General features: G+C 71.9%; 92 protein-coding genes, 1 tRNA gene and 1 pseudogene. 54 read left to right on the top strand and 40 right to left on the bottom strand.

Annotation, left to right across the window (positions count from 1 at the left end; translation table 11 throughout):
- Window positions 1-49: 49 nt before the first annotated feature.
- Window positions 50-3,193 carry an isoleucine--tRNA ligase gene (ileS, locus tag ACFRIC_RS38780; protein WP_382796337.1) on the bottom strand — a complete coding sequence of 1,048 codons (3,144 nt, stop codon included), beginning with the start codon at window positions 3,191-3,193 and terminating at the stop codon, window positions 50-52.
- 582 nt (window positions 3,194-3,775) lie between these two features.
- Between ileS and ACFRIC_RS38775 the strand changes: the two genes are divergently transcribed.
- From ACFRIC_RS38775 to ACFRIC_RS38755, 5 genes are all read left to right on the top strand, one after another.
- Window positions 3,776-4,678: a TraR/DksA family transcriptional regulator gene (locus tag ACFRIC_RS38775; protein ID WP_382796335.1), complete on the top strand. Its 903-nt coding sequence runs from the start codon at window positions 3,776-3,778 to the stop codon at window positions 4,676-4,678.
- A gap of 125 nt (window positions 4,679-4,803) precedes the next feature.
- Entirely contained in the window at window positions 4,804-5,427 is a 624-nt protein-coding gene (lspA, locus tag ACFRIC_RS38770; protein ID WP_382796333.1) for a signal peptidase II, read from the top strand.
- Window positions 5,428-5,551: 124 nt separating this feature from the next.
- Window positions 5,552-6,496: an RluA family pseudouridine synthase gene (locus ACFRIC_RS38765; protein WP_382796331.1), complete on the top strand. Its 945-nt coding sequence runs from the start codon at window positions 5,552-5,554 to the stop codon at window positions 6,494-6,496.
- A gap of 38 nt (window positions 6,497-6,534) precedes the next feature.
- Entirely contained in the window at window positions 6,535-7,005 is a 471-nt protein-coding gene (locus ACFRIC_RS38760) for a GNAT family N-acetyltransferase (RefSeq protein WP_382796348.1), read from the top strand.
- A gap of 76 nt (window positions 7,006-7,081) precedes the next feature.
- Window positions 7,082-8,668: a Na+/H+ antiporter gene (locus ACFRIC_RS38755; RefSeq protein WP_382796330.1), complete on the top strand. Its 1,587-nt coding sequence runs from the start codon at window positions 7,082-7,084 to the stop codon at window positions 8,666-8,668.
- A gap of 61 nt (window positions 8,669-8,729) precedes the next feature.
- Here ACFRIC_RS38755 and ACFRIC_RS38750 read toward each other — a convergent pair whose 3' ends face one another.
- Window positions 8,730-9,872 carry a mechanosensitive ion channel domain-containing protein gene (locus ACFRIC_RS38750; RefSeq protein ID WP_382796328.1) on the bottom strand — a complete coding sequence of 381 codons (1,143 nt, stop codon included), beginning with the start codon at window positions 9,870-9,872 and terminating at the stop codon, window positions 8,730-8,732.
- A 231-nt stretch (window positions 9,873-10,103) separates the two neighbouring features.
- Here ACFRIC_RS38750 and ACFRIC_RS38745 point away from each other — a divergent pair, with 231 nt between their 5' ends.
- Window positions 10,104-10,673: a dienelactone hydrolase family protein gene (locus ACFRIC_RS38745; protein WP_382796327.1), complete on the top strand. Its 570-nt coding sequence runs from the start codon at window positions 10,104-10,106 to the stop codon at window positions 10,671-10,673.
- Window positions 10,674-10,683: 10 nt separating this feature from the next.
- Here the strand turns inward: ACFRIC_RS38745 and ACFRIC_RS38740 are convergent, their stop codons facing one another.
- From ACFRIC_RS38740 to ACFRIC_RS38725, 4 genes are all read right to left on the bottom strand, one after another.
- A complete protein-coding gene (locus ACFRIC_RS38740) occupies window positions 10,684-12,351 on the bottom strand; it encodes an alkaline phosphatase D family protein (RefSeq protein ID WP_382796325.1) in 1,668 nt (555 codons plus the stop codon).
- A gap of 171 nt (window positions 12,352-12,522) precedes the next feature.
- Window positions 12,523-13,371, bottom strand: a complete 849-nt coding sequence (locus ACFRIC_RS38735) for a thioredoxin domain-containing protein (RefSeq protein ID WP_382796324.1) — start codon at window positions 13,369-13,371, stop codon at window positions 12,523-12,525.
- Window positions 13,372-13,445: 74 nt separating this feature from the next.
- Window positions 13,446-14,129: a hypothetical protein gene (locus tag ACFRIC_RS38730; protein ID WP_382796323.1), complete on the bottom strand. Its 684-nt coding sequence runs from the start codon at window positions 14,127-14,129 to the stop codon at window positions 13,446-13,448.
- A gap of 116 nt (window positions 14,130-14,245) precedes the next feature.
- Window positions 14,246-15,574, bottom strand: coding sequence for a DUF2252 domain-containing protein (locus ACFRIC_RS38725; RefSeq protein WP_382796321.1), 1,329 nt, complete (start codon window positions 15,572-15,574; stop codon window positions 14,246-14,248).
- 267 nt (window positions 15,575-15,841) lie between these two features.
- On the opposite strand from ACFRIC_RS38725, the gene dnaE reads away from it, so the two are divergent.
- Window positions 15,842-19,381, top strand: a complete 3,540-nt coding sequence (gene dnaE / locus ACFRIC_RS38720) for a DNA polymerase III subunit alpha (protein ID WP_382796319.1) — start codon at window positions 15,842-15,844, stop codon at window positions 19,379-19,381.
- Between the two features lie 104 nt (window positions 19,382-19,485).
- Here the strand turns inward: dnaE and ACFRIC_RS38715 are convergent, their stop codons facing one another.
- Window positions 19,486-19,665 carry a hypothetical protein gene (locus tag ACFRIC_RS38715; RefSeq protein ID WP_103554547.1) on the bottom strand — a complete coding sequence of 60 codons (180 nt, stop codon included), beginning with the start codon at window positions 19,663-19,665 and terminating at the stop codon, window positions 19,486-19,488.
- A gap of 224 nt (window positions 19,666-19,889) precedes the next feature.
- On the opposite strand from ACFRIC_RS38715, the gene ACFRIC_RS38710 reads away from it, so the two are divergent.
- The 4 genes from ACFRIC_RS38710 (at window position 19,890) to ACFRIC_RS38695 (ending at window position 23,894) form a co-directional block, all read left to right on the top strand.
- On the top strand, window positions 19,890-21,107 hold the full coding sequence (locus ACFRIC_RS38710; protein ID WP_382796317.1) for an NYN domain-containing protein: 1,218 nt from the start codon (window positions 19,890-19,892) through the stop codon (window positions 21,105-21,107).
- Between the two features lie 148 nt (window positions 21,108-21,255).
- The gene (locus ACFRIC_RS38705) at window positions 21,256-22,230 is read left to right on the top strand and encodes an ABC transporter ATP-binding protein (protein WP_382796316.1); all 975 of its coding nucleotides are present in this window, start codon (window positions 21,256-21,258) and stop codon (window positions 22,228-22,230) included.
- Window positions 22,231-22,316: 86 nt separating this feature from the next.
- Window positions 22,317-23,138, top strand: a complete 822-nt coding sequence (locus ACFRIC_RS38700; RefSeq protein ID WP_382796346.1) for an ABC transporter permease — start codon at window positions 22,317-22,319, stop codon at window positions 23,136-23,138.
- 48 nt (window positions 23,139-23,186) lie between these two features.
- Window positions 23,187-23,894 (top strand): AAA family ATPase, encoded by a 708-nt coding sequence (locus ACFRIC_RS38695; protein ID WP_382796314.1) that lies wholly within the window; start codon window positions 23,187-23,189, stop codon window positions 23,892-23,894.
- 268 nt (window positions 23,895-24,162) lie between these two features.
- Here the strand turns inward: ACFRIC_RS38695 and ybaK are convergent, their stop codons facing one another.
- From ybaK to ACFRIC_RS38675, 4 genes are all read right to left on the bottom strand, one after another.
- On the bottom strand, window positions 24,163-24,660 hold the full coding sequence (gene ybaK, locus ACFRIC_RS38690; RefSeq protein WP_382796312.1) for a Cys-tRNA(Pro) deacylase: 498 nt from the start codon (window positions 24,658-24,660) through the stop codon (window positions 24,163-24,165).
- 17 nt (window positions 24,661-24,677) lie between these two features.
- Window positions 24,678-25,418 carry an LON peptidase substrate-binding domain-containing protein gene (locus tag ACFRIC_RS38685; protein ID WP_382796311.1) on the bottom strand — a complete coding sequence of 247 codons (741 nt, stop codon included), beginning with the start codon at window positions 25,416-25,418 and terminating at the stop codon, window positions 24,678-24,680.
- Between the two features lie 11 nt (window positions 25,419-25,429).
- Window positions 25,430-26,470, bottom strand: coding sequence for a hypothetical protein (locus ACFRIC_RS38680; RefSeq protein WP_382796309.1), 1,041 nt, complete (start codon window positions 26,468-26,470; stop codon window positions 25,430-25,432).
- Window positions 26,471-26,730: 260 nt separating this feature from the next.
- Complete coding sequence (locus ACFRIC_RS38675; RefSeq protein WP_382796307.1) at window positions 26,731-28,311, bottom strand: oxidoreductase; 1,581 nt, start codon at window positions 28,309-28,311, stop codon at window positions 26,731-26,733.
- Window positions 28,312-28,485: 174 nt separating this feature from the next.
- Here ACFRIC_RS38675 and hisD point away from each other — a divergent pair, with 174 nt between their 5' ends.
- The 13 genes from hisD to ACFRIC_RS38610 all read left to right on the top strand — a co-directional run bounded on the left by hisD (window position 28,486) and on the right by ACFRIC_RS38610 (window position 42,015).
- A complete protein-coding gene (hisD, locus tag ACFRIC_RS38670) occupies window positions 28,486-29,835 on the top strand; it encodes a histidinol dehydrogenase (RefSeq protein ID WP_382796305.1) in 1,350 nt (449 codons plus the stop codon).
- Entirely contained in the window at window positions 29,832-30,968 is a 1,137-nt protein-coding gene (locus ACFRIC_RS38665; RefSeq protein ID WP_382796303.1) for a histidinol-phosphate transaminase, read from the top strand. The genes hisD and ACFRIC_RS38665 overlap by 4 nt, the downstream gene beginning before the upstream one ends.
- Entirely contained in the window at window positions 30,965-31,558 is a 594-nt protein-coding gene (gene hisB / locus ACFRIC_RS38660) for an imidazoleglycerol-phosphate dehydratase HisB (protein ID WP_037623339.1), read from the top strand. The genes ACFRIC_RS38665 and hisB overlap by 4 nt, the downstream gene beginning before the upstream one ends.
- Entirely contained in the window at window positions 31,555-31,719 is a 165-nt protein-coding gene (locus ACFRIC_RS38655; RefSeq protein ID WP_037623340.1) for a hypothetical protein, read from the top strand. Before hisB ends, ACFRIC_RS38655 begins: the two co-directional genes overlap by 4 nt.
- On the top strand, window positions 31,710-32,357 hold the full coding sequence (gene hisH / locus ACFRIC_RS38650; RefSeq protein WP_382796301.1) for an imidazole glycerol phosphate synthase subunit HisH: 648 nt from the start codon (window positions 31,710-31,712) through the stop codon (window positions 32,355-32,357). The genes ACFRIC_RS38655 and hisH overlap by 10 nt, the downstream gene beginning before the upstream one ends.
- Window positions 32,354-33,079 (top strand): bifunctional 1-(5-phosphoribosyl)-5-((5-phosphoribosylamino)methylideneamino)imidazole-4-carboxamide isomerase/phosphoribosylanthranilate isomerase PriA, encoded by a 726-nt coding sequence (gene priA / locus ACFRIC_RS38645; protein ID WP_037623342.1) that lies wholly within the window; start codon window positions 32,354-32,356, stop codon window positions 33,077-33,079. The genes hisH and priA overlap by 4 nt, the downstream gene beginning before the upstream one ends.
- The gene (locus ACFRIC_RS38640) at window positions 33,076-33,492 is read left to right on the top strand and encodes a RidA family protein (RefSeq protein WP_382796299.1); all 417 of its coding nucleotides are present in this window, start codon (window positions 33,076-33,078) and stop codon (window positions 33,490-33,492) included. Before priA ends, ACFRIC_RS38640 begins: the two co-directional genes overlap by 4 nt.
- Window positions 33,489-34,244: an imidazole glycerol phosphate synthase subunit HisF gene (gene hisF, locus ACFRIC_RS38635; protein ID WP_382796297.1), complete on the top strand. Its 756-nt coding sequence runs from the start codon at window positions 33,489-33,491 to the stop codon at window positions 34,242-34,244. The genes ACFRIC_RS38640 and hisF overlap by 4 nt, the downstream gene beginning before the upstream one ends.
- Window positions 34,245-34,803: 559 nt before the next feature.
- Window positions 34,804-35,784, top strand: a complete 981-nt coding sequence (locus ACFRIC_RS38630) for an alpha/beta hydrolase family protein (RefSeq protein WP_382796296.1) — start codon at window positions 34,804-34,806, stop codon at window positions 35,782-35,784.
- 510 nt (window positions 35,785-36,294) lie between these two features.
- Window positions 36,295-38,283, top strand: coding sequence for a LuxR C-terminal-related transcriptional regulator (locus ACFRIC_RS38625; RefSeq protein ID WP_382796294.1), 1,989 nt, complete (start codon window positions 36,295-36,297; stop codon window positions 38,281-38,283).
- A gap of 112 nt (window positions 38,284-38,395) precedes the next feature.
- Complete coding sequence (locus tag ACFRIC_RS38620; protein WP_382796292.1) at window positions 38,396-39,979, top strand: PucR family transcriptional regulator; 1,584 nt, start codon at window positions 38,396-38,398, stop codon at window positions 39,977-39,979.
- A gap of 85 nt (window positions 39,980-40,064) precedes the next feature.
- Window positions 40,065-40,652, top strand: coding sequence for an ArsR/SmtB family transcription factor (locus tag ACFRIC_RS38615; protein ID WP_382796290.1), 588 nt, complete (start codon window positions 40,065-40,067; stop codon window positions 40,650-40,652).
- A 97-nt stretch (window positions 40,653-40,749) separates the two neighbouring features.
- A complete protein-coding gene (locus ACFRIC_RS38610; RefSeq protein ID WP_382796288.1) occupies window positions 40,750-42,015 on the top strand; it encodes an MFS transporter in 1,266 nt (421 codons plus the stop codon).
- A gap of 193 nt (window positions 42,016-42,208) precedes the next feature.
- Here ACFRIC_RS38610 and ACFRIC_RS38605 read toward each other — a convergent pair whose 3' ends face one another.
- A complete protein-coding gene (locus tag ACFRIC_RS38605) occupies window positions 42,209-42,844 on the bottom strand; it encodes a TIGR03085 family metal-binding protein (RefSeq protein ID WP_382796287.1) in 636 nt (211 codons plus the stop codon).
- Window positions 42,845-42,986: 142 nt separating this feature from the next.
- Between ACFRIC_RS38605 and hisI the strand changes: the two genes are divergently transcribed.
- The 11 genes from hisI (at window position 42,987) to lgt (ending at window position 52,779) form a co-directional block, all read left to right on the top strand.
- Entirely contained in the window at window positions 42,987-43,400 is a 414-nt protein-coding gene (gene hisI / locus ACFRIC_RS38600) for a phosphoribosyl-AMP cyclohydrolase (RefSeq protein ID WP_382796285.1), read from the top strand.
- An 11-nt stretch (window positions 43,401-43,411) separates the two neighbouring features.
- Window positions 43,412-44,899 carry an anthranilate synthase component I gene (locus ACFRIC_RS38595; protein ID WP_382796284.1) on the top strand — a complete coding sequence of 496 codons (1,488 nt, stop codon included), beginning with the start codon at window positions 43,412-43,414 and terminating at the stop codon, window positions 44,897-44,899.
- A gap of 238 nt (window positions 44,900-45,137) precedes the next feature.
- Complete coding sequence (locus tag ACFRIC_RS38590) at window positions 45,138-45,791, top strand: TIGR02234 family membrane protein (protein ID WP_382796282.1); 654 nt, start codon at window positions 45,138-45,140, stop codon at window positions 45,789-45,791.
- 158 nt (window positions 45,792-45,949) lie between these two features.
- On the top strand, window positions 45,950-46,195 hold the full coding sequence (locus ACFRIC_RS38585) for an HGxxPAAW family protein (RefSeq protein WP_382796280.1): 246 nt from the start codon (window positions 45,950-45,952) through the stop codon (window positions 46,193-46,195).
- A 92-nt stretch (window positions 46,196-46,287) separates the two neighbouring features.
- Entirely contained in the window at window positions 46,288-46,737 is a 450-nt protein-coding gene (locus ACFRIC_RS38580; RefSeq protein ID WP_382796278.1) for a DUF2752 domain-containing protein, read from the top strand.
- Window positions 46,738-46,902: 165 nt separating this feature from the next.
- Window positions 46,903-47,712: an indole-3-glycerol phosphate synthase TrpC gene (gene trpC / locus ACFRIC_RS38575; protein ID WP_382796276.1), complete on the top strand. Its 810-nt coding sequence runs from the start codon at window positions 46,903-46,905 to the stop codon at window positions 47,710-47,712.
- Window positions 47,713-47,944: 232 nt separating this feature from the next.
- Window positions 47,945-48,139, top strand: coding sequence for a tryptophan biosynthesis modulator TrpM (gene trpM, locus ACFRIC_RS38570; RefSeq protein WP_382796345.1), 195 nt, complete (start codon window positions 47,945-47,947; stop codon window positions 48,137-48,139).
- Between the two features lie 307 nt (window positions 48,140-48,446).
- Window positions 48,447-49,739, top strand: coding sequence for a tryptophan synthase subunit beta (trpB, locus tag ACFRIC_RS38565; RefSeq protein WP_382796274.1), 1,293 nt, complete (start codon window positions 48,447-48,449; stop codon window positions 49,737-49,739).
- Complete coding sequence (gene trpA, locus ACFRIC_RS38560; RefSeq protein ID WP_382796272.1) at window positions 49,736-50,551, top strand: tryptophan synthase subunit alpha; 816 nt, start codon at window positions 49,736-49,738, stop codon at window positions 50,549-50,551. Before trpB ends, trpA begins: the two co-directional genes overlap by 4 nt.
- A 175-nt stretch (window positions 50,552-50,726) precedes the next feature.
- Window positions 50,727-51,503 (top strand): DsbA family protein, encoded by a 777-nt coding sequence (locus tag ACFRIC_RS38555; protein ID WP_382796270.1) that lies wholly within the window; start codon window positions 50,727-50,729, stop codon window positions 51,501-51,503.
- 118 nt (window positions 51,504-51,621) lie between these two features.
- A complete protein-coding gene (gene lgt / locus ACFRIC_RS38550; RefSeq protein ID WP_382796269.1) occupies window positions 51,622-52,779 on the top strand; it encodes a prolipoprotein diacylglyceryl transferase in 1,158 nt (385 codons plus the stop codon).
- A gap of 125 nt (window positions 52,780-52,904) precedes the next feature.
- Here the strand turns inward: lgt and ACFRIC_RS38545 are convergent, their stop codons facing one another.
- From ACFRIC_RS38545 to ACFRIC_RS38515, 7 genes are read right to left on the bottom strand one after another with little or no spacing between them, the layout of a single operon-like run.
- On the bottom strand, window positions 52,905-53,744 hold the full coding sequence (locus ACFRIC_RS38545; protein ID WP_382796267.1) for an HpcH/HpaI aldolase/citrate lyase family protein: 840 nt from the start codon (window positions 53,742-53,744) through the stop codon (window positions 52,905-52,907).
- Window positions 53,741-54,943 (bottom strand): CaiB/BaiF CoA transferase family protein, encoded by a 1,203-nt coding sequence (locus ACFRIC_RS38540; protein ID WP_382796266.1) that lies wholly within the window; start codon window positions 54,941-54,943, stop codon window positions 53,741-53,743. The genes ACFRIC_RS38545 and ACFRIC_RS38540 overlap by 4 nt, the downstream gene beginning before the upstream one ends.
- Window positions 54,940-55,833 (bottom strand): ribokinase, encoded by an 894-nt coding sequence (gene rbsK / locus ACFRIC_RS38535; RefSeq protein WP_382796264.1) that lies wholly within the window; start codon window positions 55,831-55,833, stop codon window positions 54,940-54,942. The genes ACFRIC_RS38540 and rbsK overlap by 4 nt, the downstream gene beginning before the upstream one ends.
- Window positions 55,830-57,194: an ADP-ribosylglycohydrolase family protein gene (locus ACFRIC_RS38530; RefSeq protein WP_382796262.1), complete on the bottom strand. Its 1,365-nt coding sequence runs from the start codon at window positions 57,192-57,194 to the stop codon at window positions 55,830-55,832. The genes rbsK and ACFRIC_RS38530 overlap by 4 nt, the downstream gene beginning before the upstream one ends.
- On the bottom strand, window positions 57,182-58,351 hold the full coding sequence (locus ACFRIC_RS38525; protein WP_382796260.1) for an ADP-ribosylglycohydrolase family protein: 1,170 nt from the start codon (window positions 58,349-58,351) through the stop codon (window positions 57,182-57,184). The genes ACFRIC_RS38530 and ACFRIC_RS38525 overlap by 13 nt, the downstream gene beginning before the upstream one ends.
- 7 nt (window positions 58,352-58,358) lie before the next feature.
- Window positions 58,359-59,882, bottom strand: coding sequence for an ADP-ribosylglycohydrolase family protein (locus tag ACFRIC_RS38520; protein WP_382796258.1), 1,524 nt, complete (start codon window positions 59,880-59,882; stop codon window positions 58,359-58,361).
- Window positions 59,879-60,997, bottom strand: a complete 1,119-nt coding sequence (locus ACFRIC_RS38515) for an ADP-ribosylglycohydrolase family protein (RefSeq protein WP_382796256.1) — start codon at window positions 60,995-60,997, stop codon at window positions 59,879-59,881. The genes ACFRIC_RS38520 and ACFRIC_RS38515 overlap by 4 nt, the downstream gene beginning before the upstream one ends.
- A gap of 270 nt (window positions 60,998-61,267) precedes the next feature.
- Between ACFRIC_RS38515 and ACFRIC_RS38510 the strand changes: the two genes are divergently transcribed.
- From ACFRIC_RS38510 to ACFRIC_RS38500, 3 genes are all read left to right on the top strand, one after another.
- Complete coding sequence (locus ACFRIC_RS38510; RefSeq protein ID WP_382796254.1) at window positions 61,268-61,999, top strand: VIT1/CCC1 transporter family protein; 732 nt, start codon at window positions 61,268-61,270, stop codon at window positions 61,997-61,999.
- A gap of 394 nt (window positions 62,000-62,393) precedes the next feature.
- Window positions 62,394-67,004, top strand: a complete 4,611-nt coding sequence (gltB, locus tag ACFRIC_RS38505; RefSeq protein ID WP_382796252.1) for a glutamate synthase large subunit — start codon at window positions 62,394-62,396, stop codon at window positions 67,002-67,004.
- Window positions 66,997-68,457, top strand: coding sequence for a glutamate synthase subunit beta (locus ACFRIC_RS38500; RefSeq protein ID WP_382796250.1), 1,461 nt, complete (start codon window positions 66,997-66,999; stop codon window positions 68,455-68,457). The genes gltB and ACFRIC_RS38500 overlap by 8 nt, the downstream gene beginning before the upstream one ends.
- A gap of 171 nt (window positions 68,458-68,628) precedes the next feature.
- Here the strand turns inward: ACFRIC_RS38500 and ACFRIC_RS38495 are convergent, their stop codons facing one another.
- The gene (locus ACFRIC_RS38495) at window positions 68,629-69,582 is read right to left on the bottom strand and encodes a chitosanase (protein ID WP_382796248.1); all 954 of its coding nucleotides are present in this window, start codon (window positions 69,580-69,582) and stop codon (window positions 68,629-68,631) included.
- A gap of 324 nt (window positions 69,583-69,906) precedes the next feature.
- Entirely contained in the window at window positions 69,907-70,827 is a 921-nt protein-coding gene (locus ACFRIC_RS38490) for a rhomboid family intramembrane serine protease (RefSeq protein WP_382796247.1), read from the bottom strand.
- A gap of 219 nt (window positions 70,828-71,046) precedes the next feature.
- On the opposite strand from ACFRIC_RS38490, the gene ACFRIC_RS38485 reads away from it, so the two are divergent.
- A complete protein-coding gene (locus ACFRIC_RS38485; RefSeq protein ID WP_382796245.1) occupies window positions 71,047-71,766 on the top strand; it encodes a vWA domain-containing protein in 720 nt (239 codons plus the stop codon).
- A gap of 136 nt (window positions 71,767-71,902) precedes the next feature.
- Window positions 71,903-73,621, top strand: coding sequence for a cytochrome bc complex cytochrome b subunit (locus tag ACFRIC_RS38480; protein WP_382796243.1), 1,719 nt, complete (start codon window positions 71,903-71,905; stop codon window positions 73,619-73,621).
- Here ACFRIC_RS38480 and ACFRIC_RS38475 read toward each other — a convergent pair.
- Both ACFRIC_RS38475 and ACFRIC_RS38470 read right to left on the bottom strand, forming a co-directional pair.
- Window positions 73,593-74,783, bottom strand: a complete 1,191-nt coding sequence (locus ACFRIC_RS38475) for an acyl-CoA dehydrogenase family protein (protein ID WP_382796241.1) — start codon at window positions 74,781-74,783, stop codon at window positions 73,593-73,595. The genes ACFRIC_RS38480 and ACFRIC_RS38475 overlap by 29 nt on opposite strands.
- Window positions 74,783-75,928 (bottom strand): acyl-CoA dehydrogenase family protein, encoded by a 1,146-nt coding sequence (locus tag ACFRIC_RS38470; protein WP_382796240.1) that lies wholly within the window; start codon window positions 75,926-75,928, stop codon window positions 74,783-74,785. Before ACFRIC_RS38470 ends, ACFRIC_RS38475 begins: the two co-directional genes overlap by 1 nt.
- Before the next feature lie 58 nt (window positions 75,929-75,986).
- On the opposite strand from ACFRIC_RS38470, the gene ACFRIC_RS38465 reads away from it, so the two are divergent.
- The 3 genes from ACFRIC_RS38465 to ACFRIC_RS38455 are packed head-to-tail and all read left to right on the top strand — an operon-like array spanning window position 75,987 to window position 78,600.
- Entirely contained in the window at window positions 75,987-76,778 is a 792-nt protein-coding gene (locus tag ACFRIC_RS38465) for an SDR family oxidoreductase (protein ID WP_382796238.1), read from the top strand.
- 15 nt (window positions 76,779-76,793) lie between these two features.
- Window positions 76,794-77,411 (top strand): TetR/AcrR family transcriptional regulator, encoded by a 618-nt coding sequence (locus ACFRIC_RS38460; protein WP_355759943.1) that lies wholly within the window; start codon window positions 76,794-76,796, stop codon window positions 77,409-77,411.
- 31 nt (window positions 77,412-77,442) lie between these two features.
- Complete coding sequence (locus tag ACFRIC_RS38455) at window positions 77,443-78,600, top strand: acetyl-CoA C-acetyltransferase (protein WP_382796236.1); 1,158 nt, start codon at window positions 77,443-77,445, stop codon at window positions 78,598-78,600.
- A 63-nt stretch (window positions 78,601-78,663) separates the two neighbouring features.
- Here the strand turns inward: ACFRIC_RS38455 and ACFRIC_RS38450 are convergent, their stop codons facing one another.
- From ACFRIC_RS38450 to ACFRIC_RS38430, 5 genes are all read right to left on the bottom strand, one after another.
- Window positions 78,664-79,305, bottom strand: coding sequence for an SIMPL domain-containing protein (locus tag ACFRIC_RS38450; RefSeq protein WP_382796234.1), 642 nt, complete (start codon window positions 79,303-79,305; stop codon window positions 78,664-78,666).
- A gap of 8 nt (window positions 79,306-79,313) precedes the next feature.
- On the bottom strand, window positions 79,314-80,366 hold the full coding sequence (locus ACFRIC_RS38445) for an NAD(P)H-dependent flavin oxidoreductase (RefSeq protein WP_382796232.1): 1,053 nt from the start codon (window positions 80,364-80,366) through the stop codon (window positions 79,314-79,316).
- Entirely contained in the window at window positions 80,366-81,139 is a 774-nt protein-coding gene (locus tag ACFRIC_RS38440) for a CoA-transferase subunit beta (RefSeq protein ID WP_382796231.1), read from the bottom strand. The genes ACFRIC_RS38445 and ACFRIC_RS38440 overlap by 1 nt, the downstream gene beginning before the upstream one ends.
- Window positions 81,140-81,229: 90 nt before the next feature.
- On the bottom strand, window positions 81,230-82,096 hold the full coding sequence (locus ACFRIC_RS38435; protein WP_382796229.1) for a CoA transferase subunit A: 867 nt from the start codon (window positions 82,094-82,096) through the stop codon (window positions 81,230-81,232).
- On the bottom strand, window positions 82,089-82,844 hold the full coding sequence (locus ACFRIC_RS38430; protein WP_382796227.1) for an enoyl-CoA hydratase family protein: 756 nt from the start codon (window positions 82,842-82,844) through the stop codon (window positions 82,089-82,091). The genes ACFRIC_RS38435 and ACFRIC_RS38430 overlap by 8 nt, the downstream gene beginning before the upstream one ends.
- Before the next feature lie 136 nt (window positions 82,845-82,980).
- Between ACFRIC_RS38430 and ACFRIC_RS38425 the strand changes: the two genes are divergently transcribed.
- Both ACFRIC_RS38425 and ACFRIC_RS38420 read left to right on the top strand, forming a co-directional pair.
- A complete protein-coding gene (locus ACFRIC_RS38425) occupies window positions 82,981-83,757 on the top strand; it encodes an SDR family oxidoreductase (protein ID WP_382796343.1) in 777 nt (258 codons plus the stop codon).
- Window positions 83,754-84,668, top strand: a complete 915-nt coding sequence (locus ACFRIC_RS38420; RefSeq protein WP_382796225.1) for an SDR family oxidoreductase — start codon at window positions 83,754-83,756, stop codon at window positions 84,666-84,668. Before ACFRIC_RS38425 ends, ACFRIC_RS38420 begins: the two co-directional genes overlap by 4 nt.
- A gap of 33 nt (window positions 84,669-84,701) precedes the next feature.
- On the opposite strand, the gene ACFRIC_RS38415 is transcribed toward ACFRIC_RS38420, so the two are convergent.
- Window positions 84,702-85,448 carry an ankyrin repeat domain-containing protein gene (locus ACFRIC_RS38415; RefSeq protein WP_382796223.1) on the bottom strand — a complete coding sequence of 249 codons (747 nt, stop codon included), beginning with the start codon at window positions 85,446-85,448 and terminating at the stop codon, window positions 84,702-84,704.
- A gap of 151 nt (window positions 85,449-85,599) precedes the next feature.
- Window positions 85,600-86,493, bottom strand: a complete 894-nt coding sequence (locus ACFRIC_RS38410; RefSeq protein ID WP_382796221.1) for a hypothetical protein — start codon at window positions 86,491-86,493, stop codon at window positions 85,600-85,602.
- A 256-nt stretch (window positions 86,494-86,749) separates the two neighbouring features.
- Here ACFRIC_RS38410 and ACFRIC_RS38405 point away from each other — a divergent pair, with 256 nt between their 5' ends.
- The 5 genes from ACFRIC_RS38405 to ACFRIC_RS38385 all read left to right on the top strand — a co-directional run bounded on the left by ACFRIC_RS38405 (window position 86,750) and on the right by ACFRIC_RS38385 (window position 93,882).
- A complete protein-coding gene (locus tag ACFRIC_RS38405; protein WP_382796220.1) occupies window positions 86,750-87,532 on the top strand; it encodes a serine protease in 783 nt (260 codons plus the stop codon).
- A 128-nt stretch (window positions 87,533-87,660) separates the two neighbouring features.
- Complete coding sequence (locus ACFRIC_RS38400) at window positions 87,661-88,002, top strand: chorismate mutase (RefSeq protein ID WP_382796218.1); 342 nt, start codon at window positions 87,661-87,663, stop codon at window positions 88,000-88,002.
- Between the two features lie 238 nt (window positions 88,003-88,240).
- Window positions 88,241-90,733: an aminopeptidase N gene (pepN, locus tag ACFRIC_RS38395; protein WP_382796217.1), complete on the top strand. Its 2,493-nt coding sequence runs from the start codon at window positions 88,241-88,243 to the stop codon at window positions 90,731-90,733.
- A 324-nt stretch (window positions 90,734-91,057) separates the two neighbouring features.
- The gene (locus ACFRIC_RS38390) at window positions 91,058-92,446 is read left to right on the top strand and encodes a pyridoxal phosphate-dependent decarboxylase family protein (RefSeq protein WP_382796216.1); all 1,389 of its coding nucleotides are present in this window, start codon (window positions 91,058-91,060) and stop codon (window positions 92,444-92,446) included.
- Complete coding sequence (locus ACFRIC_RS38385) at window positions 92,443-93,882, top strand: lysine N(6)-hydroxylase/L-ornithine N(5)-oxygenase family protein (protein WP_382796214.1); 1,440 nt, start codon at window positions 92,443-92,445, stop codon at window positions 93,880-93,882. The genes ACFRIC_RS38390 and ACFRIC_RS38385 overlap by 4 nt, the downstream gene beginning before the upstream one ends.
- Window positions 93,883-94,034: 152 nt before the next feature.
- On the opposite strand, the gene ACFRIC_RS38380 is transcribed toward ACFRIC_RS38385, so the two are convergent.
- Entirely contained in the window at window positions 94,035-95,840 is a 1,806-nt protein-coding gene (locus ACFRIC_RS38380) for a 5'-nucleotidase C-terminal domain-containing protein (protein WP_382796342.1), read from the bottom strand.
- A 139-nt stretch (window positions 95,841-95,979) separates the two neighbouring features.
- On the opposite strand from ACFRIC_RS38380, the gene ACFRIC_RS38375 reads away from it, so the two are divergent.
- Together ACFRIC_RS38375 and pyk are read left to right on the top strand one after the other, a co-directional pair.
- Entirely contained in the window at window positions 95,980-96,726 is a 747-nt protein-coding gene (locus ACFRIC_RS38375; RefSeq protein WP_382796212.1) for an SIMPL domain-containing protein, read from the top strand.
- Between the two features lie 241 nt (window positions 96,727-96,967).
- Window positions 96,968-98,404, top strand: a complete 1,437-nt coding sequence (pyk, locus tag ACFRIC_RS38370) for a pyruvate kinase (RefSeq protein ID WP_382796210.1) — start codon at window positions 96,968-96,970, stop codon at window positions 98,402-98,404.
- Between the two features lie 54 nt (window positions 98,405-98,458).
- On the opposite strand, the pseudogene ACFRIC_RS38365 reads toward pyk, so the two are convergent.
- Window positions 98,459-99,222: pseudogene (locus ACFRIC_RS38365) on the bottom strand (transcriptional regulator).
- 106 nt (window positions 99,223-99,328) lie between these two features.
- A tRNA-Leu gene (locus ACFRIC_RS38360) sits at window positions 99,329-99,401 on the bottom strand.
- Between the two features lie 100 nt (window positions 99,402-99,501).
- Between ACFRIC_RS38360 and ACFRIC_RS38355 the strand changes: the two genes are divergently transcribed.
- Window positions 99,502-100,158, top strand: a complete 657-nt coding sequence (locus tag ACFRIC_RS38355; protein ID WP_037624717.1) for an ANTAR domain-containing response regulator — start codon at window positions 99,502-99,504, stop codon at window positions 100,156-100,158.
- A gap of 104 nt (window positions 100,159-100,262) precedes the next feature.
- Here ACFRIC_RS38355 and ACFRIC_RS38350 read toward each other — a convergent pair whose 3' ends face one another.
- The 7 genes from ACFRIC_RS38350 to ACFRIC_RS38320 form a co-directional block, all read right to left on the bottom strand.
- Window positions 100,263-100,979, bottom strand: coding sequence for an ABC transporter ATP-binding protein (locus ACFRIC_RS38350; protein WP_382796208.1), 717 nt, complete (start codon window positions 100,977-100,979; stop codon window positions 100,263-100,265).
- Window positions 100,976-102,058, bottom strand: a complete 1,083-nt coding sequence (locus ACFRIC_RS38345; RefSeq protein ID WP_382796206.1) for an ABC transporter ATP-binding protein — start codon at window positions 102,056-102,058, stop codon at window positions 100,976-100,978. The genes ACFRIC_RS38350 and ACFRIC_RS38345 overlap by 4 nt, the downstream gene beginning before the upstream one ends.
- Window positions 102,059-102,063: 5 nt before the next feature.
- Window positions 102,064-103,845 (bottom strand): branched-chain amino acid ABC transporter permease, encoded by a 1,782-nt coding sequence (locus ACFRIC_RS38340; protein ID WP_382796340.1) that lies wholly within the window; start codon window positions 103,843-103,845, stop codon window positions 102,064-102,066.
- Window positions 103,846-103,850: 5 nt separating this feature from the next.
- Window positions 103,851-104,783 carry a branched-chain amino acid ABC transporter permease gene (locus tag ACFRIC_RS38335; protein WP_382796204.1) on the bottom strand — a complete coding sequence of 311 codons (933 nt, stop codon included), beginning with the start codon at window positions 104,781-104,783 and terminating at the stop codon, window positions 103,851-103,853.
- 196 nt (window positions 104,784-104,979) lie between these two features.
- On the bottom strand, window positions 104,980-106,185 hold the full coding sequence (locus ACFRIC_RS38330) for a branched-chain amino acid ABC transporter substrate-binding protein (RefSeq protein WP_382796338.1): 1,206 nt from the start codon (window positions 106,183-106,185) through the stop codon (window positions 104,980-104,982).
- Window positions 106,186-107,660: 1,475 nt separating this feature from the next.
- Window positions 107,661-108,122, bottom strand: coding sequence for a PaaI family thioesterase (locus ACFRIC_RS38325; RefSeq protein WP_382796202.1), 462 nt, complete (start codon window positions 108,120-108,122; stop codon window positions 107,661-107,663).
- Window positions 108,123-108,183: 61 nt separating this feature from the next.
- Complete coding sequence (locus ACFRIC_RS38320; RefSeq protein WP_382796200.1) at window positions 108,184-110,463, bottom strand: FdhF/YdeP family oxidoreductase; 2,280 nt, start codon at window positions 110,461-110,463, stop codon at window positions 108,184-108,186.
- A gap of 170 nt (window positions 110,464-110,633) precedes the next feature.
- On the opposite strand from ACFRIC_RS38320, the gene polA reads away from it, so the two are divergent.
- Window positions 110,634-113,360 carry a DNA polymerase I gene (gene polA, locus ACFRIC_RS38315; protein WP_382796199.1) on the top strand — a complete coding sequence of 909 codons (2,727 nt, stop codon included), beginning with the start codon at window positions 110,634-110,636 and terminating at the stop codon, window positions 113,358-113,360.
- The last annotated feature ends 65 nt before the right edge of the window (window positions 113,361-113,425 follow it).

The raw sequence follows: 113,425 nt of genomic DNA, 5'->3' as shown, positions 1-113,425 counted from the left end.
CAGGAGATCCTGGCGGCCCCGGGCCCTCGCTGCGGGTGGGAGATCCGCGTCACGCCTTGCGGAGACGGAACACCAGGGACAGCCCCTCGTCGGTGAACGCCTCGCCGTACGCGCCGTCGGCCTCGCCCTGGGCGAAGTCCGTGGCGAGGACCTCGTCGGCGATGAGACCGGCGTGCTCGCCGAGCGCCGCGACGACCGCCGGGTCCGTGGAGGTCCAGCGCAGCGCGATGCGGTCGGCCACGTCGAGGCCGCTGTTCTTGCGGGCCTCCTGGATCAGCCGGATCGCGTCACGGGCGAGGCCCGCCTGCCGCAGCTCCTCGGTGATCTCCAGGTCGAGCGCGACGGTCGCGCCGGAGTCCGAGGCGACCGACCAGCCCTCGCGCGGGGTCTCCGTGATGATGACCTCGTCCGGGGCCAGCGTCACGGTCTCGCCGCCGACCTCGACCGACGCGGTGCCCTCGCGCAGGGCGAGGGACAGGGCCGCGGCGTCGGCCTGGGAGATGGCCTTCGCCACATCCTGGACGCCCTTGCCGAACCGCTTGCCCAGGGCGCGGAAGTTCGCCTTCGCGGTGGTGTCGACCAGTGAGCCGCCGACCTCGGAGAGCGACGCGAGGGAACTCACATTCAGTTCCTCGGTGATCTGCGCGTGCAGCTCGGGGTCGAGCGTCGAGAAGCCGGTGGCGGCGATCAGCGCGCGGGACAGCGGCTGCCGGGTCTTGACGCCCGACTCCGCGCGCGTGGCCCGGCCGAGCTCGACGAGACGACGCACCAGGAGCATCTGGCGCGAGAGCTCCGGGTCGATGGCGGACAGGTCCGCCTCGGGCCAGGTCGACAGGTGCACCGACTCGGGGGCGTCCGGGGTGACCGGGGCGATCAGGTCCTGCCAGACCCGCTCGGTGATGAACGGGGTCAGCGGGGCCATCAGCCGCGTGACGGTCTCCACGACCTCGTGCAGCGTGCGCAGCGCGGCCTTGTCTCCCTGCCAGAAGCGGCGGCGGGAACGGCGCACGTACCAGTTGGAGAGGTCGTCGACGAAGGCCGACAGGAGCTTCCCGGCCCGCTGGGTGTCGTACGCCTCCAGAGCCTGCGTCACCTGGTCGGTGAGCGCGTGGAGTTCGGACAGCAGCCAGCGGTCCAGGACCGGACGGTCCGCCGGCGCCGGGTCGGCCGCGCTGGGCGCCCAGTCGCTGGTGCGGGCGTACAGCGCCTGGAAGGCGACGGTGTTCCAGTACGTGAGGAGCGTCTTGCGGACGACCTCCTGGATCGTGCCGTGACCCACGCGCCGCGCCGCCCACGGGGAACCCCCGGCCGCCATGAACCAGCGCACCGCGTCGGCGCCGTGCTGGTCCATCAGCGGGATCGGCTGAAGGATGTTGCCCAGGTGCTTGGACATCTTGCGGCCGTCCTCGGCGAGGATGTGGCCGAGGCACACGACGTTCTCGTACGAGGACTTGTCGAACACCAGGGTGCCGACGGCCATCAGCGTGTAGAACCAGCCGCGCGTCTGGTCGATGGCCTCGGAGATGAACTGCGCCGGGTAGCGGCTCTCGAAGATCTCCTTGTTCTTGTACGGGTAGCCCCACTGCGCGAACGGCATCGAGCCCGAGTCGTACCAGGCGTCGATGACCTCGGGCACGCGGGTCGCGGTCAGACCGCAGCCTCCCTGCGGGCACGGGAAGGTCACCGCGTCGATGTACGGGCGGTGCGGGTCGAGGTCCGACTGGTCGGTGCCGGTCAGCTCGGACAGTTCCGCGCGCGAGCCGACACAGGTGAGGTGGCCCTCCTCGCAGGTCCACAGCGGCAGCGGGGTGCCCCAGTAACGGCTGCGCGAGAGCGCCCAGTCGATGTTGTTGTTCAGCCAGTCGCCGAAGCGGCCGTGCTTGACGGACTCCGGGAACCAGTTGGTCCCCTCGTTCTCCTCCAGGAGACGGTCCTTGACGGCCGTGGTGCGGATGTACCAGGACGGCTGCGCGTAGTACAGGAGCGCCGTGTGGCAGCGCCAGCAGTGCGGGTAACTGTGCTCGTACGGGACGTGCTTGAAGAGCAGGCCGCGGTTCTGGAGGTCCTCGGTGAGCTTTTCGTCCGCCTTCTTGAAGAAGACGCCGCCCACGAGCGGGACGCTCTCCTCGAAGGTGCCGTTCGGGCGGATCGGGTTCACGACCGGAAGGCCGTACGAGCGGCAGACCTTGAGGTCGTCCTCGCCGAAGGCGGGGGACTGGTGGACCAGACCCGTACCGTCCTCGGTCGTCACGTACTCGGCGTTCACCACGAAGTGGGCGGGCTCGGGGAACTCGATGAGCTCGAACGGACGTTGATACGTCCAGCGCTCCATCTCGGCACCCGTGAAGGACTCGCCCGTGGCCTCCCAGCCCTCGCCGAGCGCCTTCTCGACGAGCGGCTGCGCGACGACGAGCTGCTCCTCGCCGTTCGTCACGACGGCATAGGTGACACCCGGGTGGGCGGCTACCGCGGTGTTGGACACCAGCGTCCACGGCGTGGTCGTCCACACCAGGAGCGAGGCACGGCCGGCCAGCGGACCGGAGGTGAGCGGGAAACGGACGTACACGGAGGGGTCGACGATCGTCTCGTAGCCCTGGGCCAGCTCGTGGTCCGACAGGCCCGTCTCGTCGCGAGGGCACCAGGGCGCCACGCGGTAGTCCTGGACCAGCAGGCCCTTGTCGAAGATCTGCTTGAGCGACCACCACACGGACTCGATGTACTCGGGGTCCATCGTGCGGTAGGCGTCGTCGAGGTCGACCCAGTAGCCCATGCGGTTCGTCAGCTCGGTGAACGCGTCCGTGTGGCGGGTCACGGACTCGCGGCACCGGTCGTTGAACTCGGCGATGCCGAACGCCTCGATGTCCTGCTTGCCGGTGAAGCCGAGTTCCTTCTCGACCGCCAGCTCGACCGGCAGGCCGTGGCAGTCCCAGCCGGCCTTGCGGGCCACGTGATAGCCGCGCATGGTCCGGAAGCGCGGGAAGACGTCCTTGAAGACGCGCGCTTCGATGTGGTGGGCGCCCGGCATGCCGTTGGCGGTGGGCGGGCCCTCGTAGAACACCCACTCCGGCCGGCCCTCGGACTGCTCGAGGCTCTTGGCGAAGATCTTCTGCTCACGCCAGAAATCGAGCACGGCGTGCTCGAGTGCGGGCAGGTCGACCTGGGCGGGCACCTGGCGGTACGTCGGCGCTGTCATCGGCGAGCTTCCTCCAACGGACTTTCTGCCTTCCGTCGGAGGGACGAGAGCCGTCTTGCTACGGACGCCGTGTGCGGCGCGCTCCCGCGGTACCACCCTCCTTGGCCCTCCGACGCGCCGTTCGTGTCGGTGAGCCCCCTCATTGGGGTCGCGATGCCGGGTCTACTGGCCCCACAGGGGTGTTCTGCCGGCGGCTCCGGGGTGATCTTCACGTCGCGCTGGCCCCCGGGCTTCCACCGTCCCCGGGTCGCTCCTGGCCGCGTACGCCGCTACTCGTCCCCATCCACGCTTCTCGCTGCGCCCAGTGTACGGCGCCCCCGGGCCGCCGGCCGACCGGTTTTCCCGGTCACGGCCGTGGCCTGCGCGGTGACCCGAATGGCGAGGTGCGCGGGTCCGGATCCCGGGACGCCGGTCCTGGCGGATTACCCGGCGGGGAGCTGGGCACAACGGAGGCAGACTCGCCGCGCGGGGCTCGCGTGGCGGGCGAATCGTGGCCGGGTCCCGTTGCCGCGGGCCGGAAGTCGATTTATCGTCCCAGCACGATTCGCGAGCAAGATCACAATATGTGAAGGGGCCGCGGCCATGGTGGCGAAGAAGACCGCCGTACAGCAGTCGGCGTCGGGCAGATCCACGAGTGCGGCGGCCAGGGAGACGGACGGGAAGAAGGACGCGCACACGGCCGGGACGAAGACGGCCGGGACGAAGGCCGCCGGGACCAAGGCGGCCGGGGCGAAGACGCCGGGGACGAAGACGTCCGCGGCGAAGGCGGCCTCCTCCGGGACCGCGTCCGCGAAGGCCGCGGGCAGGAAGACGGCCGGCGGGAAGACCACCGCGAAGAAGGCGGCGACCGCCGCGGGGAAGCCCGCGTCCGGGAGATCCGCCGCCTCCGCGGCGCGCAAGAGCACGGGCACGGCGAGGAAGAGCACCGGTACGGCCAGGAAGACGGCCGCTTCCGCGGCCCAGGGCGCGGCAGCGGCCGCGAAGACGACGGGAGCCACGACGGTGGTTGCGAAGAAGACCCGTGGCGCGGCCACGGCCGCCAAGAAGGCCACCGCCGTACCGAAGGCGAGGATCGCCGCGGTCGAGCCCGGCGAGCTCGCGGTGCGGCCGGGCGAGGACCCCTGGACCCCGGACGAGGTCGCGGCGGCCCGCGCGGAGCTCCAGTCGGAGGCGCTGCGGCTGCGTGCCGAGATCTCGTCGTCCGAGGAGGCTCTCGCGGGCCTGATGCGGGACTCCGGCGACGGCGCGGGCGACGACCAGGCGGACACGGGTACGAAAAACATCACACGCGAGCACGAGATGGCGCTCAACTCGAACGCGCGGGAAACGCTGGAGCAGACCGAGCACGCCCTGGACCGCCTCGACGCGGGCACCTACGGGCTCTGCGAGAACTGCGGCAATCCCATCGGCAAGGCCCGTATGCAGGCCTTCCCGCGCGCCACGCTGTGCGTCGAGTGCAAGCAGAAGCAGGAGCGCAGGCACTGATCCCCCGGGTGCCGCGGGGGAGCGGCACCGCCTCGCGGCCCCGAGCGCTCCTGAGCACGTGGGCCCGCGAGCGTGTGCCGTACCCTCGTCCTCAGTCAGGAACCTAGGTCGAGGGACTCACTCACGTGGCAGAGGCGGAGCGCATCATCGGTACGCCGGAGATTCCAGGGACGGCGGGGGCCGAACCGGATCACACCGGCGGGAACGCGGCGTCCGGAGACCGGTCCGGCGCCGACGCGCCGGCCCCGGCCGAGCGGCCCCGGGGCAAGCGCAGGATCGCCGTGCTCTTCACGGTGGCCGTGCTGGCGTACGCCCTCGATCTCGTCAGCAAGATGATCGTGGTGGCGAAGCTGGAGCACCACGACTCGATCGACATCCTCGGGGACTGGCTGCGGTTCGAGGCGATCCGCAACGCGGGCGCCGCCTTCGGCTTCGGCCAGGCGTTCACGATCATCTTCACGGTGATCGCGGCGGCCGTGATCGTCGTCATCGCCCGGCTCGCCCGCAAGCTCTACAGCGTGCCGTGGGCCATCGCGCTCGGCCTGCTGCTGGGCGGCGCGCTCGGCAACCTGACCGACCGCGTCTTCCGGTCGCCCGGCGTCTTCGAGGGCGCGGTCGTGGACTTCATCGCACCCAAGCACTTCGCCGTCTTCAACCTCGCCGACTCCGCGATCGTCTGCGGCGGCATCCTGATCGTGCTGCTGTCCTTCCGGGGCCTGGACCCGGACGGCACCGTCCACAAGGACTGACCAGCTCCCCGCCGCCGTACGGGGCCGTCCCGCGGCCCGTACGACGCCGCGGGGAGGCTCCCGCCGGGCACTGGCGTTCGGACGGTGGTCAGGCGGTGTCCGAGCCGTCCGGCATACTCGACGGGTGAGCACCATTCCCGAGATCCGCACCCTGCCCGTGCCCGACGGCCTGGAGGGCGAGCGCGTCGACGCCGCCATCTCCCGCATGCTGGGCTTCTCCCGTACCAAGGCCGCGGAGCTCGCCGCGGCGGGGAAGGTCACGGTCGACGGCTCGGTGGTCGGCAAATCCGAGCGGGTGCACGGCGGCGCCTGGCTCGAGGTCGAGATGCCCGGAGCCCCCGCGCCCGTGCAGATCGTCGCCGAACCCGTCGAGGGCATGGAGATCATCCATGACGACGACGACGTGCTCGTGATCGTCAAGCCCGTCGGCGTGGCCGCGCACCCCAGCCCCGGCTGGTCGGGCCCGACCGTCATCGGCGGTCTCGCGGCCGCCGGCTACCGCATCTCCACCTCCGGCGCGGCCGAGCGCCAGGGCATCGTCCACCGCCTCGACGTGGGCACCTCGGGCCTGATGACGGTCGCCAAGTCGGAGTACGCGTACACCTCGCTCAAGCGCCAGTTCAAGGAGCGCACGGTCGACAAGCGCTACCACGCGCTCGTGCAGGGCCACCCGGACCCGACCAGCGGCACCATCGACGCGCCCATCGGACGCCACCCGAACCACGACTACAAGTGGGCGGTCACCGCCGAGGGCAAGCCCTCCGTCACGCACTACGACCTGATCGAGGCGTTCCGCGCCGCCTCCCTGCTCGACATCAAGCTGGAGACCGGGCGCACCCACCAGATCCGCGTCCACATGTCCGCCCACCGCCACCCCTGCGTCGGCGACCTCACCTACGGCGCGGACCCCACGCTCGCCAAGCGCCTCGGCCTCACCCGCCAGTGGCTGCACGCGGTGCGGCTCGGTTTCGAGCACCCCGCGGACGGCCGCTGGGTGGAGTTCGAGACCGGCTACCCCGAGGACCTCCAGCGCGCCCTGGACAAGGTCCGTGAGGAGAGCAACGCGTGAGCGGCGGTCCGGACGCGGCGACGGGCCTCTCCCGGGCCGTGCGCGGCGTCGCCTACGAGGTGCGGGTCGCCGAGGACGCCACCGACCGTGAGGCCTGCTTCGCGGTGCGCAAGGACGTCTTCGTCGGCGAGCAGGGCGTCCCCCAGGACATCGAGTACGACGCGTACGACCCCGGCGCCCTGCACGTGCTGGCGATCCGCGAGGACGGCGTGCCCCTGGGCACCGGGCGACTGCTGGAGGGCGAGGCCGCCGCGGCGAAGGTCGGCGGGGATCCGGCCGTCGGCTCGCTCGGGCGGCTCGCCGTGACGCGCGAGGCACGCGGGCTCGGCGTCGGCGCCGCGCTCGTCGGGGCCATCGAGGCCGCCGCACGCGCTCGGGGCCTGACCGCAGTGGACCTGCACGCGCAGACCCACGCGCTGGGGTTCTACGAACGGCTCGGATACGTGGCGTACGGTCCGGAGTTCGAGGACGCGGACATGCCGCACCGCGCGATGCGCAAGGCCCTGTGAGCGAGGTATCGCCCTAGCGGCGTGGCACGCTTGAGGTCTGGACCGCCCTTGATCGTCTAGACCCGGAGCGCTGACCGTGGATCAGTTGGCCCTGCTGTTCGTGCTGCTGCTCGGGGCCGTGGTCAGCGTCCCGGTCGGAGAGCGGTTCGGGCTTCCCGCGCCGGTCCTGATGACCCTGCTCGGCATGGTGCTGGCCGTGCTGGAGTTCGTCCCGAACGTGGACATCCCGCCGGAGCTGATCCTGCCGGCGCTGCTGCCGCCGCTGCTGTACGCCGCGGTGCGCCGCACCTCGTGGAGACAGTTCGCCGCGAACCGGCGCCCGATCTTCCTGCTCGCGGTGGCCCTGGTGTTCGTCACCACCCTGGCGGTCGCCGCCGTCGCGAGCGCGATCGTGCCCGGCCTGCCGCTCGCCGCCGCCTTCGCGCTGGGCGCCCTCGTGGCGCCCCCCGACCCGGTCGCGGCGACCGCCGTCGCGGGACAGCTCGGGCTGCCGCGCCGCCTGGTGTCGATCCTGGAGGGCGAGGGCCTCTTCAACGACGTCACGGCCATCGTGCTCTACCACGTGGCGATCGCCGCCGCGGTCAGCGGAACCTTCTCGCCCTGGCGGGCCGGACTCGACCTCGTGCTCTCCGCCGTCGTCGCCCTCGTCGTCGGGGTGGCCCTCGGCTGGGCCGCGAACAAGCTGATGACGCTGGTCGGCGACGCCACCCTGCAGATCGGGCTGACCCTGCTCGTGCCGTACGTCGCGTACGTCACGGCCGAGGAACTGCACGGATCCGGGGTGCTCGCCGTGCTCACCACGGCCCTGTTCCTCGCGGAGTACGCCACCGACGCCGACGACGTCCTGACCCGGCTCGCCGGGTCGACCGTCTGGGACGTGGTGGACACGCTCGTCACCGGCGTCGCCTTCGGGCTCATCGGCCTCGAACTGCACAACGCGATCCGTACGGCGTCGGGCCGCTGGGGCGAGATGCTCGGCTGGGCCGCCACCATCGTGGTCGTGGTCGTGCTCGTACGCCTGGCCTGGCTGCTGCCCGCGACCTGGCTGACCAAGCGGCTGCACGCCAAGCGGGACTACGACGAGGAGATCCCGACCTCGTGGCGGGAGACCGTGGTCATGTGGTGGGCCGGGATGCGCGGGGTCGCCTCCGTGGCCCTGGCGCTCGCGATCCCGCTGGAGATGGACGACGGTTCGCCGTTCCCGGACCGCGACGAGATCGTGTTCATCGCCTTCGGGGTGATCATGGCGACCCTCGTGATCCAGGGGCTCACCCTGCCCTGGCTCGTCAGAAGGCTCGGGGTGCGGGCCGACGAGGACGTCGAGAAGGCCTTCGAGAAGGAGCTCGCGGTACGGGCCGCCAAGGCCGCGAAGCGCAGGCTGCGGGAGATCGAGGAGGTGGAGGAGCTGCCGGAGGAGGTCTCCGAGCAACTGCTGCGCCGGGCCTTCGAGATCGGTGTGCGGATCAGCCCCGACATGGGGGACGAGGAACGCCGCGAGGCGCATGTGCAGCGGGTCCGGCGGATGAAGCGGATGCGGCGGATCCAGGGCGAGATGATGAGCGCGGCCCGGCACGAGGTGCTGTCCGCGCGGAGCGAGCCCGGGGCCGACCCGGAGATCGTGGACCGCGTCCTGAGACACCTGGACGTCCGAAGCCTCCGCTGACGCCCGCCGGGGCGTCCACCGGCGCCGGGCGCGTTCGCCCGGCACCGGTGGAGCACCCGGGTCAGCCGCGGCCCGGGCCCGTGCGGGGCGGTTCGTGGGCGTGGCGGGCGTGGTGGGGGCGGGACGCCGCCGCCTCCGGCTCCGTGCGGCCCGTACGGGGGCCCTGGCCGGGGAGGAGCGCCGCCTCGGCGGTGTTGACGCGGGGGAGTGCGTAGGGGTGCTGTTCGGTCAGCCAGCGGATCAACTGCTCGCGGACCGTGACCCGTACCGTCCAGATGTCGTCCGCGTCCTTCGCGGTGACCAGCGCGCGCACCTGCATGGTGTTGGGCGTCGAGTCGGTGACGGCCAGGCCGTAGTCGCGGCCGTCCCAGGCCGGGCATTCGCGCAGGATGTCGCGCAGCTTCCCGCGCATCGCCTCCACCGGCGCGGAGTGGTCGAGGTGCAGGAAGACGATGCCGGTCATCTGGGGGGTGCCGCGCGACCAGTTCTCGAACGGCTTCGAGGTGAAGTACGACACCGGCATGGTGATCCGGCGCTCGTCCCACGTCCGTACCGTCAGGAACGTCAGGGTGATCTCCTCGACCGTGCCCCACTCGCCGTCGACCACCACGGTGTCGCCGAGCCGCACCATGTCGCCGAAGGCGATCTGGAGTCCGGCGAAGAGGTTCGCGAGGGTGGACTGGGCGGCGACACCGGCGACGATGCCGAGGATCCCGGCCGAGGCCAGCAGCGAGGCGCCGGCCGCGCGCATCGCGGGGAAGGTGAGCAGCATCGCGGCGGCGGCGACGACACCGACGACCGCGGTGACCACCCGCTGGATCAGCGTGACCTGGGTGCGGACCCGGCGGATCCGCGCCGGATCGCGGTGCGCGTTCGCGTAGCGGCTGTACGAGGTCTCGACGACCGCCGTGGCGATGCTCACCACCAGCCAGGCGGCCGCGCCGATCAGGATCAGGGTCAGGGTCCGGCCGATGCCGATCCGGTGCTCGACCAGGAGCGTCACCTGGGCGTAGGAGCCTCTGAGCAGGGCGGCGAACAGGACGAGCTGGAAGGGGACTCGGCCGCGGCGGAGCAGACCCCACAGGGAGGTCTCGCTGTGCCGGTCGTCAGCCCGCCGCAGCAGACGGTCGACGGACCATCCGATGAGCAGCGTGAGGACGACCGAGCCACCGACGACGATCACCGGGCGCAGTACGTTCTCCATGCCTGAGAAGCTAACCGGCCACCGGCGTCATGAACATGTGTTCTCCGGGCGGAACGGGGTATCCCAGGGGCTCGCTCCGGGGCACCCCGCCGAACCCGCCCGGGCCGGCCGGGCGACAGGGACGGGGTATCCGGGCGACCGGCCCGGATCCACCCCACCGGACGCTCCGGCGCCCACCCCGCCGGACGGCCCGGAGCGGCGCTGTCGGTGCCGGCTGGCACCATGGAGTCCATGAACATCATGCTCTTTCACTCGACCTACGGTCTGCGGCCGGCGGTGCGCGCGGCGGCGGACCGGCTGCGCGCCGCGGGCCACGAGGTGTGGACCCCCGACCTCTTCGAGGGGCACACGTTCGAGACCGTCGAGGAGGGCATGGCCTTCAGTGACGGGATCGGCAAGGACGAGCTGCTCAAGCGGGCGGTCCTGGCCGCCGCGCCCTACTCCGACCGCGGCCTCGTCTACGCGGGCTTCTCCCTCGGCGCCTCGGTCGGGCAGACCCTGGCCCTCGGCGACGAGAAGGCCCGCGGACTCCTCCTGCTGCACGGCACGTCGGACATCGCCGAGAGCGCTTCGGTGGACGAGCTCCCGGTCCAGCTCCATGTCGCCGAGCCCGACCAGTTCGAGACGGACGACTGGCTGAGCGCCTGGTATCTCCAGATGCAGAGAACCGGAGCCGACGTGGAGATCTACCGCTACGCGGGCGCGGGCCACCTCTACACCGACCCGGACCTGCCGGACTACGACGCCGAGGCGGCCGAGGCCACCTGGAAGGTGGCGCTCGGCTTCCTCGATTCGCTGTAGCCCCGGGGGACTACACCGGGTCGTACGTCCGCTCCACCGTCTGCGTGCCGCTGCGCGTGCGGTACGAACGGGCCCAGGACGAGGTCGCGTTCGGGTTCGTGCGGTCGGACAGCACGTAGTAGTCCATCTGCGCGCGGTCGGCCGTGATGTCCAGGACCCCGTAGCCGTGGCGGTCGGTGTCGACCCAGTGCACATGGCGGTTGGCCGCGCGGATGATCGGGGAGGCGACGGCCGAGACGACGCCCTCGGGGACCTTGACGATGTCGTCGAGGTTGTCGGACGTCATCGAGGTGACGACGAACTCCGTGGCGGCGGACGGGGACAGCGGGTACGTACCGGCGTCCACCGGCACGTCGTTGGCCCAGGCCATGTGGATGTCACCGGTCAGGAAGACCGTGTTGCGGATGGCGTTGGACCGCAGGTGCGCGAGCAGTTCGCGGCGGTCGTCGGTGTAGCCGTCCCACTGGTCGGTGTTGACGGCGATGCCCTCCTGCGGGAGCCCGAGGAGCTTGGCGAGCGGCTTGAGGAGGTCGGCGGAGAGCGAGCCCACCGCGAACGGCGAGATCATCACCGAGTTGCCGACCAGCCGCCAGGTGGTGTCCGAGGACTTGAGCCCCGACTTCAGCCAGTCGAGCTGGGCGCGGCCGGTGATGGTGCGCTCCGGGTCGTCGACCGAGCCGCTGGCGGTGGACGCCTGCTGCGACCGGAAGGAGCGCAGGTCGAGGAGCGCGAGGTCGGCGAGCTTGCCGAAGCGCAGCCGGCGGTAGGTGGTTCCGGCGATGGCCGGACGGACCGGCATCCACTCGAAGTAGGCCTGCTTGGCGGCGGTCTGACGGGCCGTCCAGGTGCCCTCGGCGCCCTCGGTGTGGTTGACCGCGCCGCCCGACCAGGAGTTGTCGGCGAACTCGTGGTCGTCCCAGATCGCGACGACCGGCGCCTTGTGGTGCAGGGCCTGGAGGTCGGGGTCGGTCTTGTACCGGCCGTGCCGGGTGCGGTAGTCGGCGAGGGTGAGGATCTCGTTGGCCGGGGCGTGCGGCCGTACGACCGTGCCGCGGGTCCCGTACTCGCCGGACTTGTACTCGTAGATGTAGTCGCCGAGGTGCAGCCAGGCGTCCAGGTCGTTGCGGGCGGCGAGGTGGCGGTACGCCGAGAAGTAGCCGGCCTCCCAGTTGGCGCAGGAGACCACGCCGAAGCGCAGGCCGGCGACGGACGCGTCGGCGGCCGGGGTGGTGCGGGTGCGCGCGACGGGCGAGTCGGTGCCGCCGGCGGAGAAGCGGAACCAGTAGTCGGTGGCGGGCTGCAGGCCGCGGATGTCCGCCTTGACGGTGTGGTCGGTGGCGGCCGTGGCGACGGTGGAACCGGTGGCGACGACGGAGGTGAACGCCTTGTCCCGGGCGACGGTCCAGCTCACCTCGGTGTCCGGGCCGAGCCCGGAGCCGGGTATCGCCTGGGAGGTGGGCGTCACCCGGGTCCACAGCAGGATGCCGTCGGGCAGCGGGTCACCGGAGGCGACGCCGTGCAGGAAGACGGGTGCCTCGGCGGCGCGGGCCGGCAGGGCGGCCGCGAGCGGGGCGGCGAGGACGGCGGTGGCGGCCGCGGCCTTGACGACCGTACGGCGGCGCGGGGCGCGGGAGTTGAGGGCGTCCCCGGGGTTGGTTGATCTGAGTCGACTGGTCACGGGCGATGAGGTTACCGATCAGTACAAGCCAAGAGCGGGCGAACTGGAAAAGTTCGCCCGCTCTTTGGCTTTTCGCCGCTCACGTCACCAGGACCACACAGGTCACCCGGGTCGGCCGCCCCGCTCCCGGTACGGTCCGGGATCGCGCGGGGCCGCCGTGGTGCCGCCCGGTCAGGCCTTGAGGGCCGCGTCGATCGCCGTGGTGAACTCGGCGGCGGTCATCGGGGCGTTCTGGCCGTCCGAGCCGGTGAGCTTCTTGCCGTTCATGACCAGGCTCGGCGTGCCGGTGACGCCGTCCTTGTTGTTGTTCCAGGTCTCGGACATGGCCAGCGCCCAGGCGTCGTACGTGCCCTTCTTGACCGCGTCCTGGAACTTGGCGTTGTTCTTCAGCGCCGGGACGGTGTTCGCGACCTTGATCAGGTAGGCGTCGTCCTTGAACTTGTCGGTCGTCTCCTCGGGGTGGTACTTCGCCGAGTAGAGCGCGCTCTTGTACTCCAGGAAGGCGTCCTGGCTCACGTTCAGCGCGGCGCCCATGGCGCTCATGGCGTTCTTCGAGCCCTCGCCGCGGGAGCCGATCTTGATCTTCCCGCTCTTGTCGGAGTCGCCGTCGAGGAACGTGCCGCCGATGTACTGGATCTTGAACTTGCCGGCGTCGAGGTCCTTCGTGACGGTCGGGCCGACGGTCTGCTCGAAGGAGGCGCAGATCGGGCAGCGCGGGTCCTCGTAGAGCTTCAGGGTCTTCTTGGCGGTGTCCTTGCCGATGACGACGGTCGTGCCGTCCTTGCCCGTGGTGTTCGCCGGGGCGACCACCGTGTCGCTCGCGACGGCCTCCCACTGGGAGGGCTTGTTGTTCTGCACGACGGCGTAGCCGATGCCGCCCGCTATCGCGAGGACCGCGACGAGGGAACCGGCCACGATCCCCTGGCGCTTGATCTTGTCGCGCTTGGCCTGGCGCTCGCGCTCCAGGCGCAGCTTCTCGCGCGCCGCCGTCTTCGACGCCTGGCTGTTCCGCTTGCTCATGGTGGTGTTCTCCATCGGGGACGCGCACAACGTGGTACGCGGAATACGTAAGGGGGACTGCTGATGCTCAGGGTTCAGGCGGAAACGGCCCTGAGGGGCGGTCCGCGGCGTCCCAGGGAGTGCGTGAACAGTCGGGTCCGGGCGGCGGCCGGCCGGTGCGCGGTGCGGGCCGGCCGAAGGGCCGGGGCCGGCCGTACGGTCACCGCGGCGACGGCGAGCAGCAGCGGCCGGAAGGTCGAGGCGGCCACCGCGCGCACGAGCTGGTCCAGGGCGCGCTCGCCCCGGCGCAGCCACGCGGCGGCGAGCAGGCCGACGGCGACGTGCGCGCCGAGCAGCAGCCAGGCCGCGGCCGGGTCGGCGTGCGTGAGCAGGGCGGCGGCGCGGTCGGGGGCGCCGCCGGTCACCCGGGACAGCGGGGTCCCCACCGTGCCGCCGCACAGCACGTCGAGGCCGACGGAGCGCAGCGGGCCCGCGACCGGGCCGCCCGCCGCGCCGTAACAGACGTGCTGGCCGGTCGTGAACACGGTGTCGGCGGCCAGCTCCAGCGGGACGAGCAGGGCGGCGATGCGGCCGAAGCCGCGCTCGCGGCCCGCGAGCGCGAAGGAGAGCGCGAAGACGGCGGCGCTGATCGCGGCCACGGTGGTCAGCGGCAGCGGCATCCGGGACAGCAGCACGTGCGACGCGGCGGAGAGCGTCACGACGACAGCCGTGAACACGGCCGCGCGCGCGGCTCTGAGCTGGGTCCCGGATATGTCCATAGCAGAGGTGAGTCTCCCACGCGCTCCCGTAAGCGTCCCCTAAAGGGTTCCTGTGCGTTACGGGAGCGTTGTGGGGCGGCCGGCCGTGGGTGACGGTCCGTGGGCGGCCGTGTGCTCTACAGGCCCGGGATCCGTCCGTTGCGGAACAGGTCCACGAAGATCTGGTGGTCGGCTCGCGCGCGGCCGCCGTAGCTGTGCGCGAAGTCCACCAGGAGGTCGGCGAAGCCGTCCTCGTCGGCCGCGATGGCCGCGTCGATGGCCCGCTCCGTGGAGAACGGCACCAGCTCCGAGTGGCCGCTCTCGTCGTCCGCCGCCGCGTGCATCGTGGCGGTGGAGCGGCCGAGGTCCGCGACCACCGAGGCGATCTCCTCGGGGTCGTCGATGTCGCCCCAGTCCAGGTCCACCGCGTACGGGGAGACCTCGGCGACGAGCTGGCCCGCGCCGTCCAGCTCGGTCCAGCCCAGCCACGGGTCGGCGTGCGCCTGCAGGGCGCGCTGCGAGATCACCGTGCGGTGGCCCTCGTGCCGGAAGTAGCCGCGGATCGCGGCGTCCGTGATGTGCCGGGAGACGGCCGGGGTCTGGGCCTGCTTGATGTAGATCACCACATCGTTCTCCAGGGCGTCGCTGTTGCCCTCCAGAAGGATGTTGTACGAGGGCAGGCCGGCCGAGCCGATGCCGATGCCGCGGCGGCCGACGACGTCCTTCACGCGGTACGAGTCCGGGCGGGTCAGCGAGGACTCCGGGAGCGTCTCCAGATAGCCGTCGAAGGCCGCGAGGACCTTGTACCGGGTGGCGGCGTCCAGCTCGATGGAGCCGCCGCCCGGGGCGAAGCGGCGCTCGAAGTCACGGATCTCGGTCATCGAGTCCAGGAGCCCGAAGCGGGTCAGGGAGCGCGCGTCGCGCAGCGCGTCCAGGAGCGGGCCCTCGGCGGTGTCCAGGGTGAAGGGCGGCACCTCGTCGCTCTTGGCGCCGGTGGCCAGCGCGTGGATGCGCTCGCGGTAGGCGGCCGCGTACACCCGCACCAGCTCGGTGATCTGCTCGTCGCTGAGCGCCTTCGCGTACCCGATGAGGGCCACGGAGGCGGCGAAGCGCTTGAGGTCCCAGGTGAAGGGTCCGACGTAGGCCTCGTCGAAGTCGTTCACGTTGAAGATCAGACGGCCCTGGGCGTCCATGTACGTGCCGAAGTTCTCGGCGTGCAGGTCGCCGTGGATCCACACGCGCGAGGTGCGCTCGTCCAGGTACGGGCCGCCCCGCCGGTCCTGGTCGAGGTCGTGGTAGAAGAGCGCCGCCGTGCCGCGGTAGAACGCGAAGGCGGACGCCGCCATCTTGCGGAACTTCACGCGGAACGCGGCCGGGTCGGCGGCCAGGAGCTCGCCGAAGGCGGTGTCGAAGACGGCGAGGATCTGCTCGCCGCGTTGCTCGGCGCTGAGCTGCGGGACCGACATCGCTGGGTGCCTCCTGGTGCAGGTGGTGCGTGACATGACGAGGCGGGCGAGCCGCCCCGGGACAAGGGGGTCCGTCCACTTCCAACGGACGAACATACGCGGGAGTGCCCGGGTTCCGGCGTCGAACGCACACGCCGGACGACGGGCCCCCGTACGACGGTACGGATGATCCTCCGCCGAGTGTCAGTCCCGCGTCATAGACTTCGACGCTGACCCCCCAGACTGTCCGCAGCCTGTAACCGATGGTTCTTCCTGGAGGCCGAAACCGTGTCGAAGCCGCCGTTCACGCACCTGCACGTCCACACCCAGTACTCGCTGCTGGACGGTGCCGCGCGGCTGAAGGACATGTTCGACGCGTGCAACGAGATGGGCATGACCCATATCGCGATGAGCGACCACGGCAACCTCCACGGCGCCTATGACTTCTTCCACACGGCGAAGAAGGCGGGGGTCACCCCGATCATCGGCATCGAGGCGTACGTCGCCCCGGAGTCCCGGCGCAACAAGCGCAAGATCCAGTGGGGCCAGCCGCACCAGAAGCGCGACGACGTCTCCGGTTCGGGCGGTTACACGCACAAGACGATCTGGGCGGCGAACCGGACGGGCCTGCACAACCTCTTCAAGCTCTCCTCGGACGCGTACGCCGAGGGCTGGCTCCAGAAGTGGCCCCGGATGGACAAGGAGACGATCTCCCAGTGGTCGGAGGGGCTCATCGCCTCCACCGGCTGCCCTTCCGGCGAGCTGCAGACCAGGCTGCGCCTCGGCCAGTTCGACGAGGCACTGAAGTCGGCCGCCGAGTACCAGGACATCTTCGGCAGGGACCGCTACTTCCTGGAGCTGATGGACCACGGCATCGAGATCGAGCGCCGGGTCCGCGACGGGCTCCTGGAGATCGGCAAGAAGCTCGGCATCCCGCCCCTGGTGACGAACGACTCGCACTACACGTACGCGCACGAGGCGACGGCGCACGACGCCCTGCTGTGCATCCAGACCGGCAAGAACCTCTCCGACCCGGACCGCTTCCGCTTCGACGGCACCGGCTACTACCTGAAGACGACGGACGAGATGTACGCCGTCGACTCCTCGGACGCCTGGCAGGAGGGCTGCGCCAACACGCTCCTGGTGGCCGAGCAGATCGACACGACCGGCATGTTCGAGGCGAAGAACCTCATGCCGAAGTTCGACATCCCCGACGGCTTCACCGAGGTCACCTGGTTCCAGGAGGAGGTGCGCCTCGGCATGGAGCGCCGCTTCCCCGGCGGCGTCCCCGAGGACCGCCAGAAGCAGGCCGAGTACGAGATGGACGTCATCATCCAGATGGGGTTCCCCGGGTACTTCCTCGTCGTCGCCGACTTCATCATGTGGGCCAAGAAGCAGGGCATCGCGGTGGGACCGGGCCGTGGTTCCGCGGCCGGCTCGATCGTCGCGTACGCCATGGGCATCACCGACCTCGACCCGATCCCGCACGGCCTGATCTTCGAGCGGTTCCTCAACCCCGAGCGCGTCTCCATGCCCGACGTCGACATCGACTTCGACGAGCGCAGGCGCGTCGAGGTGATCAGGTACGTGACCGAGAAGTACGGCGCCGACAAGGTCGCCATGATCGGCACGTACGGCAAGATCAAGGCGAAGAACGCCATCAAGGACTCCGCGCGCGTGCTGGGCTACCCGTACGCGATGGGCGACCGGCTCACCAAGGCGATGCCCGCCGACGTCCTCGGCAAGGGCATCGACCTGAACGGCATCACCGACCCCTCGCACCCCCGCTACGGCGAGGCGGGCGAGATCCGCGGGATGTACGAGAACGAGCCGGACGTGAAGAAGGTCATCGACACCGCCAAGGGCGTCGAGGGCCTGGTCCGGCAGATGGGCGTGCACGCCGCCGGCGTGATCATGTCCAGCGAGCCCATCGTCGACCACGCGCCCATCTGGGTGCGGCACACCGACGGCGTGACCATCACCCAGTGGGACTACCCCCAGTGCGAGTCGCTGGGCCTGCTCAAGATGGACTTCCTGGGTCTGCGCAACCTGACGATCATGGACGACGCCATCAAGATGGTGAAGGCCAACAAGGGCGTCGACCTGGAGATGCTCGCCCTGCCGCTGGACGACCCCAAGACCTTCGAACTGCTCTGCCGCGGTGACACGCTCGGCGTCTTCCAGTTCGACGGCGGCCCGATGCGCTCGCTGCTCCGCCAGATGCAGCCCGACAACTTCGAGGACATCTCCGCCGTCTCGGCCCTGTACCGCCCGGGCCCGATGGGCATGAACTCGCACATCAACTACGCGGAGCGCAAGAACGGCCGCCAGGAGATCACGCCGATCCACCCCGAGCTGGAGAAACCGCTCGAAGAGGTGCTGGCCGTCACCTACGGCCTGATCGTCTACCAGGAGCAGGTGCAGAAGGCCGCCCAGATCATCGCTGGGTACTCGCTCGGCGAGGCCGACATCCTGCGCCGCGTGATGGGCAAGAAGAAGCCCGACGAGCTGGCGAAGAACTTCGTCCTCTTCCAGGAGGGCGCGCGCAAGAACAACTACAGCGACGAGGCGATCCAGGCCCTGTGGGACGTGCTGGTCCCCTTCGCCGGCTACGCCTTCAACAAGGCGCACTCCGCCGCGTACGGCCTCGTCTCGTACTGGACCGGCTACCTGAAGGCGAACTACCCGGCCGAGTACATGGCCGCCCTGCTCACCTCGGTGAAGGACGACAAGGACAAGTCGGCCGTCTACCTCAACGAGTGCCGGCGCATGGGCATCAAGGTGCTCCCGCCCAACGTGAACGAGTCCGAGCAGAACTTCGCCGCCCAGGGCGACGACGTGATCCTCTTCGGCCTCTCCGCCGTGCGCAACGTCGGCACGAACGTCGTCGAGTCGATCATCCGCAGCCGCAAGGCCAAGGGGAAGTACGGCTCCTTCCCGGACTACCTCGACAAGGTCGAGGCGGTCGCCTGCAACAAGCGCACCACCGAATCGCTGATCAAGGCGGGCGCGTTCGACACGATGGGGCACACCCGCAAGGGCCTCACCGCGCAGTTCGAGCCGATGATCGACAACGTGGTGGCGGTCAAGCGCAAGGAGGCCGAGGGCCAGTTCGACCTCTTCGGCGGCATGGGGGACGAGGACACCAGCGAGCCCGGTTTCGGGCTCGACGTGGAGTTCACCACCGACGAGTGGGACAAGGCCTATCTGCTCGCCCAGGAGCGGGAGATGCTCGGCCTGTACGTCTCCGACCACCCGCTCTTCGGCCTGGAGCACGTGCTGTCCGACAAGGCCGACGCGGGCATCTCCCAGCTCACCGGCGGCGAGCACGCGGACGGCGCGGTCGTCACGATCGGCGGCATCATCTCGGGCCTCCAGCGCAAGATGACCAAGCAGGGCAACGCCTGGGCGATCGCCACCGTGGAGGACCTCGCGGGCACCATGGAGTGCATGTTCTTCCCCGCGACCTACCAGCTCGTGTCGACGCAACTGGTCGAGGACGCGGTCGTCTTCGTCAAGGGACGCCTCGACAAGCGCGAGGACGTGCCGCGGCTGGTCGCGATGGAACTCCAGGTCCCGGACCTGTCGAACGCGGGCACCAACGCCCCCGTGATCCTCACCATCCCGGCGCTGAAGGTGACTCCGCCGATGGTCAGCCGTCTCGGCGAGATCCTCAGCCACCACAAGGGCGAGAGCGAGGTCCGCATCCGGCTCCAGGGCCCGAGCAAGACCACGGTCCTGCGGCTCGACCGGCACCGGGTGAAGCCGGACCCGGCGCTCTTCGGCGACCTGAAGGTGCTGCTCGGCCCGGCCTGCCTGGCCGGCTAGACCACCGCCGCGCGGCGGAGACACGCAGACGCATCGAGGGGCGCATCCGGTACGGGATGCGCCCCTCGATGCGTGTCTGGGCCTCAACGGCCCGCGCGGCGGCCTCAGTTGTGGCCGAAACGCCTCTGATGCTTACGGGCAACATCAGCGGGGCTGCCCTGGGCCTGCGACATCGGCGACTGCTGTGCCTGCGCCGACGACCGCTGGGCCTGCTCCTGCGCACGCTCGGCCTGCGAGGAGCGGTCCTGATGGCCGCCCTGCTTGCGATTCTTGTTCTTGGCCATGGTGATCTGCCTCCTGTGGGGGATCTAGGGGCCAGGGCCGCGACCAGATTCACATAGGCTGACAAGCAGCGCATTTCGTAGAATTACCGTGCGTAATAAGACCTGTCGGCAGGTGTTCTTCCGATCCGCCACGCCGAAGATCGAGTTCCGGCCGTTAACCTCCGCACGGTCGGGCAGACTCCAAGGAAGCCCGAAGCAAACCTCCCGGAAAGAGGGTGGATCGCGTGGACCGCTGCATCGTCCTGGTGGACGCCGGGTATCTGCTCGGGGCCGCCGCGAGCCTCCTCGCGGGGGAGCCGTCCCGATCCCGGATCACCGTCGACCACACCGCCCTCATCCAGGGTCTGCGGGAGCGCGCCGAGTCCGACACCGAACGGCCCCTGCTGCGCATCTACTGGTTCGACGGCGCCCCCGACCGCGTACCCCAGCCCGAACACCGCAGGCTGCGCGTGATGCCCCGGGTCACGGTGCGCCTCGGCGCCCTGACCCGCAGCGACGGGCGGTGGGCGCAGAAGGGCGTGGACGCCGCCATGCACGCCGAGCTGACCGAGCTCGCGCGCAACCGGGCCTGCTCCGACATCGTCCTCGTGACCGGCGACGGCGATCTGCTGCCGGGCATGATGGCCGCCAAGGAGCACGGCGTGGCCGTACACCTGTGGGCCGTCCAGGCCGCGGACGGCGACTACAACCAGTCCGAGGACCTGGTCGCCGAGGCCGACGAGCGGCGGGTGCTCGACCGTGCCTGGATCATCAAGGCGGTCCGCGCCAAGGAGGTCGGCGGGGTCTGCGCCCCGCCGCCCGTGCCGCGCCCCGAGATCGCCGCCATCCTCTCCGCGCCGCTGCCCGAGTCCGCGCTCGCGGCCGCCGCCGAGCGCTCCGCCCAGGAGACCGAGCACCACCAGGCGGCCGAATCGCCGAACGGCACCCAGGAACGGGTGCCCTCGGCCAAGGGAGTCCCCACGCCGAAGGACCTGGCCGCGCTCCGCGGACCGGGCACCCAGCCCGCCCAGCACCCCGCCAACGCCACGCTGCGCTGGTCCTCGGACAAGGGCTGGGTCGACCGGCCCGGCGCCACCGCGGAGTCCCCCGAGGCCGCCGCGCTGCCGACGCTCGCCCAGCTCACCTCCGCCGAGCAGCGCTGGGCGGACCGCGAGGAGGACATCACCACGGTCGGCGGCGACCCGTACGAGGTGGGCCAGGTCTTCGCGCGCCGCTGGATGGGACGCCTCACCGACCCGAGCCATCTGCAGAAGCTGTCGGCGATGTACCCGCGGGTCCCCCACCGGGTGGACGGCGAGCTGCTGCGCTACGCCGCCCGCTTCGGCCTGCTCGCGCACAAGGACGACCAGATCGACGAGCACGACCGGTACGCGATCCGCGCCGGATTCTGGCGGGAGATCGACGTGCGCACGGCGACGGAGCACGCGCCCGCGGGGGAGTGATCCCCGGCCCCGGACACAGGCCGCGCAGGCCTTCGCCCGGGGCCCGCCACGGCCCCGGGCGCATCCCGGGGCTCCGGACCACGTACTCTCGTCCTTCGTGAGTACGCGCACGGCACAGACGGCCCCTACGGGACAAAGGGGCGATGTCGTGTGCGCCGTGCGAGGTCTCACCAAGACCTATCCGGCCGTCCGCGGCCGCCGCGGACGACCCGCCACGCCCGAGGTCAGAGCCACCGACGGGGTACGTCTCGACATCCGCCGGGGCGAGATCTTCGGACTGCTCGGGCCGAACGGCGCCGGCAAGTCCACCCTCGTACGCCAGCTCACCGGGCTGATGCGCCCCGACAGCGGCAGCGTCGAGATCCTCGGGCACGACATCGTGCGCCACCCCGAACGGGCCGCCCGCATCCTCGCCTACCTCGGTCAGGAGTCCACCGCCCTGGACGAGCTGACCGTGTCCCTGGCCGCCGAGACGACCGGGCGGCTGCGCGGGCTCGACCTGCGCGCGGCACGGGCCGAGCGGGACGCCGTCCTCGACGAACTGGGCCTGACCGCGCTCGCCTCCCGACCCCTGAGGAAGCTCTCCGGCGGACAGCGCAGGCTCGCCTGTTTCGCCGCGGCCCTCGTCGGGCGGCGCCCGCTGCTCGTCCTCGACGAGCCCACCACCGGCATGGACCCGGTGGCCCGGCGCGCCGTGTGGGCCGCCGTCGACCGGCGCCGCGCGGAACACGGCGCCACGGTCCTGCTCGTCACCCACAACGTCATCGAGGCCGAGACGGTCCTCGACCGGGTCGCCGTCCTCGACGAGGGACGGGTCATCGCCTGCGACACCCCGGCCGGGCTCAAGGAACAGGTCGCGGGCGAGGTGCGGGTCGAGCTCGTCTGGCGCGAGAACGCCCCGCTGCACGTCCCCGAGGTCGCCGCGCTGCGGGACCGCGCCGTCGAGTCGGGCCGCCGCTGGACGCTGCGGCTCGCGCCCGAGGAGGCCCGCGCGGCCGTGGCCACGGTCACCGGCGGCGCCGCCTTCGCCGCACTCGACGACTTCACCCTGGCCACGCCGAGCCTGGAGGACGTGTACCTGGCACTCGGCGGCCACGCGACGCAGGGACTGGTGAAGGCGTGAGTGTCCAGGGCGTGGAATCCGTACGGGAGAGGGGCGTCGTACGTGAGCGGAACAGGACGGCTGCCGACGAAGGGGAGCAGTTCGACGTGAGTGCCGTACCCGCTGGAGTTCTGCCGGGCAGCGCGCTGCCCCTGGCCGAGGACGCCGGCACGGCCGCTGAGCTGGGGCCGCGGGCGCGGCTGTGGCCCTCGCTGGCCGCCGTGTACCGGGCGCAGCTCTCCCGCGCCCGTGTCGCCCGGATCCCGCTGCTGTTCGTGGCCACCTTCCAGTCCCTCGGCATCATGATCATGATGCGGGGGGTGGTGGACGGAGGCGCCGAGGCGCGGGCCGTGGTCGCCGGCTCCACCGTCCTGGTCGTCGCCTTCGTCGCGCTCAACCTGCTCGCCCAGTACTTCGGGCAACTGCGGGCGAGCGGCGGGCTCGACCACTACGCGACGCTGCCGGTGCCGCCCGCGGCCGTGGTGCTCGGGGCCGCGGCCGCGTACGCCTCCTTCACCGTGCCCGGCACCCTCGTCACCGCCGTCTTCGGCTGCCTGCTCTTCGGGCTGCCGCTCGCCCATCTGTGGGTGCTGGCCGCGGTCGTCCCCCTGGCGGGCGCCGCGCTCGCCGGGCTCGGGGCCGCGTTCGGGCTGCTCGCGCCGCGGCCCGAGCTGGCCACGCTGCTCGGCCAGATGGGCATGTCCGCGGCCCTGCTGCTGGGCGTCCTCCCGGCGGACCGGATGCCGGCCCCGGTGCAGTACCTCCGCGACCTGCTGCCCTCGACCTACGGGGTCGAGGCCTTCGCCCGCACCTTCGGCCCGAGTCCGGACTGGGCCGCCGTCGTCGGTGATCTCGCCGTCTGCGGCGGGGTCGGGGCGGTCTCGCTGGCCCTCGCGGCCTGGGCCTACCGCCGGGCCGCCGTGCGGTGACGCGGCTCCGGTGACGCGGCCCACAGCGGGGCCTGGCACGATGGCAGGGTGACCGCTCCGCTGACTCCACCTCCCCCGCCGCACGAACAGTCCCCCGAGGACCGGCGGCAACCGCACCCTGCCTGGCAGACTCAGCCCGCTCCCGGCCCCGCGGGGCACCCCGTGTACCCGGGCGCGTACGAGGTCTCCTACGGACAGGACGGACCCGGCATGAAGACCGAAGTGCGGGAGGCCGCCGTGATCACGGTCGTGGTCGCCCTCGCGGGGGCTCTGCTCGGGGTGCTCTGGGCGTGGCTGACCCCCCATGTGCCGCTGGTCGCGGACGCCACCGCGGTGTATCTCAAGGACACCGAGGGGGAGCAGGCGATCGGGGTCGACGGAACCTTCACCCTGCTCGCGCTCGGCTTCGGAGCGCTGAGCGCGCTGGTCGTGTTCCTCGTGCGGCGGCGCGGCGGTGTGCCGCTGGTGATCGCGCTCGCCCTCGGCGGACTGCTCGGCTCGCTGCTCGCCTGGCGGGTCGGGATCTGGCTCGGCCCCACGCAGAACGTGGTCGCGCACGCCAAGGCCGTGGGCAAGGGCGTCACGTTCTCCGCGCCGCTGAAGCTCGGCGCCAAGGGCGCGCTGCTGGCGTGGTCGCTGAGCGCGCTGGTGGTCCACCTCGGCCTCATGGCCCTCTTCGGCCCCCGCGACCCCGACCCGTACCAGCAGCAGCCCTACCCGGCCGCCACGCCGCCGAAGGGGCCTCCGGCCGCCTAGGGCCGCCGAAAGGACTTCAGGCCCCAGGGCCTGTCGCAGAGCCTCGGGGAGTCAGGGCCGGTCCGGACGCCGTGGGAACGGCTGCCGGGCCGGCCTTCCCGCGTACGGCGGGGGTCAGGCGGGACGGCGGCCGTGGTTGGAGCGGCCCTTCTTGATGCGCCACTTGCGTTTGCGGGTTCTCTTCGACATGCCCCTCGTGCTTAACCGAGGAAGGGGCATCCGTCGAGGGGCCGCGCGGGCCGGGCCGCCCCCGGGCGCCGCGGGCCGGTCACGTCCGTCCGACGGGTGCGGACACCGCCTCCGTGAGTTTCGCGAGGTCACCGGGGGAGAGCTCGACCTCCAGGCCGCGGCGGCCCGCCGAGACGCAGATCGTGGCGTGCCCGGAGGCCGAGGAGTCCAGGACGGTACGGAGCCTCTTGCGCTGGCCGAGGGGCGAGATGCCGCCGCGCACGTACCCCGTCGTGCGCTCGGCCGCGGCCGGGTCGGCCATCGCCGCCCGCTTGCCGCCCACGGCCGTGGCGAGGGCCTTGAGGTCGAGCGAGCCGGCCACCGGGACGACCGCGACCACGAGCGCGCCGTCCACGTCCGCCACCAGGGTCTTGAAGACCCGCTCAGGCGACACGCCCATCGCCTCGGCCGCCTCCTCGCCGTAGGACGGGTGGGAGGGATCGTGCTCGTAGGCGTGGACGGTGAACGGGACGCCCGCCTCCGTCAGCGCCACCGTGGCGGGGGTGCCCCCGGACTGCTTCTTCGCCTTCTTGGCCATCGACCTTCTCGCAAGCGTCAGTTCAGGCTCGTCGGGCCGCGCGTCAGGTCCGACGCGGGCAACGACGGCAGATTACGGATGATCGCCGTCTCCGCGCGCAGCACCCGCAGCTCCTCGCGCAGCCGGGAGGCCGTGTCGGGGGCCTGGAGCAGCCGCTGCCGGGCCGGCACGTCCAGCATCACGGCGGCGGCGACGAGATAGGAGACGACCGCCGGTTCGTCCGGCAGGTCCGCGCCGGTCGACAGCGAACGCTCACGCGCCCCGGCCAGCCGCTTCTGGTACTGCCGGAAGGCCCGCAAAACACCCTCGGCGAGCGCGCCCGCCTCGTCGCCCGGGTCCTCGGGCAGTTCCTCGAGCTCGGCCGTCAGGAACGCCCCGGAGGCGTCCACCGACAGCAGCCGGACCCGTGTCGTGCCGGTCGCCAGCACCTCGAAGCTGCCGTCGGCGCGCTCCCGGATGGTGGCCGCGTCCGCGACGCAGCCCACCTCGTGGAAGGCCGCGAGCGGATCGTCCCCGAACCCGGCGGCGGGCCCGCGGTCGGGCACGGCGCTCCCGTCGGGCATGCCGGGCGCACTGGGCGAGACCTCATGGCCGTCGCGGATGGCGACGACGGCGAATCGGCGGGATTCGTCCTCGGGCGTCTTGAGCAGCTCGCGCATCATGGCGCGATAGCGCTCCTCGAACACGTTCAGAGGAAGCACGAGCCCGGGGAAAAGCACCGAGTTCAGGGGGAAGAGCGGGAGCCGGACGGTGGTCACGACGGGAAAGCCTAATGGTCGACGGAGCGGAGGAGTCCGCCGTACCCGATCCGCGGGAGCCGGCCGGGGGCGCCGTCGCGCAGCGGAAGGCCCGAGGCGACCTCCAGACGGACCCCGTCGCGCAGCTCCAGATACTGGCCGAGCGGGTCGTCGGAGACCTTGGCCCAGGGGAACGAGGTCACGTACGGGCCGATGAGGCGGAGCTGCTCCAGGGCGTCCTGCCAGCGTTCCAGCCGGACCAGGACGTACGTCAGCAGATTGCGCACCTCGGCGGGCCACGGGTCGGCGGCGGCGTAGCAGGCCGACACCGAGATCGCGAGGTCGGCCGCGGCGTCCAGGCGCTCGCGCGGCACCTCGGGCCCGCCGCCCTCGGTCAGATAGGCGAAGGCCGCGCGCACCGGCAGCGCCTGGACCAGGGAGCCCGGCAGGGCGTCCTGCGCGGCGGGCTCGGCGAAGTCGAAGCACTCGCTGTGCGAGCCGTACCAGGCGGCGGAGAGGTACTGGAGCGCGGCCACGTGGCAGCCGTAGTGGTGCGGGGAGCGCCGGACGGCCTCGGCCCAGAGCTGCTCGAACTCGGTGTGCCGGACGTTGGTGCCGCGGGCGTGGTCGAGGGCGATCCGCCACGGCACCGGGTCGCGCGGGGCGCCCTCGGCGGCGGACGTGATCAGCGGGCCGACCTCGCGCAGCAGTTCCACCCGGGCGGGGGACTCCCAGCCGCGGCGGACGGCCAGTTCGGCCCTGACGAGGAGGACGTCCGGGTCGTGCGGGTCGTCGGCCTGCCACTGCCGGAGCCATTCGTCGCGGGAGCGGGCGAAGGCGGCCAGGCGTACGGCGTACCGGTCGCGGTTCTCCCACTCGGCGGACTCGCGGGTGGCGGCCAGCAGTGCCGCCGCGGGGGCGTAGTCGCCCTGGGCCGCGGCGACCAGCGCGGGGCCGAGGCGGTGGTCGGGGGCGTCGAGCATCACCTCCTCGTCGGCCGGCATTCCGGCGGCGAGGCGTGAGGTGTGCCGTGCCATCCGGGCGGTACGGAGGAGCGCGCTCAGCAGTGCCATGGTGTCGACCATTGAAAACCGCAGGTCGGAGCAGGGCCAGAGGCGATCGGTGACGCTTTCGTAAAGCCGATTGGTTGTGCGCGCCGGGGTCAAGGACCGGTAAAAGCATGTCGGCCCATCAGATGTGCGGGAAGTCACCCCGCCGGATGGGCGGGAAGGCGCCTTGTCGGACTGCGGGACCCCGTCGGATGTGCGGAAGCACACGCTGTCCTCGCGACCCCTGAGCGGCGGTTCGGCCCCGGCCGTGTCCCGGGACGGCGTCAGCCGCGGCGCAGCAGCCGGGTGGCGCCGGCTGCCACCGTCGTGGCCAGGATCCAGCCGAGGAGGACCACCACCGCGGCCAGCCACTGCCAGCCGCCGCGCAGTTGCCAGAACCCGGCCTGGCCCAGGTCGATGACCGGCAGCAGCAGGTCCAGCGCGTACAGCGAGGCGTTCCAGGCGGGGTGCCCGTCGGTGTTGACCGGCCGCCGGTCGGCGTGCGCGAAGGCGATCGACGTCGCCGCCCACAGCACCGCCATCCACAGGGCGGCCCGGCCCGGCCGGTATCCGTAGGCGACCGTCCAGTCCTGGGCGTAGCCCCAGAGCTTGGCGGCCGGCGGCAGGGTCTCGCGGCGGCGGCGCTGCTTGGCCAGCAGCACCTCGCGGGCGTCCTCGTCCTCACCGGAGTCGCGCAGCACGGCGGCGAGGCGCTCGTACGGCTCCGGGGCGTACTCGGCGGTGGCCGCCGCCACCCACTCCAGACGCCGGGTCAGCGGGAAGGCGCCCTGCGGGACCAGGTTCTCGTACGTGAAACCGCCCATGTGCAGGCTGCCGGGGCCCGGCCAGCTCGACGCCCGGTCGACCAGGTTGACGATCCGCGCGCCGGACAGCACGACCTTGCCGCGTTCGGGCCGCTCGCCGAGGAAGCGCAGCTCGGGCGTCTGGACCCGCAGCAGCGACAGCCCCTGATCGTCGTCGAAGGCGAAGCGGGCCCGGTCGAGGTCGACCGCGTCACCGAAGCGCCCGTCGTCCAGACGGATCCCGCCCTGGCACTCGAACCGCTGCACCAGGGTGCCTCGCGCCGGGGTGGTGCCGCTGGTCACCAGCGGATTGCCGAGGCCGGCGGGAGTCATGTAGAGCGTGCGGTTGACGGTGAGCTGGGGGGCGTTGAGGGCGAGCCGGGTGTACGGGTTGCGGAGCCTGCTGCCGCGCAGGCTCAGCGACACGCCGACGGTCGCGCCGCGCAGACTGAGCTCACCGTGCGACTCCAGCATCTCGGCCTGGAGGTCCTGTCCGACGGTCATGCCGTCGCCGGTGATCGACTGCCCGCGCCGGTCCCGGTAGACGACCGCCTGGTTGAGCAGCAGATCCGTGCCGATGTGCGCGTCGGTCAGCCGTACCCCGTTGTGGAAGTGGCAGCGCGGCAGATGCAGGTCGCCCTCGGTGTGCAGCCGGGCCGCCTCCAGCCGGGGCACCGCGCAGTCCACCAGCCGCAGCGTCGTGAAGCGGGACTCCGGCAGCAGCACCTCCTTCTCGAACCGGCACCCCTTCAGCTCCACGTACGGCACCACCGTGCCGCCCGCGAGGTCGAGCACGCCGGTGATCCGGACGCCCGTCAGCTTCAGGGAGGCGACCCGGCCCTGGAGGGCGGGCGGCCCGTCCAGCAGCAGCCAGGCCACTATCCGGGCCCGGACGCTGCGCTCGGGACCCCAGGGATGGCCGCCGTGCGGATCGTCGACGGCCCTGTCCCCGCTGCGCAGGTCGTACACGCTGCCGTTGCGGAAGGCCTGCCACATCCCCGCCTCGGCGGCGGTCAGCTCGTCCGGCAGGTCACCGGCGCGCAGATCGGCACCCTCGGTCACGGCATGTCACTTCCTCCCCTGCTACTCGCGGGTTCGTACGGTCCTGCAATGCCCGCTCAGTGACCGCGCGAACGCTCCTGGTGAAGGGGATCTTCCGCGGGAGGGGAAGCCGGCTTGTATCAGCCACTGATACAGGCGTCCGGCGCCCTCCCGCGGTCTGAGAGAATTGAGTCCGTGATCTCCCGAATCGATCTGCGCGGCGACGCCCTCCCCGAGGGCCCCGCCCTGCGCGACCTGCTGCCCCGAGCCGACTTCGACGTCTCGGCCGCCCTGGAGAAGGTGCGGCCGATCTGCGAGGCCGTGCATCATCGGGGCGACGCGGCGCTGATCGACTACGCGGAGAAGTTCGACGGAGTACGGCTGGAGTCCGTACGTGTTCCGGCCCAGGCCCTCGCCGACGCCCTGGAACAGCTCGACCCGGACGTGCGCGCGGCCCTGGAGGAGTCCATCCGCCGCACCCGTCTCGTCCACCGCGAGCAGCGCCGTACGACGCACACCACCCAGGTCGTGCCCGGCGGCTCGGTCACCGAGAAGTGGGTGCCGGTCGACCGGGTCGGGCTGTACGCGCCCGGCGGCCGCTCGGTGTACCCGTCGTCCGTGATCATGAACGTGGTCCCGGCCCAGGAGGCCGGGGTCGGCTCGATCGCGCTCGCCTCCCCGGCCCAGTCCGCGTTCGGCGGCCTGCCGCACCCGACGATCCTGGCCGCCTGCGCGCTGCTCGGCGTCGACGAGGTGTACGCGGCCGGCGGTGCCACGGCCGTCGCGATGTTCGCGTACGGCACCGAGTCCTGCCCCTCGGCCGACATGGTCACCGGCCCCGGCAACATCTGGGTCGCCGCGGCCAAGCGCTACTTCACCGGCAGGATCGGCATCGACGCCGAGGCCGGCCCGACCGAGATCGCGGTCCTCGCCGACGACACCGCCGACCCGGCGCACGTCGCCGCCGACCTGATCAGCCAGGCCGAGCACGACCCGCTCGCCGCCGCCGTCCTCGTCACCGACTCGCCGGCCCTCGCGGACGCGGTCGAGAAGGAGCTGGAGCCGCAGATCGCGGCCACCAAGCACATCGACGACCGGATCGTCCCGGCTCTCAGCGGCAGGCAGTCCGCGATCGTCCTCGTCGACGGCATCGACGAGGGCCTCAGGGTCGTCGACGCGTACGGCGCCGAGCACCTGGAGATCCAGACCGCCGACGCGGCCGCCGTCGCCGACCGGGTCAGGAACGCCGGAGCGATCTTCGTCGGCCCCTGGGCCCCGGTCTCGCTCGGCGACTACGCGGCGGGCTCCAACCACGTCCTGCCCACCGGCGGCTGCGCCTGCCACTCCTCGGGCCTGTCCGTCCAGTCCTTCCTGCGCGGCATCCACATCGTCGACTACACGAAGGACGCGCTCGCCGACGTCGCCCATCACGTGGTGACGCTGGCGGAGGCGGAGGACCTGCCCGCGCACGGCGCGGCAGTGAAGGCAAGGTTTGTCGGAGACGAACAAGTGTCGCGCGGCTGGAAGGTACCCGAGGGCAAGTGACCGGCATCGACGATCTCCCCGTACGGGACGAACTGCGTGGCAAGACCCCCTACGGCGCACCGCAGCTCGACGTCCCCGTACGCCTGAACACCAACGAGAACCCGTACCCGCTGCCCGAGGCGCTCGTCGAGCGGATCACCGAGCGGGTCCGTGAGGCCGCCCGCGGACTCAACCGCTACCCCGACCGGGACGCGGTGGAGCTGCGCACCGGGCTGGCCGCCTATCTGACGAAGACCGGCAAGCACCCCGTCGGCGTCGAGAACGTCTGGGCCGCCAACGGCTCCAACGAGGTCATCCAGCAACTGCTCCAGACCTTCGGCGGCCCCGGCCGCAGCGCGATCGGCTTCGAACCGTCGTACTCGATGCACGCGCTCATCGCGCGCGGCACGGGCACGGCCTGGATCTCCGGCCCGCGGGGCGAGGACTTCACCATCGACCTCGCCGCCGCCGAGCGGGCCATCGCCGAGAACCGGCCCGACGTCGTCTTCGTCACCACCCCCAACAACCCCACCGGCAACGCGGTCCCGCCCGAGACGGTCCTCGCGCTGTACGAGGCCGCGCAGGCGGCGAAGCCGTCCATGGTCGTGGTCGACGAGGCCTACATCGAGTTCAGCCACGGCGACTCGCTGCTGCCGCTGCTCGAAGGACGGCCGAATCTCGTCGTCTCCCGGACGATGTCGAAGGCCTTCGGCGCGGCCGGACTGCGCCTCGGCTACCTCGCCGCCCACCCGGCGGTCGTGGACGCCGTCCAGCTCGTGCGGCTGCCGTACCACCTCTCGGCCGTCACCCAGGCGACCGCGCTGGCGGCCCTGGAACACACCGACACCCTCCTCGGGTACGTGGAGCAGCTCAAGTCCGAACGGGACCGGCTGGTCACCGAACTGCGCGCGATGGGCTGCGAGGTGACCGAGTCGGACGCGAACTTCGTGCAGTTCGGACGGTTCGCCGACACCCACGCGGCCTGGCGGAGGATCCTCGACCAGGGCGTCCTGGTCCGGGACAACGGGGTACCGGGGTGGCTGCGGGTCTCCGCCGGAACCCCGAAGGAAAACGACGCGTTCCTCGACGCGGTACGTGAACTACTGGGATCCACGGGGGAGAACCCCGCATCCCCGAAGGAGCAGAGCGCATGAACCGCGTAGGACGCGTGGAGCGGGTGACGAAGGAGACGTCGGTCCTCGTCGAGATCGATCTCGACGGCTCCGGCAAGGTCGACGTGGCCACCGGCGTCGGCTTCTACGACCACATGCTCGACCAGCTCGGCCGGCACGGTCTGTTCGACCTCACCGTGAAGACCGAGGGCGACCTGCACATCGACTCGCACCACACCATCGAGGACACCGCCCTCGCCCTGGGCGCCGCCTTCAAGCAGGCCCTCGGCGACAAGGTCGGCATCTACCGCTTCGGCAACTGCACCGTCCCGCTGGACGAGTCGCTCGCCCAGGTGACCGTCGACCTGTCCGGCCGCCCGTACCTCGTGCACACCGAGCCCGAGAACATGGCGCCGATGATCGGCGAGTACGACACGACGATGACCCGGCACATCCTGGAGTCCTTCGTCGCCCAGGCCCAGATCGCCCTGCACGTGCACGTCCCCTACGGACGCAACGCGCACCACATCGTGGAGTGCCAGTTCAAGGCGCTGGCCCGGGCCCTGCGTTACGCCTCCGAGCGCGACCCGCGCGCAGCCGGCATCCTCCCCTCCACTAAGGGCGCACTGTGACAGGCCTTTCCAGCATTCTCATCGTCGTCGGTCTCTTCCTCGCCGGAGGGATCTACTCCTTCGTCAAGCAGGACATGCCGAAGAGCCTCGTCGTGCTGCTCTCCATCGGTGCCGCGATGTGCCTCGTCGCGGGCGTCATGCGGCTGGAGGTGTGGAGTTGAGCGAGTCGAAGAAGGTCGTCGTCTTCGACTACGGCTTCGGGAACGTGCGTTCCGCCGAGCGCGCCCTCGCCCGCGCGGGCGCCGAGGTCGAGATCACCCGTGACTTCGACACCGCGATGAACGCGGACGGACTGCTCGTACCGGGCGTCGGCGCCTTCGCCGCCTGCATGCAGGGCCTCAAGGAGGCGCGCGGCGACTGGATCATCGGCCGCCGGCTGTCCGGCGGACGCCCCGTCATGGGCATCTGCGTCGGCATGCAGATCCTCTTCACCCGCGGCATCGAGCACGGCGTGGAGACCGAGGGCCTGGACGAGTGGCCGGGCACGGTCGGACCCCTGGAGGCCGACGTCGTGCCCCACATGGGCTGGAACACCGTAGACGCCCCGGAGGGCTCGGAGGCCTTCGCCGGCCTCGACGCCGACGCGCGGTTCTACTTCGTCCACTCCTACGCCGTCCACGACTGGTCGCTCGAAGTCGGCAACCCGCTGCTGCGCGCCCCCCTGGTCACCTGGTCCACGCACGGCAAGCCCTTCGTGGCGGCCGTCGAGAACGGCGCCCTGTGGGCCACCCAGTTCCACCCCGAGAAGTCCGGCGACGCCGGCGCCCAGCTCCTCTCCAACTGGATCGGAACACTGTGAGCAAGCTCGAACTCCTCCCCGCCGTCGACGTCCGCGACGCCCAGGCCGTCCGCCTCGTGCACGGCGAGTCCGGGACCGAGACCTCCTACGGCTCCCCGCTGGAGGCCGCCCTGGCCTGGCAGAGCTCCGGCGCCGAGTGGCTCCACCTCGTCGACCTGGACGCCGCGTTCGGCACCGGCGACAACCGCGCGCTGATCGCCGAGGTCACCAAGGCGATGGACATCAAGGTCGAGCTGTCCGGCGGCATCCGCGACGACGACACCCTCGCCGCCGCGCTCGCCACCGGCTGCACCCGTGTCAACCTGGGCACCGCCGCGCTGGAGACCCCCGACTGGGTCGCCAAGGTCATCGCCGAGCACGGCGACAAGATCGCCGTCGGCCTCGACGTCCGCGGCACGACCCTGCGCGGCCGCGGCTGGACCCGCGACGGCGGCGACCTCTACGAGACGCTGGCCCGCCTCGACTCCGAGGGCTGCGCCCGCTACGTGGTCACGGACATCGCCAAGGACGGCACGCTCCAGGGCCCGAACCTTGAACTCCTGCGCAACGTGTGCGCGGCGACCGACCGTCCGGTGGTCGCCTCCGGCGGGGTGTCCTCGCTGGACGACCTGCGGGCCATCGCCGAACTCGTGCCACTCGGGGTCGAGGGCTCCATCGTCGGGAAGGCCCTGTACGCCAAGGCGTTCACCCTCGAAGAGGCCCTGGCGGCGGTAGCCCGGTGAGCGCCGTACGCCGCCTGTCGACCGGCTCTCCGGCGGAGGAGGCCTTCGGGTACTCCCGCGCGGTGGAGCTGCCGAACGGCCTGGTGCTGGTGTCCGGCTGCAGCTCGATCATCGACGGCGACGTCGTCGAGGACGACCCCTACGAGCAGACGGTCAACGCCTTCGGCGTCGCGTTCGCGGCCCTGGAGCGGATCGGCCTGGGACGCGAGGACGTCGTCCGCACCCACATGCACATCACCCATGCCCGGGACGTCGAGGAGGTCGGCCGCGCCCACAAGGCGCTGTTCGACGGCATCCGCCCCGCCGCCTCCATGATCATCGTCGAGGGTCTGGTGGACCCCCGGCTGGTGGTCGAGGTCGAGGTGGAGGCGTTCCGCGCAGACCACACGGAGCGGGGAGAAACCCAGTCATGACCCTGGCGGTCCGAGTGATTCCCTGCCTGGACGTGGACAACGGCCGGGTCGTCAAGGGCGTCAACTTCCAGAACCTGCGGGACGCGGGCGATCCCGTCGAGATGGCCAAGGTGTACGACGCCGAGGGCGCCGACGAGCTCACCTTCCTGGACATCACCGCGTCCTCGGGCAACCGTGAGACCACGTACGACGTGGTGCGCCGCACGGCCGAGCAGGTCTTCATCCCGCTGACGGTCGGCGGCGGTGTCCGCACCGCCGAGGACGTCGACAAGCTGCTGCGGGCCGGCGCCGACAAGGTCGGCGTCAACACGGCCGCCATCGCCCGCCCCGACCTCATCCGCGAGATCGCGGAGCGGTTCGGGCGGCAGGTGCTCGTGCTGTCGGTGGACGCGCGCAGGACCGAGGACGGTTCCTTCGAGGTGACCACCCACGGCGGCCGTCAGGGCACCGGCATCGACGCCGTCGAGTGGGCGCACCGGGCCGCCGAGCTGGGCGCGGGCGAGATCCTGCTCAACTCGATGGACGCCGACGGCACGAAGGACGGCTACGACATCGAGATGATCGAGGCCGTACGCAAGCACGTCACGGTTCCGCTGATCGCCAGCGGCGGCGCGGGCCGGCTCGACCACTTCCCGCCGGCCGTCGGGGCGGGCGCCGACGCGGTGCTGGCCGCGTCCGTCTTCCACTTCGGCGACCTGCGGATCGGCGAGGTCAAGGAGACCCTGCGCGAGGCGGGGCATCCCGTCCGCTGACGGTTCCGGCCGGGGGCCTTCACCAGGTCTTCCGGCGGCCGACCTCCCGCCGGTGGCGGCCACCGGCGGGTACGGCTCATGTCACGTCACGTCATGCCACGGCCCGCACCCGGGCGGCCTTCGCCACCGGGGGCGGGCCGTGGCCGTTTTCCGGGGCCGCTAGGGCCGGTAGGACCGGTGGGGTCGTGTCCGTGGGCCGGCGCGGTCGTGCCGCGGGGCGGGCGCCCTCGTGTTCCCGGGAGGCGCGTTCGCGGAACGGGGTGCTCGTCGTGGGCGGCGAAGTCCCTTTCCGGGGAGGTGTGTTCTCGGGGCGGGGGCGTTCGGCGGCGGGCGGCGGGGACTTCTTGGGAGGCCGGGAGCGGGGCCGGGCGGGTGGCCGGTGATTCTGCCGATGTGCGGGGCGGACGCGGGGGCGGACAGTGGCCAGCGCACCCACGGAGACGACCCCCCCCGCCGTGACGTGACGAGCGCCCACCGGTACCCCGTGCCGGGGCGGCGCCCGGACCGCGGCGGGGGGTCCCTCCTCCCTCACCCCGCCCACCGAGAGGACGCACCCACCGTGCAGCAGCCGAACCGCGCACTCCCCGTCGCACCCGTCGGAACCGAACCGTCGCCCCGCCGACCGCACCGGCTGACCAGCCGTCTGGTGCGGGCCGGACTCGCGGTGCTCCTGGCCGCGGGTGGCCTCGTCGCCGCGCAGGCCACCGGAGCGCAGGCCGTCGTCGGAGCACAGGCCGTCTCGGCGCAGGCCGCCGCGAACCCGTACGAGCGCGGCCCCGCCCCCACGGTCGCCAGCATCGAGGCCTCCCGTGGTTCCTACGCCGTGTCCACCACCACCGTCTCCTCCCTGTCCGTGAGCGGCTTCGGCGGCGGCACGATCTACTACCCGACCTCGACCGCCGACGGAACCTTCGGCGCGGTCGCCATCTCGCCCGGGTACACCGCCTACCAGTCCTCCATCTCCTGGCTCGGGCCCCGGCTCGCGTCACAGGGCTTCGTCGTGTTCACCATCGACACCCTCACCACGCTCGACCAGCCCGACAGCCGTGGCAGGCAACTGCTGGCCGCGCTCGACTACCTGACGCAGAGCAGTTCCGTGCGGACCAGGATCGACAGCAACAGGCTCGGCGTCATGGGCCACTCCATGGGCGGCGGCGGCACGCTGGAGGCCGCGAAGAGCCGTCCCTCGCTCCAGGCGGCGATCCCGCTCACCGGCTGGAACCTGGACACCACCTGGCCGGAGATCAAGACGCCGACACTGGTCGTGGGCGCGGACGGCGACACGATCGCACCGGTCGCCACGCACTCCGAGCCCTTCTACGCGAGCCTGCCCAGCACGCTCGACAAGGCGTACCTGGAGCTCAGGGGTGCCACGCACTTCACGCCCAACAGCTCGAACACGACGATCGCGAAGTACAGCATCTCGTGGCTCAAGCGATTCATCGACAATGACACCCGCTACGAGCAGTTCCTCTGCCCGCTGCCCCAGGCCTCGCTGACGATCGCCGAGTACCGGGGCAACTGCCCGCACACCTCCTGACCCGCACCGCACGATCCGCACCGCACGATCCGCACCGCACAGTCCGTTCCGCACGGTCCGTCCGTGCGGGGGTGACGGCCGCCGAACCCGGTGGCCGTCACCCCCGTGCGCGTCATGGGGCCTCGGCCCGCGCTCCGTGCGGGGGCATCGCCGGGGCCTTGCCGGGGCCATGCCGGGTCCTTGTGCGGGCGCACAAGCCTTCCCTACCGGGCGTGGGACCATGCCCAGTGATGGCCGTGTCCGTGCAGGTCAGCGGGGGTTCAGTAGCCGCCCGGGCAAGCGAACGCGGGGCTTCCGCCGTTGTTTACGCAGAAGTAACGTGACGGCGTGACCGGAAACGTGACTGCGCGCATTCCCCTCGGGGCGCCGGCCCGGCCCCCGTTACCGCCGCCCGGGATGTCCCGCCCGCCCCGGGCATGTTCCGCGCCTGCCGGGCCCGGGTCGCCCGGCCCCGTCGAGACGCCCGTGAGCCCGGTCGGACCCGTCGACGCCGAGGGGGCCGGTCCGGCCGTGGCAGTGCTTCTGGCCCTGGTGGTGGCCGAGTCGGAGCGGGACGCGAGAGCCGGCGGGGTGGATGCCGCGGTGGTTCTCCGGGCGGCCGAGGCCTGGGGCCTCGGGGCGGCTGTCCTCGATGCCGCTGAGGCCGCGGGGCACCTCCGGCTCGACGGAGGTCGTATCCGATTCCCCGATCCGCGCCTGGCCCGTACCGTACGGGCCTCCGTCCCGCCCGCCCGCCGGCGCGCGGCGCACCGACTGCTGGCCGACGCCCACACCGGGGGCCCGGACACCCTGCCCGTCCTCTTCCACCGGGCGTCGGCGGCCGTCGCGCCCGCCCCGGGGCTCGGTGACGCGCTCGCCGTGGCGGCACGGTCGCGGGACGGACGGCCGACGCACGCGGAGCGCGCGGCGGCGTGGGCGAGGGCGGCCGAACTCGCCGTCGACCAGGAACTGCGCGCCGTCCGCCTGGTCGAGGCGGCCGAGCAGGCGCGGCTGGCCGGACTGCCGCACCGCGCGCGGGAGTTGCTCGCCCGGGCCGACGGCGAGCGTCCGGCCGGCGCGGTGCGCGGCGCGGCCCGACTGGTGAGCGGGCTGCTCGCGCTCCAGGACGGCCCGGTCGCCGACGCGCGCGAAGTGCTGCTGCTGGCCGCCGCGTCGCTGGACCCGGCCGACCCGCCCCGCGCCCTGGCCGCCCGGCTCGCCGCCGTCGAGGCGTCCTGGGTGACGGGAGACGCGGCGGCCTGCGTGGAAGCCCTGGACCAGGGTCCGGCGCAGCCGGGATCCGACCCGCTGCTCGCGGCGTACCGGGAGGGGATGTCCGCGGTCGTGCACGGCCGCCCGGACGCCGGCCGGCTGCCCTTGCGCGAGGTGGTGGCCGGGGTCGCGGCCGGGGTCCACGACGCCCCCGAGGCCCTGCTGCGGGCCGGGAGCGCCGCCCTCGTCGTCGGGGACCTCGCCGCCGCCGCCCGCGCCAACTCCCGTGCCCTCGCCGTCGCCAGGGACCGGGGCCCGTACATCCTGGTCGCCCAGGCGCTGGAACGGCTGGCCTACGGGGAGCTGCGAGCCGGCCGTCACGCCCGTGCCCGCGCCCACGCCGAGGACGGCCTGCGCACGGCGCTCGGCGCCGGCCAGGACAACCTCGCGGCGCACCACCACGCGATCCTCGCCCTGGTGGCGTCCGTGGAGGGCTCCCCGGAGGCCGTCGCCGAGCACGCCGCGGCCGCCGAACACGTCGCCGCGGCCCACGGTCTGGCCCAGGCGGCCACGCTGTCCCAGTGGGCCCGGGCCCGCGCCGACCTGGCCCGCGGCCGGCTTCCCGAGGCCGCGGCGCGGCTCGGCCCCCTGGTCGGCGCGGGCCCGCGCCGCGGTCACTTCGCGGTACGGATGCTCGCCGTCCCCTGCTTCGTGGAAGCGGCGGCCCGCACCGGGCAGACGGAGGCCGCCCGTGCGGCGGTCGCCGCGTTCGCCCGCTGGGCCGAGCAGAGCGCGGATCCTCAGGCCCCGGCCCAACTGGCACGCTGCCGGGCGTTGCTGAGCGGCCCCGAGGAGTGCGAGGCGCTGTTCGCCGCCGCGCTGGCCCGGCACGAAGCCGTGGCCGGGGACTTCGAGCGCGGCCGCACCCAACTCCTCTACGGGTCCTGGCTGCGACGGCGGCGCAGGCCCGGCGAGGCGCGCGGCCGGCTGCGGGACGCGCTGGTGTCCTTCGAGCGCGGCGGGGCCCTCGGCTGGGCCGCTCAGGCGCGGGCGGAACTGCGGGCCACCGGGGACGCAGGACCGGGTGAACCCGCCGGTCAGCTCACGCTCCTGACGCCCCAGCAGCTCCGGATCGCCCGCTGCGTGGCCGAGGGAGCCACCAATCGCGAAGTGGCGCTGCGCCTGTCCGTGAGCCCCCGCACCGTGGACCACCACCTGCGCAATGTCTTCGCCGCCCTGGGGGTCCGCTCCCGCGTCGAGCTGTCCCGTCTGGTGGACCGGGCCGAGAAGACCACCGCAGACCCCTAGGTACCGACCGGGCGGTATGTCATCCTGCGGGATCAGGAGGTCCGGGCCACCCGTGTGCCGCGCGTCGGCCGAACGGGCGGCCCGGCCGAGCCGACCCCGGTGGAGGACAGCGATGCAGCACCTCGTACCCGCCCACGTCCGGTCCCAGCCCGGGCCCCGGCCCCCGGCCGGGGCCACTCGCCCGGCCGTCGACGCCGAGGCGCTCTCGGTGCTGCACCGCGCCGCCCGTGCGCTGATCGCGGGGCTGCCCGAACTCTCCGAACGCCTGGTGGACCTCCTGGTGGCGCGTGAACCCGCGTACCGCGCGGCCATGGAGACGGACGCGGAGAGCGTGCGCGACGAGGTGCGGCGCTCGCTGCGGCTCAACGTCGGTTCCCTGATCCAGCCCGGTGAACTGCGCGAGGCCGCCCGCCGCTGCTCCTGGGCCATCGGCAGGACCCGCGCCGAACGCGGCCTTCCGCTGGACGCGTTGCTGCGCGCCTTCCGGCTGGGCGGCGGCATGATCTGGCAGGAGCTCGTCGACGAGACGACCCGTCGGCATCCCTCCGACGCGCGTCTGCTCGTGCATGTCGCCGCCGACGTCTGGAACTTCGTCGACGACCACTGTGCCGTGGTCGCCGACGCCTACCGGCAGACCGAGCGCGAGCTGATGTGGCGCAGGGAGAACCGGCTGCGGCTGATGACGGCCGCGCTCCTCGACGGCACCGCCAGGATCGCCGATCTGCCGGCCACCGCCGCCGCCCTGGGGCTCCCCGAACAGGGCCGGTACGCGGTGGTGCTGGTCCGGCTGCCGGCCGGCCGGGCGTTCGCGGACGTACGCGGCCAGGTGGGACTCTCCGGCCTGCGGGTCCTCTGGTACCGCGACCGGGACCGTGACGCCGAGGGCAACTACGGCATCGTCTTCCTCGGCGACCGTCCCCACGACCAGGGCCGCGACGAGGGCGACGACGGGGGCTGGTCCGGCCGCGGGCACGACGGAGGTCTCCTCGACGCGGGTCCCGGACCGGCGTCCGCTCCGGCGCAGACCCCGGCGTCCACCCCGGAGGACGGAGCGGGGCCGGGCGGCGCGGATCGAACGGGTGGCGCGGACCGTGCGGGCGGTGTGGACCGTGCGGGCAGGGGGGAGGGTGCGGGCCGGACGGACGGTGCGGAGCGTGCGGGCCGTGGGGACCGTGGCGAGCGCGCGGGCGGCCGGGGCGGTGAGTGCCCCGGGACGCACGGGCCCGGCCTGGACGCGGGGGAGATCGCCCGCCGGCTGTCCGCCCCGCCGCCGGCCCGGGTCGGAGTGAGCCCGGTCGTGGAGGGGCTCGCGGCGATCGGCGACGCCCGCCGCCTCGCCGACACCGCGCTGCGTGCCTGTCCGCGCTCCGGCGGAACCATCGTCCTGGAGGAGCACCTGCCCGCCGCGCTCGTCGTCTCCGCGCCGGTCCTCGGCGCGGCGCTCTCCGAGCGGGTCCTCGGGCCGCTGCTGCGCCTGGACCTGTCCGACCGGGACATCATGCTGGACACGCTGACCGTCTGGCTCGCCTGCGACGGTTCCGCCCAGCGGGCCGCGGGCCGCCTCTACTGCCACCGCAACACGGTCCTGAACCGGCTGCGCCGCTGCGAACAGCTCACCGGCCGCTCGCTGACCCGGCCGGCGGACGTGGTCGAACTGTCGCTGGCCCTGGCGGCGCATTCTCTGCTCGATCCGTGAGGGCTCCCCTCCCGGAGGCGAGATGCGAAAGGAAAGTTGCGCAATATTGGTTGCGCAACTTTTCCTTCGTATCTACCGTGAAGGCATGACACGCAAGGAAGACCGCCGGATCACGGACATGGGCACGCTCAAGGCGATCGCCCATCCGCTGCGCATGCAGCTCTACCGCGCCTTGCACATCGCGGGCGCCGCCACCGCCTCCCAACTGGGGGAGCAGGTCGACGAGGCGCCCTCGCTGGTCAGCTACCACCTGCGCAAGCTCGCCGAGCACGGGCTGATCGAGGAGGCGGAGCCGCGCAGCGGGGACGGGCGCGAGCGCTGGTGGCAGCCCGCCTCGGAAGGGCTGAGCGTCCACGACGAGGACTTCCGGAGCGCGCCGGAGACGGCCGCCGCCCACACCGCGTTCGCGCGGCTCCTCGTCGACCAGCGCGCCGACCTCTACCGGCGCTATCTGGACGAACGGCACGCCTGGGGCCCCGAGTGGGGCGGCGCGTCCTCCGACACAGAGTCCACCCTGCGACTGACGCCGGCCGAACTGGCCGAGCTCAACCAGGAGTTGCTCGCCGTCGTGCGGAAGTACGACGAGGCGGGCCGCGCGAACGAGGCGGCCGGTGACACCGAGGGCCGCGAGAACGTCGCGCTGCACATGTACGGATTCCCGTTCCGTGTCTGACCCCGAGAGCACGTCCGCCGCGAAGGGGCCCGGCCCCGTGACCGCGACCGCGCCGAAAGGACCGGACTCCGTGACCGCGCCGAAAGGACCCGGCCCCGTGACCGCGACCGTCATACCGAGCCCTGCCCAGGACGGCGCCCAGGCCCCCGCCGGGCCCGCCCACCGCGACGGCAACGTCCTGCGCTGGCTCGGCGCCTACACCTCGTCGATGATCGGCGACAACGTCTACTACATCGCCCTGTCCTGGGCCGCCGTCCAGGCCGGCAGCCCCTCCCAGGCCGGGCTCGTGATGTCCGTCAGCGCCGTCCCGAGGGCCCTGCTGATGCTGGGCGGGGGAGTGGTCGCCGACCGCTTCGGGCCGCGGAAGGTCGTCATCGGCAGCGACGCGGTGCGCTGCGCGGCCGTGCTGGCGGTCGCCGCGCTGCTCTTCGCGACCAGCCCGGGACTGTGGCTGCTGGGCCTGGTCGCCGTCGTCTTCGGCGTCGTCGACGCCGTGTTCATGCCCGCCGTGGGCGCCCTGCCCGCCCGTGTCACCGGCCGTGACCAGCTCGCCCGGGTGCAGGGCATGCGGGGGCTCGCCGTCCGCTCCGCCAACGTGCTCGGCGCCCCGCTCGGCGGGCTCGCCGTCGCCCTCGGCGGCGCGGCCGCGGCGTTCGCGCTGGCCGGCCTGCTCATCGCCGTGTCGCTGCCGCTGCTGATCTCCGTACGCATGCGGGACCTCACCCCGGACGACGAGACGGATAAGGCCGGCCGCACGGCCTGGAACGACCTCCGCGACGGTCTGCGCTACATCCGCGGCCACCGCGTCCTCGCCCCGCTCATCGCGGTCATCGCCCTCGGAGACCTCGGCTTCGTGGGACCGCTCAACGTGGGACTGACCCTGCTCGCCGACCGGCGCGGCTGGGGCGCCTCCGGGATGGGCTGGGTGATCGCCGCGTTCGGGACCGGCGCCGGAGCCGCGGCCCTGCTGCTGACCCTGCGCGGACGGCTCCCGCGCGCGGGCACCGTCGCCGGCGTGGCCATCCTCGTCGGTTCCGTGGCGATCGGCGCCCTCGCCTTCGTGCCGGGCGTCGCCGGGGCCGTCGGTGTGGCCCTGCTCGTCGGACTGCTCGCCGGGCTCAGCGGCGCCCTGTGCGGAGCGCTGATCCAGACCTGGTCCGACCCCGCCTACCTGGGCCGGGTCAGTGCCGTCGCCGGCATCGTCAGCCTCGGCCTCGCGCCGCTCAGCATGCCGGTGACGGCCGCCGCGATCGGCTGGTGGGGGACCGGCCCGGTCTTCGTCACCAGCGCCGCCGTGTGCGGCCTCGGCGGGGTCCTCACCCTGTGCGTACGCGACCTGCGCCGCGCCGAACTGCCCCACTGACCGGCGCCGCCGTCCCCCGCCCCACTGACCGGCGCCGCCGTCCCCCGCCCCACCGACCGGCGCCGCCGTCCCGACGGCCCGGCCCGCCCGGCGGACCGCCGACACCCACCCCGCCGGGCCGGGACCGGCCGCCCCCTCGTGGGCGGCGTTCGCCCCCGCCGGGCGGGCTCCGGGTCCCCGGCTCCCGGCTCCCTCAGATCCCGAGCTGCTTCGCCTCGTGGAGCTTGGTGATCGCGTCCTTGTCGCCGTCCAGCTCGACGTCCGCCACAGCCTGCCGGCCGAACACGAACAGCAGCAGCTCCGAGGGCTCGCCCGTCACCGTCACCACCGGCGTCGCCTTGTTCAGCACCGTCGTCTGGCCGTTCGGGCGGCGCAGCACCACACCGGTGGGAACGCCGCGGCCCATCAGCCGGGCCGTGCGGTCCAGGCGCGACCACAGGGCGTCCTGGAACACCCCGTCCAGCTCGCGCGGCGTCCAGCCCGGCTGCGCCCGCCGCACGTCCTCGGTGTGGACGTAGAACTCCACCACGTTCGACGCCTCGTCCAACTGCTTCAGCGTGAACGGCGAGAACCGCGGCGGCCCCGTACGGATGAGCCGGATCAGCTCCTCGTACGGCTTGTCGGCGAACTCCGTCATCACCCGCTCCAGCCGGGGCGCGAGCTGTTTGACGACGAGACCGCCCGCGGCGTCGGGGCGGCGCTCGCGCACCACCACGTGTGCGGCGAGATCCCGGGCGTTCCAGCCCTCGCACAGAGTGGGGGCGTCCGGTCCCACGGCTTCCAACAGATCGGCCAGGAGGAGCCGTTCGCGCTTCGCATGGGTCGACATGCCAGCCAGCCTACGACCGGGCGGCCGCCCCGCCCAGTGGAGAGCGCGGCACGACCGGCCGGGTCCCGCCTGTGGACGAACGCGAGGTCCGGCCTGTGGACAACGGCCGGGCGGGCCGGCCCGGCGCGGCACAATGGCACCCATGACCAGCACGCCTCCCGCCAGCAGCCTGGACCCCGAGATCGCCGCCCGCCTCAAGCGCAGCGCCGACGGACTCGTCCCCGCCATCGCCCAGCAGTACGACACCGGTGAGGTGCTGATGCTCGGCTGGATGGACGACGAGGCGCTGCACCGCACCCTCACCACCGGCCGCTGCACCTACTGGTCGCGCAGCCGCCAGGAGTACTGGGTCAAGGGCGACACCTCCGGCCACTTCCAGCACGTCAGATCCGTGGCCCTGGACTGCGACGCGGACACCCTGCTGGTGCGCGTCGACCAGGTGGGCGCCGCCTGCCACACCGGCGCCCGCACCTGCTTCGACGCGGACGTGCTGCTCAAGGACACCGGCGACGGGACCGAGGCCGCCGATTCCGGCGCACCGGCCCGGAATCAGTAAGGTCAGCCGCCATGGACCTCGAGACGTTCCGCAAGCTGGCCACCGACCGCCGTGTCATCCCCGTCAGCCGCAAACTGCTCGCGGACGGCGACACGCCGGTCGCGCTCTACCGCAAACTGGCCGCCGAGCGCCCCGGCACGTTCCTGCTCGAATCCGCTGAGAACGGCCGCACCTCCCTGTCCTGGTCCCGCTACTCCTTCGTCGGCGTCCGCTCCGCCGCGACCCTCACCGAGCGGGACGGACAGGCGCACTGGCTCGGCACCCCGCCCGTCGGCGTCCCCGTGGACGGCGATCCCCTCGCGGCCCTGCGCGCCACCATCGAGGCGCTGCACACCCCGGGGACCGAGGGACTGCCCCCGTTCACCGGCGGCATGGTCGGCTATCTGGGCTACGACATCGTGCGCCGCCTGGAGAAGATCGGCCCCGGCGAGCGGGACGACCTGAACCTGCCCGAGCTGACCATGCTGCTCACCAGCGACCTCGCCGTCCTGGACCACTGGGACGGCTCGGTCCAGCTCATCGCCAACGCGATCAACCACAACGACCTGGACACCGGCGTCGACGAGGCGTACGCGGACGCCGTCGCCCGGCTGGACGCCATGGAGGCCGACCTCTCCCGGCCGGTGTCCCAGCCGCCCGCCGCGCTCCCGCCCTCCGAACTCCCCGAGTACACCGCGCTCTGGGGCGGTCCCGACTTCCAGGACGCCGTCGAGGACATCAAGGAGCGCATCCGGGCCGGCGAGGCCTTCCAGGTCGTCCCCTCCCAGCGCTTCGAAACCCCGTGCACGGCCAGTGCGTTGGACGTCTACCGCGTCCTGCGGGCGACCAACCCGTCGCCGTACATGTACCTGTTCCGCTTCGACGGCTTCGACGTCGTCGGCTCCTCACCGGAGGCCCTGGTCAAGGTCGAGGACGGACAGGCCATGGTGCATCCCATCGCCGGCACCCGGCCGCGCGGCGCGACCGTCCAGGACGACCAGGCCCTCGCCGACGAACTGCTCGCCGACCCCAAGGAACGCGCCGAGCACCTCATGCTCGTCGACCTCGGGCGCAACGACCTCGGACGGGTCTGCGAGCCCGGTTCCGTCGAGGTCGTCGACTTCATGTCCATCGAGCGGTACTCGCACGTGATGCACATCGTCTCCACGGTGACCGGCCGGGTCGCCGCGGGCCGTACGGCCTTCGACGTGCTCACCGCCTGCTTCCCCGCCGGAACGCTCTCCGGGGCGCCCAAGCCGCGCGCGATGCAGATCATCGACGAACTGGAACCGTCCCGGCGCGGGTTGTACGGCGGCTGCGTCGGCTACCTCGACTTCGCGGGCGACTCCGACACCGCCATCGCCATCCGTACGGCCCTGCTGCGCGACGGCACCGCCTACGTCCAGGCCGGTGCCGGCATCGTCGCCGACTCGGTCCCCCAGGCGGAGGACGACGAATGCCGCAACAAGGCGGCGGCGGTGCTGCGAGCGGTCCACACCGCGAACCGCCTCGGCGGCTAGGCCTCACCGCCGTGCCGGACGGCCACGGCCGACCCGGCCGTCCGGCACGGCGGACCGGCTCGCGACGCCGGGAGACGGGAGGCCGGACCCGGTCGGCCCCACGCCCGGTCGTACGGCCCAAGCCGTCCCTCGGGGCCGTACGACCCGTACGAACCGCGCCCGAACCGCGCCCGATCAGCCCGAATAGGACGAGGCTCACGTAACCCCGACTGACGCATCACCCGGGGTTCAGGCGATAGTGGGGTCTGTGACTGCTGTACCTCACCCCCGAACCGAAGCCGCGGGACCCGCCCGGTCCGGCCGCCGCAGCCTTGCCGTGACCCTGCTGAGCGGCGCGCTCGGCGCGGCCGTGGCCCTGCTCGCCAGCCGGCAGAGCTGGGCGCGGGGGACCGCGACCGTGGCCGGCGGCGACTTTCCGCTGACCGTCAAGGGCAGCGACGTCACGGGTGTGCCCGCGGCGCTTGCGATAGTCGGCCTCGCCGCGCTCGTCGCCGTCTTCGCCGTCCGCCGCTCCGGCCGCCTCCTGGTCTCCGCGCTCCTCGCGCTCTCCGGCGCGGGCATCGCCGTCGCCTCCGTCCTCGGCGCGAGCGACAGCTCCGCCCTCGACGAGCGGGCCGCCTCCGTCTCCGGCAACACCGCGGCCACCGCGGCCGGGATCGGCCACACCGTCTGGCCGTACGTGGCCGCGGCGGCCGGCGCGCTCATCCTGCTGGCCGGGCTGCTCGCGCTGCGCCACGGCCGCTCCTGGCCCGCCATGTCCGGCCGCTACGAGCGGGACGGCAGGCCCCGGCCCCGCAAGGCCAAGCCGGTCGACCCGGACCGCCCCGAGGACCTCTGGAAGGCCCTCGACCGCGGCGAGGACCCCACCGGCCCCGACCCGGCCGGGACCTAGTCCCTGTCCGCGGAGGTCCTCCCGCCCGGGTCCTCCGCCGTGAACGGCGCGGACCGGCACGCGCGGGGTGACCCCCCGCTCACGGCGGACCCGTGCGTACGGGACAATGGGCGGTGAGCGTCCGACTCACACACGCATTCAGCAACGAGGAGCAAGTCATGGCGGGCAGCAGCCACGGTCACACCCCGGCCGCCTGGACCGGTGTCATCATCGCCTTCATCGGTTTCTGCGTCGCGGGCGCCTTCATGGTGAAGGCCGAACCGCTGGGCTTCTGGGCCGGCATGGTCGTCGTCGCCCTCGGCGGTGTCGTCGGCATGGTCATGCGGAGCATGGGCCTCGGCCAGCCGAAGGCCGCCGCGCACCCCGCGAACACGGCGCGCTCGACCGTCGGCGCCGACGCCTGACCCACTGAGGCTGAACGGAAGGCGGTCCCGGCCATGCGCCGGGGCCGCCTTCCGCGTACCCGGGTGAGCGCCCGGCCCCCGCGAGGGGCAGAATGCGTCGCGTGAACGCCGAGACTCAGAGGGTGACGCGGACCGGGCCGGACGCGGGTGTGCTGCGACGGCTGGCCGTTCCCGGCGGGCTGCTCGCGGCCGTCGCGGGGGCCTTCGCCTACGTCGGGGCCGTCGACCCGAACGAGCCCGGCCACTACCCCGTCTGCCCGCTCCAGCGCCTCACGGGCCTGTACTGCCCCGGCTGCGGCGGACTGCGCAGCGCGCACGCCTTCGCGCACGGGGACCTCGCCGCGGCGCTCACGGACAACGCGCTCGCCGTCGGCGGGTACCTGGCCTTCGCGGTGCTGTGGTCCGTCTGGGTGATCCGCCTCGTGCGCGGACGGCCCACCCGGCTCGACCTCGGACCCGTCCACCTGTGGAGCCTGGGCGCGTTGGCGCTGGTCTTCACCGTTGTCCGGAATCTTCCCTCCGGTGGCTGGCTGCACCCTTGATCAAATGACAAATGTCCAGGTAGTGGGACCGGCGTCAACCGGATGCGAGGGCTACGCCATCCTCCGGATACCATCGCAGTGACCCGACTTTTCCGTCAGGGACGGTGAACCCGGGTCACCGATCGACCGCTTCAACCGTCCACCGCAGGGAAGGGGGCCGCTCGCGTGAGTGTGCTCGACGAGATCATCGACGGAGTCCGTGCCGACCTCGCGGAGCGGCAGGCGCGCGTCAGCCTCGACGAGCTCAAGGAGCGCGCGGCGAAGGCTCCGGCTGCCAAGGACGGTGTGGCCGCCCTGCGCGGCGACGGCGTCAAGGTCATCTGCGAGGTCAAGCGGTCCAGCCCCTCCAAGGGCGCGCTCGCCGCGATCGCCGACCCGGCCGCCCTCGCCGCCGACTACGAGGCGGGCGGCGCGGCCGTCATCTCCGTACTCACCGAACAGCGCCGGTTCGGCGGCTCGCTCGCCGACCTGGAGGCCGTCCGCGCCCGGGTGGACATCCCGGTGCTGCGCAAGGACTTCATCGTCACCTCGTACCAGCTCTGGGAGGCCCGTGCGTACGGCGCCGACCTGGCGCTGCTCATCGTCGCGGCCCTCGAACAGCCCGCCCTCGAGTCCCTCATCGAGCGCGCCGAGTCCATCGGGCTCACGCCGCTGGTCGAGGTGCACGACGAGGACGAGGTCGAGCGCGCGGTGGACGCCGGCGCGAAGATCATCGGTGTCAACGCGCGCAATCTGAAGACGCTGAAGGTCGACCGTTCGACCTTCGAGCGGGTCGCCCCCGAGATCCCCGACGGCCTCGTCAAGATCGCCGAGTCCGGTGTCCGCGGCCCCCACGACCTCATCGCGTACGCCAACGCGGGCGCCGACGCGGTCCTGGTCGGCGAGTCCCTCGTCACCGGCCGCGACCCGAAGACCGCCGTCTCCGACCTCGTGGCGGCGGGCGCCCACCCGGCCCTGCGGCACGGACGGGACTGACCCGCAGGTGTCCGCCCCGGCCCTCGCCCCCGCCGTACCCCGTCCGGGCTCCCGCCCCGACGGGGCAGCGGCGTGCGCGGGGCCGGCCGCTCCGGCTCGTGCCGGCGCGCTCCCGCGGGCGAGGGCCGCATCGCCCGGGCCCGCGGCGCACGACGAGGGCCCGCAGCCCCTCGCACACCTCCCGCTCCCCGGGGACCCGTACGGCGGGCACCTCGGCGTGCCCTCGGCCGCCGTGCTCCCGGTGCCGTCGGCGGCCCGTGACCCCTACGCCCGTCTCGCCCGCGGCTGCCGTCCGCGCGGCTGCCGGGCCCCCGCACGCCGGGTGCACGGGCGCCGGGTCCGTTACGTCATCGGCGACGAGCCGGGTCAGGTCAACGGCATGCGATGGCCCGAGCGCGTACGCGCGCTCACGCCCTTTCCGGCCTGATCCCCCTTCCGGGGGAATCGGGCCGGGTCCACCGCACCCGCGGACAGGGCCCCCTCCACGGCACACGTGGGCCGGGCCGGGTCCGAGGCGGAGGTGGACCGGGCCGCAGCCGCCCCGCACGGGGACCGAGCCGGAATCCGGCCCAACCGGTCCCGCGACGGCACGTCCGTCGGTGCGCGGCGGGCCGCGGCGGGACGGGCGGTGCCACCGGCCGACGCGCCGGTGGCGGTGGAGCGCGGGTGCGTCCGGCTTCCCTGACCCCTGCCCGATCCCGTGACCGGGGCTGTCGCCCCTGCGAGGTATCCGTATGCCCAGCGAGTTCTTCATTCCCGACCCCGACGGTCAAGTCCCCAGCGCCGAGGGCTACTTCGGCGCGTTCGGCGGCAAGTTCATCCCCGAGGCGCTGGTCGCCGCCGTGGACGAGGTCGCCGTCGAGTACGACAAGGCGAAGGCCGACCCCGAGTTCGCCCGCGAGCTCGACGACCTGCTCGTCCACTACACCGGACGCCCCAGCTCCCTCACCGAGGTGCCGCGCTTCGCCGAACACGCCGGCGGCGCGCGGATCTTCCTCAAGCGCGAGGACCTGAACCACACCGGCTCGCACAAGATCAACAACGTGCTCGGCCAGGCCCTGCTCACCAAGCGGATGGGCAAGACCCGGGTGATCGCGGAGACCGGCGCCGGCCAGCACGGCGTCGCCACGGCCACCGCCTGCGCGCTCTTCGGCCTCGAATGCACCATCTACATGGGCGAGATCGACACCCAGCGCCAGGCGCTGAACGTGGCCCGGATGCGCATGCTCGGCGCCGAGGTCATCGCCGTGAAGTCCGGCTCGCGCACCCTCAAGGACGCCATCAACGAGGCGTTCCGCGACTGGGTCGCCAACGTCGACCACACGCACTACCTCTTCGGAACCGTCGCGGGACCGCACCCCTTCCCCGCCATGGTCCGCGACTTCCACCGCGTCATCGGCGTCGAGGCCCGCCGGCAGATCCTGGAGCGGGCCGGACGGCTGCCCGACGCCGCCATCGCCTGCGTCGGCGGCGGCTCCAACGCCATCGGCCTCTTCCACGCCTTCATCCCCGACGCCGGCGTCCGCCTGATCGGCTGCGAGCCCGCCGGGCACGGCGTGGAGACCGGCGAGCACGCGGCCACCCTGACCGCGGGCGAGCCCGGCATCCTGCACGGATCACGGTCGTACGTCCTCCAGGACGACGAGGGCCAGATCACCGAGCCCTACTCGATCTCGGCCGGCCTCGACTACCCCGGCATCGGCCCCGAGCACTCCTACCTCAAGGACAGCGGCCGCGGCGAGTACCGCGCGGTCACCGACGACGCGGCGATGCAGGCCCTGCGGCTGCTCTCCCGCACCGAGGGCATCATCCCCGCCATCGAGAGCGCCCACGCGCTCGCCGGAGCCCTGGAGGTCGGCAGGGAGCTGGGCGAGGACGGGCTGATCGTCGTCAACCTGTCCGGACGCGGCGACAAGGACATGGACACGGCCGCGCGCTACTTCGGCCTCTACGACAACGGCGTCGACGCGGTCGTCGCCGCGGACGCCGACAGCGAGAACGCCGAGATCGAGGGGGACGCCAAGTGAGCGGCAACATCAGGCTGTTGAGCGACACCCTGGCCGGTGCGAAGGCGGAGGGACGGTCCGCCCTCATCGCGTACCTGCCGGCCGGCTTCCCGACCGTCGACGGCGGCATCGCGGCGATCAAGGCCGTCTTCGACGGCGGCGCCGACGTCGTCGAGGTCGGACTGCCGCACAGCGACCCCGTCCTCGACGGCCCCGTCATCCAGACCGCCGACGACATCGCCCTGCGCGGCGGCGTCAGGATCGCGGACGTCATGCGGACCGTCCGGGAGGCCTTCGAGGCCACCGGCAAGCCCGTCCTCGTGATGACGTACTGGAACCCGATCGACCGCTACGGCGTCGAGCGCTTCACGGCCGAACTCGCCGAGGCGGGCGGCGCGGGCTGCATCCTGCCCGACCTGCCCGTCCAGGAGTCGGCCCTGTGGCGGGAGCACGCCGAGAAGCACGGTCTCGCGACCGTCTTCGTCGTCGCGCCCAGCAGCAAGGACGCCCGCCTCGCCGAGATCACCGCGGCCGGCAGCGGCTTCGTGTACGCGGCCTCGCTGATGGGGGTCACCGGAACCCGGGAGTCGGTCGGGAACCAGGCCCAGGACCTGGTGGCCCGTACCAAGGCCACCACCGGGCTGCCCGTCTGCGTCGGCCTCGGCGTCTCCAACGCCGAGCAGGCCGCCGAGGTGGCCGGCTTCGCCGACGGCGTGATCGTCGGCTCGGCGTTCGTCAAGCGGATGCTGGACGCGCCGGACGAGGCGGCCGGCCTCGAAGCCGTCCGGGAGCTCGCGGCCGACCTCGCGAAGGGCGTGCGTAAGACGGCCTGACGCGACGGAGCGGGCCGCCCGGACACGACCGGGCGGATCCGCGCGGACCCGACCAGCGCGGATCCGCGGGTGAACGGTCGGGTCATTCCGCGCGTAACGGACAATCCGCTCACTCGAACGAGTGGACCTTGGACCGGGGAGGCGCGCTGCGCCTCCCCGGTTCGTTCTGCCGGATGTGAGCGAGAAGAACCGTGACGGAAAGCGCAACGCCCGCGAGCGGCTGGCGGTCGAGCGAGAGAAGCAGAAGGCCGCGGACAAGCGCCGCCGCGCGCTGATCGTGGGGGCGTCGGTGATCTGCGTCCTCGGCCTGGCCGCCGTGATCGGCGTGGTGGCCGCCAACTCGGGCAAGGACAAGAAGAGCGACACGTCGGGCCCGGTCGTGTCGCCCTCGGGCGCCACCGGCAAGGACAGTCTCGCGATCCCCGTCGGCAAGGACGGCGCCAAGTCGACCCTCACGGTGTGGGAGGACTTCCGCTGCCCGGCCTGCCAGGCCTTCGAGGCGGCCTACCGCCCGACGATCCAGGAACTGACCGACGCCGGGAAGCTGCGCGTCGAGTACCACCTCGTCACCCTGATCGACGGGAACATGGGCGGCAGCGGCTCCCGCAAGGCGGCCAACGCCGCCGCGTGCGCCCAGGACGCCGGGAAGTTCCGCGCGTACCACGACGTGCTGTACGAGAACCAGCCCAAGGAGACCGACGACGCCTTCGCCGACAACGCCAAGCTCATCGAGCTCGCCGGCAAGGTCGACGGCCTGGACACCCCGGCCTTCCGCGCCTGTGTGAACGACGGCACGCACGACGCCTGGGTCCAGAAGTCGCACGCGGCCTTCCAGGCCGGTGGCTTCACCGGCACCCCGACCGTGCTCCTGGGCGGCAAGAACATCTACGCGGACCAGTCGATGACCCCCGCCAAGTTCAAGCAGATGGTGGAAGAGGCCAACAAGGGCTGAGCCGCCTCCGCGGCCCCGGTGCCCCCGCCCTCCACCGGCCGGGGGCACCGCACGTTATGGACCCGTTGCGGGGCCGCCCGCCGTGGGTGGCGTCCGGCACGGTAGCGTCGACCTTGCCATGGAACTTGCCTACATTCCCAGCCCGTCGCACGGTGTGCTGCACCTCGGCCCCATTCCGCTGCGCGGCTACGCGTTCTGCATCATCATCGGCGTCTTTCTGGCCGTCTGGCTCGGAAACAAGCGCTGGATCGCCCGGGGAGGGCGGGCCGGCACGGTGGCCGACATCGCGGTCTGGGCCGTGCCCTTCGGCCTCGTCGGCGGCCGGCTCTACCACGTGATCACGGACTACGAGCTGTATTTCAGCGAGGGCCGTGACTGGGTGGACGCCTTCAAGATCTGGCAGGGCGGGCTCGGCATCTGGGGCGCCATCGCCCTCGGTGCGCTGGGCGCCTGGATCGGCTGCCGCCGCCGCGGCATCCCGCTGCCCGCCTGGGCCGACGCCGTGGCACCCGGCATCGCCTTCGCCCAGGCGTGCGGGCGCTGGGGCAACTGGTTCAACCAGGAGCTGTACGGCAGGGCCACGGACCTCCCGTGGGCGCTGCACATCACGTCCTCCACGGACGGCCGCGTCCCCGGCTACTACCACCCGACCTTCCTGTACGAGTCGCTGTGGTGCGTCGGCGTCGGATTCCTGGTCATCTGGGCCGACCGCCGCTTCAAGCTCGGCCACGGGCGCGCCTTCGCCCTGTACGTCGCCGCCTACTGCGTCGGCCGCGGCTGGATCGAGTACATGCGGGTCGACGACGCCCACCACATCCTGGGCCTGCGTCTGAACGACTGGACCGCGCTCGTGGTCTTCCTCCTCGCGGTGCTCTACATCGTGATCTCGTCCCGGCTGCGTCCGGGCCGGGAGGAGATCGTGGAGCCGCGCACCGAGGAGGACGCGCCGGCCGAGGGCGACGAGTCGGCTGCCGCCGAGGGCACCTCCGACGCCGAGGGCGGGACCGGGACCGCCGCCGAGGACAAGACCGAGGACAAGACCGAGGGCAAGGCCGAGAACACGTCCGACGGCAAGGCCGGGAGCAGGAGCGAGGACGGGACGGGCGACGGCTCGGTCGGTCTCGGCAAGGAGACCGTGGGTGAGCCCACGGCGACCGGCGACTCCGCCACGACCGCCGGCTCCGCCGCCGCGCCGGAGTCCGAGGAGGACACCGAGGACGGCTCCGACGCCGGGTCCGTGGCGCGGGACGAGGCCGGGTCGGCCAAGAAGGGCTGAGTTCTCCCCGTACACGCCAAGGGGGCGCCGCGTCCGGGACGCGGCGCCCCCTTCGTGTTGTCCGGGCTCGGTGTCGTCCGGGCTCGTGTCGCCCGGGCTCGCGGTGCCCGGACGGTGGTCTCGGGTCAGGCGCGGCGCCGGGCGAGGGCGAGAATGCGGCGGGCGCCCGTGACCACCGCCGCGTCGACGAAACGGCCGTCCGGCAGGGCCTGCGCGCCCGGATCCACGGCCGCCGCCCGGATGACGGCCTCGGCGGAGTCGACCTCCGCCGGAGTGGGGAGGTAGGCCCGCTCGATGATGGGGAGCTGGCGGGGGTGGATCGCCGCGCGTCCGAGGAAGCCGAGGGCGCGCCCCCGTGCGCAGGACGAGGCCAGGCCCTCGACGTCGCGGATGTCGGGGTAGACCGACTGGGCCGGCGGCGGCAGCCCCGCCGCCCGCGCGGCCACCACCAGGCGGGCCCGGGACCAGTCGAGGCCCGTGTCGTCACGGACACCGAGATCGGCCCGCAGATCGGTCTCGCCGAGCGAGACCCCGCGCAGCGCACGATGGGCCGAGGCGATGGAGTAGGCCCGCTCGACGCCCAGAGCCGTCTCCAGCAGGGCGTAGAGCGGGACCGTGCCGCCCTCCGCGGGGGTCGCGCTCTCCGCCACCCGTACGACGTCGGAACGGGAGGTGACCTTCGGCAGCCGCAGGCCGGACAGGCCGCGCAGCGGCGAGAGCGTCTTCAGATCGGCGTCGCAGAAGGGACCGTCGAGGGCGTTGATCCGCACGTGCACCGGGACGGGCGGTGCCTCGGTCAGCAGATCGGCGGTGGCGGAGCGGGCGTACTCCTTGCGGTGCGGCGCGACCGCGTCCTCCAGGTCGACGAGCACGACGTCCGCGCCGGAGGCCAGCGCCTTGGTCACCACCTCGGGACGGTCACCCGGCACGTACAGCCAGGTCAGCGGCAGGAGGTCGGCGGTCACAGCGCCCCCTCCGCCCGCAGTGCCCCGATCTCGGCCGCCGTCAGGCCGAGTTCGCCGAGCACGGCGTCGGTGTCCGCGCCGTGCGGGCGGCCCGCCCAGTGGATCGCGCCGGGTGTGGCGGAGAGCCGGAAGAGGACGTTCTGCATGCGCAGCGGACCCAGTTCGGGGTCGTCGACGCGGGTGACCGAGTCCAGGGCCTGGTACTGGGGGTCGCTCATGATGTCCCGGACGTCCTGGACCGGCGCGATCGCCGCCTCCGCCTTCTCGAAGGCGGCGAGGACCTCGTCCCGGTTGCGCTCGGCGATCCACGCGCCGACCGCCCCGTCCAGGACGTCGGCGTGCCGGGCCCGGTCCGCGCCGGTCGCGAACCACGGCTCGTCGATCACGTCGGGGCGGCCGACCAGCCGCATCACCCGCTCGGCGATCGACTGCGCCGAGGTCGAGACCGCGACCCAGGAGCCGTCCGCCGTGCGGTAGGTGTTGCGGGGCGCGTTGTTCGCCGAGCGGTTGCCGGTGCGGGGCTGGACATGGCCGAGCTGGTCGTACCAGATCGGCTGGGGGCCGAGGACGGTCAGGATCGGCTCGATGATCGCCATGTCGATCACCTGGCCCTCGCCGGTGCGGTCGCGCGCCCGCAGCGCGGTGAGCACGGCGTACGCGGTCGTGAGGCCGGCGATCGAGTCGGCCAGGCCGAACGGCGGGAGGGTCGGCGGAGCGTCGGGTTCGCCGGTGACGGCGGCGAAGCCGCTCATGGCCTCCGCGAGCGTGCCGAAGCCGGGCCGGTGCGCGTACGGGCCGAACTGGCCGAAGGCGGTGACCCGGGCGAGGATCAGCCGCGGGTTGGCCGCCGACAGTTCCGCCCAGCCCAGGTCCCACTTCTCCAGGGTGCCCGGACGGAAGTTCTCGATGATCACGTCGGCGTCGGCGGCGAGCCGGAGCAGGGTCGCGCGGCCGCCGCGCTTCGACAGGTCGAGCGTGATCGTGCGCTTGTTGCGGCCGAGGAGCTTCCACCACAGACCGACGCCGTCCTTCGAGGGGCCGTGCCCCCGGGACGGGTCCGGCTGGGCGGGGTGTTCGACCTTGACGACCTCCGCGCCGAAGTCGCCGAGCATGGTGGCGGCGAGCGGTCCGGCGAACAGGGTCGCGAGGTCGAGGACGCGCAGGCCGGCGAGGGAGCCGCCCTCGCTGGGCCCGGTCACGCGCCGGCCTGGGTGTCGATCTCGGAGCGGTAGGGCATGGAGGAGGTCGCCCCGGGCCGCTGCACCGACACGGAGGCGGCCGCCGACGCCCACACCATGGCCTCCGACATCTCCCGGCCCTCGGCGAGCGCCACCGCCAGGGTGCCGACGAACGTGTCGCCCGCCGCGGTGGAGTCGACGGCGGTCACCTTGGGCGCGGGCACCGTGATGGGTTCGGCGCCCCGGGTCGCGTACAGGCTGCCCGCGGCGCCCAGGGTGACGACGACCTCCGGGACCTGTTCGAGCAGCGCGGCGGCGGCCCCGCGCGGGTCGGTGAAGCCGGTGAGCGCGGCGGCCTCGTGCTGGTTGGGCACCAACAGGTCGATGGCGGACAGCAGTTGGGGTGAGAGGAACTGGGCGGGGGCGGGGGTCAGGATCGTACGGACGCCGTGTCTGCGGGCGGCCTCCGCGCCGGAGAGCACGGCCTCCAGCGGGATCTCGAGCTGGAGGAGCAGCGCGTCGGCGCTGGCGATGAGGCCCTCGTCGCCGGGGGCCAGGGAGGTGACGGTCCCGTTGGCGCCGGGGATGACGACGATCGCGTTGCCGCCCTCGTCGTCCACCACGATGTGGGCGGTGCCCGACGGGCCCTCGGTGGTGCGCAGATGGTCGGTGTTCACGCCGAAGTGCTCCAGCGTGGAGCGGAGTTGGCTGCCGAAGGAGTCGGCGCCCACCGCGCCGATCAGGGAGACGTCGGCGCCCGCGTGCGCGGCGGCCACCGCCTGGTTCGCGCCCTTGCCGCCGGGGACCGTGCGGAACTCCCGTCCCGTCACGGTCTCTCCGCGCTGCGGGGCTTTGGCGACATACGCGACGAGGTCCATGTTCGTGCTGCCGAGCACGGCGATGTGGGTCATGGGCGAACGGTCTCCCGTTGTGTGAGGTGGGCGAGGGCGTCGAAGCCGATGCCGTTGAAGTCGGCGACGGAGGTGGCGAGCCGGTTCTTGAGGGGGCCCGTGAAGTGGTCGGGCAGGGCGGCGGGGTCGCCCGTGAGGAGGCCGGCGATGCTTCCGGCCGTCGCCCCGTTCGAGTCGGTGTCCAGACCGCCGGACACCGCCCGGCAGACGGAGCCGCCGAAGTCGCCGTCCGCGTGGGTGAGGGCGGCGGCGATCAGCGCGGTGTTGGGGACGGCGTGGACCCAGTGGCAGTCGCGGTGGGTGGCGTGCAGTTCGTCCACGACGGTGTCGAAGTCCGGTGTCGTACGGGCCAGCCGGACGGCGTGGCGGACCGCGCGGGCCAGCCGGGAGCCGGGCGGGACCACGCGCAGTCCGGTGCGCAGACAGGCGTGGACGTCGCGGGTCGCGCCGGCCGCCTCCGCGATGGCGGCGGCGGTGAACATCGCCGCGTAGACGCCGTTGGCCGTGTGGGTGAGGGCGGCGTCGCGGTGGGCCTGCTCGGCGGCGGCCGCCGGGTCGCCCGGGTTGGTCCAGCCGTGCACGTCCGCCCGGATCAGGGCGCCGATCCACTCGCGGAACGGATTGTGGTGGCGGGCGGTGTCCGGGGGCTCGACCCCGCCGAGGAGGTTGCGGTACGCGACGCGCTCGGCGGTGAAGGTGCGGCCGGCGGGGAGTTCGTCGAGCCAGAGGCGGGCCACGTCCGCGGTGGTGAAGTCCCGGCCGTACCGCTGGAGCAACAGCAGGTTCAGGAGCGGGTAGTTGAGGTCGTCGTCCTCCGGCATGCCGTCGATGTTCTCGGCCAGGGAGGTGGTGGCGGAGCGCCGGTTCCAGGGATGGGCGTCCAGCAGGTCCCGGGGGACGCCCCGGGCGGTGAACCAGGTGCGCAGGGGCCAGTTGCCGGACGCTCCGGCCAGGGCCCGGATCGCCATGAGGGGGAGCTTCTCCACGGGTTTGCCGAGCAGACAGCCGACGGCCCGGCCGAGCCAGGCCGCCTCCAGACGGGCCGGGCCGGGAGCGGGCAGGGGCGCGTACCGCGGGGGCGGCCAGTCGGGGCACTGGGCCTTGATCAGGGCCAGATCCGTGGGTTCGTCGTCCGACAGCCTGCCCGGCAGGGCGGCGAGTTCGTCGAGGAGCCGGGCCGCCAGGCGGCGCAGGGACGGCGAGGCCGGGGCCGCCGACGCGCCCGCGCGCAGCGGGGCGGGCCGGCCGCCCGCCGCGTACCAGCGGGCGGCGACGGCCGCGGGGTCCCGGCCGTCCTGCGCGGCCTGGTGGAGCTCGTGCCCGAGGAGGTCCTCGGGCTGGACCCAGGTCAGCCGGAGCACGGCGTTCCCGTCAGCGCGCTGTACGCCGCCTCGTGGGCCCGGCGGCGGTGGAGGTCACGGTCGAAGATCTCCCGGGTCACCTCGGCGAGCGTACGCGCCGGGGCGTCCAGGTCGAGGCGGCTGGACTCGGCCACGGTCTTGGCCCAGTCGTGCGGGACCTCGGAGCCGAGCGCGCCCGCGAGGGCTCCCGCCATGGTCGCGATGGAGTCGCAGTCGCGCCCGTAGTTGACCGAACCGAGGACCGCGTGCCGGAAGTCGCCGCCGGAGACCAGCAACATGCCCAGCGCGACGGGGAGTTCCTCGATGGAGTGGAGCCGCGAGGGGCGGCGGGCGCCGAGCGAGGGGGAGCGGTAGTCGGGGCCGACGGTGTCGAAGGGGGCCACCGCCCGGCGCAGCGGGACGAGAGCCGACTCGAAGTCCGTGTGGCGTGCGGCGACTTCGCAGACCGCCTCGACGGCGGCGCGGGTGCCGTCCTTGGCCAGGTCCAGGCACGCGGCGACGACCGAGGCGGGGGTGGCGCCGGGGGTACAGGCCGCGGCCACGGCCGCCGCGAAGACACCCGCGGCCTCGCGGCCGTACGAGGACTGGTGGGCGCCCGCGATGTCGAGCGCCTCGGCGTACGCGCCCGCCGGGTTCGCCGCGTTGACGAGTCCGACCGGGGCCATGTACATCGCGGCACCGCAGTTGACGATGTTGCCGGTGCCGGCCTCGCGGGGGTCGACATGGCCGTAGTGGAGGCGGGCGACCAGCCATTTCTCGGCGAGGAAGATCCGTTGGAGGGGGAGGGCCTCGGCCTCCAGCTCCGGGATCCAGCGGGGGGTCGTCATCAGGTCGGGGACGAGGTGCTCGGCGACGGCGTAGGCGTCGAGGTGGTCGCGGACCTCCGCGTACACCCGTACCAGCGCGTGGGTCATGAGGGTGTCGTCGGTGACGTGTCCGTCGCCCTTGTGGTACGGGGCGATGGGGCGGGCGGTGGACCAGGCGTCACCGTTCCAGGGGCCGACGACGCCGTGCACACGGCCGCCGTGGCGCTCGGTGATCTGCTCCGGGGAGTACCCCTCGACGGGTCCGCCGAGGGCGTCGCCGACGGCGGCTCCGACGAGGGCTCCGGTGATCCGTTCGTCGAGGGTTCCCGTTCCTTCTCCTTTGGGCGTCATGCCCGAATCATCCCTCTGGGGCGGACAGTTCCGGGGAATCGAGCGGGTCGGCGAGTCCTGTCGCCTCCAGGAGTTCGGCGAGCCCGATCAGATCGGTGCCGGTCAGCCGGGGCAGCGCGCAGCCGGAGAGGGTGCGGCAGGCGTCGCGCCAGGAGGCGGGGATCGCGGCGGCGCCGCCCAGGGCCCCGGTGAGTGCTCCGGCCAGGGCGGGGGCCGAGTCGGCGACCCGGGAGAGGCAGGCGGCGGCCGGTACGGCCTCGGCGACGCGGCCGTGCGCGGCCAGCGCGAGGGCCAGCGCGACGGGGACGGTCTCGGCGGCCGCGATCCCGTAGCTGTAGACGTGGTCGACGATCTGGTGCTCCAGGAGCGGGACCAGTGCGAAGGTGCTCTCGCTGTCCCGGGCCAGCGCGAGGGCGTCGCGGGCGTTGCGGCCGATCTCCGTGGCGGCGGGCAGTTCGGCGAGGGCCGCCTCCACGCAGGTGCCGACGTCGTGGCCGGCCAGGGCGAGCGATACGGCGGCGGCCATGGCGCGGGCGCCGTGCACCCCGTCGCCGTCCTGGGTGTAGCGGGCGTCGAACTCGGCGAGTTCCGCGGCGAGTCCGGGGTCTCCCGGGTGTGCCACGGCGAGTACGCAGGCCCGTACGCAGGCCGCGTCGTCGAAGTAGTGGGGGTTGTCGTGGCCGGTGGCGGGCGGGCGCAGACCGGTGGCGAGGTTGCCGAGTCCGGCCCGTACCGAGATCCGGGCGCGCAGCGGGAGCAGGGCGGACTCGACCTCGGGGGCCCGGTCCGCGGCGGCGGCGACCTCGCTGGCGACGGCGTTCCAGGACAGGTCGATGGACGCGCGCATCCTGCGGCCGAGGCTCAGGTCGCCGAGCGCGCCGGTCTCCCCGGCCCGCAGGACGGCCTCCGCCGCGAACGCCGCCCACTCGGCGTCGTCCGAGGGGCCGAGCCGCAGGGGTTCGGGCGGCTGGTTCAGCGCGATCGGCACGGGCAGGGTGGTCGTGGCGTTCTGCTCCGCGAAGGTGTCCAGCTCGCGGGTCAGCCGCCGGGTCCACTCGGGCATCCGCGCGGCCCGGTGCCGCGCCGCGGGCCACCCGGCGGCGTCCCCGACGGCCAGCCCGAGCAGCAGCCCTTCGATCCGCCGCGCACCCGGCTCCCCGGGCGCCTCACCCGGTGAGCCCCCGGTCTCCGCGGCAGCGGCGCCCGACGCGGGGGTGCCCGGCGGGGAGGCGCCGGATGCGGGATCGGCCGAGGCGGGATCGGCCGAGGCGGGGGCGCGCGACGCGGAGGAGCCCGGTACGGAGCCGCCCGGCTCCGCGGTCCCGCGGTCGTGCGGATCACCTCCGAGCAGCGCCCCGGCCCGGAGGGCATCGGCGAGGACACCCCCGGCGACGGCCGCCGCCTCCGCCCCGGCGGCGAGCACCACGGTCTCCGCCCGCGCGGCGGGCGGGGTGTCCTGCGGGGGTGTCGTCGGTGCGGCGCCCTCGCCGGGTGCCGGGGCGGACTCGTCCCCGGCCGGGCCGGGGCTCATGACCGGGCCTCGTCGTCCTCGCGGCCGGTGGGGGTGTGTCCGGCCACGTCCGGCGGCCGGACCGCGTACCCGGTTTCCGGGGTGGGCGGCACGCGGCCTTCCGCGCCCCACTTCTCCTCGTGCTCCGGGGTGAGCAGTTCCGCCACGTCCAGGATGTGGTGACCCTCCATGGAAGGCAGGCAGCTCCCGCGGGCCGGCCCGATGGCCGCCGCCCACTCGGCGGGGACCGAGGACATCCCCCGCGTCGCGCCCGCCAGCGCCCCGGCCACCGCCGCCGTCGTGTCGGCGTCGCGTCCCATGTTCACCGCGGTCAGGACCGACTCGGTGAAGTCCCCGTCCGCCGCCGCGTAGGCGCCGAAGGCGAGGGCCACGGCCTCGGGGGCCAGGTCGGTCCACGGGTAGCCGCCGATCACGACCGCGGAGCGCACCGCGCGTTCGCCGCGGTGCGCCACCGCGACGGCCCGGCGCAGCGAGCGGGCCGTCCAGGAGTCGTCCGGGACGACGGCCAGGGCGGAGGCGACGACCGTGGCGGTGGAGGCGCCGGCCATCGCGGCGGCGACCCCGGCCGCGACGGCCTGCCCGCCGTAGATGCCCTCGCCCTCGTGGCTCACCGAGCCGTCGATGGCCACGAGCCGGGCCGCCTCGGCCGGCCGTCCCGCGGCGAAGACGCCGAAGGGCGCCGCGCGCATGGCCAGGCCGTCGCTCCAGGCGTGCCGGTGCTGGGCGGAGATGGGCGCCGCGAGCCCCCGGCGCAGGTTCTCCAGCGTGCCGCGCTCACTGAACCCGGCGCCGCGGAACGGCCCCTCGTCACGGTCCGCGATCCACTGGTGCCAGGCCGACTCCACGTGCGCCACGGTCAGCGCCGAGCCGTGCCGGGCCAGCAGCAGCCCCGAGAAGATCGCGTACTCGGTGTCGTCGGTCCCGGCCGGATGCTCGGCCACGTACCCGGTGATGCGGCCCCACCGGGCGCGGATCTGCGACGGCTTCATGTTCTCGGCGGGCGCGCCCAGCGCGTCGCCGACGGCGAGTCCGAGCAGTGCGCCGCGGGCCCGGTCACGGAGAGCGGCGGCGCTCCGGGCCGCCGGGGCCGAGGGAATGCAGGCGATGGAAGCCATACGTGCTTCTCCTCTCAGGGCCCCTGCCGGCGCGGAATGCGGCGCGCGGAACCCTTTGCGGATCTGTCCCACCTTGGCGGTTGACAGGAGCCTCGCGGGCTCCACTGTCACCCGGTCGACATATGTGCATGACATGCCACGGATGAGCGTCGAAGGGTAAAACCGCAGGTTAGCCCAGCCTTTCCTTGCTGGCGGCCGGGAATTTCCCGGCGTACTTTTGGGGTTGTCGAAAAGTGGAAGCAGTCCAATAAAGCTCTCTGGGGGACCGGTATGGCGATCATCGAGACCGAGGCCGCGCTGCACGTGGCGCACCGCGACAACCACACCCACCGCGACGTCAACGGCGGATGGCTGCGCCCGGCGGTGTTCGGCGCCATGGACGGCCTGGTCTCCAACCTCGCCCTGATGACCGGTGTCGCCGGCGGCTCCGTGTCCCAGCAGACGATCGTCATCACCGGGCTCGCGGGCCTGGCGGCCGGGGCCTTCTCCATGGCCGCCGGCGAGTACACCTCCGTCGCCTCGCAGCGCGAGCTCGTCGAGGCCGAACTCGACGTCGAGCGGCGCGAACTGCGCAAGCACCCCAAGGATGAGGAGCGCGAGCTGGCCGCGCTCTACGAGGCCCGCGGCGTCGAGGCCGACCTGGCCCGCGAGGTCGCCCGGCAGCTCTCCCGCGATCCCGAGCAGGCCCTGGAGATCCACGCCCGCGAGGAACTCGGCATCGACCCCGGCGACCTTCCCTCCCCGGCCGTCGCCGCCGTGTCCAGCTTCGGCTCGTTCGCGCTCGGCGCGCTGCTGCCCGTACTGCCGTATCTGCTGGGTGCGACCGTGCTGTGGCCCGCGCTGCTGCTCGCCATGATCGGGCTCTTCGCCTGCGGTGCCGTCGTGGCCAAGGTGACCGCGCGGTCCTGGTGGTTCAGCGGTCTGCGGCAGCTCGCTCTCGGTGGCGCGGCGGCAGGTGTGACGTACGCCCTCGGCACTTTGTTCGGCGCGGCCGTAGGATGAGGCCTCGATCACTTATGCGAGGGACCGCATAAGTAGTTGTTACCCGGCGGTTTCGATTCCGTGGCTGCTGGGAATGAGCCGTAAGCGCCGCAGGCAATGACGCCTGCGCCGCATCACCCGCGGCGGATCACGACCTCCACCGCGAACCGGGCCGATGGTCATCGATCTGTCCGCTTAGGTCCCATACTTCTCCACCGCTGGGCGGGATACCCCCTCCGCACCCCTGTGGTGTCCGCATGTTGGAACGCAGTATCCGGTTCCCGAGAACCACTCCATCATGTAACCTGCACGAAATTTTGCACCCCGCAGAGGGCCAGAGTCGTCCCTCGGCAGTTGTCTCCCCAGCGCCCGAGAGCCTGGGAGACCCCCCGCCCCGACGACGACGGGAGAGCCGATGCGTACGCCGCGCCAGCCGTCCCAGCACTCCACGAACGACCGGAAGTGGTCCTTCATGGATGCTCGCCCTGCTGCGCAGGGTATGTACGACCCCCGCAACGAGCGCGACGCCTGTGGCGTCGGCTTCGTGGCCACCCTCACCGGCGAGGCGAGCCATGCGCTGGTCGAGCAGGCGCTCACCGTTCTGCGCAACCTGGAACACCGCGGTGCCACCGGCTCCGAGCCCGACTCGGGTGACGGCGCCGGCATCCTGTCCCAGGTCCCGGACGCCTTCCTCCGCGAAGTGACCGGATTCGAACTTCCCGCAGCCGGTTCGTACGCGGTGGGCATCGCCTTCCTCCCGAACGACGGCACGGCCGAGGCCGTCTCGCAGATCGAGACGATCGCCGCCGAAGAGGGCCTCACCGTCCTCGGCTGGCGCGAGGTCCCGGTCGCCCCCGAGCTCCTCGGCGCCACCGCCCGCTCGACGATGCCGGCCTTCCGCCAGATCTTCGTCACGGACAGCGCCAGCGAGGGCATCGCCCTCGACCGCACCGCGTTCGTGCTGCGCAAGCGCGCCGAGCGCGAGGCCGGCGTCTACTTCCCGTCGCTGTCCGCGCGGACCATCGTCTACAAGGGCATGCTGACCACCGGCCAGCTCGAACCCTTCTTCCCGGACCTGTCCGACCGCCGCTTCGCCTCCGCGATCGCGCTCGTGCACTCCCGGTTCTCCACCAACACCTTCCCGAGCTGGCCGCTCGCCCACCCGTACCGCTTCGTCGCGCACAACGGCGAGATCAACACGGTCAAGGGCAACCGCAACTGGATGGTCGCCCGCGAGTCCCAGCTCGCCTCGGAGCTGTTCGGCGAGAAGGGCCTGGAGCGGATCTTCCCCGTCTGCACCCCGGACGCCTCCGACTCGGCCTCCTTCGACGAGGTGCTCGAACTCCTGCACCTCGGCGGCCGTTCGCTGCCCCACTCCGTGCTCATGATGATCCCGGAGGCGTGGGAGAACCACGACTCCATGGACCCGGCCCGGCGCGCCTTCTACCAGTTCCACTCCACGATGATGGAGCCCTGGGACGGCCCGGCCTGCGTCACCTTCACCGACGGCACCCAGGTCGGCGCGGTCCTCGACCGCAACGGCCTGCGCCCCGGCCGCTACTGGGTCACCGACGAGGGCCTCGTCGTCCTCGGCTCCGAGGTCGGCGTCCTCGACATCGACCCCGCCAAGGTCGTCCGCAAGGGCCGCCTCCAGCCCGGCAAGATGTTCCTCGTCGACACCGCCGAGCACCGCATCATCGAGGACGACGAGATCAAGGCCGGCCTCGCCGCCGAGAAGCCTTACGCGGACTGGCTGGAAGCCGGCGAGATCGAGCTCTCCGACCTGCCCGAGCGTGAGCACATCGTGCACACCCACGCCTCGGTCACCCGCCGCCAGCAGACCTTCGGCTACACCGAGGAGGAGCTGCGGATCATCCTCGCGCCGATGGCCAAGGCCGCCGCCGAGCCGATCGGCTCGATGGGCACCGACTCGCCGATCGCCGCGCTCTCGCAGCGTCCGCGCCTGCTCTTCGACTACTTCACCCAGCTCTTCGCCCAGGTCACCAACCCGCCGCTGGACGCGATCCGCGAAGAGCTGGTCACCTCCCTGCGCTCCTCGCTGGGCCCCCAGGGCAACCTGCTGGACCCGAACGCCGCCTCCTGTCGCAGCGTCACCCTGCCCTTCCCGGTGATCGACAACGACGAGCTGGCCAAGCTCATCCACATCAACGCCGACGGCGACATGCCCGGCATGAAGGCCGCGACCCTGTCCGGCCTGTACCGGGTCTCCGGTGGCGGCGACTCCCTCGCCGCCCGCATCGAGGAGATCTGCACCGAGGCCGACGCCGCCATCGAGAACGGCGCCCGCCTGATCGTCCTGTCGGACCGTCACTCCGACGCCGAGCACGCGCCGATCCCCTCGCTGCTGCTCACCGCGGCCGTCCACCACCACCTCATCCGCACCAAGCAGCGCACCCACGTGGGCCTGCTCGTCGAGGCCGGAGACGTCCGCGAGGTCCACCACGTCGCCCTGCTCATCGGCTACGGCGCCGCGGCCGTCAACCCCTACCTCGCGATGGAGTCCGTCGAGGACCTCGTCCGCGCCGGCACCTTCCTGTCCGGCATCGAGCCCGAGCAGGCCATCCGCAACCTGATCTACGCCCTCGGCAAGGGCGTCCTGAAGGTCATGTCCAAGATGGGCATCTCGACCGTCGCCTCCTACCGCGGCGCCCAGGTCTTCGAGGCCGTCGGCCTGGAGCAGGCCTTCGTCGAGAAGTACTTCAACGGCACGGCCTCCAAGATCGGCGGCGCCGGCCTCGACGTCGTCGCCAAGGAGGTCGCCGCCCGGCACGCCAAGGCCTACCCCGCCTCCGGCATCGCCCCGGCGCACCGCGCCCTGGACATCGGCGGCGAGTACCAGTGGCGCCGCGAGGGCGAGCCGCACCTGTTCGACCCGGAGACGGTCTTCCGCCTCCAGCACTCGACGCGCTCCGGCAGCTACGAGATCTTCAAGAAGTACACCGACCGCGTCAACGAGCAGTCCGAGCGCCTCATGACGCTGCGCGGCCTGTTCGCCCTGAAGACAGAAAAGAACGGCACCTCGGACCGCCCGTCGATCTCCCTCGACGAGGTCGAGCCGGTCTCCGAGATCGTCAAGCGCTTCTCCACCGGCGCCATGTCGTACGGCTCCATCTCCAAGGAGGCGCACGAAACCCTCGCCATCGCCATGAACCAGCTCGGCGGCAAGTCGAACACCGGTGAGGGCGGCGAGGACCCGGACCGCCTGTACGACCCGGCGCGCCGCTCCAGCATCAAGCAGGTCGCCTCCGGCCGCTTCGGCGTGACCTCCGAGTACCTGGTCAACGCCGACGACATCCAGATCAAGATGGCCCAGGGCGCCAAGCCCGGCGAGGGCGGCCAGCTCCCCGGCCACAAGGTCTACCCGTGGGTGGCCAAGACCCGTCACTCGACCCCGGGTGTCGGACTGATCTCCCCGCCGCCGCACCACGACATCTACTCCATCGAGGACCTCGCCCAGCTCATCCACGACCTCAAGAACGCCAACCCGAAGGCCCGCATCCACGTGAAGCTGGTCTCCGAGGTCGGCGTCGGCACGGTCGCGGCGGGCGTGTCCAAGGCCCACGCGGACGTCGTCCTGATCTCCGGCCACGACGGCGGAACGGGCGCCTCCCCGCTGACCTCGCTCAAGCACGCGGGCGGCCCCTGGGAGCTCGGCCTCGCCGAGACCCAGCAGACCCTCCTGCTCAACGGCCTGCGCGACCGCATCGTCGTGCAGACCGACGGCCAGCTCAAGACCGGCCGCGACGTCGTCATCGCCGCGCTCCTCGGCGCCGAGGAGTTCGGTTTCGCCACCGCGCCGCTCGTCGTCTCCGGCTGCGTCATGATGCGCGTCTGCCACCTGGACACCTGCCCGGTCGGCATCGCCACCCAGAACCCGGTGCTGCGCGACCGGTTCGCCGGCAAGGCCGAGTACATCGTGAACTTCTTCAAGTTCATCGCCGAAGAGGTCCGCGAGATCCTCGCCGAGCTCGGCTTCCGCAGCATCGAGGAGGCCGTCGGCCACGCCGAGAACCTCGACGTGGAGCGCGCCGTCACCCACTGGAAGGCGCAGGGCCTGGACCTGTCCCCGCTCTTCTACGTGCCCGAACTGCCCGAGGGCGCGGCCCTGCACCAGGTCATCGAGCAGGACCACGGCCTGGAGAAGGCGCTCGACAACGAGCTCATCAAGCTCGCCGCCGACGCGCTGGCCGCGGACTCCGCCACCGACGCCCAGCCGGTCCGGGCCCAGGTCGCGATCCGCAACATCAACCGCACGGTCGGCACCATGCTCGGCCACGAGGTGACGAAGAAGTTCGGTGGCGCGGGCCTGCCCGACGACACCATCGACATCACCTTCACCGGCTCGGCCGGCCAGTCCTTCGGCGCCTTCCTCCCGCGCGGTGTCACGCTGCGCCTGGAGGGCGACGCCAACGACTACGTCGGCAAGGGCCTCTCCGGCGGCCGTGTCGTCGTCCGCCCCGACCGGGGCGCCGACCACCTCGCCGAGTACTCGACGATCGCGGGCAACACCATCGCCTACGGCGCGACCGGCGGCGAGCTGTTCCTGCGCGGCCGCACCGGCGAGCGCTTCTGCGTCCGCAACTCCGGCGCGCTGGTGGTCTCCGAGGGCGTGGGCGACCACGGCTGCGAGTACATGACCGGCGGTCACGCGGTCGTCCTCGGCGAGACGGGCCGCAACTTCGCGGCCGGCATGTCCGGTGGCGTCGCCTACGTGATCGACCTGGACCGCGACAACGTGAACGTCGCCAGCGTGGACGCCGTCGAGGAACTCGACGACGCCGACAAGCAGTGGCTGCACGACGTCGTGCGCCGGCACGCGGAGGAGACCGCCTCCACGGTCGCCGAGAAGCTGCTCGCCGAGTGGCCCGCCGCCGTGGAGCGCTTCAGCAAGATCATTCCCAGCACGTACAAGGCAGTGCTCGCCGCCAAGGACGCCGCCGAGCGAGCCGGACTCGACGAGTCCGCGATCACCGAGAAGATGATGGAGGCGGCGACCAATGGCTGATCCCAAGGGCTTTCTGAACCACGGCCGTGAGGTCGCCAGGTCCCGGCCGGTGCAGGAGCGTCTCAAGGACTGGAACGAGGTCTACGTTCCGGGCTCGCTGCTGCCGATCATCTCCCAGCAGGCCTCGCGCTGCATGGACTGCGGCATCCCGTTCTGCCACAACGGCTGTCCGCTGGGCAACCTGATCCCCGAGTGGAACGACTACGCCTACCGCGAGGACTGGCAGGCCGCCTCCGAGCGCCTGCACGCCACGAACAACTTCCCGGAGTTCACCGGCCGGCTGTGCCCCGCGCCGTGCGAGTCCGCGTGTGTGCTGGGCATCAACCAGCCCGCCGTGACCATCAAGAACGTCGAGGTCTCGATCATCGACAAGGCGTGGGACACGGGCGATGTCGCCCCGCAGATCCCCGAGCGCCTGTCGGGCAAGACCGTCGCGGTCATCGGTTCCGGTCCCGCCGGTCTCGCGGCCGCCCAGCAGCTCACCCGGGCCGGTCACACGGTCGCGGTGTACGAGCGCGCCGACCGCGTCGGCGGTCTGCTCCGCTACGGCATCCCCGAGTTCAAGATGGAGAAGCGGCACATCAACCGCCGCATCGAGCAGATGCGCGCGGAGGGCACCCGCTTCCGTACGGGCATCGAGATCGGCCGCGACCTCAAGGCGACGGACCTGCGCAAGCGGTACGACGCCGTGGTCATCGCCGCCGGCGCCACGACCGCCCGCGACCTGCCCGTCCCCGGGCGGGAGCTGAACGGCATCCACCAGGCCATGGAGTACCTGCCGCTGGCGAACAAGGTGCAGGAGGGCGACTTCGTGGCGCCCCCGATCACCGCCGAGGGCAAGCACGTCGTGGTCATCGGCGGCGGCGACACGGGCGCGGACTGCGTGGGCACCGCCCACCGTCAGGGCGCGGCCTCGGTCACGCAGCTCGAGATCATGCCGCGGCCGGGCGAGGAGCGGAACCCGGGCCAGCCCTGGCCGACGTTCCCGATGCTCTACAAGGTCACCTCCGCGCACGAGGAGGGCGGCGAGCGCGTCTACGCGGTCTCCACCACCCACTTCGAGGGCGACGAGGACGGCAACGTCCAGTGGCTCCACCTGGTCGAGGTAGAGTTCACCGGCGGCAAGCTGAACCAGAAGCCGGGCACGGAGCGCAAGATCCCCGCCCAGCTCGTGACGCTGGCGATGGGGTTCACCGGCACGGACGTCGAGAACGGCGTGGTCTCCCAGTTCGGCCTGGAGCTCGACGAGCGCGGCAACATCGCCCGCGACGCCGACTTCGCGACCAACGTCCCGGGCGTGTTCGTCGCCGGTGACGCGGGCCGCGGCCAGTCCCTCATCGTCTGGGCCATCGCGGAGGGCCGCTCGGCCGCCCGCGGTGTCGACCGCTTCCTCACCGGAGCGAGCGACCTGCCTGCCCCGATCCGCCCGACGGACCGGTCGCTGACGGTCTGACCCATGGATGCGTGACCTGACACGGTCACTCGAGAACGTCCCGCACAAAGGCGTGCGGAACACGAGACGGCGCCTGCCCCCCTGTCCCCGACCGGACGACCGGGCAGGCGCCGCCGCATGTCCGCGCCCGCCGGGCGGCCGCGGCACGGGGTGGATCTAGCCGCGTCGCGGCTAGGGCACGCGGTAGGTCTCGCCGTACACCTTCCACTCCAGCGGTGTGCGCAGGGCGAGGTTCCCCTCGTCGAGGAACCGGCGCTGGGCCGTGTCGATGCGGGTGGTGTCACGGTCGGGGTTCTCGGACTTCATGGCCGCGCGGCGGATGTCCAGGAAGATGCCGAGGTACGTCCTCTCGTCGCCGCCCCGGGACGGCGGGGCCGCCTCGCGCAGGGCCCGCTCGCGCAGCCCGTAGAAGCCGTGGTCGCTCGTGCCGGGACCGTGCAGCACCATGGCGTCGTAGTAGATGAACTGGCCGAGCGTGCCGAGACCGTCGCGTCGGGCGGCCCGGACCGCGGGGTCGAAGTAGATCCGGTCGCGCTCGGAGTCCTGGGCCTCGCGGAACGCGGTGAGGCCGGCCTCGTGGCGCCAGGCCGCCGGAAAGCCCGGGTCCAGGCCCTCGTGGGAGTCGCTGCCGTCGACCTCGCGCAGGGCCGGGAGATACCGGGCGAGCCCGTTGTCCGGGTGTGCCTTCGTGTAGCGCTCGACGAGGGTGAGCAGGTCGTGGGTGCCGGTGCAGAAGCCGATGAGGCCCGCCGTGTAGCCCTGGCCGTCGCCGATGTCCTCGATGTAGCCGTACGCCTCCCGCCACTTCAGCGTGGAGTTCTCGGCACTCGCCACGATCTCCTGGGCGAGTTCCTTCTTGTCCGGGGCGGCCAGGCCGGCGGACCTCGCCGGGGCGGCGGGGCGTGCCGGGGCGGTGGACCGCGCCGGGGCGGCGGGGCTTGTCGCCGGCGCGGCGGTGGTCCTGTCGCCGCCCGCCGGCTCCGGCTTGGCCTGCACGCGGGACCTCGCCGCGGGTGACGCGCCGCCCTTGGCGTCGGCCGTGGCGTGCTCGGGCGTGGCGAGACGGACGAGCGCCGTGATCAGAACGGCGGCCAGAACGAAGAACAGACAACCCGCTCGTTTCATGCCGCACAGGCTACGCAGGGCGGCCGCGCGGCCGAGGGGGTTCGGGCGGCCGCACGGGCGATGCACAGATGTGCCACCGGACGGACGTACGAGGGCCGCGCAGGTGTGCTCCGCGGACCGGGGTGTCGGGGTGGCGCCGGTGTGTCACGCGGGCCGGTGTGCAGGGGGCGTGGTGTGCCGGCGTAGCGCTGGTGTCCGCGGGGACCGGGGCGTGTGAGGCCGCATCGGTGTGCCCCGCGGACCTGGGTGCGCGGGGCCGTGTCGGTGGACCGCCGGGGTCCGGAGCGGGCCCGCCTCCGTGGGCGGGCCCGGTGTCCGGTCCCGTCACACCGCTCCCGTCCGCAGCGCCGACACCTTCAGTACCGTCAGGACCACCAGCACGGCGAGCAGTCCCACACAGACGGACGCCTGGACCAGGGTCCGGCGGCGGTCGCGGGGAGCGTACGCGTAGGCCGCGGTCACGAGCCCGCCCGCCAGCAGCCCGCCCAGGTGCCCCTGCCAGGACGTGAGCCCCGCCGAGATCAGGAGCCAGATCAGCAGGCCCGCCATGAACCGGTTGACGCCGCTCATGTCCGCGCCGACGCGGCGGGCCATCACGTAGTAGGCCGCACCGATGCCGAAGATCGCGCCGGACGCGCCGATCGTCTGCTCCTGCGGAGCGATCAGCAGTACGAGGACCGAGCCGCCGAGCGCCGACAGCAGATACAGCGCGAGGTAGCGGACCCGGCCGAGCTGGGCCTCGACGATCCGGCCGATGTTCCACAGCGCGAACATGTTCATCACGATGTGGGCGATCCCGAACGTGCCCTCGGTGGGCGGCAGATGCAGGAACGCGCCGGTCAGCAGCCGGTACCACTCCCCGTCGACGAGGCCCTCCGCGTGGAAGGACGAGGGGTGGGGGAAGACCCAGAGGTAGTGGCCCCCCTCCGAGTCCGCGAGCCCCGCGCCGAGCATCGCGAACCGGTCCACGACCGAGGAGCGCAGCAGTTCGGCCACGTAGGCCAGCACGTTCAGACCGATGAGGGCGTACGTCACCGCCGGCACCGTCGATATCCGGCCGCCGAAGGCGGTGCGGGCCTGCCGGACGGACTTCGCGCCCTCCTTCACGCACTCCACGCACTGATGGCCGACGGCCGCCTCACGCATGCAGCTCGGACATATGTAGCGGTCGCAACGGGTGCAGCGCACATGCGACTCCACCTTGGGGTGGCGGTAGCAGGTGGTGACGGCGGACTCGGACTCCACGGCCGGCTCCTTGGAACGCGCGGGTACAGGGGGGAAGGTGAGCCGGTGGGGACGGCGGTGATCAAACTATCCAACCCCCCGGCCCGCGGGGAACGGCAGGGCCACGATCCGGACCCGCCGCGGAGGGACCCCGGTGCCCGCGCTCCGGAGCGGCCGCAACGGTGCCGGGACGGTCACGTAATCTCGGCGTTCCGCAGTCCTCGTACGACGGGAGCCCGCATGGCCGGAATCAGCCTCACCAAGATCGAGGAGACCGCGCCGGCGCTGGTGGGTCCCTACAAGAGCGCCGGAGTCAGTCTCACCAAGCACGGACTGAGCGGCCAACGGGCCGCGGTGTACCTGGTGGTGGACTACTCGGGGTCGATGAAGCCGTACTACGACGACGGCAGTGTGCAGGCACTCGCCGACCGGGTGCTCGGCCTGTCCGCCCACCTCGACGACGACGGCACCGTCCCGGTCGTCTTCTTCTCCACGGACGTCGACGCGGTCACCGACATCGCGCTCGACAACCACCGGGGGCGGATCGAACGGATCGTCGCCGGGCTCGGACACATGGGCCGGACCAGCTACCACCTCGCCATGGACGCCGTCATCGACCACTATCTCGACAGCGGTTCGGACGCCCCGGCCCTCGTCGTCTTCCAGACCGACGGGGGACCGATCAACAAGCTCGCCGCCGAACGGTATGTGTGCAAGGCCGCCAGGCTGCCGATGTTCTGGCAGTTCGTCGGGTTCGGCGACCGGGGCAGCAGACAGTTCGACTTCCTGCGCAGACTCGACGAACTGGCCGTGCCGCACAAGCGGGCCGTCGACAACGCGGGCTTCTTCCACGCCGGTTCGGATCCGAGCCGGGTGAGCGACGGGGAACTGTACGACCGGCTGGTCGCGGAGTTCCCGCGGTGGCTCGCGGCGGCACGCGCCCGCGGAATCCTGGCCTGACGCGTCCTTCCGCCCACCACGGCCGGGGTGCGGACACCGCCCGCCCCGGCCCGGTCCGCCCCAACACCCCGCCCATGACGCCCCGTTGGCTTCGAACGGCCGACGTGCCACCCTGGTGGGCCGAGGGGAGCGGCGAATGGGCGCACGAGAGATCGACTCCGGACGGACCGCGGGCACGTCGGCGAACGCGGCACCCGGGAGCGGCACTTCGCCCGAGGCGGGCGACACGGCCGTACGGGCCCGGCGCGCGCCGGAGACCGGCAAGGGGGAGCGGCTCGCCGACTGGGCCGACGGGCGCCTCGGCGTCTACTCCCTGGCCAAGGCCAACATGCGCAAGGTCTTCCCGGACCACTGGTCGTTCATGCTGGGCGAGGTCTGCCTCTACAGCTTCCTCGTCCTGATCCTCACCGGCGTCTATCTCACCCTGTTCTTCGAACCGAGCGGTGTCGAGGTCGTCTACCACGGCTCCTACGGGCCGCTGAACGGCATCGTCATGACACGGGCGTACGAGTCCACGCTCGACATCAGCTTCGACGTGCGCGGCGGACTGCTGATCCGCCAGATCCACCACTGGGCCGCGCTCGTCTTCCTCGCCGGGATGCTCGTGCACATGATGCGGGTGTTCTTCACCGGAGCGTTCCGCAAGCCGCGCGAGGTCAACTGGCTGTTCGGCTGGACCCTGCTGATGCTCGGCCTCATCACCGGACTGACCGGCTACTCGCTCCCCGACGACCTGCTCTCCGGCACCGGCGTCCGCTTCGCCGACGGCGCCATCCTGTCGATTCCCGTCGTGGGGACGTACCTCTCCTTCTTCCTCTTCGGCGGGGAGTTCCCCGGGCACGACATCATCCCGAGGTTCTTCCCCATCCACGTCCTGCTGCTGCCGGGCATCATGCTGGGACTGGTCGTCGCCCATCTGATCCTGGTCTTCTACCACAAGCACACGCAGTACCCGGGGCCCGGAAAGGACCAGAAGTCGGTCGTCGGCATGCCCTTCATGCCCGTCTACATGGCCAAGGCCGGCGGGTTCTTCTTCCTGGTCTTCGGCGTCCTGGCGATGATGGGCGCGATCGCCACCATCAACCCCGTGTGGGCGTTCGGGCCCTACCGCCCCGACCTGGTGACCACCGGCGCCCAGCCCGACTGGTACCTCGGCTTCTCCGAAGGACTCATCCGCGTGATGCCGGGATGGGAGATCAACGCCTTCGGCCACACCCTCCAGCTCGGCGTCTTCATCCCCTTCGCGCTGTTCCCGCTCATCATGGCCGCCATCGCCGCCTACCCCTTCATCGAGGCCTGGGTCACCGGCGACCGGCGCGAGCACCACATCCTGGACCGGCCGCGCAACGTGCCCACCCGCACCGCGCTCGGCGTCGCCTGGCTGACGCTGTACGCCGTCCTGCTCGTCGGCGGCGGCAACGACCTGTGGGCCACCCACTTCCACCTGTCGATCAACGCGATCACCTGGTTCGTGCGCGTCGCCGTCTTCGCCGGGCCCGCGCTCGCCTACGTCGTCACGAAACGGATCTGCCTGGGGCTGCAACGCGCCGACCGCGACGAGGTGCTGCACGGACGCGAGACCGGCACGATCAAGATGCTGCCGCACGGCGAGTACATCGAGGTCCACGAACCCCTCACCCCGGCCCGGAGGTTCACCCTCACCCAGCACGAACAGGCACCGCCCTACGAGGTCGGCCCGCTCGTCGACGCCAACGGCGTGGCCCGCCGGGTCGGCCCGGCCGCACGGCTGCGCGCCCGGCTGGCCCGCGCCCTGTACGGGCCCGGCACCAGGATCGCGAAGCCGACGGCCGAGGAGTACCGGGAGCTCACGAGCGGGGAGGACGGCCACCACTGAGTCCGGCCAGCGCCTCGGCCCTGCACTCGGCCGGGGTGCCCCAGGCCGTCCGCAGGGCACGGGCCTTGGTGAACCACAGCGACAGGTCGTACTCGGCCGTGTAGCCGATCGCGCCGTGCAACTGCAGCGCGGCCCGCGCCGCCGAGTACGCCGCCTCGCAGGCACTGACCTTCGCGGCGGCGACCTCCGCCGGTGTCATCGACAGCGCGGCCCCGAACAGCAGCGGGCGGGCGAACTCCAGGGCGAGCAGCGCGTCCGCGAGCCGGTGCTTGACCGCCTGGAACGAACCGACGGGCACTCCGAACTGGGTCCGCCGGCCCACGTGGTCGACGGTCCGGCCCAGGAGCGCGAGGCCCACCCCCAGGGCCTGCGCGGCTGTGGCGAGCCGGGCCCAGAGCAGCGCCCGCGGCACGGCGTGCGCGACCTGCGGTCCGGCGGCCAGGAGTTCGCCGCCGTCCTGCGGCCGGGCGAGCCGGCGCGCCCGGTCCACGGACACCCGCACCGGCCCGTGTCCGGACACGAGCCGCAGCCCGTCACGGTCCACCACGAGTGACACCGCCGCGTCCGCGTCGAGCGCGTAACCGCCGGACAGGGCTGCCGGGTTGGGGTCGGGCGCGTGGCCGCCGGACGGGGTCGCGGGGTTGGGGTCGGGCGCGTGGCCGCCGGACGGGGCCGCGGGGTTCGGGTCGGGCGCGTGGCCGCCGGACGGAGTTGCCTTCGCGTCGGGCGTGGGCCCGGCGGAAGCTGGCGAGGCGCCCGCCGCGGGCGTGGGGCTGTCGGGCAGGACCAGGGTGGCCGGGCTCTTGCCCGAGGCGAGCCCCGGCAGCAGCCGCTCGGCCGGACCCGGCTCGCCCAGCGCGCTCAGCTCCCCCAGCAGCACGGCGGCGGCGACCGTCTCCACCACCGGACCCGGCACCGCGTGCCGCCCCAACTCGACGAAAGCCACCGCCAGTTCCACCGGAAGCGGCCCCACCCCCTCGTACGCCTCCGGGACCGCCAGCGCGAACACGCCCGCCTCGGCCAGCCGCGACCACAGGGCACGTCCCGGCGCGTGGTCGCCGCCCGCCCACGCGCGCACCACCGACGGCGTGTCGGCCGCCGCCAGCATCGCGTCCAGCGAGGCGGCGAACGCGCGCTGTTCGGCGTCCAGGAGGAAACGCATCAGCGGCGGCCCTTCGGAAGGCCGAGCAGCCGCTCGGCGATGATGTCGCGCTGGATCTCGTTCGTGCCCGCGTAGATCGGACCCGCGAGCGCGAAGACGTACCCCTCGCACCACTCGGTGTCCGCCGCCTCGCCCTCGGCTCCCAGCAGATCCAGCGCCGTCTCGTGCAGCGCGATGTCGAGCTCCGACCAGAACACCTTGTTCAGGCTGGACTCCGGTCCGAGGTGCTCCCCTGCGAGCAGCCGGGAGGCGTGGGCGTACGTGAAGAGCTGGTAGGCGCGCGCACCGATCACCGCGTCGGCCACCCGGTCGCGCAGCGCCGAGTCGGACGGGTCGCCGTGCGTGTGCCACAACGCGGCCAGCCGGTCCGCGGCCGCGAGGAAACGGCCCGGCGAACGCAGCGTCAGCCCCCGTTCGTTGCCCGCCGTCGACATCGCCACCCGCCAGCCCTGCCCCGGTTCGCCGATCACGTCCGCGTCGGGCACGAACACGTCGTCCAGGAACAGCTCCGCGAAGGCCGGCCGGCCGTCCAGACGCCCGATCGGGCGGACCGTCACACCCGGCGCGCGCAGGTCGAACATCAGATACGTCAGGCCCTGGTGGCGTTTCTCCAGGCCCGGCTCATCGCGGAACAGGCCGAAGGCCCGGTCGGCGAACGCGGCCCGCGACGACCACGTCTTGTGCCCCCGCAGCAGCCAGCCGCCGTCCACGCGCACCGCGCGCGACCTCAGCGAGGCCAGGTCGGAGCCCGCCTCGGGCTCGGACCAGGCCTGGGCCCAGACCACCTCGCCCGTGGCCATCGACGGCAGCACACGCGCCCGCTGCTCGGCGGTGCCGTGCTCGAACAGGGTCGGCGCCAGCAGACTGATGCCGTTCTGCCCGACCCGGCCCGGCGCGCCCGCCGCGTGATACTCCTCCTCGAACGCCAGCCAGCGCACGAGGTCCGCGTCCCGCCCGCCGTACCGGGCCGGCCACGACACCACCGACCAGCGGTCCGCGGCCAGTTCGGCCTCCCACACGCGATGCGCCGCGAAGCCCTCCTCGGTCTCCAGCGAGGGCAGCGGGACCGCCGGGACATGGTCGTCAAGCCAGGCGCGGGCCTCGGCGCGGAACGCCTCGTCGGCGGGGGAGCGGGTGAGATCCATCGGGGGCACCTTCCGGCGGAGCTTCCCTAACAAGTGTTTGGTAGGTTAGCTTGGAGTCATGAGTGACGTCGAGAGCCCGGCGTACGTACCCGGCCACGGACTGCTGAGGGGCCGCACCGCCGTCATCACCGCCGCCGCGGGCGCGGGCATCGGCGGAGCCACCGCGCGCCGGTTCCTGGAGGAGGGCGCCCGCGTCCTGATCAGCGACGCCCACACCCGCCGGCTCAAGGAGTCCGCCGAGACCCTGGTCGCGGAGTTCGGACCCGGCCAGGTCGCCGCACTGCCCTGCGACGTCACCGCCGAGGACCAGGTCCAGGCCCTCTTCGACACCGCCGAGAACCTCCACGGCCGACTGGACATCGTCGTCAACAACGCCGGCCTCGGCGGCACCTCGTCCCTCGTCGACATGACCGACGAACAGTGGTCCAGGGTCCTCGACGTCACCTTGAACGGCACCTTCCGCTGCACCCGGGCCGCCCTCGTACGGCTCAGGGAACACGGCGGCGGAGGAGTCGTCGTCAACAACGCCTCCGTCGTCGGCTGGCGCGCCCAGAGCGGACAGGCCCACTACGCCGCGGCGAAGGCCGGCGTCATGGCCCTGACCCGCTGCGCCGCCGTCGAGGCCGCCACCTACGGCGTCCGCGTCAACGCCGTCTCACCCAGCCTCGCCCTGCACCCCCACCTGGTGAAGGTCACCACCCCCGAACTGCTCGAAGAACTCACCGCCCGCGAGGCCTTCGGCCGCCACGCCGAACCCTGGGAGGTGGCCAACGTGATCGTGTTCCTCGCCTCCGGCTACTCCTCGTACCTCACCGGCGAGGTCGTGTCCGTGAGCAGCCAGCACGCCTAGGACGACAATGACCCGGTGCCTACGAAGAAGAAGCCCCAGGTGACCGCCACCCCCGAGCGACGCCGCGAACTGCTCGGCACCGCCGCCGAGGTGTTCGCCGAACAGGGCTACAACGCCACCACCGTCCGCAAGATCGCGGACGAGGCCGGGATGCTCGCCGGCAGCCTCTACTACCACTTCGACTCCAAGGAATCGATGCTGGAGGAGATCCTGCGGACCTTCCTCGACGAACTCTGGGACGGCTACGACACCGTCCTCGACGCCGGACTCGGCCCCCGCGAAACCCTGGAAGCCCTGGTCACCGAATCCTTCCGCGAGATCGACCGGCACCGCGCGGCCGTCGCGATCTACCAGAAGGAAGCCCGCCACCTCGCCGCCCAGGAACGCTTCGCCTTCCTCGCCGAGTCCCAGCGCAACTTCGAGAAGGCCTGGCTGAGCACCCTGGAACGCGGTGTCGGCGCCGAGGTCTTCCGCGCCGACCTCGACATCCGCCTCACCTACCGCTTCGTGCGCGACACCGTGTGGGTCGCCGCCTCCTGGTACCGGCCCGGCGGTCAGCACAGCCCCGAGGAGATCGCCCGCCAGTACCTGTCGATGGTGCTCGACGGCATCTCCGTCCGCGAGGAGACGTAAGCGAACCACCCACACCCCCAAGGGAGTCGTCATGGCCGAGGCCTACATCGTCGAAGCGGTCCGCACCCCCGTCGGGCGACGCGGCGGAGGACTCTCCGGGGTCCACCCCGCCGACCTCGCCGCGCACGTGCTCAAGGCCCTCGTCGAACGCTCCGGCGTGGACCCGGCCGCCGTCGACGACGTCGTCCTCGGCTGCCTGGACACCGTCGGACCGCAGGCCGGCGACATCGCCCGCACGAGCTGGCTGGCCGCCGGACTGCCCGAAGAGGTCCCCGGAGTCACCGTCGACCGCCAGTGCGGCTCCTCCCAGCAGGCCGTGCACTTCGCCGCCCAGGGCGTGCTGTCCGGCACCCAGGACCTCGTCGTCGCCGGCGGCGTCCAGAACATGAGCCGGATACCCATCGCCTTCGCCTCCCGCCAGGCCGCCGAACCCCTCGGCCTCACCGAAGGCCCCTTCGCCGGCAGCGAGGGCTGGCGCGCACGCTACGGCGACCAGCCCGTCAACCAGTTCCACGGCGCCGAACTCATCGCCGCCAAATGGGGCATCAGCCGCCGCGACCAGGAGGAGTTCGCCCTGCGCTCCCACCAGCGGGCGATCCGCGCCGCCGACGAGGGCCGCTTCGCCCGCGAGACCGTCGCCCTCGGCGACGTCACCGCCGACGAGGGCCCGCGCCGCGACACCACCCTGGAGAAGATGGCCGCTCTCAAGCCGGTCGTCGAGGGCGGCACCATCACCGCCGCCTGCTCCTCCCAGATATCCGACGGCGCCGCCGCCATGCTGCTCGCCTCCGAACGGGCCGTCCGCGAACACGGCCTCACCCCCCGCGCCCGCGTCCACCACCTCTCCGTACGCGGCGAGGACCCCATCCGCATGCTCTCCGCCCCCATCCCGGCCACCGCCCACGCCCTGAAGAAGACCGGCATGTCCCTCGCCGACATCGACCTCGTCGAGATCAACGAGGCGTTCGCCCCCGTCGTCCTCGCCTGGCTCAAGGAGACCGGCGCAGACCCCGGCAAGGTCAACGTCAACGGCGGCGCCATCGCCCTGGGCCACCCGCTCGGCGCCACGGGCGTCCGGCTCATGACCACCCTGCTCCACGAACTGGAACGCACCGGCGGCCGCTACGGCCTCCAGACGATGTGCGAGGGCGGCGGCCAGGCCAACGTGACGATCATCGAACGCCTCTGAGGCACCCCGGTCCGCGCGGCCGGACGGGACCCCCTCCCGTCCAGCCGCACCGACGACTACGACTCAGTCGCCCAGTGAGAACCCCAGCAGGACACCGGCGTGGACCTCGACCATGCCCGGGGCCAGATCACCCTCCGAGCCGCCACCGCCACCGCCGTGACCCCTGTGCCCCTGGAACTCCCAGGACTCGGCGTCCACGTCCTGCAGATGCAGCACCTGGCCCAGCGCGATGCCCGCGGCCTCCGCGTACACCTCGGCCTTGCGGCGGGCCGCGGCGACGGCCCTGCGCCGCGCCTCGTCCCGCATCGCGGGCTTGTCGAGCACGTCGAAGGTGACGTCGTCGACACGGTTGGCGCCGGCGTCGACCATGTCCACGATGAGCTGCTGAAGATCGTCGACCGCTTCGGTCTGGACGGTGTACGACGCCAGGCAGCGGTACCCCAGGAACTTGCGGCCCGCACCGTAGCCGTCGTACTCGGAGTTGAGCTTCAGCTTCGAGCCGGAGACCGACGCGTCCGGTATCCCGTGCCGGCGCACCGCCTCACGCAGCAAGGACACCGCTGTCCCCGCCTTCTGGAAGGCCTCGTCCGGCGAGGGCTCCAGGATGTCGACGGCCAGCTTGATCCGCACCAACTGCGGCTCGGCCCGCACACTTCCGGCACCGAAGACGCTGAGGCCCCACGGTTGTCTGATCGACTGATTCATCCCGGCATTCAATCACCGTGTTCCGTAAGGGCGTTGAGGGTTTCCCGGGCCTGCGCCATCACCCGGTCGATCAGTTCCGCGCACGACGGGAGGTCCTCGATCACGCCCGCCACCTGGCCCGCCGCCATCACCCCCAGGTCCGTCCGGCCGTCCACCATCGACGCCTTCAGGAGCATCGGGGTGTTGGCGGCGAGCAGGACCTGGCTCCAGGTCAGATCCCTGCCGTGCCTCATGGCCAGACCGTCGCGGATCATCCCCGGCCAGGAGAGCCCGGACAGACGCCGGAACCCGGCGGCCCGGCGCACCGCCCGGACCAGCCTCCCGGCACGCCCCGCCCCCTCCAGCGCCTCGACGAGCTCACTGCGCAGCATGCGGTGCGGCAGCCCGTCCACGGCCGTCGTCACGGTCACGTCCCGCACCGTCGCCGCCAGATACCTCGCCTTCACCGCGTCGGGCACCGTCGAGTCCGAGGTCAGCAGGAAGCGCGTGCCCATCGCGATGCCCGCCGCCCCGTAGGCCAGCGCCGCCACCAGCCCCCGCCCGTCGTGGAAGCCGCCCGCCGCCACCACCGGGATGTCCACGGCATCCACCACCTGGGGCAGCAGCACGCTCGTCGCCACCTCCCCGGTGTGGCCGCCGCCCTCGCCGCCCTGCACGATCACCGCGTCGGCACCCCACGCGGCCACCTTCTCCGCGTGCCGCCGCGCCCCGACCGACGGCACGACGACCACCCCCGCCTCCTTCAGCCCGGCGATCAGCTCGCGGGACGGGGCGAGCGCGAACGACGCGACGCGCACACCCTCCTCGACGATGATCCGCACCCGGTCGCCCGCGTCCCCGGCGTCCGCCCGCAGATTCACCCCGAAGGGCCGGTCCGTCCGGGACTTGACCTCCCGTACCGCGTCACGGAGCTGATCGAGCGTCATCGTCGCCGAGGCCAGCACACCGAGCGCGCCCGCGTTCGCCGTCGCCGAGACCAAACGGGGCCCCGCCACCCAGCCCATGCCGGTCTGCACGACGGGGTGCCGGACGCCGACGAGCCGGGTCAGCGCCGTCTCCATCAGCGCCCGCCCCCGCCCGGACCGCCCGCCGGGGCGCCCCGCGGATCGGGCACCTCCTGCTCCCGCCGGCCCGCCGGGTCGATCACCGTGCGGATCAGCTCCAGCTCCCGCGCGCTCGGCTCACGGGTGAACGGCACATCCTCCGGCACGCTCAGCCCGAAACCCGTCGCCTCCTCCACCTGCTCGACGCTCACCCCCGGATGGACGGACACCAGCCGCATCGAGCGGTCCGGCGTCGCGAAGTCGAGGACCGCCAGATCGGTCACCACCCGGGGGAGGCGGTGGAAGCGGGTGGCGCTCGGGCCCGCGGCGGCGGCCCGGTCGTACCCCACCCCGCACACCATGTCGACCCGCTCCACGAACACCCGGGTCGAATGTCTGGGGATCCAGTAACTGGTCGGATTGTTCAGTGTGTTGACCGGAGCTCCGCGCACGCCCAGCAACTGGCGCCGGGGCCGGGACCAGTCGCCGACGCACGCGATGTTCTGATTGCCGAACCGGTCGATCTGGCTCGCGCCCATCATCACGTGCCGCCGTCCGCCGGTCACCGCCGTCAGATGCCTGCGGTACGGCAGCCAGCCCTCCGGGGTGCCGTCGAGACCGACGAGCAGTGCCTCGCCGTCGGTCAGCAGCAGATCCGGCGAGAAGGTGTGCCGGGCCAGCCGGGCGCCGATCGACGGGATCAGGCCCATCGGACTGGCGAGCACCTCTCCGTCGCCCCGCCACGCCTCGGCGCACGCGATCACGCAGTACTCGGCTCGGGTGACGCTCACCGCTCCCGCCCCTTCCCGTCCATCGCTCCCGCTCCCGCCCCGTTCACCGCTCCCACCCCGTCCCGTTCACCGCTCCCGCTGCTTGCCCGTTCACCGCTCCCGCTCCGCCCGCCAGTCCCGCACCGCGTTCTGATAGCCGTGCTCCCCGCCGCCGAGGAACCGCTCGGCGAACTCGGCGTACGGCGTGGTCGCGTACAGCTTCTGGAAGGCCTCGTCGCGTCCGTAGTCAGGGACGCACGAGGTGAAGTGCGCCCCGTTCGGCGTCTCCACCACGCCGGTCACCGACGACCGCTGGAGCACCAGCGTCTGCGGCGCCGCCTCCTTGGTCAGCTCCGCCGTGTCGACGATCCGCTCGCAGGAGACGTACGCCGCGTCCGCCGCCTCGCAGAACAGGTCGTCGAAGTACGGGTCGGGGCCCAGATACTGGCCGTTGCCCGCCCGGTCCGCCCGGTTCATGTGGACCAGGGCCGCGTCCAGGCGCAGCGCCGGCATGGCGACGAGCTCCTCCGGGATGCCCGAGACCGGGTCCGGATACGGCGAAGTCACCGTCCGCAGACTCGGATCGACCCGCATCACGTCCGAGCCGAGCCCGGCCCGCACCGGCAGGAACGGCAGCCGGTTCGCCGCCGCGTGCAGCCCCCACATGAACATCGCCTCGTCCACCTCCCTCAGCTCGAACGCGCCACGCTCGCGGGCCGCGCGGTAGTGGGGTTCGAGCGGAACGGAGTCGAGCGTCACGAAGGCGGTCACCAGGGTGCGGATCCGGCCCGCCGCGGCGAGCAGACCGACGTCCGGGCCGCCGTACGACACGACCGTCAGATCGGTGATCTCGCTGTCGAGCAACGCTCTCACCAGGGCCATCGGCTTGCGGCGCGAGCCCCAGCCGCCGATGCCGAGCGTCATCCCGCTCTCCAGCCGGCCGACGACGTCCCGCGCCGACATGGTCTTGTCACTCACCCGGGTCCCCCTTGCCGAAGGTGTCACGGACGCGCGCGGCCACACCGGCGAGCGAGGCCTCGAACGTGAAGCCCTGCTCGAAGCGGTAGCTGCGGCGCACGTCGACGGGATCGATGCCGTTGATCGCGGCCTTGGCGAGCCGGACGAGCTGCCCGTCCTTGGCCGCTATCTCGCGCGCCAGCTCCAGCGCCGCGGACCGCAGCTCCTCGCGCGGCACGACCCGCCACACCGAACCGTGAGCGCGCAGCTCGGCCGCCGTCACCGTCCGCGAGGTGAAGTACAGGACCCGCATCAGATGCGGGGGGACGAGACGGGACAGGTGTGTGGCCGCCCCCAGCGCCCCGCGGTCCAGCTCGGGCAGCCCGAAGACCGCGTCCTCGCTCGCCACGATCGCGTCCGCGTTCCCCACGAGCCCGACGCCGCCGCCCAGACAGAAACCGTGCACCGCGGCCACCACGGGCACCTCGCACTCGTACACCGCGGCGAAGGCCTCAGCGCAGCCGCGGTTGGCGCCGATCAGCGCGCCCCCGCCGGTGGGGTCGCGCTGCAGCTCCTTGATGTCGACGCCCGCGTTGAACCCGCGCCCCTCCGCTCCGAGGACCACACAGCGGACCCCCGGATCGGCGCACGCCGCGCGCACCGCGTCGGCAAGAGCGAACCAACCGCGCACCGGCAGCGCGTTCACCGGCGGGAAGTCGACCGTGACGACGGAAATCCCCTTTTCCGGGGACGAGGTGGAGACACCCATGGCCGCATCAGCTACCTTTCCACCAAACGTTTGTTAGGTGTGATGCGAAGCTAGCAGCGATCGCGGCCGCGCGGGAGGCCCTGTGGACAACCCGGACACCACGAACCGGCCCAGCACTCCGGGCAACCCTGACGCCGTGCCCCGGTCCGACGCGACGCCGGACCTCGACGGCCGGACCGTCGTCGTCACCGGCGGCACCCGAGGCGTCGGGGCGGGCATCACCCGCGCCTTTCAGCGAGCCGGCGCCCACGTCGTCGTCTGCGCCCGACGGCCGCCCGAAATCCCCCTCGGCAAGGCCGACTTCGTCCCCCTCGACCTGCGCGACGCGGCAGCGGTACGCGCCTTCTTCGACGCCCTGCCCCGGCTCGACGTCCTGGTCAACAACGCGGGCGGCACCCCCCACCGCCCGCTCGCCGACGCGGACGCCGAACGGCACGCCCGGGTCGTCGAGCTCAACCTCATCGCTCCCCTCACCGCGTCGATCGCGGCCCGCGACCACCTCAGACGGACCCGGGGCTCGATCGTGATGATCGGCAGCGTGAGCGGCTCACGCCCCTCGCCCGGCACCGCCGCCTACGGCGCCGCCAAGGCGGGACTGGAGAACCTGGCCCGCTCGATGGCCGTCGAATGGGCGCCGGAGATCCGCGTCAACACCCTGGTCGTCGGCATGGTCCGCACCGAACTCGCCCATCTGCACTACGGCGGCGAGGACGGCCTCGCCGCCGTCGCCCGCACCGTCCCGCTGGGCCGCTTCGCCCGGCCCTCGGACGTCGGCGCCGCCGCCGTCTTCCTCGCCTCCGACGCCGCCGCCTACATCAGCGGCGCCTCCGTCCTCGTCCACGGAGGCGGCGAGCGGCCCGCCTTCCTCGACGCCGCCACCGCCGACAAGGACCGGTCAGGAGAGACACGATGAGCGCACCACTGCTGTGCGAGGGGCGGGTCGTGATCGTCACCGGCGCGGGCCGCGGGCTCGGCAGGGCGCACGCGCTGGCGTACGCGGCCGAGGGCGCCCGGCTCGTGGTCAACGACCTCGGCGTCGGCCTCGACGGCGCCCCCGCGGCGGACAGCCCGGCCCGCCAGGTGGCCGAGGAGATCCGCGCGGCGGGCGGCGAGGCGGTGGCCCACGGCGGCGACATCGCGACGGCCGAGGGCGCCGCGTCCCTCGTCCGCGCCGCGCTGGACACGTACGGGCGTCTCGACACCCTCGTCAACAACGCCGGATTCCTCCGCGACCGCATGCTGGTCAACCTCGACGAGGACGACTGGGACGCCGTGATGCGGGTCCACCTGAAGGGGCACTTCCTGCCGCTCCGACAGGCGGCGGCGCACTGGCGCGCCGAGGCCAAGGCGGGCCGCACGCCCGACGCCAGAGTCGTCAACACCAGCAGCGGCGCGGGCCTGCTCGGCTCCGTCGGCCAGGGCAACTACAGCGCCGCCAAGGCCGGCATCGTCGCTCTCACGCTGGTCGCGGCGGCCGAGATGGAACGCCACGGCATCCAGGTCAACGCCATCGCCCCGGCCGCCCGCACCCGGATGACCGAGCGCGCCTTCGCCGACACGATGACCGCCCCCGACAGCGGATTCGACGCCATGGACCCCGGCAACGTCTCGCCGCTGGTCGTCTGGCTCGGATCGGCGGCCAGCGCCGGCGTCACCGGCCGGGTCTTCGAGACCGAGGGCGGCCGCATCACGGTCATGGAGGGCTGGCGGCCGGGCCCGAGCGCCGACAAGGGAGCCCGCCGGACCCCGGCGGAGGCGGGCGAGACGGCCCGTGAACTGCTGACACGGGCCGCGACTCCGGGCGCGGTGTACGGGGCGCGGTAGGCGCGGTCGTACCGCTCGCGGAGCCGTCCGGGCTCAGTGCCCGGGCCGGGTCGTGCTCGCCTTCAGCAGGGTGACGATCTCCGCGTGACCGGTCTCCAGGTCGTCGCCCGCGAACGGCCTGCCCCGCTCGTCCAGGAGCTGGACCTCGACGGTGACGCCCTCGGGCGACGGATGCCGGTGGGTGACCGACGCGTGGCCGGCGCCGTGCGTGCGGGCCAGGCCCTCCCGCAGCTCGGCCTCGACACCGACGCCGATCAGCCGGCGGGCCTCCGCCAACGCCTCGCCCCGCGCGCCCGCCCCGTGCGCGAGCAGAGCCCGTACGCAGCCGGCCGAGCCCCGGTGCGCGGCCGTCACCAGCGGGGGCTCGCCCGCGGGCCCGGGCCTGCCGGGGTCCGCGCCCGCCGCCAGGAGCGCCTCCGCGACGGCGGTGTGCCCGCGCCGCAGCGCCCAGGTCAGCGCGGTGAAACCGAACGCCTCCACCGTGTCCGGGTACGCCCCGGCCGCGAGCAGCGCGCGCACCACCTCCGTGTGACCGCCGCAGGCGGCGCCGCACAGGGGAGCGTCCGTGCCCAGGCTGAGCCGGTCGGGCTCGGCACCGGCCGCCAGCAGCAGCCGTACGACTCCGGGACGGTCGCTCACCGCGGCCAGGTACAGGGCGCTCTGGCCGTCCTCGTCGACCGCCTCCGGGCTCACCCCGGCGCGCAGCAGCCGTACGACCGCGTCCTCGTCCCCCTCGTACACGGCGGGGAAGAGGAGTGCGGTCGGGTCGTTCGTGCTCATCCTTCGACCCTCGCTCGGCACCGACGCGCGAGGCAAAGGCTTTCGGGGTGTTCTGCCTCACCCGTCCCGCCCGCCGGTGCCACGAACGGCGCACGCGCGGGGCGGCGGGCAGGCGAGGCTTTGCGGACACGCCCCAGGGCCCGTCCGGCGCCTAGGTGTCGCACTCCAGCACCGTCCGGCACAGCGCGCACCGCGCCCGCACCCGGCCCCGGACCGGCACCCGGATGCGCTGATGGCAGGTCGGGCACGGGAAGGAGACGCGCAGCGGTCCGCGGTCGTCGGGCGCGAACGCGTAGGGGACGCCGGAGTGGTCGGGGATGTGATGGTCCAAGGCGTGCCTGCGGTCCCTTGCGTAGCGGCGGCGGCCCGCCCAGCCGGCCGCGGTCAGCGGGGGTTGCCGTCCGTCCCGCAGGGCCAGTTCCATGCCCTTGGTGTACGCGGTGAACGCCTGCGGGCTGGTGAACCACACCGAGGGGTCCTCGTCGAAGACCAGGGCGCGCTTGGCGAGGACGTAGCCGAACTCCTCGGGAGTCAGATAGCCGAGCTTCTGCGAGGAGGCGCCGTCCTCGCGGTAGGCGTCGAGGAGGAGCCAGCCCGCGCCGAGATAGGCCGCGGCGGTGTCGGTGAGGATCTCGGTGTCGCGGGTGCCGGGGAACGAGAGGTCCAGGCGGTGCAGATAGACGTGCATCACCTCGTGGGCGAGGGCGGCGCCGATGTCCCGGCGATGGGTGCGGAAGCGGTCGTTGAGTTCGATGAAGTACTCGGGCCCCGCCGCGAGTTCGACGTGCGCCGCGTGGGTCATCTCGCGGAAGCCGACGATCATCCGGGCGTCCGGCAGCCGGTAGTGCCGCACCATCTCGCGGGCGACGCGCTGGGCGCCCAGATGCAGGTCGTCGATGTCCGCGAACGCCACGTCGGCGGGCGCCACGCTGGTCGCGAAGGTGTGGACGGTGTCGTACGAGAGCCGCTTGTACAGCGCGGTGACCGATGCCCGCACCGTGTCCAGATGCGGGTAGCCGTGCTCGACCGGTCCGCCGTTCGCCACGCCCGCACCCCCAGAAGACGCCGGAACTCCTCTCCACTGTAGGCGGGGTTCCGCCCGGTGGCGGGGGAGCCGGGCGGCGCAGCGGGGCGGGGGAGGGCTGAGGGAGGGCGCGACTGGCCGGAATGCGGCTCTTGCCCGGTGCCGCGGCTGGTCCCCATAATCCCCACCAGCTTGGCAGGTGCATGCCATGGACGGTTTTCCCGTGCATGTCCCCGCGCGCCCGCCTCGCGGACAACCCCCCACGAAAGGAAGCGCGTTGAAGTCTCCCAGGAAGTACGGCGTCATCAGAAGACTGCTCGCCGTCGCCGCGGTCGCCCTCGCCACCGTGTCCCTCCAGCCGCTGACCGCACACGCCGCACCCGCACCCGTCGTCGGCGGGACACGCGCCGCCCAGGGCGAATTCCCCTTCATGGTCCGCCTCTCCATGGGCTGCGGCGGCGCCCTCTACACCCAGAGCATCGTCCTGACCGCCGCACACTGCGTGAACGGCTCCGGCACCAACACCTCCATCACCGCCACCGCCGGCGTCGTCGACCTCCAGAGCAGCAGCGCCGTCAAGGTCAAGTCCACCAAGGTGCTCCAGGCCCCCGGCTACAACGGCAAGGGCAAGGACTGGGCCCTCATCAAGCTCGCCAGGCCCATCGCCCTGCCCACCCTGAAGATCGCCACCAACACCGCCTACAACAACGGCAACTTCACCGTCGCCGGCTGGGGCGCCACCCGCGAAGGCGGCGGACAGCAGCGCTACCTCCTCAAGGCCACCGTCCCCTTCGTCGACGACGCCACCTGCCAGCAGGCCTACGGCAGCGACCTCGTCCCCGGCGACGAGATCTGCGCCGGATTCGTCGCCCAGGGCGGCGTCGACACCTGCCAGGGAGACTCCGGCGGACCCATGTTCCGCAAGGACGACACCGGCGCCTACCTCCAGGTCGGCATCGTGAGCTGGGGCGAGGGCTGCGCCGAGCCCGGCTACCCCGGCGTCTACAGCGAGGTCTCGACCTTCGCCGCCGACATAGCCAGGGCGGCTGCCGGACTCTGATCCCGCACGGCCCGTGAAAACGGATCCCGTACGGCCGTGAACGCGGCGCCCGCGACCCCGGTCGCGGGCGACCGCGCACGCCCTCCCCTCAGGACCCGGCCCCCACGAGCCACGTAGGGTTGGCTGTCATGACCACCAGCAAGCCCCAGGAAGCCGGCCCCGACGTCAGCACGGAACTGGCCCGGCTGCGCGACAGCATCGACAACATCGACGCCGCCGTCGTCCACATGCTCGCCGAACGCTTCAAGTGCACCCAGCAGGTCGGCCACCTCAAGGCCGCCCACCAGCTCCCGCCCGCCGACCCCTCCCGCGAGGCCCACCAGATCGCCCGGCTGCGCCGCCTCGCCGAGAGCGCCAAGCTGGATCCGGCCTTCGCGGAGAAGCTGCTGAACTTCATCATCGCCGAGGTCATCCGGCACCACGAGCGCATCGCCGACGACGCCGGCGGCACCTCCGACACGGGGGAGTGACAGGGGCGGGGCGCCGTCCCGCCGCCGGCCCGTGCCCACCCCGGCCGCGCCGTGACCGCGCCCCGGCCGCCCCCCAGCCGCACCGCGACCGGCTCCCGGCCGTGCGACGACCGCTGCCCGGCCGTGCGGCGACCGCCCCACGGCACGCCGCGACCGCGCCCCGCGACCGGAAATGCGCAGAGCGTACATACCGCACCACCCCTGTGTCCCGACCCGCGCCATCGGGCAGCATGGCCTCATGTCCGTACTGACGCGCGACGAAGCGCAGACCCGTGCCAAGCTCCTCGACGTCCACCACTACGGGATCGAACTCGATCTGACAGGAGGGGACGACACCTTCGACTCCCTGACCGTCATCCGGTTCACCGCCCGCACCGACGCGGACACCTTCGTCGAGCTGAAGCCCGCCGAACTGCGCTCCGTCACCCTGGACGGCCGGCCCCTCGACCCCGAGACCCTGGACGAGAACCGGCTGCCCCTCAAGGGACTCACCGCCGGCGAGCACGAACTGCGCGTCGACGCCTCCATGCGCTACTCCCGCACTGGGGAGGGCATGCACCGCTTCACCGACCCCACCGACGGCGAGACCTACCTCTACACCCAGCTCTTCATGGAAGACGTCCAGCGCGTCTTCGCCGCCTTCGACCAGCCCGACCTCAAGTCCGTCTTCGAACTCTCCGTCACCGCCCCCGAAGGCTGGACCGTCCTCGCCAACGGCGTCACCGAACACCTCGGAGACGGCCGCTGGCAGGCCGCCCCCACCCCCCTCATCTCCACCTACCTCGTCGCCGTCGCCGCCGGCCCCTGGCACTCGGTCCGCACCGAACACGCCGGCCTGCCCTTCGGCCTCCACTGCCGCCGCTCGCTGGCCCCCTACCTCGACGCCGACGCCGACGAAATCCTCGACGTCACCCGCGCCTGCTTCGACCGCTACCACGAGAAGTTCGACGAGCCCTACCCCTTCGACTCCTACGACCAGGCGTTCGTCCCCGAGTTCAACGCCGGTGCCATGGAGAACCCCGGACTCGTCACCTTCCGCGACGAATTCGTCTACCGCTCCGCCGTCACCGACACCGAGCGGCAGACCCGCGCCATGGTCATCGCCCACGAGATGGCCCACATGTGGTTCGGCGACCTCGTCACCCTGCGCTGGTGGGACGACATCTGGCTCAACGAGTCCTTCGCCGAGTACATGGGCTACCAGACCCTCACCGAAGCCACCCGCTTCACCGACACCTGGGTCGACTTCGGCGTCGCCCGCAAGTCCTGGGGCTACGACGCCGACCAGCGCCCCTCCACCCACCCCGTCGCCCCCGACCCGGACGCCGTCCCCGACACCGCGTCCGCCATGCTCAACTTCGACGGCATCTCCTACGCCAAGGGCGCCTCCGCCCTGCGCCAGCTCGTCACCTGGCTCGGCGAGAAGGACTTCCTCGCGGGCATCAACACCCACTTCGCCCGCCACAAGTTCGCCAACGCCACCCTCGCCGACTTCATCGACAACCTCGCCTCCGCCACCGAACGCGACGTCCACGCCTGGGCCGACGCCTGGCTGCGCACCACCGGCGTCGACACCCTCCGGCCCGAGATCACCGAAGCCGACGGACAGTGGCACCTCACCGTCGACCACGACGGCAGCCGCCCCCACCGCATCGCCGTCGGCGCCTACGACACCGTCCCCGGCGAGGTCGACCGGCTCGTCCTGCGCGAACGCTTCGAACTCGACGTCCCCCAGGGCGACACCGGCGCCCCCAGGCCCGGCCGCCGCCCCGACCTGCTCCTCCTCAACGACGGCGACCTCACCTACGCCAAGGTCCGCTTCGACGCCAAGTCCTTCCAGACCGTACGAGCCGCCCTCGGAGGCCTCCCCGACGCCCTCACCCGGGCCGTCGTCTGGAACGCCCTGCGCGACGCCGTACGCGACGGCGAACTGCCCGCCGCGGACTACATCGAGACCGCCCGCACCCACCTGCCGCGCGAGACCGACCTCGCCGTCGTCCAGGGCGTCCTGACCTTCGCCGCCGCCCACGTCGCCGACCGCTACCTCAGCCCCGAGCAGCGGCCCATCGCCCTCACCACCCTCACCGACCTGTGCCGCGACCTCATCCGCCGCACCGAGGACGGCTCCCACCCCGGCCTGCGCCTCACCGCCGTACGCCACCTCATCGACGTCGCCGTCCACCCCGACACCATCAGCGCCTGGTTCTCCGAGGGCACCGTCCCCGGCGGCCCCGAACTCGACCCCGAACTGCGCTGGCGCATCCTCGCCCGGCTCAGCGTCCTCGGCGCCGTCGACGACGCCGTCATCGACGCCGAACTCGTCCAGGACCCCAGCGCCACCGGCCAGGAGGGCGCCGCCCGCTGCCGCGCCGCACTGCCCGACCCCCAGGCCAAGCGCGCCGCCTGGGACGCCATGTTCGCCACCGACGACCTCTCCAACTACCTGTTCACCGCCACCGCCCAGGGCTTCTGGCAGCCCGAACAGGCCGACCTCGTCCGCGAGTACGTCGAGCGGTACTGGCCCGACGCCGTGGCCCTCGCCGAACGACGCGGCCCCGCCATCGCCGAAGCCGCCGGCCGCTGGGCCTTCCCCGCCGGCGCCGTCACCCCGGAGACCCTCGCCCTCGGCGAGAACTGCCTGAACGAGGCCGACCCCATCCCGGCCCTGCGCCGCAAGCTCGCCGACCAACTCGACGACCTCGCCCGCGCACTGCGGGTACGACAGGCCTAACCACCGGACCCGGCACCGACCCGGGCCCACCCCAGCGAACCCGGACGCCGGACGCCGCCCCACGCGGCGATCCGGCGTCCGGCGTCTCCGGTCCCGCGCCGCGGTCGGGCGTCCGGCGTCACCCCTGCCCGCGCAGCGGTTCGGGGCCCGGTGTCCCCCTCCAGCGCGCGGCGATCCGGCGTCCGGCGTCTCCGGTCCCGTTCACACAAATCCTCCGTACGGCAGTACCCCCGCCGGGGCCGAATCGTTCTCCTTGGCGGGCGCACCTGCCCAAAACACGTACACGCCGGGAAGGACCCGCCGCACGTCCATCGGAGGACACCCATGAGCACGCCGCCCCTCGCCTCAGGCCCCGAAGGCCCCGACGCACTGCGGCCGTTGCTCGACACCGTCCTGCACGCGCTCGCCGAAGGCAGCGCCGCCCGTGGAGGGCCCCTCCCCGCCGGAGGCCCCGAACGCGTCGCCGAACGCCTGCGCACAGCCCTCGGCGACCCCCTGCCCCCGCACGGCACCCCCGACGCCCTGCACACCCTCGTCCGCGCCCTCGCCGAAGGCGCCGCCGACCCCGCCGACCCCCTGTGCGCGGCCCACCTGCACTGCCCGCCCCTCGCCGTCGCCACCGCCGCCGACCTCGCGGCCTCCGCACTCAACCCGTCCCTCGACTCCTGGGACCAGGCCCCCGCCGCATCCGAACTCGAAGCGGTCCTCACCCGGACCCTCGCCCACCTCGTCTACGGCGACCCGGACACCGCACCCACCCCGGACGCACACAGCGACGCCCTCATCACCACCGGCGGCACCGAATCGAACCAACTCGCCCTCCTCCTCGCCCGCGAGAAACACCACGGCATCCAACTCGTCTGCGCGGCCGGAGCCCACCACTCCCTCCAGCGCGCCGCCTGGCTCCTCGGCCTCCCCGAACCCGTCGTCCTCCCCTCACCCGCCGGCACCCTCGACCCCGCCGCCCTCGACAGCGCCCTCACCGAACTGCGCGGCCCCCACCTCGTCGCCGCCACCGCCGGCACCACCGACGCCGGACTCATCGACCCACTGCCCGAGATCGCCGACCTCTGCGCCACCCACGGCGCCCGCCTCCACATCGACGCCGCCTACGGCGGAGGCCTCCTCTTCAGCGACCGGCACCGCCCCAAACTCGACGGACTCACCCGCGCCGACACCGTCACCCTCGACCTGCACAAACTCGGCTGGCAACCCGTCGCCGCCGGACTCCTCGCCGTACGCGACCCCACCGACCTCACCCCCCTCGGCCACCGCGCCGACTACCTCAACGCCGACGACGACACCGAAGCCGGCCACCCCGACCTCCTCGGCCGCTCCCTGCGCACCACCCGCCGCCCCGACATCCTCAAGATCGCCGTCACCCTCAAGACCCTCGGACGCCACGGCATCGGAAACCTCGTCGACCAGGTCTGCGCCCACGCCCACGAACTCGCCGACCTCGTCGCCGCCCACCCCGGCCTCGAGCTCTACGACCACCCCGTCATCAGCACGGTTCTCTTCCGGCCCGAAGGCGCCACCGACGACACCGTCGCCGCCGTACGCCGCACCCTCCTCGACCAAGGCCGCGCCGTCCTCGGCCGCGCCACCCTCGACGGCCGCCGCTGGCTCAAAGCCACCCTCCTCAACCCCCACACCCGGCCCGGCGACCTGGCCACGCTCCTGAAACTGGTGGAAGGACACACACCCCGATGAGACCGACACCCCAGCCCCAGCGCCCCACCGCCGAAACCCCCCGCGACCTCGTCGGCATCGGCATCGGCCCCTTCAACCTCTCCCTCGCCGCCCTCGCCCACCCCCTCACCGAACTCGACACCGTCTTCTACGAACAACGCCCCGGCTTCGACTGGCACCCCGGCCTCCTCATCGACGGCGCCACCCTCCAAGTCCCCTTCCTCGCCGACCTCGTCACCCTCGCCCACCCCACCAGCCCCTGGTCCTTCCTCAACTACCTCAAGGACCGCGACCGCCTCTTCCCCTTCTACTTCGCCGAGCGCTTCCACATCCAACGCGCCGAATACGACGCCTACTGCCGCTGGGTCGCCGACAACCTCCCCGGACTCCGCTTCGCCCACCAGGTCGACACCGTCCGCTGGAACCCCGAACACGACCTCTTCGAAGTCGACTTCACCCGCCTCGACGCCCACGGCCAGGCACAGGCCCTCGGCCGCACCCACACCCGCAACATCGTCCTCGGCGTCGGCACCGCCCCCCACATCCCCGAACCCCTCAAACCACTCGTCGAAGCCCCCGACGCACCCGTCATCCATGCCGCCGACTACCTCAAACACCGCGACCGATTCCTCACCGCCGACCACATCACCGTCATCGGCGCCGGCCAGTCCGGAGCCGAGGTCTTCCTCGACCTCCTCCGCAACCGCCCCACCGGAAAAGAAAAGATCCACTGGCTCGCCCGCACCGAGGCCTTCGCCCCCATGGAGTACTCCAAACTCGGCCTCGAACACTTCACCCCCGACTACACCCGCTACTTCCACGCCCTCACCGAACCCGTCCGCGACCGCCTCCTCGCCGCGCAGTGGCAACTCCACAAGGGCATCGACGCCGACACCATCGCCGCCATCCACGACGAGCTCTACCGCCGCACCCTCCACGGCGGCTGGCCCGACGCCGTCCTCACCCCCGCCGTCACCGTCCGCACCGCCGGACGCATCGCCACCACCAAGATCGAACTCCACCTCGAACACGTCCAGCAGGGCACCCGCTCCCGCCTCACCACCAACGCCGTCGTCCTCGCCACCGGCTACCGCGAACGCCCCATCGCCCCCCTCCTCGCCGGACTCGACCCCTACCTCCGCCGCGACAACGCCGCACGCCCCGACATCGACGACCAGTTCCGCCTCGTCCTCGACCCCACCGTCACCGGCCGCGTCTACGTCCAGAACGCCGAACTCCACACCCACGGCGTCGGCACCCCCGACCTCGGCCTCGCCGCCTGGCGCAGCGCGACCATCCTCAACTCCCTCACCGGCAAAGACCCCTACCCGCTCCCCGGCCGCACCGCCTTCACCACCTTCGGCCTCGAACACACCCCCCGCGTCCCCGCCGCCCGCCAGGAACCCCGACCCCTCACCCGCCTGGTCCCGCTCATCCCCCTCGTCGAAGGGCGATGAGGCCCACCCCCACATCCCCTCATCGGACGAGCCCCGCCCAACGGTTCACACACCGGCCCGAAATCCCCGGACCACCCCCGCCACCCGCCCAAGACAAACGGCGCCGACGCGAAAAAACCGCGCCGACGCCGCACACCTGAACCAAGAACGCCCTAGAACACGGGCACACCCTCACGCGTCAACTTCCAGTCCACCGACGCGAAGTCCTTCGGGTCCAGCACACCCTTCGCCGTGACCCACTCCGCGATCCGCGTCCGGATCTCCGTCGACTCCGACCACACCTCGGTCGCCGTGGCGACATGCGGGAACGCGCCACCGCCATTGGCACGGTAGTTGTTCACCGCGAACACGAACTGCTGAGCATCGGCCAACGGCGCACCCTGGTACGTCAGATTCTTGATCCGCGAACCCTCCGCCTGCGCGATGTCGATGTCGTACTGAAGACCCGACACATAGTCGTAGTTGTAGTCCGGGCGACCGTTCGCGTTCGTCAGCTTCTCCGTGTCGACCACCGCACCCACGGCCGTCTGCACGAAATAGTTCGCCGAGTACTCCAGGTACGCACGGACCTGCGCACCCGTCAGCACCTTCGCCACCAGCGTGTTGTCGTACACGTACAGACTCGACAGATCCCGGATCGTCACATCACCGGCCGGGATCTCCGACGTCCGCGAGAACGGCGAAGCCTGCGCGATCACCGGCAACGACGCGTACTGCGTCCCCACCAGCGCCGCCCGCACCACATCCTCCTGGACCTTCGTGATCAGATCGATGATCGGAGCGTCCTTGTAACGCGCCTCCACCGTCGTCAGCGTGTCCGTCGCCGTACCCACCACCTGGTTGACGTACGCCACCACCAGATCGTGCTCGTCCTTCAGCAGCCGCGTGATCTTCGGATCGTCCGCCACCGAGTTCGTGTTGCGCACCGAAGCCGCCACCGACTCGACCCGCCAACGCCCCTTCTCGAAGACCAGCCCGAAGTCGAACACCGACAACCGCTCCGCGAACGCCAACGGCTCCGACAACACCACCGTCTTGCCCGTCGCCGTGTTCGTGACCTTCAGCTCCGGGATCTCCAGGTGCGCGTGACCCACCAGGATCGCGTCGATCCCCGGCACCTGCTGCGCCACCAGCGCCGCCGAGTTCTCCACGTACGGCACCTGATCACCGTACGACGACGTACCCGACGTACCCGAATGCGCCGACACGACCACCACGTCCGCACCCATCGACCGAAGCTTCGGCACCCACTTCGCCGCCTGCTCCTCAAGACCCGGGAACGTCAACTTCCCCTGCACGTAGGCCTTGTCCCAGATCGCGATACCCGGATTCGTCAGCCCCAGCACCGCCACCTTCACCGGCGGAGCCCCATGAACACGGAACTCCTTCATGAAGTACGGCGGAAACGCCGGCTTCAGCGTCTTCGCGTCCAGCGCGTTCGCACCCAGCAACGGGAAACGGCACTGCGACTCGAACTTCCGCAGCGTCTCGATCCCATAGTTGAACTCGTGGTTCCCCAGCGCCACCGCGTCATAGCCGATCGCGTTCATCGCCTGCGCCATCGGATGCACCGGACCACCCTTGGCGGTGATCGGATCCACCTTCGCGTAGTAATACGTCAACGGAGTGCCCTGGATCGTGTCACCCGCGTCCAGCAGCAGCGTGTTGCAACGCCCCTTCTCCGCACGGATCTCGTTCACCAGCGTCGAGATCCGCGCCAGACCCTGCGCGTTGCCCGCCTTGTCCGAGTACTCCGCGTCCTTGAAGTAGTCCCAGTTGAAGACATGACCGTGCAGATCGGTCGTCCCCATCACCGTCAGCTCGTACCGCTTCACCGGCCGGCCCCCCTTCGACCCCTCCGCGGCCTGCGCCACCGGAGCCGCACCCACACCCGCGAGCGCCACCCCCGCACCGGTCACGGCGGACTCCTTCAGAAACTTCCGGCGATTCAACGGCATGGCACGAACTCCTCGTGGACGGGGGTGACGACGCGCGTAGATTCTGGCCCAACACCCGCCCCCGCAAAAGACCCTGGAGGTTTCCATCTGATGGCCGGACGACACCGCCCACCCCCCACCCAGTGACAGAGTGGGACGTATGACCCCCGACACCGGCCCCACCGACCGGCACACCCCGGCCACCACCCCCACCCCACCCGCCGTCCCCTACGGCACCCCTGACACACCCCGCATCGCCGTCCGCGGCGAAGCCCACCTCGAAGTCGACCCCGAACTCGCCCGCATCACCATCACCGTCACCGCCCGCGGCAAAGACCGCCGCCAGACCCTCACCGACCTCACCCACCGCAACGCCCGCGCCCTCGACCTCGTCAAAACCCACGGCGACGCGGTCGAACACCTCGAGACCAGCGCCCTCACCATCACCCCCGAACTCGGCCGGCACAGCCGCGGCGAACGCACCCGCACCCACCACGGACTCGTCCACATCACCGCCCAACTGAACGACTTCACCGCACTCGGCGAACTCACCACCGCCCTCGCCGACCTCGACCTCACCCGCGTCGACGGCCCCTGGTGGACCCTGCGCCCCGACTCCCCGGCCCACCGCGCGGCACGCCGGCAAGCCGTCCACGAAGCCGTCCAGCGCGCCCGCGAATACGCCGAAGCCCTCGACACCACCCTCACCGCCCTCGTCGAACTCGCCGACACCGGCACCGACGACACCCACCCCCGCGTCCCCCAGACCACCCGCGCGCTCAGCCGCGCCGCCTACGGCGCCGCCCCCACCGAGGACGAACCCGCACCCCTCGACCTCGAACCCCAACGCCAGCACGTCCACGCCCAGGTCGTCGCCCGCTTCACCATGGCGCCACCACGGCTCTAGCCCCACCTGACAGCATCACGGAACGTCACCACACGACTCTTCCGCGCACCCACCCCACAGCCCGGCGCACACTGGACGGGCACAGGTCGAAGAAGGCGCCGACCGCACCGGGCATCACGCTCCGCTCATCGGAGCGGTGCGGCGCACAATTCAACAGTTGTCAATAACCCTTCACGCAAAGGTTGTTGAGTAGTCATGCGCGACCAATTCTCTACCGACCGGTAAGGCCTAGGCTCGAATCATGCGCCGAGCGAAAATCGTCTGCACACTGGGCCCCGCAACCGACTCATACGACCAGATCAAAGCCCTGGTCGAAGCCGGAATGGACGTAGCCCGCTTCAACCTCAGCCACGGCACCCACGCCGACCACGAAGAGCGCTACCGGCACGTCCGGAAAGCCTCCGACGAAACCGGCCGCAGCGTCGGAATCCTCGGCGACCTTCAAGGCCCGAAGATCCGCCTCGGCCGCTTCACCGAAGGACCCGTACTCCTTGAACGCGGGGACACCTTCACCATCACCGTCGAAGAAGGCGCCCAAGGAGACCGCGAATCCTGCGGAACCACCTACGACGGCCTCGCCACCGACGTCACTCCCGGTGAACGCGTCCTCGTCGACGACGGAAAGGTCTGCCTCGAAGTCACCTCCGTCGACGGCCCCCGCGTCCACACCACCGTCATCGAAGGCGGCATGGTCTCCGACCACAAGGGCCTCAACCTCCCCGGCGTCGCCGTCTCCGTCCCCGCCCTCTCCGACAAGGACGAGGACGACCTCCGCTGGGCCCTGCGCACCGGCTTCGACGTCATCGCCCTCTCCTTCGTCCGCAGCGGCAAGGACATCCAGGACGTCCACCGCATCATGGACGAAGAAGGCCGGCGCCTCCCCGTCATCGCCAAGGTCGAAAAGCCGCAGGCCGTCGACAACATCGACGACATCGTCGCCGCATTCGACGGCATCATGGTCGCCCGCGGTGACCTCGGCGTCGAAATGCCGCTCGAACAGGTACCCATCGTCCAGAAGCGCGCCATCAAACTCGCCAAACGCAATGCCAAGCCGGTCATCGTCGCCACCCAGATGCTCGACTCGATGATCGACAATTCCCGCCCCACCCGCGCCGAAGCCTCCGACGTCGCCAACGCCGTCATCGACGGCACCGACGCCGTGATGCTCTCCGGCGAGACCAGCGTCGGCAAATACCCCATCGAGACGGTCAGGACGATGAGCCGCATCGTCGAAGCCGCCGAGGAGGACATCCTCGCCAAGGGACTGCCCCCGCTGACCGAACGCAACAAACCCCGCACCCAGGGCGGCGCCGTCGCCCGAGCCGCGGCGGAGATGGGCGACTTCCTCGGCGCCAAGTTCCTCGTCGCCTTCACCCAGTCCGGCGACACCGTCCGCCGCCTGTCCCGCTACCGCTCGCCCATCCCCCTCCTCGCCTTCACCCCCACCCCCGCCACCCGCTCCCAGCTCAACCTCACCTGGGGTGTCGAGACCTTCCTCGGCCCGCACGTCGACTCCACCGACGCCATGGTCGACCAGGTCGACGAACTCCTCCTCAAGTACGGCCGCTGCAACAAGGGCGACATCGTCGTGATCACCGCCGGCTCCCCGCCCGGAGTCTCCGGCTCCACGAACCTGGTCCGCGTCCACCACGTGGGCGAGGACGACAGCCCCAAGTAGCACCGCACCACGCCCGACGGGCCCCTCCTGAGCCGCCCGAGGGGCCCTTCCTGGTCAGTACTTGGGGCCGACGTGGATGTCCATCAGGGCTACAGAGGCTTTGCGGGCGACGGAGATGTTGCGGGAGTTCGGCTGCCTCCAGTCGACGCCGACCGCGTCGAGAGTGTCGGTGAAGAGGCGCATGATGTCGGGCGACTTGTTGGTGAAGAAGTACCGGGGGTACTCGTAGCGCTTCGTCTCCCGGCGACGAGGCGGGTCGTCCAGTTGGTGATGCGGCAGCCGTCCGAGTGGATGAGACCCCGGACGAACTCCCAGGGGTGGGCGTCGACGATGTCCTGCTGCCAGGGTTCGAGCACGATCGGCCGCTCGTGCTTCTTGCCGGGGCCGTGCTGGGGAAACAGGCAGGGCCAATGCTTGCTGTAGCAGGTGACGTACTGGCAACCCTGCCGCTGCACGCGGAACACTTTGTTGTCGGGGCGCAGTGACCGTACTGCCGACGCGCAGGCGTCGATCAGACCGGGCCAGGCATCGGCGCACGCGATGCGGAGAAAGTGGACGCCTCTCCGGAAGGAGCTGATGCAGCCGTCGCCGAGGTAGAGGCCCAGCAGGTAGGCGTACGCGGCGGGATCGTCAGGATCCTCGGGGGTGGTGCGGCACCTTGGGCAGGGCCTGCCGCGGTTGCCTTCGAGGGGCTTGATGCGCACTTGTCATGAACGGATCGCGGCTCGGGAGATCCCGGTCTCCTTGCTCACCGAGTTCAGGCTGCGCCCTTGGTTCAGTAGTGCCAGCGCTTGCTTGCGTGTGCCAATGTCGTACATATGGTCACTCTGCGTTCGCGGCATCGACGACACGCAGCAAAAAGCGGATGTTCACCAGAATGGGAACATCCGCTTTCGTGAAGCAACCTTGACATCCAAGGAAAAGTGCCCCGAGTCGGATTCGAACCGACGCTGTATGGGTTTTGAATCCATGGCCTCTACCGCTGGGCTACCGGGGCTTCCTCTGAAACAAAGGGTAGCGATCACCCGCCGTGCCCTCACCTTACCGCAGCTAGGTAGGCTCTTGTCAGCAGTCCCCGCCCTGAACGAGGAGCCCCCGTGACCGCCCCCGAGTCGCCCCAGCCCGTAGACGCGCCCGACGACGACAAGTCGCACGTGCCTCCGCTGACGACCCGTGTCGTCATCGCCGAGGACGAGGCGCTGATCCGTCTCGACCTCAAGGAGATGCTGGAGGAGGAGGGCTACACCGTCGTGGGCGAGGCCGGCGACGGTGAACAGGCCGTCGAGCTGGCCCGGGAGCACAAGCCCGACCTGGTGATCCTCGACGTGAAGATGCCGAAGCTGGACGGCATCTCGGCGGCGGAGAAGATCGCCGAGGAGTCGATCGCCCCGGTGCTGATGCTGACCGCGTTCTCGCAGCGCGACCTGGTCGAGCGGGCCCGTGACGCGGGCGCGATGGCGTACCTGGTGAAGCCGTTCAGCAAGAGCGACGTGGTGCCGGCGATCGAGATGGCGGTGTCCCGGTTCGCGGAGCTGAAGGCGCTGGAGGGTGAGATCGCGGATCTCACGCAGCGTCTGGAGACCCGGAAGCTGGTGGACCGGGCGAAGTCGGTCCTGCAGACGGAGTACGGCCTGACGGAGCCGGCGGCGTTCCGGTGGATCCAGAAGACGTCGATGGACCGTCGTATGTCGATGCAGCAGGTGGCCGAGGCGGTCATCGAGGACGCCGCGGAGAAGAAGGCGGCGAAGGGCTAGTCCCCCCGCAGCAGAGCTCGGTCCGCGTCGAAGTGGCGGACGGAAGAGGCCCGCACCCCTGACGGAGGTGCGGGCCTTTTCGTACGACCGGGGTCGTGGGCGGATCAGTCCTCGCCGAGGTAGGCCTTGCGGACGGACTCGTCGTGGAGGAGGTCCTGGCCGGTGCCGGAGAGGACGATGCTGCCGACCTCCATGACGTGGGCCTGGTCGGCGAGGGAGAGCGCCGCCTGGGCGTTCTGCTCGACGAGCAGGATGGTGGTGCCGGACGCCTTGAGTTCGGCGATGGTGGCGAGGATCTTCTGCATCATGATCGGCGAGAGGCCCATGGAGGGCTCGTCGAGCATGAGCAGCTTGGGCTGGGACATGAGGGCGCGTCCCATGGCGAGCATCTGCTGTTCGCCGCCCGAGAGGGTGCCTGCGGCCTGCTTACGGCGTTCTCCCAGGATGGGGAAGAGGTCGTAGGCGCGCTGGATGTCCTTCTCGATGCCCGCCTTGTCGCTGCGGAGGAAGGCTCCGAGCTGGAGGTTCTCCGCGATGGTGAGGCGGGGGAAGATGTGCCGTCCCTCGGGGGAGTGGGCGAGCCCGAGGGAGACGATCTTGTGGGCGGGGATGTTGGCGAGGGGCTGGCCGTCGAAGAGGATGCGGCCTCCGCTGGGCTTGAGGAGCCCGGAGAGGGTGCGCAGGGTCGTCGTCTTGCCGGCGCCGTTGGTGCCGATGAGGGTGACGATCTGGCCGGCTTCGACGGTGAAGGAGATGCCCTTGACGGCTTCGATCTTGCCGTAGGCGACCTTGAGGTCTTCGACCTCGAGCAGTGCGGTCACTGGGCGTTTCCTTCCTTGGTGGTGCTGCCCTGCGCGTCGGAGTCGTCGGACGGGGTGGCGTCCTCGGGTGCCTCGGAGGCCTGGGGGGCTTCGTCGGTGTCCGTGGTGTCCTCGGCTGCCGGGGTCGTCTCGGCTTCCTCGGTCGCGGGGGCTTCCGTGGTGTCGTCGGCCGGGGTGGCTGCCGGGGTGTCGGCGGCTTCCTCGGTCTCCGGCGCGGTGTCGGTCGCGGTCACGGCCTCGGTCGTTCCGGCGGCTTCCGCGGCCTCGACCTCGGCGAGTTCGTCGGCGCCGGGGGCGCCTTCGAAGGGGGTGCCGAGGTAGGCGGCGATGACGCGCTCGTCGCCCTGGACGACCTCGGAGGTGCCTTCGACGAGCTTCTCGCCCTGGACGAGGCAGGCCACGCGGTCGGACAGGTTGAAGATGAAGCGCATGTCGTGCTCGATGACGAGGACGGCGATGCCGCGGTCGCGGATGGCGAAGACGAGTTCTTCGGTCGCGCGGGTTTCCTGCGGGTTCATGCCGGCGGTGGGCTCGTCCAGGAGGAGCAGGCCCGGCTCGCTCGCCATGGCTCGGGCGATCTCCAGCTTGCGCTGTTCGCCGTAGGGGAGGTTGCGGGAGAGGTGGTCGGCCTTGTGGTCGAGGCCGATGAACTCCAGCAGTTCCATGGCGCGTTCGCGGGATTCGGCTTCGGCCTTGCGGAAGCCGGGGCCGCGGAGGATGGCCGACCAGAGGCCTTCCTTGGTGCGGGTGTGGCGTCCGACGAGCACGTTCTCCAGAACGGTCATGTTGGCGAAGAGCCGGATGTTCTGGAAGGTGCGGGCGATGCCTGCGCTGGTGACGAGGTGCGGCTTGGGCGGCAGCACCGTGCCCTTGTAGGCGACTTTGCCCTCGGTGGGGACGTAGAGGCCGGTGAGGCAGTTGAAGAAGGTGGTCTTGCCGGCGCCGTTGGGGCCGATGAGGCCGACGATCTCTCCGGCGTTGACGGTGAGGTCGACGCCTCGCACGGCGGTGAGGCCGCCGAAGCGCATGGTGACGCCGGTGGCTTCGAGGACCGGGCTGGGGGCTGTGGTGGTGGTCATGTTGGTTACGCCCCTGCCTTGGTGACGCCGACGGTGGAGTCGGGCAGGCCTTGTTCGGGGATGTGGACGGCCTTGTCGCTGTCGTCGCTCTCGTGGAACTCGAGCTGGCGGCGGCGGTTGGCGATGATGCCTTCGGGGCGGAAGCGCATCAGGATGACGAGCGCGATGCCGAAGGCGAGGAGCTCGTACTCCTTGAGGAAGCTGAGCTTCTCGGGGAGGAGGTAGAGCAGGGTGGCGCCGAGGATGGGTCCGTTGACGGTGCCCATGCCGCCGAGAACGACCGCCGCGAGGAGGAAGGCGGAGTTCGGGGGCACGGAGCCGGCGAACTGGTACGGCGCCGGGTTGACGCTGTAGCCGACGTGGGCGCTGACCGTGCCGGCGAGGCCGGCGAGGGAGGCGCCGAGGGCGAAGGCGATGAGCTTGACGCGGAAGCCGTTGATGCCCATGGCGGTCGCGGCGGTCTCGTCCTCGCGGATGGCGATCCAGGAGCGGCCGATGCGCGAGTCGGCGGCGCGGTTGAAGACCACGACGACGATTGCCGTGATGACGAGCATCAGCAGGAAGTAGTTGGCGAAGCGGCCGAGCGGGAAGCCGAGGATGTTGTGCTCGGAGCCGAAGTTGAACCCGAAGATGTCGAGGTCCGGGATCATGGAGATGCCGTTGGGGCCGTTGGTGAGGTTGGGGCCGGAGGTCCCGTCCATGTTGTTGACGGCGATGCGGAAGATCTCTCCGAAGCCCAGGGTCACGATGGCGAGGTAGTCGCCACGCAGTCGCAGGGTCGGGGCGCCGATGAGGACGCCGAAGACGAGCGACGCGGCCATGCCGGTGAGCATGGCGGCCCAGAAGGGGAACTGGACGCCGGAGAAGCGGGAGAACTCGGAGCCGGAGACGAGGGCCGCGGCGTAGGCGCCGACGCCGAGGAAGGCGACGTATCCGAGGTCGAGGAGTCCGGTGAGGCCGACGACGATGTTGAGGCCGAGGGCGACGGTGGCGACGACGAGGATGTTGACGCCGAGGTTGGAGTTGTGCTCGTTGTTCGCGAGGAACGGGAAGATCGCCGCGGCCAGGAAGGCCATGCTGGTGGCGAATCCCTTGTGGCGGGCGTTCAGCTGCGCGAAGCGGTCGAAGAGTCCGGCGGTGAGCAGGGCCCAGGCGCCGAAGACGACGAGGAACAGGTAGCCCAGGAACGTTTCGCTCGCGTCGGGGTCGACGCCGATGCCGTAGTTGAAGACGATCAGCGCGACGGCGGTGGCGCCGGTGATGACGAGGCGCTCGACCCAGCCGTCCAGCTTGGCGGCCGGCGGGATGAGGTCGGGCTTGGTGATGTAGTCCTTGAACGTGTCCCCGGGCTTGGGGAGTGCCAGGGTGCCGAGGAGGGCGACGAGGGAGCCGACGGCGGCGAGGTAGGCGCCGGGGTCGAGTGCGACGAGGCCCTTGAGGTCGACGGCGATGGCGATGGCGCTGAACCAGCTCACGGCGAACGCGGAGGCGGCGGCGAGGACGACGGGCTGGGTGGCGCCCGCCGGGTTGAGCCAGCCGAGGCCGCGGACGTTCCAGAGGGTCAGGGCGAAGAGGAGCGTGAGGGCGCCGGCGACGATGTCGAGGACCTGGAGTCCGGCCGGGGAGCCGTAGTAGGTGAGGTCCCCGGGGAAGTCGGACGTGTAGGTCCAGGACATGAAGGTGCTGGCGATGGTGGCGATGGCGCCGACCGCGATGAGGACGCGGGCCGCGCTCTCGGGCAGTGCGATCAGGCCGCGCGCGGGGGTGGTGGTCTCGGTGGTTGCCATGGTGCTCACGCCCTGTCCGCGACGCGTTCGCCGACGAGGCCTTGTGGCCTGAACAGCAGTACGAGGATGAGGAGTACGAAGGCCCAGACGGAGGACCAGCCGCCGCCGCCGAGCTGCTGCATGCCGGGGATGCCGTCGATGTAGCTGGTGGCCAGGGTCTCGGCGAGGCCGAGGACGAGGCCGCCGATCATGGCGCCGTAGATGTTGCCGATGCCGCCGAGGACGGCCGCGGTGAAGGCCTTGAGGCCCATCTGGAAGCCCATGTCGTACTTGACGGTGCCGTAGCGCAGGCCGTAGGCGACGGCCGCGACGGCGGCGAAGAAGCCGCCGATGGCGAAGGCGATGACGATGATGCGGTTGGTGTCGATGCCCATGAGCTGCGCGGTGTCAGGGTCCTGCGCGGTGGCCTGCATGGCGCGGCCGGTGCGGGAGAGGCTGACGAAGAGGGCGAGGGCCGCCATGCACAGGGGGGCGGCGACGATGACGAAGACCGAGCCGCTCTGGATGCTGACGGAGCCGATGTGCCAGGGGCCGAAGGGAAGCTGGGGGAACTTCAGGTCGGTCTTGGCGTCGGGGTAGGTGTTGAAGACGATCTGCTGGAGGGCCAGCGACAGACCGATGGCGGTGATGAGGGGTGCGAGGCGTGGTGCTCCGCGTAGTGGTCGGTAGGCGAAGCGTTCGGCCCCGACGGCGATGAGGACGGAGACGATTCCGCCGCCTATCAGCATCGCTGGGAGGGCTATCCACATGGATGTGCCGTTTGGCAGAACGTACAGGTAGACCGAGAGTGCGCCGAAGCCGCCGGTCATGAAGATCTCGCCGTGGGCGAAGTTGATGAGCTGGACGATGCCGTACACCATCGTGTAGCCGATGGCGATCAGCCCGTACATCGAGCCGAGGAACAGCCCGTTGGCCAGCTGCTGCGGCAGGGTGTTCACCGCGTGGCCTCCATGTGGTGGGGAGAGTTGATCAGGGCGTATGAATCGGGCCGCGCGGTGACGTGTGGTCGTGGCCGCGCGGCCCTGGGGTTGTGCGGAGGGCCTGTCCGGTGGATCGGACCGGGCGTGTGGTGCCGCTGGGGGCGCCGTCGCCTGGTGGTGAACCGATCCACCGGAGTGTCCCGGGTGTTGCTGATCAGCCGTTGAACGTGCCGCTCTTGACGGCCTTCCACTTACCGTCGACGACCTGGTAGACGGTGAGCTGCTTGTTCGTGGTGTCGCCGTACTCGTCGAACGAGACGGGGCCGGCGATGCCGTCGAACTTGGTCTTCTGGACCTCGGCGACGATCTTGGCGCGGGCGCCGTCCGGGATCTTGCCGTCCTTCACGACAGCGCCGATGGCCTTGATGATGGCCGTGGCGGCGTCGTAGGAGTAGCCACCGTAGGTGCCGTAGTCGCCCTTGAGGCCGGAGGCCTTGTACTTCTTGATGAAGTCGGCGGCGGAGGGCAGGGAGTCGACGGGCTGGCCGACCGAGGTGACGAGGTCGCCCTCGGAGGTCTTGCCGGCGGTCTGGATGTAGGTGTCGGAGAACATGCCGTCACCACCGAACAGCGGGGTCTTGACTCCGCCGTCCTTGAGCTGCTTGGTGAGCTTCTCGGACTCGTCGTACTGGCCGCCGTAGTAGACGAGGTCGGCCTTGGAGTTCTTGATCTTGGTGACGAGCGCGGAGAAGTCCGTGTCGCCGGTGTTGACGTGGTCCTCGCCCGCGAGCTTGCCGCCGGCCTTGGTGAAGCCCGCCTTGAAGAGCTTGGCGAGGCCGGCACCGTAGGTCTGCTTGTCGTCGACCACGTACACCTTGCGCTTCTTCAGCGTGTTGTAGGCGTAGTCGGCCGCGAAGCCGCCCTGGAGGGCGTCGGTGGTGGCGGTGCGGAAGTAGGTCTTGAACGGGCGGGACTTGGCGGTCTGCCAGTTCTTGCCCTGGGTCAGCTCGGGCGCGGTGTTCGACGGAGAGATCTCGACGAGGCCGGCGGTGTCGAAGACCTGCTGCATCTGGGTGGCGACGCCGGAGTTCAGCGGGCCGACGACGCCGAGGACCTTGTCGTCCTGGACGAGCTGGGTGGCGTTGGCCTGGCCGGAGGCCGGGATCGCCTTGTCGTCGAGCGCCTTGACCTTGAAGGTCACGCCGGGGACGGTGTTGTTCTTGTTGGCGTCGTCGACGGCGATCTGGACGCCGCCCTGGATGCCGAGGCCCGTGGCCGAGTTCTGACCGGTCAGCGGCGCGTCCACGCCGATGATGATCTCGGTCTTCTTGCTGCTCTTGCTGTCGCCGCTGTCGTCGCGCGAGCCGCAGGCGGTCAGCGTGAGTGCTCCTGTCGTGAGCACGGCGGTGAGTATGACCATAGAACGCTGTCGCACGTTGAATCCTCTCCCTGGCGCGGCACCCCAGGGTGGGGGCCGTGTTTCTCGCCGGGCCGTACTGGATGAAGCAGGGCCGTGCAGTGACGCGCCCGGCGGCGCGGTGACTGGCCGTGACTATAAGCGCAGGTTGGGGGGGTGGGGAGGAGCGTGGGGAAGGCTGTGACGCTCTTGTTATCCGGGGGGTGCCTTGCGGGGGGTGGGGCGGACGATCGGAGCATTTCGGCGTGTTGGCCGGAGACGGTTGTGTGTTCGCATGGTGAGAACGTGCTGGCCCGGGTTGATGGTGGAGACCGGAAGCTGTACGCGCGGTGACCGTTCGGTGGGTCGTCGGGGGCGTGGTGCGGAGCGGCTCGCGGTGTGGGGATTGCTTTATTGCGGCAGAGGTAACCGTGTGTTACCGCCGCATGAGGCGGTCGGCGGTGTCCTGGCCGGGCGAAGTGGGTGTGCGGGAGGGCGTGTTGGGGCAGCGGGGGGCGCGTGTGACGCGCTTCGCGCCGGGCTTCGGCGTGCCGCCGAAGTGAGGCTTTGCTGTTGCTGTGCGTTGTCTTCGCGTACGGGCAGGTCGGGGCCGGGGAGCCCGGAAGCCGGGCGGCGGGGAGGCGCGGTTGTATACAGGGTCGCGCAAGGTGATGAGGCGGGCGTTTCCGGCCTTCACTGTCAGTGGCAGCCGAGCTGGGGCCGCCGCACCCAACTCGGGCGTCCCGAAGTCCACTTGGCGGTCGGTGCCGCCCGCGCGTCGCCCGGTGCCGGCGCCCGAAGCGGAAGGAAGTGCGCGTGCCGCCGGGGCACTTGTGGCCGGGGCGCGGCCCCCTCGGCGATCACGGACGGCGCGGAGGCGGGCGACGGGGCCGTCGATTGCGATCGCGACGACATTCAGTGCCGGTGCGGTTCACCGCGGATCCGTGCCGGGTCGCGCCGAGCCGCGCTGGGCGTACGGCTCCAACGGGAGCCGGGGGTAAGGGGGTTGGACTTCGAGGCCCGGAGGGACTCCGGAGGGTCGGCGGCTTCCGCGGCTTCCGCGCTACGGGAGGTCGAGAACCTTGCGTGGGCTCCGTGCGACTTCGGCCGGGCGGGGAACCTCCGCGGACTCCGCGCGACTCCGTCGAGGCGCGGAACTTGCGTGGGCTCTGCATAGTTCCGGAGAACGGCGAACTGCGCGACTTCGGGGAGGGTGACCCCTCGGAGGGTCCGGGCGCCCGGAAACCCCGGGGCCGTGCCTCCCGGAGTGCCCCGGGTTCCCGCATACCGGGCTCCCGTGCTCGCGCGCGCTCAGGACTTCCGTCGCTCCGGGCTCCCGCGCCCCGGGCTCCCATGGCTCCCGCGCCCCGGGCTCCCATGAATCCCGCGCTCCCGCGTGCCCCGGACTTCCGGGCACCCCGGACTTCCAGGCGGGACCCCGGGGCTTCCGGGCGCCCCGAGGTTCGCAGGGAGCCCCAGGGTGCCCGTGGCGCCCGGCGTCAGCCCTGTGGGGCGTCCTTGAGGATGCAGGTCAGGCGGGCGCTGCAGACGCGCTTGCCGTCCTCGCCGGTGATGGCGATCTCGTACGTCGCCGAGGTGCGGCCCCGGTGGACGGGGGTGGCCACGCCGGTGACGAGGCCGGAGCGGACGCCGCGGTGGTGCGTGCAGTTCAGGTCGACGCCGACGGCGATCTTCGTGATGCCGCCGTGGAGCATGGCGCCGACGGAGCCGATGGTCTCGGCGAGGACGGCGGAGGCCCCTCCGTGGAGCAGGCCGTAGGGCTGGGTGTTGCCCTCGACGGGCATGGTGCCCACGACGCGTTCCGCGGAGGCCTCGGTGATCTGGACGCCCATGCGGTTGCCGAGGTGGCCCGCGGAGAACAGGGCGGGCAGGTCGACGCCGAGCGCGGCGTACTCGTCGATGACCCCTTGCGGGAACTTCGGGGTGTGCTGTTCGCCCATGGGGCCCGGCTCCGTTCGTCGTGGACCACGTCGTCGTGGATGTCCCTCGCTGAGCGAACGCTCAGTCGGCTGTCGATTGTTCCAGACGGACGACCACGGACTTGCTGGCAGGGGTGTTGCTGGTGTCCGCGGTCGAGTCCAGGGGGACCAGGACGTTCGTCTCGGGGTAGTAGGCGGCGGCGCAGCCCCGGGCGGTGGGGTAGTGCACGACGCGGAAGCCGGGCGCGCGCCGTTCCACGCCGTCCTTCCACTCGCCGACGAGGTCGACGTACGAGCCGTCCGCGATCTTCAGATCGCGGGCGTCGTCGGGGTTGACGAGGACGACCCGGCGGCCGTTCTTGATGCCCCGGTATCGGTCGTCGAGTCCGTAGATGGTGGTGTTGTACTGGTCGTGGGAGCGCAGGGTCTGCAGCAGCAGGCGTCCTGCGGGCAGTTCGGGGTGTTCGACGGGCGCGGCGGTGAAGTTGGCCTTGCCGGTGGCCGTCGGGAAGCGGCGTTCGTCGCGGGGGGCGTGCGGCAGGGCGAAGCCGGCGGGGTCGGCCACGCGCGCGTTGAAGTCCTGGAAGCCGGGGATGACGCGGGCGATGCGGTCGCGGATGGTCGCGTAGTCCTTCTCGAACTCTTCCCAGGGGGTGGTGCTGGCCTCTCCGAGGACCCTGCGGGCGAGGCGGGCGACGATGGCGGGCTCGGACAGCAGGTGGGGGCTAGCGGGCTCCAGGCGGCCGCGTGAGGCGTGCACCATGCCCATGGAGTCCTCGACGGTCACGAACTGCTCGCCGCTGCCCTGGAGGTCGCGTTCGGTGCGTCCGAGGGTGGGCAGGATGAGGGCGCGTGCTCCGGTGACGACGTGCGAGCGGTTCAGCTTGGTGGAGACGTGGACGGTGAGCCGGGCGCGCCGCATGGCCGCCTCGGTGACGTCGGTGTCGGGGGAGGCGGAGACGAAGTTGCCGCCCATGGCGAAGAAGACCTTCGCGTCGCCGTCGCGGAGCGCGCGGATGGCGCGTACGACGTCGTAGCCGTGTTCGCGGGGCGGTTTGAAGCCGAACTCCTTCTCCAGGGCGTCGAGGAAGGCGGGGGCGGGGCGTTCGAAGATGCCCATCGTGCGGTCGCCCTGGACGTTGGAGTGTCCGCGGACGGGGCAGACGCCGGCGCCGGGGCGGCCGATGTTGCCGCGCAGCAGCAGGAAGTTGACGACTTCGCGGATGGTGGGGACGGAGTGCTTGTGCTGGGTGAGGCCCATGGCCCAGCACACGATGGTCCGCTGGGAGGCGAGGACCATCTTCAGGGCCTCGTCGATGCTGTCGCGGGTGAGGCCGGTCGCGGTGAGCGTCTCGTCCCAGTCGGCGGCGCGGGCGGCCTGGGCGAAGTCCTCGAAGCCGTGGGTGTGTTCGGCGACGAACGCCTCGTCGACGGCGCCCTCGGTGTCGAGGATCAGCTTGTTCAGCAGGCGGAAGAGGGCCTGGTCGCCGCCGATGCGGATCTGGAGGAAGAGGTCGGTGAGCGCGGCGCCCTTGACCATGCCCTGGGGTGTCTGGGGGTTCTTGAACCGCTCCATGCCCGCTTCGGGCAGCGGGTTGACGGTGATGATCTTCGCGCCGTTGGCCTTGGCCTTCTCCAGGGCGGAGAGCATGCGCGGGTGGTTCGTGCCGGGGTTCTGTCCGGCGACGATGATCAGGTCCGCGCGGTAGAGGTCCTCGAGCAGGACGCTGCCCTTGCCGATGCCGATGGTCTCGTTGAGCGCGGAGCCGGACGACTCGTGGCACATGTTCGAGCAGTCGGGCAGGTTGTTCGTGCCGAGTTCGCGGGCGAAGAGCTGGTAGAGGAAGGCGGCCTCGTTGCTGGTGCGGCCCGAGGTGTAGAAGAGGGCTTCGTCCGGGGAGCCGAGCGCGGCGAGTTCCTCGGCGACGATGTCGAAGGCGCGTTCCCAGGGGATGGCCTCGTAGTGGTCGGCGCCCTCGGCCAGGTACATGGGGTGGGTGAGGCGGCCCTGCTGGCCGAGCCAGTAGCCGCTGCGGCCGGCGAGGTCGGAGACGGGGTGCGCGGCGAAGAAGTCGGGGGTCACGCGGCGCAGGGTGGCTTCCTCGGCGACGGCTTTGGCGCCGTTCTCGCAGAACTCCGCGGTGTGCCGGTGCTCGGGTTCGGGCCAGGCGCAGCCGGGGCAGTCGAAGCCGTCCTTCTGGTTGACGCGCAGGAGGGTGAGCGCGGTGCGGCGGACGCCCATCTGCTGCTGGGCGATGCGCAGGGTGTGTCCGATGGCGGGGAGCCCGGCCGCGGCGTGCTTCGGTCCGGCTACCTGCGGTGCGTCCTGGACCGGATCGCTTTTCGGCGGCTTGCTGGCCATCGGTGAACCCCTTCGCGTGCGCACGTCGGTGTGCGTGTGTTCGTACCTCTTCGATCCTCGCACGCGTGGCCGACGGCGCGGTCCGTGGGTTGTGGGAATCCGGGGTGGGGAGGGGGTGCGCCGGGCCGGGAGGGCTCTCGTTGTCAGCGGGCCGTGGCAGGATCGGGGGTGTGGCAGAGACAGCATCGAAGAAGACCGAGAAAACCGCAGGTACGGGCCGCCCGCGCCTGATGCTCATGGATGGGCACTCGCTGGCCTACCGCGCGTTCTTCGCGCTGCCCGCGGAGAACTTCACCACCGCGACGGGGCAGCCGACGAACGCCATCTATGGTTTCGCGTCGATGCTGGCGAACACGCTGCGCGACGAGTCGCCCACGCACTTCGCGGTGGCGTTCGACGTCTCGCGCAAGACGTGGCGTTCCGAGGAGTTCACCGAGTACAAGGCGAACAGGTCGAAGACCCCGGACGAGTTCAAGGGGCAGGTCGAGCTGATCGGCGAGCTGCTGGACGCGATGCACGCGCAGCGGTTCGCGGTGGACGGGTTCGAGGCGGACGACATCATCGCGACGCTCGCCACGCAGGCGGAGGCCGAGGGTTTCGAGGTGCTGATCGTCACGGGTGACCGTGACTCCTTCCAGCTCGTCTCGGAGCACACGACGGTGCTGTATCCGACGAAGGGTGTCTCCGAGCTGACCCGGTTCACGCCGGAGAAGGTCTTCGAGAAGTACGGGCTGACGCCGGCGCAGTATCCGGACTTCGCGGCGCTGCGCGGTGACCCGTCGGACAACCTGCCGGGCATTCCCGGTGTGGGTGAGAAGACGGCCGCGAAGTGGATCAACCAGTTCGGTTCGTTCGCGGAGCTGGTGGAGCGGGTCGACGAGGTCAAGGGCAAGGCCGGGCAGAACCTGCGTGACCACCTGGAGGCGGTGAAGCTCAACCGCCGTCTCACGGAGATGGTCAAGGACGTCGAGCTGTCCCGGACGGTGGCGGACCTGGAGCGGGCCGCGTACGACCGTACGGCCGTGGCGATGGTGCTGGACACGCTGGAGATCCGTAACCCCTCGCTGCGTGAGCGGCTGCTCGCGGTGGATCCGGGGGCCGGCGAGGCCGAGGAGGCGCGGCCGGTCGCCGAGGGTGTCGAGATCGACGGGGTGGTGCTGGGCGCGGGCGAGTTGAAGCCGTGGCTCGCCGAGCACGGCGGTGAGGCGCTGGGCGTGTCCACGGTCGACTCGTGGGCGCTGGGCTCGGGGTCGGTGGCCGAGGTGGCGCTCGCGGCGGCCGCGGGTCCGGCGGTCTGGTTCGACCCGTCCCGGCTGGACGAGCCGGACGAGAACGCGTTCGCCGCGTGGCTCGCCGACCCGAACAGGCACAAGGTCATGCACAACGCCAAGGGTGTGATGCGGGTCTTCGCCGAGCACGGCTGGACCATCGAGGGCGTGACGATGGACACGGCGCTCGCGGCCTATCTGGTCAAGCCGGGCCGTCGTTCCTTCGCGCTGGACGCGCTGTCCCTGGAGTATCTGGGCCGGGAGCTCGGGCCCGCCGCCGCTGCCGACGGACAGCTCGCGTTCGGTACGGACGAGCAGGCCGAGGCCGACGCGCTGATGGCGCAGGCCCGCACGATCCTCGATCTGGGGGAGGCGTTCGGGGAGAAGCTCCAGGAGGTCGGCGCGGCGGATCTGCTGCGGGACATGGAGCTGCCCACGTCCAGTCTGCTGGCGCGGCTGGAGCGGTACGGCATCGCGGCGGACCGGGCGCACCTGGAGGCCATGGAGCAGACGTTCGCCGGCGCGGTGCAGCAGGCGGTGAAGGAGGCGCACGCGGCCGCGGGGCACGAGTTCAACCTCGGTTCGCCCAAGCAGCTCCAGGAAGTCCTCTTCGGTGAACTGGCCCTGCCGAAGACGAAGAAGACGAAGACGGGTTACACGACGGACGCGGACGCGTTGGCCTGGCTGGCGGCGCAGACCGAGAACGAACTGCCCGTGATCATGCTGCGTCACCGTGAGCAGGCCAAGCTGCGGTCCACGGTCGAGGGTCTGATCAAGACGGTCGCGCCGGACGGACGTATCCACACGACGTTCAACCAGACGGTGGCGGCGACCGGCCGTCTGTCGTCGACCGATCCGAACCTGCAGAACATCCCGGTGCGTACGGACGAGGGCCGCGCGATCCGCCGTGGCTTCGTCGTCGGTGAGGGCTTCGAGTGCCTGATGACCGCGGACTACAGCCAGATCGAGCTGCGGGTGATGGCCCATCTGTCCGAGGACGAGGGTCTGCTGGAGGCGTTCACCTCCGGTGAGGACCTGCACACCACCGTCGCCTCCCAGGTGTTCTCGGTGGAGCGGTCCGCGGTGGACGCCGAGATGCGCCGCAAGATCAAGGCGATGTCGTACGGCCTCGCGTACGGGCTGTCGGCGTTCGGTCTGTCGCAGCAGCTCAACATCGAGGCGGGCGAGGCCCGTGGGCTGATGGACACGTACTTCGAGCGCTTCGGCGGTGTACGGGACTATCTGCGCCGCGCGGTCGACGAGGCCCGGGCCACGGGCTACACGGCGACGCTGTTCGGGCGCCGCCGCTATCTGCCGGATCTCAACAGCGACAACCGTCAGCGCCGTGAGGCGGCCGAGCGCATGGCCCTGAACGCGCCCATCCAGGGCACGGCCGCCGACATCGTGAAGATCGCGATGCTCAACGTGGACCGGGCGCTGCGCGAGGCGAAGCTGGACTCCCGCATGCTCCTCCAGGTCCATGACGAAATCGTCCTGGAGATCGCCCCCGGTGAGCGGGAGCGGACCGAGGAGCTGCTGCGCCGCGAGATGGCGTCGGCGGTCCGGCTCGACGTCCCGCTGGACGTCTCGGTCGGCGTGGGCCGGGACTGGGAGTCGGCCGCCCACTAGCCACGGGCGCGTCTTTTCCGAGGGCCGCGGGGGGGGGGGGCCCGCGGGGGGGGGGCGGGGCCGGC

Source organism: Streptomyces sp. NPDC056738 (assembly GCF_042790435.1).
Lineage (GTDB): Bacteria > Actinomycetota > Actinomycetes > Streptomycetales > Streptomycetaceae > Streptomyces.
The sequence above is the reverse complement of the archived record's forward strand: the minus strand, read 5'-3'. Positions and strand labels throughout refer to the sequence as shown.

Coding starts and splice junctions, on each gene's coding strand:
- ACFRIC_RS38320 (WP_382796200.1), bottom strand. CDS start 110,463: ATGGCCAGCAAGCCGCCGAAAAGCGATCCGGTCCAGGACGCACCGCAG.
- rbsK (WP_382796264.1), bottom strand. CDS start 55,833: ATGACCCACATCGCCGTGCTCGGCAGCACGAACATGGACCTCGTCGCG.
- ybaK (WP_382796312.1), bottom strand. CDS start 24,660: ATGGCCAAGAAGGCGAAGAAGCAGTCCGGGGGCACCCCCGCCACGGTG.
- ACFRIC_RS38400 (WP_382796218.1), top strand. CDS start 87,661: ATGACCACCAGCAAGCCCCAGGAAGCCGGCCCCGACGTCAGCACGGAA.
- ACFRIC_RS38745 (WP_382796327.1), top strand. CDS start 10,104: ATGAACATCATGCTCTTTCACTCGACCTACGGTCTGCGGCCGGCGGTG.
- ACFRIC_RS38515 (WP_382796256.1), bottom strand. CDS start 60,997: ATGGCTTCCATCGCCTGCATTCCCTCGGCCCCGGCGGCCCGGAGCGCC.
- ACFRIC_RS38415 (WP_382796223.1), bottom strand. CDS start 85,448: ATGAGCACGAACGACCCGACCGCACTCCTCTTCCCCGCCGTGTACGAG.
- ACFRIC_RS38480 (WP_382796243.1), top strand. CDS start 71,903: ATGGGCGCACGAGAGATCGACTCCGGACGGACCGCGGGCACGTCGGCG.
- ACFRIC_RS38580 (WP_382796278.1), top strand. CDS start 46,288: ATGCGTCGCGTGAACGCCGAGACTCAGAGGGTGACGCGGACCGGGCCG.
- ACFRIC_RS38615 (WP_382796290.1), top strand. CDS start 40,065: ATGACACGCAAGGAAGACCGCCGGATCACGGACATGGGCACGCTCAAG.
- ACFRIC_RS38330 (WP_382796338.1), bottom strand. CDS start 106,185: ATGGTCATACTCACCGCCGTGCTCACGACAGGAGCACTCACGCTGACC.
- pepN (WP_382796217.1), top strand. CDS start 88,241: ATGTCCGTACTGACGCGCGACGAAGCGCAGACCCGTGCCAAGCTCCTC.
- ACFRIC_RS38420 (WP_382796225.1), top strand. CDS start 83,754: ATGAGCGCACCACTGCTGTGCGAGGGGCGGGTCGTGATCGTCACCGGC.
- ACFRIC_RS38500 (WP_382796250.1), top strand. CDS start 66,997: ATGGCTGATCCCAAGGGCTTTCTGAACCACGGCCGTGAGGTCGCCAGG.
- ACFRIC_RS38345 (WP_382796206.1), bottom strand. CDS start 102,058: ATGACCACCACCACAGCCCCCAGCCCGGTCCTCGAAGCCACCGGCGTC.
- lgt (WP_382796269.1), top strand. CDS start 51,622: ATGGAACTTGCCTACATTCCCAGCCCGTCGCACGGTGTGCTGCACCTC.
- ACFRIC_RS38725 (WP_382796321.1), bottom strand. CDS start 15,574: ATGTCGGTCCCGCAGCTCAGCGCCGAGCAACGCGGCGAGCAGATCCTC.
- ACFRIC_RS38680 (WP_382796309.1), bottom strand. CDS start 26,470: ATGGCACTGCTGAGCGCGCTCCTCCGTACCGCCCGGATGGCACGGCAC.
- gltB (WP_382796252.1), top strand. CDS start 62,394: ATGCGTACGCCGCGCCAGCCGTCCCAGCACTCCACGAACGACCGGAAG.
- ACFRIC_RS38620 (WP_382796292.1), top strand. CDS start 38,396: ATGCAGCACCTCGTACCCGCCCACGTCCGGTCCCAGCCCGGGCCCCGG.
- ACFRIC_RS38730 (WP_382796323.1), bottom strand. CDS start 14,129: ATGGACATATCCGGGACCCAGCTCAGAGCCGCGCGCGCGGCCGTGTTC.
- ACFRIC_RS38470 (WP_382796240.1), bottom strand. CDS start 75,928: ATGGATCTCACCCGCTCCCCCGCCGACGAGGCGTTCCGCGCCGAGGCC.
- ACFRIC_RS38775 (WP_382796335.1), top strand. CDS start 3,776: ATGGTGGCGAAGAAGACCGCCGTACAGCAGTCGGCGTCGGGCAGATCC.
- ACFRIC_RS38525 (WP_382796260.1), bottom strand. CDS start 58,351: ATGACGCCCAAAGGAGAAGGAACGGGAACCCTCGACGAACGGATCACC.
- ACFRIC_RS38585 (WP_382796280.1), top strand. CDS start 45,950: ATGGCGGGCAGCAGCCACGGTCACACCCCGGCCGCCTGGACCGGTGTC.
- ACFRIC_RS38455 (WP_382796236.1), top strand. CDS start 77,443: ATGGCCGAGGCCTACATCGTCGAAGCGGTCCGCACCCCCGTCGGGCGA.
- ACFRIC_RS38430 (WP_382796227.1), bottom strand. CDS start 82,844: ATGGGTGTCTCCACCTCGTCCCCGGAAAAGGGGATTTCCGTCGTCACG.
- ileS (WP_382796337.1), bottom strand. CDS start 3,193: ATGACAGCGCCGACGTACCGCCAGGTGCCCGCCCAGGTCGACCTGCCC.
- ACFRIC_RS38715 (WP_103554547.1), bottom strand. CDS start 19,665: ATGGCCAAGAACAAGAATCGCAAGCAGGGCGGCCATCAGGACCGCTCC.
- trpB (WP_382796274.1), top strand. CDS start 48,447: ATGCCCAGCGAGTTCTTCATTCCCGACCCCGACGGTCAAGTCCCCAGC.
- ACFRIC_RS38475 (WP_382796241.1), bottom strand. CDS start 74,783: ATGCGTTTCCTCCTGGACGCCGAACAGCGCGCGTTCGCCGCCTCGCTG.
- ACFRIC_RS38445 (WP_382796232.1), bottom strand. CDS start 80,366: ATGGAGACGGCGCTGACCCGGCTCGTCGGCGTCCGGCACCCCGTCGTG.
- ACFRIC_RS38380 (WP_382796342.1), bottom strand. CDS start 95,840: ATGCCGTTGAATCGCCGGAAGTTTCTGAAGGAGTCCGCCGTGACCGGT.
- ACFRIC_RS38465 (WP_382796238.1), top strand. CDS start 75,987: ATGAGTGACGTCGAGAGCCCGGCGTACGTACCCGGCCACGGACTGCTG.
- ACFRIC_RS38750 (WP_382796328.1), bottom strand. CDS start 9,872: ATGGAGAACGTACTGCGCCCGGTGATCGTCGTCGGTGGCTCGGTCGTC.
- hisI (WP_382796285.1), top strand. CDS start 42,987: ATGACCAGCACGCCTCCCGCCAGCAGCCTGGACCCCGAGATCGCCGCC.
- ACFRIC_RS38495 (WP_382796248.1), bottom strand. CDS start 69,582: ATGAAACGAGCGGGTTGTCTGTTCTTCGTTCTGGCCGCCGTTCTGATC.
- ACFRIC_RS38520 (WP_382796258.1), bottom strand. CDS start 59,882: ATGAGCCCCGGCCCGGCCGGGGACGAGTCCGCCCCGGCACCCGGCGAG.
- hisF (WP_382796297.1), top strand. CDS start 33,489: ATGACCCTGGCGGTCCGAGTGATTCCCTGCCTGGACGTGGACAACGGC.
- ACFRIC_RS38605 (WP_382796287.1), bottom strand. CDS start 42,844: ATGTCGACCCATGCGAAGCGCGAACGGCTCCTCCTGGCCGATCTGTTG.
- ACFRIC_RS38485 (WP_382796245.1), top strand. CDS start 71,047: ATGGCCGGAATCAGCCTCACCAAGATCGAGGAGACCGCGCCGGCGCTG.
- hisB (WP_037623339.1), top strand. CDS start 30,965: ATGAACCGCGTAGGACGCGTGGAGCGGGTGACGAAGGAGACGTCGGTC.
- ACFRIC_RS38375 (WP_382796212.1), top strand. CDS start 95,980: ATGACCCCCGACACCGGCCCCACCGACCGGCACACCCCGGCCACCACC.
- ACFRIC_RS38385 (WP_382796214.1), top strand. CDS start 92,443: ATGAGACCGACACCCCAGCCCCAGCGCCCCACCGCCGAAACCCCCCGC.
- pyk (WP_382796210.1), top strand. CDS start 96,968: ATGCGCCGAGCGAAAATCGTCTGCACACTGGGCCCCGCAACCGACTCA.
- ACFRIC_RS38390 (WP_382796216.1), top strand. CDS start 91,058: ATGAGCACGCCGCCCCTCGCCTCAGGCCCCGAAGGCCCCGACGCACTG.
- ACFRIC_RS38325 (WP_382796202.1), bottom strand. CDS start 108,122: ATGGGCGAACAGCACACCCCGAAGTTCCCGCAAGGGGTCATCGACGAG.
- ACFRIC_RS38340 (WP_382796340.1), bottom strand. CDS start 103,845: ATGGCAACCACCGAGACCACCACCCCCGCGCGCGGCCTGATCGCACTG.
- ACFRIC_RS38510 (WP_382796254.1), top strand. CDS start 61,268: ATGGCGATCATCGAGACCGAGGCCGCGCTGCACGTGGCGCACCGCGAC.
- ACFRIC_RS38450 (WP_382796234.1), bottom strand. CDS start 79,305: ATGAATCAGTCGATCAGACAACCGTGGGGCCTCAGCGTCTTCGGTGCC.
- ACFRIC_RS38735 (WP_382796324.1), bottom strand. CDS start 13,371: ATGAGCAAGCGGAACAGCCAGGCGTCGAAGACGGCGGCGCGCGAGAAG.
- ACFRIC_RS38595 (WP_382796284.1), top strand. CDS start 43,412: ATGGACCTCGAGACGTTCCGCAAGCTGGCCACCGACCGCCGTGTCATC.